Genomic DNA, 115,343 nt, shown 5'->3' on the forward strand with positions numbered 1-115,343 from the left:
AATAAACACACACAACAACAAGTCATGCATGCTCATGGCATAAATAAACTTGACACACTATCGAGTTCTCAAACAACATGCCCACCGACCGTTTCACAAGAGTCTCAACTCTTGCTTCCCCGCCGGAAGCAACCCGATAATCTTATTCAGATCCGCTCGTTAATGTCAACTTCAGGACTTGCGTTCTGACTCACATTGGAGCGTTTCTTTTTAATTATCGGCGGTGCGTTTCGCGGCTGTTTTTTCCTCAGCCCCTTGGCGCAACGGGGTATAACTTAACTGCATCCAACACCCCCCTGTCAAACTAAAATCTGGTGACCCCAAACACAGTTTTAGGATCACCAGATTTTCGTTGAAATCATGCGATTCAGCGGCAGGTACACACCACCCATAACCGAAATACATTCACCCACTAGTCATGTGGCATGAACGTCCAGCAATTCATCAGGCGTGCGAGATAGCCACTCAATCACCAGCAAATCATTCAGTAACTTCCTGCCGAGCTGCATTCATATGACGAACAGCATCTGCCACTGCCTTAGCAACACGAGTATCGAAGGCACCGGGAATAATGTAAACGGGACTCAGTTCCTCATCTTCAATCACGGAGGCAATACCCACGGCAGCCGCACGGAGCAAATCTACGGAGATATCAGAAATGCCCTCATCAAGTAGTCCACGGAAGAGGCCGGGGAATGCCAGAACATTGTTGATCTGGTTCGGGTAATCCGAACGGCCAGTAGCGACGACAGCCGCATGCTCGGCAGCGCCAGTCGGATCCACTTCGGGGGTGGGGTTAGCCATAGCAAAGACGATGGCCTTGTCATTCATGACAGCAAGATCTTCAGGCTCAAGAATGTTGCCAGAAGAAACGCCGATGAATACGTCAGCGCCCTTGAGGCCTTCCTTGAGGCTACCAGTAACCTGACGGGGGTTAGTATGCTCAGCCAGCCACTTGCGGTGAGGATTCATCCCCTCAGTATCCGTAGCACTAAGCGCTCCGGTACGACCGTAACCTACAATGTCACGAGCGCCGTGAGCCATCAAAAGCTTAGCGATAGCAGAACCTGCGGCACCCACACCTGACAAGACAATACGTACGTCTTCAATTTTCTTGTCAACGACTTTCAGCGCATTAATAAGAGCAGCAAGGGTCACGATAGCGGTACCGTGCTGATCGTCATGGAAGACGGGGATGTCAAGTTCTTCGCGTAAACGCGCTTCAATGTCGAAGCACTTTGGTGCGGCAATGTCCTCAAGATTGATGCCACCGTATGCAGGAGCGATGGCCTTGCAAATAGCGATGATTTCCTCAGGATCCTTAGTATCCAGAGCCACAGGCCACGCGTCCACATCACCGAACTGCTTAAAGAGAACGGCCTTACCTTCCATCACAGGCATAGCTGCTGCGGGGCCGATGTCACCCAGACCAAGAACAGCGGTACCGTCAGTTACCACGGCAACAGTGTTCTTCTTAATGGTGAGCATACGAGCACGCTCTGGATGGTCATAAATAGCCTTACATACGCGAGCTACACCGGGGGTGTAGACACGAGAGAGGTCACGACGGTTATGGATAGGAGTGCGTGCGTTGACCTCAATCTTGCCACCGACGTGTGCAAGGAAAGTGGAGTCACCAACGTTGAGAACGGTCACGCCGTCCTGCTTGCTCAGTTCGTCAACCAGTTCACGGCGGTGAACAGAGTCGCGGACGTCAACGGTCAAGTCCACAACGAGGCTGTCACCAACAGGGTCAGCAACGTCCACGCCAGTGACTACGGCACCCTGAGCTGAAGCGGTGGACACCAACTTCGCCACAGCGGCTTGGCTTGCGGGAACTTCCAGATGGAGAGCAACGGTGTAACTGGGGCTAGGTTGTGCCATAGCAATTCCTTGGGTCGACATTGATCACGGCGCTGGGCGCCTGGAATGGGTCTCCGATGAGATAGCACTATTATGCTCACTTTTGCCTAATAAGCGCTACTGACGATCACAATTAGTCACTTTCGATCAAAAAGGTGGGCCGACGCCGAAAATACAATCCGACATCGGCCCACCTTCAGCGGACTGTCTCACTTCCGTCTATTCATTCTTCTTAACCACTCTCACACGGCGTCTTCCCGAAAAAACTGAAGGGAAACGCCACACGAGGCAAGAGGAAATGCGAACAAAACAGCACTGATTTAGCCCTGGACGCGCTCCATGATGAGTTCACGCACACGTTTGGCATCTGCTTGACCACGAGTGGCCTTCATAACGGCACCCACAATCGCGCCAGCAGCGGCCACCTTCCCACCACGGATCTTTTCAGCCACATCAGGCTGAGCAGCAAGGGCCTCATCAACAGCAGCAATCAGTGCACCATCATCATTAACAACCTCAAGTCCGCGATCCTGGGCGACCTTTTCGGGGTCACCTTCGCCGGCGAGAACACCTTCGAGGACCTGGCGAGCCATCTTGTCCGTCAGTTTGCCGTTGTCAACCATGGACTGGAGCTGGGCAATCTGAACGGCGGTGACGGGCAGGTCTTCGAGTGCGCACTCCTGCTCCTTGGCGGTGCGGGAGAGTTCACCCATCCACCACTTACGAGCGGCCTGGCCACTGATACCTGCGGCGGCGGATGCCTCGATGAGTTCAAGTGCGCCGGCGTTGACCACGTCGCGCATTTCGTCATCGCTCAACCCCCATTCAGCCTTAAGCCGGCGGCGCTTGGCCACAGGCATTTCAGGAAGGCTAGCGCGAATTTCCTCAACCCATTCGCGGCTGGGGGCCACAGGAACCAGGTCAGGTTCGGGGAAGTAACGGTAATCGTCGGCGTCAGACTTCACGCGGCCAGGTCGAGTGGTGCCATCAGCCTGTCCGTGGCGAGTTTCCTGCAGAACCTCTCCCCCATCGCTGAGGATCTGGGCCTGGCGGCAAATTTCATAACGGATGGCCTGTTCGATGCCCTTGAATGTGTTGACGTTCTTGGTCTCAGTACGAGTACCCAGAGGTGACTCAGGGGTGGGTCGCAGGGAGACGTTCACGTCAGCACGCACGTTGCCACGTTCCATGCGGGCTTCACTCACGCCGATGGCGCGGAAGATGTCACGCAGGGTGCGAACGTAGGCGGCTGCTACCTCGGGTGCTCGTTCACCGGCGCCCTCGATGGGCTTGGTGACGATTTCGACGAGGGGAACACCAGCGCGGTTGTAATCCACGAGGGAGTACTGTGCACCTTCGATACGGCCGTCGGCGCCACCGATGTGGGTGTTCTTGCCGGCGTCCTCTTCCATGTGAGCGCGCTCGATGGGCACGCGGAAGATTTCACCGTCATCGAGTTCTACATCAAGGTAGCCGTCGTAGGCGATGGGCTCGTCGAACTGGCTAGTCTGGAAGTCCTTGGCCAGGTCGGGATAGAAGTAGTTCTTGCGAGCAAAGCGGCACGATTCTGCAATCGAGCAGTTCAACGCCAGACCAATCCGGATGGCATATTCAACACCCTTGCGGTTAACCACAGGCATAGCACCGGGCAGCCCCACAGACGTTGGGGTGGTCATGGAGTTGGGGGCCGCACCGAAAACATTCGGCGCAGCGTCGAACATCTTCGTGGCAGTACCCAGTTCGACGTGAACCTCAAGGCCCAGGACCGGGTCGAACTTAGCAACTGCTTCGTCGTAATCCATCACTGGAACACTCATTTACTTCTCCTCCAATGCGGGAGCCTTGGCCAGCAGCGGGCCTCCCCAAACGTCTTGAGTCAGCATGGATTCCAGGACTCCACCCACACGGTAGAGACGATCGTCGCAGCGCTGAGGTGCGAGAATCTGGAAGCCGACTGGCAGGCCATCGTCGCTCAGGCCGCTGGGCAGGCTCATACCAGGAACGCCAGCGAGGTTCGCGGGGATAGTGGTGACGTCGAGTTTATACATGGCCAGCGGATCATCCTTTTCGCCGAAGCGGAAAGCGGTCACAGGGCTAGTGGGGCTGACGAGTACATCGCAACGTTCGAAAGCTGCAGCAAAGTCACGCTGGATGAGGGTACGAACCTTCAGAGCGCTGCCGTAGTAAGCATCGTAGTATCCGGCACTTAGAGCGTGGGTTCCCAGAATGATGCGACGCTTAACCTCATCACCGAAGCCAGCGCCACGGGTAGCGGCCATCACGCGCTCAGCGGTCACTGGACCAGATTCAGGCTCCACGCGTAAGCCGTAACGCATACCGTCATAGCGGGCGAGGTTCGAGGAAACCTCGGCAGGCATGATGAGGTAGTAGGCATCCAGTGCATACTCAAGATGAGGCATTTCGACGCGATCAATAGTGGCGCCGGCCTTCTCGAGCAGTTCAAGGGTGGAGTGGAAAGACTTCACCACGCCTGCCTGGTAACCATCACCACCATCGAGCTGATCAATGACGCCCACGCGTACACCAGTCAGATCCATCCCCTGCTGTGCATGACGAACGACGTCAGCCATACCGCGAGGAGCATCGGATAGTGAGGTGGAATCGAGGTGGTCATAAGAAGCGATCACGTCGTGGAGAAGGGCAGTATCCAGGACGGTGCGAGCCATGGGGCCTGGAGTGTCTAGGGAGGATGCCATGGCGATCACACCAAAGCGGGAGACAGTGCCATAGGTGGGCTTAACGCCCACGGTGCCGGTCACAGCTGCGGGCTGGCGGATGGAACCACCGGTGTCAGTACCAATAGCCAGAGGAGCTTCCCACGCAGCCAGTGCAGCTGCAGAACCGCCGGAGGAACCGCCGGGAATACGTCCCAGGTCCCAGGGGTTGGCGGTACGCCCGAAAGCGGAGTGCTCAGTGGATCCACCCATAGCAAATTCGTCAAGGTTGGTCTTACCCACGATGGGCAGGCCGGCCTGGCGAAGGTTAGTGGTCAAGGTGGCGTCATAGGGAGGCTCCCAGCCTTCAAGCATTTTAGATGCTGCGGTGGTAGCCAGGCCACGGGTGCAGATGAGGTCCTTAACTGCGACAGGCACCCCGGTGAGTTCATGAGGGGCTTTTCCCTGGGCACGAAGTTCATCAGCGGCGTCTGCAGCAGCAAGGGCACCTTCGGGGTCGCGAGCCAAGAATGCACCAATAGTGCCGTCCACGGCGTCGATACGATCCAGATGAGCCTGAGTCAGTTCGCGAGAGGAGACTTCACCGGTAGCCAGAAGGCGGGCCTGCTCAGCGGCGTCGGAAAAAATGATTTGATCGGTAGCCATACTCACTCCTCCCCCAAGATCTGAGGAACCAGGAACATGCCATCTTCATTGGCAGGTGCGCCTGCGAGAAGTTCGTCAACATCAAGGGTTTGTCCGGGGACGTCCTCACGCATGACGTTAGTTAATGGAACCGGGTGGGATGTTGCAGGCACGTCGGGCGTGGCAACAGCATTAATACGGGCGAAAGAAGAAGCGATACCGTCAAGTTCGGTGGCCAGACGTTCGATCTCTTCATCCGTTAATGCCACGCGAGCCAGGGCTGCGACGCGGGCAACCTCATCTGTGGAAATAGTGGACATGGGCTGAGTCTATAAGCACCAAGGCATCAATGTGCACATAGCAGGGCGAATAGGCCTTTGGTCAGGCAACTCACATCAATTACCACGAGGTTTAATGCTAATTACCCTTTAGCACCCGTGTGATAACCGATAGGATTCTTACAATTTTGCATTTTCTCTGTCCGATTGGAGCACGCGTGCCCGAGGAAAAAGACCTGCAGCGTTCAGTTCCCAATGAACTGGCCGCATCCACCCAGGAACTTGCCGACGCCCTCAACGAACCCGAGCGCCGCAAGAAGTGGCCCTGGTTGGTCGGTGCCTTAGTGGTCATCCTTCTAGGCGTGAGTGCCGGTGGCGCCGCCTATGCCTCGCACTACGCTGATCGTGCACTTCCCGGCACCTCAGTCGCTGGCATTGACGTCTCTGGAAAAACCAAAGAACAAATCGCTGACACCATCACCAAGAAAGCAGACGAAGTGACAGTCACCATCAACGGTGATGTCTCCGCTACCCCGACACTCAGTGACCTTGGGGCTCACGTCGATGCTGATGCCACTGCAACATCCGCACTAAGCATCAACTCCTCCATATGGAATCGCTTCACCGCACTATTTAGTAAGCGCGATATCCCTACCTCATTTACCATCGACGAGCAAAAGTTCACCACGTACTTAGATGACCTGATCCCCGCTGACGTTCAGCAATCCAAAAACGCCACCGTGGTTCTCGATGACGAAGGTACTGCCTTCACCATCACCCCCTCTGTGACCGGTAAGTCTCTTAACGACGCCACAGTCTCTAAGGCCTTAGAGGAGGCGACCCAAACTCTGAAATCCCAGTCCATCACTCTGGATTACATCGACGCGCCCCCACGCGTGTCCGATGAGCAAGCTCAGGAAGTGGCTAACCAGGCTAATGCTCGTATTCATCAGGACGTGGTGCTAAGCAAGCCTGATTCAGACATGCACTTCTCCCCCGATGCTGAAGTCAAGGCCTCCTGGCTCACCATCACAAACCAGGGTGGAAACACTCAGAACGCCGACAATACTGCTCTGCCTACTGTCACCGTCGATGAAGCCAAAGTTGCCCAGTGGGTTACCGCCCAAGCAGAAGAGGCCAAAACGGAGCCCATCACTGGACAGCGCCGTGTGCTACAAAACGGCACCGTCGTGGCTACACCCGTTGAAGCCGAAGACGGCGCTGAGGTAAACAACGCCAACGAAATCGCCCAGGCTCTTACCCAGGCGCTAAACGACAACAAGCCCTATGAGGCCACCTTCACCATGACCCCTATCACTGCTGAGTGGAAAGAAAAGGTCATTGCTGACGGAGCACAGAATCTCGCTTATCCTGCAGCCCCTGGTGAAAAATGGATCGATATTAACCTCACCGCCAAAACCATCACCGCCTATGAAGGCGCCACCGTGGTTCGCGGCCCTGAAGCCATGGTCGATGGCAGCGCAGAACACCCCACCGTCACCGGCCTGTTCTCTGTGTATTTAAAGTACGAGTCCCAGACCATGCGTGGTGAGGACTACGAGACTCCCGGAGTGCCGTGGATTAGTTACTTCCACCTGGGCTACGCCATTCACGGTGCCCCGTGGCGTTCATCTTTCGGTTATTCCGGTTCTCACGGTTGCGTGAACCTTCCCGTTGACAGTGCTCACTGGTACTACAACTGGGATGAGATCGGCACCCCGGTCATGGTTCATTACTAGACCACCATTTTTCTCTCTCCCGATGCCGCACTCGTCAGTTCTCACGGCTTCCCATCTCACAGAGGTACTTGGATCCGTTGACAATGTGTTGGAGCCCAACCTATAAGTTAGCGGCGCTGATGATTGGGAAGCAGAAGATGTAACAAATAGGTGAGGGGCGCAGCATCATGATGCTGCGCCCCTCACCTATTTGTTTACGCGTTATCTCATCACATATCCGCCTAACAAAGTGTTTGCAAAGCAAGCGAAGTTATGGAGAGTTAACTTAAAGCCCACAAGTGATTTGTCGTGAACTAAACTCTGCCTACTTTAAGGCGGGGATATCGACTGCATCGAAGCCACCATCAAGGATTGTCAGGAATGTAGACTCATCAATAATGGGCAGGCCCAATTCACGGGCCTTGGTCTCCTTGGATCCAGCACCAGGCCCAGCCACCACGAAAGAAGTCTTCTTCGAGACACTGCCTGCAGCTTTTCCTCCACGAGAGACGATGGCTTCCTTAGCCTCATCACGTTTCAGCGCTTCAAGAGAACCAGTGACCACGATGGTCAGGCCATCAAAAATCTGCTCAACGCTCTGGGGTTGTTTTTCTTCCATGCGCACGCCGGCCTTACGCCAGGATTCAATAATGTCACGATGCCAGGGGATGGAAAGCCACCGGCGTAATGAGGAGGCAATGGTGGGTCCCACTCCCTCAACGTCAGCCAGTTGTTCCTCAGTGGCTTCGATAATGGCGTCCATGGAGCCGAAAGTGGCCGCCAGCGCACGTGCAGCGGTAGGTCCAACGTGGCGGATAGACAGGGCCACAATGACTCGCCACAGTTCACGGCTCTTAGCCTGCTCAAGTTGCTCAAGCATCATACGAGCGGACTTCGAGATAATCTCCCCATCGGCGTCTGGTCCGTTAAGTTGGGCCATAGTTGAGAAATAAGGGATAAAACGCCAATGTCCCGTAGGGATCATGTCACGATTGTTGGGAGCTTTTCGCTGTTCGGGGCGCCAGACCCACACGGTTGCGAGGTCGTCAGCGGTGAGATCGAAAAGTCGTGATTCGCTGGCCAGCAAGGCCGAACGTTCTTGTCCCACTACCGTCTCCACGAGTGTGCGTGCAGCCTGTCGTAATTCCTCCACCTCACAATGAGGGATAACAGGATGCATGATCGGTTCAGCAGGGTTACTCAGTGCCACGTCATGACAAGCCAGCAATTCCTCATCCAGGTGATGAAGGTCAGAACCAACGCGCAGTGTATATCCGGCCGCTAGTGCTTCAATAGCTTCGCTGCGACCAAGGGAGGGCTGAGCGAGTGCTGCGGCGGATTCATCACCCAAACCCTCGATGTCCAGTGCGGAACGTGAACCAATGTAGGCCAAACGTTCTGTGATTTGGGCGGGACATGACTGGCGGTTGGGGCAGCGCAGGTCCACGTCTCCCTCTTTACCTGGTGCCAGGATGGAGGCGCAGGAAGGGCACCGTGTAGGCATAGTCCAGTCACGTTCGTCACCAGTACGTGCACTGAGAACCGGGCCAACAATTTCGGGGATCACGTCACCAGCTTTACGCAGGACCACCATGTCTCCAAGTTTGACGCCCTTACGTGCCACTTCTTGGGCGTTATGCAAAGTTGCGCGGGAGACGGTTGAGCCGGCCACCACGATGGGTTCCATGATCCCGAATGGGGTAACGCGGCCAGTACGTCCCACTTGAACATCGATAGCGAGCAGGCGTGTATGAACCTCTTCAGGCGGGTATTTATAGGCTACAGCCCAACGGGGAACACGGGAGGTGTAGCCAAGTTGGTCCTGGAGTTGCCGGTCTTCAACTTTGAAAACAATGCCATCAATTTCATGAACCAGATCATGACGGCGCTCGGCGTATCGCTGGATATACGATTCACGAGCCTCGCGTCCAGCAAGCATTTCGGTATATTCGGCAACAGGCAAACCCCAGTCGCGCAGTTGGTGATACCACTCCATCTGAGTGGTGGGACGCTGGATAGGTTCAGAGTCCACGACAGCGCCCACACCGTGAGCCACCATAGACAGCGGACGTGTGGCTGTTATCGCCGGATCCTTTTGACGCAATGAGCCAGCTGCAGCATTACGAGGGTTAGCAAAAATTTGCTCTAGCGTCATAGTGGGCTCAAGCGGCAACGTTTTTTCAAGTTTTTCTGTGGGCAGGATGTCCTTGAGCGGGAGAAGTTCCTGCTGTTCACTGGGGGCGAGTGTCGCATTTGCTTCCTGGCGACGTGCGTTTTCTTCGCGGGCTTGAGCGTTATATTTCTTGCGTTCAGCGTTCTCTTTTTTAATCTCGCTGTTGGCTTTACGACGCTGAGCATTGATGGCTTTGACCAAGGCATTATGGGCTCGGCGTTCTGCGTTGACGGCTTCTGCTTGAGCATTGATGGCCAGGCGTTCGGCATTGATCCGCTCGCGCTCAGCATTGAGGGCTGCAAACTGGCTGACGGGGAAATAGATTTCCCCACGCACTTCCAGTAGGGCGGGGTGGTTGTCTCCGGCCAGAACACGAGGAATTGCATCGATGGTCAGAACGTTAGCGGTCACGTCTTCACCGATTTGTCCATCACCACGAGTAGCGCCTCGCGTGAGAATACCATTGATGTAAGTGAGATTAACGGCTACGCCATCCACCTTGACCTCAGCACTCATGGGCAGGTCATCGGTGGTGCCCACGTCGTTACGGACGCGGGCTGCCCACTGTTCCAATTCGTCCAGTGAGAAGACGTCTTGGAGGGAGTACATACGTTCGGCGTGCGTGACAGCCTCAAACTCGGTGGTGATTGGAGAACCCACAGTGCGTGAAGGAGAGGTCGGGACCGCAAGTGCAGGATAACGCTCTTCGAGATCGAGCAGTTGGTGGAAATAGCGGTCATACTCAGCGTCTGAGTAAGGGCTTTGTTCTTGCGTGGAGGAGTAGTAGGCGACACGGGCACGCTCGACGATGCGGACCAGTTCACTCCACTGTTCGCGTACTTCTTGGGGGACGTCACTGACCGTGATCGAGGAGTGTGCGGACGATGAGGACTGATTAGCGCTGAGCTGGTCGCTGCTGGGCTGTTCTACGGCGGATTGACCGACCTGTTGCTCCAGTGTCTCGGCAGACTGAGCATCGTGCGTGTCATCCAGGTCAAGGTCGAATAAAGATGGTGCCTGGTCGGTGGAGTCGTTACGACGTGAAGCCATGGTCCTAGTCTGTCACGAACCGCTGTGCCCGTTTCCCACACGGTGGCGTACTCGGGAGTTTTGCACAGTTCTTTTTCGACGCCGCGTGACACCGTAATCCACCCGCCACAGTTGATCCTATGACCACTCCTCTGATCTCTGCGGACGCACCACGCCTGTATCTCCAGGTCATTGGTGGCAAGAATGATGGCGTACTAATTGCGCTACGCGGGCGGCAAACTGTGGGGCGCTCTGAGATGGGTGGAGACGTAAGCATCTCCCGGCAGCATCTTGTCGTGAGTCCCCATGGCGATTGGGTGAGTATTCGCCGTATAAATAGCACTGCTCCGGTGGGATTAGTTCGCTCTGGGCACGCCTGGTGGCCGCTCACCAAGGCCTTAAGCCATGTGCGACGCACATCCGCATCTCCTTCAATGCGCATGGTAGTGGGGCAATCATTTCCTCTTGGGCCGCGTGTGTGTTCGTGGCGTTTGGCGATGTTGATCAAACACATGTGGAGCCTCGTTCTACCCCGGCATGTTGTCATTTCTTTCCTTAATGAGCGCCCAGTTCGTTGTTATCCCGGTGACCTTGTGGTGCTTGGCCCGGTGTTACTCCGGGTCGAGAGAATAGAGGTGTTCTCTCCTCCGCGTCGCCGTTTATTTCCTTGGGGAAAGGCTCTCCTCCCCCTGCTACCCGTGGCTGCTATGGGTGCATTCATGACTGTGCGGGGGCATTTCCCATTGATGCTATTCATGGTGCTGCCAATGCTTTTGAGGCTGTTTCTCCGTTCTTCACGCAGGGGAAGGAACCGTCGCTCATCTTCTTGGCGCAGTTCAGCAACTCCACCGTCTGTCCCCGTTGTGTTGCGCGCTCTCAACGAACGAAGTAGCGAAAGAACAGTGGGGCGAGAAAATGGACGAGCATCGCGCCATGCTGGCAGCAAGGAAAGGCAAAACGAAATACTCTCTGCATGGGCCTGTCCCCCACGTGATGTGCTGTTAGCTTGGTTAGTCGATCAACAAATGTCTGCTTTCAATACCATGCAGTGGTGCGTATTCGGCCACCAGAAGTATCGCCGAATCATTCAACAAGTATTCCAGGTTTTTCCTTCTCGACGTTTTCCTTCCCTCCGCCAATCACGCGTAGCCACTGTGAAAGACGGCGAACATCTCACTTTCACCACCCGATACGGAGCGTTCTGGTGGATGGCACAGGTAAGCGCCCTTTACGATGCTCACTGTGTAGGTGATCCTTCTGGAAACGAGTTTCGTGTCCGGTGGGGAGAGATACCTGCCCAAAAGAAAAAGACAAGCCCCTTATCGGAGGGCGAAGAATACCGATATGAAGCATCAATCAATATCGAAGGAGGTGGCATAACAGCCTGTCAGCACCACCACCGTGCGCGTATTCGCAAATTCGAACAGTGGTTAACAACGCGACCATGGTGGACTGCACTCATCAACGCCGCCATTTCTCAACCATCTGGAGAACTTGCCTTACTCTCCAGGACAAACTCCTCGCTGAGTTTTCAAAACATTCCCCAGAGTGTCGATGGACAGGAATTACTACCTCCCCCGCGTCCGCACTACATCCAACGCGCCTGGAACAAGTCCGATTCGCTATCGCTGTCATTCATTCTTGGTCGTAATAACGCTGGCCGAGATGTTCCCCTCGATCTAGTAGCCCATGGCCCTCATGCCTTAATCGCTGGCACTACAGGCTCAGGAAAATCTGAGCTCCTCACCTCGTGGATTCTTCAACTCACCCACCGCTACAGTCCAGAGCACCTCAGTCTGGTTCTAGTTGATTACAAAGGTGGTGCCACTTGTGAGGTGTTTTCATCACTCCCCCACGTTGCCGGAGTTCTTACTGATTTAGATCCGCAAGCATCTCACCGAGCCTTAGCATCCTTAGAGGCAGAACTTGCCTCCCGCGAGCGCCGAGTTGCTCACTACGGGGCACGGTCTATTGATGATCTCCCGGACAATGTACGTCCACCACGCCTGCTTATTATCATCGATGAATTCGCGGTTCTTGTTCGTGAGCATGCGGATATTCTTGATTCTTTGGTACGTCTGGGAGCGCAGGGTCGTAGTCTCGGAGTTCATCTGGTTTTCTCCACGCAGCGCCCCCAAGGACAGATGTCTTTGGCCATTCGGACCAATGTGGCAATACGCGTATGCTTGCGTGTTCATGATGTGGCAGATGGGCGGGATGTAGTTGATGATTCAGTCCCTGCAGAATTCCCCACTATTCCTGGCCGATTGGCCTGTCGCTATGACGGCGGTGCTTTGGTTGTACTCCAAAGCCCATGGATGGGTCAGCGACACGTTGTAGAATCACGAGTTCGCCTCATAAGCGCTGCATGGTCCAATAAAACGAGTGACCGCAACAGCGCAACTAGGCATGACGAGGTGCTTTTGCGGAGCGAAGAAAACGGAGATTTCACAAGAGCTCGGATATGGAAGCCGTGGGCTGATCCTCTACCTCATTCGATCACACAACAAGAGGCGGTGTGCTTTCTTACTTGGGCTAATCCACCGCAAATTTCCGATAAGTCACCGCTGAGCACCGATTTCCCTGGGGGCAATCCACCAGGTATTGCCCACAAGTCATCACACAGTACAACCACATATCACAATGGCAACGAACATCTCACTCGCCGAAGAACATCGAAGAGGAACAATGCCCAGTGCTCACTTCCACTGCTTCTCACAGATTTTCCTGATGAACAGCGCCTCTCATCGTGGAGTTGGGACAGCAACTCCGAGTTAGGAATTTTCGGCGCACCTCGAAGCGGAGTTACTACGGCATTGCTCAGTGCAGCAGGCAGTGCACTTGCTAGTGGACGCGTTATTCACACAATCGGCTTGGAGGAAGATGTTTCTTCTGCCCTCGCTACTCATCCTGGCGTAGGAACAACAGCGTCGCTAGAGGAGACCATGACCTGCATCCACCTCTTGCGTGCTGCTCTTTCTGGAGATCTTTGTGACGACGTTGTGGTTGTGGATCGTTGCGACGAACTGATTCGCCAGGTAGATCGTGTCCTTGGTCCTGGCGAAGGCATTTCACTGATGACACAACTTCTCCTTGCTGCGCATCGCAAAGACATCTCCCTGCTCTTCACAGGAACCTTGCAAACAATGAATGCGCGGTGGACTCAGAACATCACGCAGCGAATTATTCTCGGGCTCACTGATCCTCGTGATAGTGCCTTAGCGGGCTTACCGCGCTGGTGCGTAGGTGATGGCAAGGCGGGACGAGGCATTCTTCGTATCGGCGCAGCGACTATCGCATGCCAAGTCTGCCTTCCCGTTCTCCCCCCTCCATCCTTTTTCACCCCTGCTCGCAAGCCACTTCGTTTTCTTCCTCTTCCTGATACCGTCATGCTGCCTCATCTTCCCGATGGGCATTGGGGTCTTCAAGCACCGTGTAATCAGCCACTATCTGCCCCTTCCCATGGGCACGTCATCATCGCCGGACCGCCGTGCTCGGGGAAAAGCACTGCTCTCCTTACTTTCACCTCTGCGATGAGCACACAGAAAGATGACATTCTTGCCATTGATGACATAGATCAAGAATCTCATGAGGTTCAGCAGTCACTTGAGCGGCATGTACGCAAAGGTGGACGGGCGATCGTGACAATGTCGATTCACTCCGCTGCCATGATGAACCGCGGGGCTCTCGCTCTCATGCGTCACCGTGCGCTTATCGTGATTCTGTCTCCTAGCCTTCCACAAGCTTCTATGGTGGCTGGTTGTGAGATGCGAGGATTCTTCGATCCTGCACTCGCTACACTCCCGGGACGCGGGGTGATGGTAGAACGTGGTCGAGTATGTGAAATTCAGGTAGGTAAAGGCCCTTAGGTCCCAAAACTTACGAGAGAAAATGGCGGAATAACACCGTGTGATCAGAACCACCGCGATTCTGACTCACGTCACGTCTGTTACCTCTTGCCCCACTGCCGTCGCCATGTGAAGGTTAGTAACAGGACTTGGTCACGCTTCTAACGCCCCGCGTTCACCTGCGTGGCCATTCATCGTTACCAGGCATTCATGAAAGGAGGCCACATGGATTGGCGTAGTCGTGCAGCCTGCCTGACCGTGGACCCAGAACTCTTCTTCCCCGTGGGCAACACCGGCCCTGCAATTGCTCAGATTGCTAAGGCAAAGGAAGTTTGTGCACGCTGTGAGGTTCAAGAGGTTTGCCTCAAGTGGGCTCTTGAAAACGGACAGGATGCTGGTGTGTGGGGTGGAATGAGCGAAGAGGAGCGACGTTCCCTTAAACGTCGCGCAGCCCGCGCTCGCCGTTCTTCCTGATCACCGGGTCAAGATACGTAAACAGGGTGCCTCGGACCGTTGGGTTCGAGGCACCCTGACGTTTCCAAGACATTATTTATCGAGCTGGTCGCTCCGACAGCCTTGCGTGAATGACCACGTCCGTCCCCACACCATGTGGACCGGGTTGCCAATCGATAGTTCCACGCAGTTCACCACGTACTAACGTTCCAATAATTTGCGTACCCAGACCAGTGCGAATACGAGATAAATCCATCCCTACACCATTATCGATGACGTGTACTTCCAACTGATCATCATCACGGTGAGCGCGGACAGTCACGCAACCATTCACACCTTCCAAACCATGTTCCACCGCATTTGTTACCAACTCAGCAAGCACAGTGGCCAGAGACTGAGCAGCGTCTGCCGCCACCATGCCAAAACTTCCCTCAATACATGTGGTCACATGACTAGATGATGTTGCCACAACAGCTGCCATACGCAGCACCTGGCCAAACACCTCATCAAAATTCACTTGCTCGTTGATATTTTGACTAAGTGCCTCATGGACAGTGGCGATAGTAGCCACACGACGTTCAGCCTCTAATAGTGCATTCTTTGCATCGGGATTATCAGTACGACGTGACTGCATGCGCAGCAAGGCGGACACTGTTTGCAAATTGTTCTTCACGCGGTGATGGATTTCGCGAATGGTGGCGTCCTTGGTCATGAGGACTTGTTCGCGGCGTCGGATTTCGGTTACGTCGCGTACCAGCAACAGTGCTCCTGAACGCTGACCATCCACATTAAGTGGAACGGAGCGGACCACAAGGAATACTCCGCCTACCTCTAACTCCGTCATCCATGCCTGACGGCCCATAAGAACCACGGCCATTGTTTCTTCGACCGCAGTACGCTCAGGGATGATATCGGTAACGGCCTCAGCCAGGTGAACACCCTCCAAATCGCCTTCAACACCAAGACGATGGAAACAGGAGGTGGCATTCGGGCTGGAATAAGTAATGACACCTTCGGCATCCAAAGCGAGCACACCATCAGATACACGGGGCGTACCATGGCGAACACCCGTAGGAGCACCAGCAATAGGGAACGTCCCCTGGGCGATCATCGTGCACAGCACATCCGCAAGACGTTCCTGAGACTCATCAATGAGCCTGCCACCGCGCAGCACACCAACGGAACTTTCACGCGTCACCACAGCCACAGCTTTTCCGCCACGCACCACAGGAATGTATTCCTCGCGAACTGCGGTAGAACCAGTCCAGTAAGGCTCGTCGCTAACCTGAATCTGGCAAGTCTGAAGCGTCTCCAAGGCGATGACTTCGCGGGAGGCGGGCATACGGCGTCGGAGAACATCGTCAGGGTGCACGGTGGTACCTGTCGAGGGACGGCACTGATCGATCGCCACGAATCGGCCAGAATGAGTGCGGGTCCATAGGACCAGGTCAGCCACGGACAAGTCCGCCACCAACTGCCAATCAGCAACTAATTGGTGGAGCCAATCAGCATCAGTGGCTTGAAGGTCCACTCCGTCGCGCATGTCGTCAGGAATCAATGTAGGCACCCTTGTAGCCTACGTCCTCTCGTGAAAAGATCGCACCTATGAAGACTCAATTCAGTGTCACCTACCCTGCCTCCCTGTCTGATGTGCAGAACATGCTGAGCGATAAGACATATCTGCTCTCCCGTTTACCTGCTGAAGCTCATCATCAGGCTGATGTCACTGTAGAACGCACTGCCGCCGGTTGGACGAGCACACTGACTGTTGATGCTCCCAAAGAATCTATGCCTGCCGTGGCCGCTCGTTTCATCAAAGGAATCGTCACCGTGACTATCACCGAGCAGTGGAACGTCACTGATGATTCTCATGCTCACGGTACCGTCACCGTGGATGTCAAGGGGGCACCAGTCAAAGGCAGCGCCCAAACCACCCTCACCTCCGCAGGTAAGCAGACCACAGCTGTTGCTGATGTGGACTTTTCCGTCAACCTTCCACTGGTGGGTAAAACGGTGGAGAAGGCTGTCTTATCCAAAATCGATTCCGTTACCGCCTACGAAGAACGTCTGGCCGCACAGTATTTAAAGTCAAAATCCTCCATAATGTGACGCCGGTTATATTCCCTGTCCGCTTTGGGCTTGACAGGGCACTGAAACATGAGCGTGCATAGGCAGATATGGAACCATCATCGTCATGACTGAAAACACAACAAACACAGCACCTGTCCCTTACCCCGCACCTGCTGTGTGGGCTGAACGCCTGGGAACTCGCCAGTACCTTGGCCGTAATGAAGCTGGCGCAGAGGTCAAGATTGGCATCGGTCCGGGCATGTTCAGCCCCGGCGAGTTGCTCAAGTTGGCCCTGGCCACTTGCCACTCCCTTTCTGCCGATCACCGTCTGGCTAAGGCATTGGGAGAAGACTTCGACGCTATCGTCGGTTGCACCACAGTGAAGAACGATGAAGAAGAGCGTTACGACTCTTTCACCGTGGAACTGTGTGCTGACTACTCCAGCCTCACCGAGGAAGAGCGCGAAAAACTCACCGAGCGCGCTCAGGCTGCCGTAGATCGCCACTGCACTGTTGGCCACACTCTGTCTCATGGCGCCCAGTACGTCATGAAAATGATGGACGACGCCGGTCCCAAGGCTTCCGAGATCGCCTGATCCTTCATTTCTCTTACCTGACATTCCCGCTTCACTGAGTTGCCATATTTCTGGCCTCTTCATGGAAGCAACCACGGTGGGTGAAGTTGCGTGTCTTCGCTTCTTCGCCCACCGTTCTTCTTGTCATCAGGAAGTTTTTCTTGCCATCAGGACCATTTCTCAATGATGACAAGTTCACGATTGTTCTCCACCAATGCTCAGAAAAAAGCACCCACTGTACCGCGATGAACCCGTGCAGAGGCTCAAATCATGTTCCATTTGGGACCAGCAGTCCAATAGACTCAGCGCAACGGCTCATTACACAGGGAAGAGTTCATGAAGAAAAAAGCCCCCACTCTCGAAAACCTTCTGGACGGCGCACTTACTCTGCCCTCGGGTTACATTTCCTCACGAGTGAAAAAACTCAAGGACAAGAATCCCCATGCCTCAATCGACGAACTAGTAGAGATTGCAAGCAAAACTTTTATTCGTGACGCCGGCATGTCTGGCGGAGCGGTAGGGGCCTCTGCAGCGATCCCCGCTGTCGGTACTGGTACAGCCACTGCCCTGACCATTGGTGAGTCCGTTGCATTTATCGGTTTGGCTACCGTGTATGTACTGACCATGGCTGAACTCCACGGCATCACCGTGGATAACAAAGACAAACGGCGTGCCTTAGTTCTCAGTTCCTTGCTTGGCGAAGAAGGCGCTGAAGCAATTCAAAGCCAATTAGGCTTGTCCTCTCTATACTGGGCAACCCAGGCGTTACCCACGATGAAAAACTCCACGGTCAAGGCCGTCAACCGTAAACTCGTTAAACATGCCCGTCGTAAGGCCGGCTCTAAGATCGGTATTTTGGCTATGGGCCGGCTCATTCCCTTCGGCATTGGTGCCGCTGTGGGCTTCACCGGTGCTCGTGCATTGGCCCGCCAGGTAGTCGAGGGTGCTCATGCCGCCCTTGGCCCCATTTCCCGAAACACCGTTGAGGTAGTGCTTAAATGACCCAGTGGACATTCCTTAATGAAGCAGGGTTGGTTGCCCCTGATGGCCTGAATCTGGCCTACGAAAACCTCCTCGCTGAAGTCCTCCAGCACGGCGTAGAAAAGACTGACCGTACCGGCACCGGAACGCTCAGTGTGTTTGCTCGCCAGTTGCGTTACGACTTGTCTGAGGGTTTCCCTCGTATCACCACAAAGTTCGTCCCGATGAAGTCCGTGAAAGGCGAATTGCTTTGGTTTTTACAGGGCAACACCAACATTGGGTGGCTTAGGGACCACGGCATCACTATTTGGGATGAGTGGGCTGATGAAAACGGCGAACTCGGCCCTGTCTACGGCGCTCAGTGGCGTAGTTGGCCAACCCGTGATGGCCAGGCCTTGGACCAGATCACTGAACTGGTGACGATGCTGCGCGAACAGCCAGATTCTCGCCGCATGCTGGTATCTGCCTGGAACGTGAGTGAGTTGCCGAATATGGCTCTTGCTCCCTGCCACGCCTTCTTCCAGTGTTACGTGGCTGATGGCAAACTCAGCCTGCAGGTCTACCAGCGCAGTGCTGACTTGTTCCTGGGTGTTCCTTTCAACATTGCTTCCTACGCACTGCTAACCCATATGCTGGCTCAGCAGGCAGGTTTGAAGCCGGGCGAACTCATTTGGACTGGCGGGGACTGCCACATCTATCTCAATCACCAAGACCAAGTCCGCGAGCAACTTTCACGCGTGTCCGAGGCTTACCCCTTCCCCACCTTGTCACTGACAAAGGCGGAGAGCATTCTGGACTACCAGATGGATGATATTGATGCTTCTCATGGCTACCAGTCCCATCCACCGATCAAGGCCCCCGTCGCCGTTTAACTCATCGCCCTTAAGGCATATCATCGTTGTTTATTGCACAGCAAAGGAGCCGTCATGAGATCACTATCTCCTGTCCCGGTAGGAATGATTTGGGCTCAAGACGAGGCTGGAGTGTTGGGCGTAAACGATCACATGGCCTGGCATGTTCCTGATGATTTCAAGCATTTCAAGGCCTCAACGATTGGATGCCCTCTGGTTATGGGCCGGACCACCTTCGAATCGTTGGCAGGTTTTCTTTCCGGTCGCTTATGCATCGTAATGACTCGGCAAGAATCATTGACCCACCCGAAATTGGGAGAGGCTCTCCCCGTCGCGCAGGACCGCCCCGATGAAGGCTGGCCTGAAGAAGGTGCCGTTCGCGCCACCTCCCTCGATGACGCACTAACCATTGCCCGCGATTACTGTGGAACGCACGCATCCGCCCATCATGTGTGGATTGCTGGCGGCGCTGCGGTATACCGCGAAGCGATCGAAGCGGACGTTGCTGATGAGCTCGTGGTCTCCACTATTGACCTCGATGTGTTGGCTCACCGTGAGGCATCCCCCGAGGATCATGTGGCCTACGCGCCCCTCATTGACGCCGAGGTATGGCACCGTGATCCCAAGCGAAGTGACGATCATTGGCGCCCCATGAGCAAGGATGCGGCCTGGAGAGTCACCACGTGGGTCCGCAGGTAACAGAACACTCTGTTTTCCCTAACGAGACGGTATCGACCTCACAAGAGGGCGACGCCGCCCAGTCCCGGTCGCTTTCCTTCTCACTACCCGCGAGCGCAGGTAATCCGCCAGCATTTTCGCTGCGTGCACATCTGATGACTGCAGTACTGACCACAGTTGCTGGCTTCATTGTGGTGCTGGGGAGTTTCGCTGACGTCACTGCGCGCCCATTCGGCTCATCATCCGTAGGCGAGCAACCAATCCCTACGGCTCCACCGGATTTTGGTAAACCCACGCCTGCTTCCACTCCTAGTGTTCTGCCTAGAGTTCAGGAGCCGACAACGGCCCATCTCATCGTCTTGGTTATTCTCATGGTCTTGTTTGTGACGGTCGTGATTGTGGGACTCGTGGTTCTTCACCAAGTCTTCTCTTTTCGCCTTCCGGCGTGGTTATCGAGCCTGCTCGCACGCAGGCATTCACAGAAAACCTCCATCTCCGCACGTCCTCAATCTGAACCTGTCTCTGCACGTTTTGAGCGTTCTTCGTGGTCACGAGCGAGCGAATTGGCTGAGCACATTGATGCTCGCCCTCCCTCTGACACGGTGACTGCCGCTTGGGTGGCCTGCGAAGATTTTGGGGCACATCAGGGAGTGAAGAAAAAGGAATGCGAATTGACCGGGGCGTATGCGCGCCGTCTGGCTACAGCATTGCCGTCAGTTGCCGGTGAAATTCACGAATTGGCAGATATGTACCACGTGGTGCGCTTTACCCCGCAGGCCCCCACGATTACCACTGAGATGGCTCAGCGTGCCCACGCATGTTTGGAAACCATTGAGTCAGCAGGCAGGGGGCGTCATTGAAGTTTTCTACCCCGGCTTTCCTCGTCACCGTCGCGATGGCCGCGGCTACGGTAATCACTGGTCTTGCCCTGGGCTGGGCGCTCCTTGACGTGCTTACTATCGCTGCATTGATTGTCATCGTGCCCCTGCCAGCATTGGGGATTGCTTTACGCCCCACTGCCCCACCCACGTGGCCTGATGACGATGAGCCCTCAGCCGGTTCATGCCGGCGCACTATCGCTGTAGTGAGTCAGGAACTTCAACGCGACTCCTACGGGCAAGTCACCTCACGCATGCTGCGGGATCTGCCCGATGCTCCCCGTTCCTCAAAGAGTTCAGACATTATTGCCTATATTCACCGCTTATCCGCTTCGTCTCAAGGAAAGCAGTCATGACACAAGAATCACCGGCTCACCCCGTACCCCTTAGCGTGGAGGATGTGGCCCACTACTCCACCACGATTCTTGATGAGTGCCGCACCGTGGTGGTGGGTATGGATGAGGCACTGCCCATGGCGTTGGCGTCGATTCTTGCCGGTGGCCATGTGCTGTTTGAAGACTTACCTGGCCTGGGTAAGACGATGGCTGCACGCTGTTTGGCCACCACCTTGGGCTTGGAGTTCACACGCCTTCAATGTACCCCTGACTTGCTACCCAGCGACGTGACAGGCTCGTCCGTGTGGGATCCCACCACTGGTGCTTTCACCTTCCGCCCCGGCCCAGTGTTCACGGGCCTACTGCTGGCTGATGAGATTAACCGTGCCGCTCCACGCACACAGGCCGCTCTACTCGAAGCAATGAGCGAATCTCAGGTCAGTGTGGAGGGCATCACACGTAAACTCCCCTCTCCCTTCCATATGATTGCCACCTCTAACCCGGTTGAGTTTGAGGGCACGTTCCCCTTACCTGAGGCACAGTTAGACCGTTTCATGGTACGCCTGGCCGTGGGCACACCCACCCATGCCGATGAGTTCACGATTATTAATCGACGCCTCACGCGCCAGCGCCCCGACATTGATCTCTCCCCCGTCATCGATGCCCAGACGCTTCTCGCTATGCAGGTTGGTGTAGAACAGGTTGGTGTGGAGCAGTCTGTAGTGGACTATGCCATTGCTATTGCTCAGGGCACGCGCGCTGCCGAGGATGTCCTCGTTGGCGCCTCACCCCGCGGCACCCAGTCCCTTGTGCTTCTGGCTCGTGCATGGGCAGTCATGCATGGACGGAGCGTGGTGACTCCTGACGATGTAGCGCAGTGCGCCATCCCCGCATTGGCTCATCGCCTGACCCTGTCCACCTCCGCGTGGGCTAACGGCGTGAAGACTCAAGAAATCATGCGTGATGTGCTTAACCGTACCCCTGCCCCCTGTGTTGTTCGCCAGTAGTCACTAATGAGTACTCCAACTACGCACGTCGCATTAAGGTGGGGACCCAGGCCTGCCACTTTAGTGTGGTGGCTGGCCGCCATCGGGTTTATGGGGATCGGTGTGGCCAGCCGCTCCCCCGCATTTGTTGCTCTTGGTCTGCCGATAATTGGCTGGCGCTTCTTCTTTTCCGCAAACCTCATCCTGACTCCCCCAGACGTATCCACGGACACACTACGTGTTGATACCGCTTTGGCACCCGAGGGTTTTCCTGCCCGAGCCACTGCGCACCTGACTGTCCAATGGCCGGGAAGGCATGACATGGGGCTCAGGCTCCGATCGGCGTCGGGTATTACTCGCCTGTATCTGTTGAGAATTAAGGACCAGCGCGCGTTTACTGTCCACGATGATGTACCCGGTACTGGTCGCTGGCAGGTACTCACCGCCGATCTCATGGCAGGTTTAGGCTGGTGGCGTTCACAGCCGTGGCGCTTACCGATAAATCGTCTTCTCATCACACCGCCCGTCATTATTCTTCCCGCCCGCCGCCCAGGCCATCCCGTAGGCGTGACGGGCCCAGTCAGTAGCCGGCGCGTGGGACGTACTGGGTATCCACGTGACGTTGCACCATGGAGCCCGGGCGATGATTCGCGCCGTATCGCGTGGAAAGCCACTGCTGCTCATACAGATGGCAGTGGCGTGCGCACGGTGTACGTCAATCGTGGTGAAGCCACCGGTGAAGATGTGCTCTACATTGTGCTCGACGCGCGCGATGACTTGGGCTCCGATGCGTCCCAGTGGGCTCGCTCAGACAAAGTGTTGGAGTCAGGCTCCTTGGATGCTGCGCGTCAAGCTGCGATTTCGATGGCACGTGAGGCTCTGTGGCGTGGGGCGCGCGTAGGTCTGTGCGTGTTGGGGCACAAACCGGTGATTGTTCGCCCTGCCGCCGGGCGGCGCCATGTAGATCGCTTAACTCACCACATCATTACTGCGCCGCTGGATCGTATTCCTACCCCGGATCCTCACTTACCGCTAATCCCGAATCATGCGAGCATAGCGATCATCAGTCCAGTCATCGATGCAGTACCGATTGATGCCGCTCGCCTGTGGCGTCGTATGGGTCATGACGTGGAATTAGTGGATGTATTCCCCTCTGCTGTCTGGTGTTCTCAGCGCAGCGATGAGGCGGCCACCCAGTTGGTGGCGCACCATCATGATGTACGTGTGCAAAATTTGGCTGATGAAGGCGTAAAAGTTACCCCGTGGAATGAGGGGCGGATTCGCGGTGGTCAGCCTCGAGCCATAGAGGTTGAGGGGTTGCATGTTGGCATCGTTTCGGCCATCCCGTGGCTGGCCTGTGTGACGACCGGTATTGCTGGTCTGGCACTGTTTCTTGCCGCTGGATGGTCCAGTTTTGGTCACGGTTTATCGGGACTGAGCACAGCAATGGTTGTCTCCATTCTGTTGCTTACTTTCAGTGGGGCACTGTTCTCTGTCCTTGGCACTCTTCTTGGCAGCAGGCAGTGGCTGCAGGCTGTTGTGGAGTGGAGCGTATTGGGTGGGGTACTTACTCGGTGGGCCGTGGTGCAAGTGTGGACGTGGGCGTTAGTCGCTCTGGGCTGGCTGGCTAGTGGCGGTCAGTGGGATCTGGATCCTCTGTGGGCCACAGTGGCTACGTTAGTACTGGCGTTAATTGTTGGTGTTGAGTTCTTGGATGCGAAAACTGCTCTTCACCGTGAATAATGGTTCATTGTGCCTGATGATCTATTGTCCTCTCACCGCCCGTCATCTTCTCAATCGCAGTTGCCTTCGCGTGAGCGTTCACTGCTGCTAACGAACCCCACATTGAGGGCTCTGCTGGTGATTGTATTTTTCACCTACAGCGCGCAAAACATGTTGAATGTGTCCATTGCGCCGCTTGCTCGCGCGCTGACGCTGGCTGAGTGGGCTGTGGGCCTAGCGGTATCTCTAGCCGCCTTGTTTGTCACATCACTGTCTCAATTCTGGGGCCGACGTTCCATGATTTGGGGGCGACGCCGCGTCCTATTAATTGCGTTATTCCTTGCTTTAGTCGCTGCCGGCCTATTTTCTGGTGCAGTGGCTTTGCGTGCAGCGGGACTCATTAGTTCCGGCGTAGCCACCACAGCGATTGTGTTGGCTCGTGGTGCGTTCTTCGGTGCAGCCGTGTCTGCTATTCCACCAACAGGTCAAGCATTGATTGCCTCACTGACCCCTGATGAGAAGTCACGTGTCAAAGGCATGAGTGCGTTCTCCGGAGCAATTAGTGCCTCGATTATGGTGGGCTCACTAGCCTCTTCTGCTCTGGGGACATGGAATATTTATGGGCCGGTGCATGCCACGGGCGTGCTCATTTTGATGGCGCTGCTCGTGTGTTTCTTCTTCGTACCGGTCACTCCCCCACCACCGGATAAAAAGACTCCTGCGAAAGTCTCATGGCACGATAAACGCATTTTGCCCTGGATTCTTGCGGCTCTTGGAATGTTTTTCACCAATGGGGTTGTGCAGATTACAACCGGTTTCGTTGCTCAGGATCGACTCAATCTTGATCCGCATCAAGCCATGCCTGCCACGGGTATGCTCCTACTTGCTGGCGCAACCGGCGCCATGCTCATGCAGATGGCGATTGTGCCACGTTTGGCCTGGCCACCTCGCCGTTTATTACGTATCGGCCTGTCTCTTGCTCTGTTGGGCTTAGTGGGTTTTGCTCTAGCCAGTACGCTCTGGTTGTTGGCTCTGTGCTCATTCTTGATCGGTTCATCACTGGGTATGGTGATGCCCGGTTATAACGCTGGTGGAACGTTGGCAGTTGAAAAGTTTGAGCTTGGTGGCGCGGCCGGTGTGCTTAACGCTGCTGGTGCTGTGACATGGATTGTGGGGCCAGTCAGCGCAACTAGCCTTTATGCTTGGCACCATCATGCACCGTTTATTGTGGCCGGGATCAGCCTGACTGCTTCGACGCTCGTAGCATGGCTCCACCCCACACTCGCAGCCCGCCGCCCGCATCCGGCTCAGGACTAATCGGGTAGTTTTCGAGAGTTACTCAGCGCCTGTGAGAAACCTGCCAGTACGGTGGCGAGGGCTTGGAGGGCTGCTGTGACAGTCTCGATAGAGACCACGCTGGTGGGTGGGACGTGAACGAATCCGCCTCGGATGGGCGTCGTGTCCCCGTCAACGCCGCGTGACTGGTTTCGTACAGAATCGGCCAATGCGTAGAGGGAGGAGTTACAGACGTACTTACCCGCGTCATGTGACTGGGCCACGGGGAAACCCTGACTGCGTAAAGTGGCAACGAGGTACTCTGCTGGCCATGGTGCCATAAGCACGTCATCGCCGCCCTGGACTAATGGTTCACCGTGAGGGTGGTAGCCGGAATTGTCCGGAATCGATGAAGACGCCTCATTAACGGCCTGGCTTTCGATATCAATAGCAGTGCCACGCCCGTTAACGCCGCACAGAACGATCGCCTGATACGTGCCGCTGGAGACAAACTGACGAACCTGTGCCATCGCATCGGCATAGGTGACAGGAAGTTGCTGAGTGTCGATAGCTACCGCACCAGTCGGGGTCTCAATCTGCGAGGGCAGTGCGCTCACGGCTTGCCATGAGGGATTCACGTCATGCTCGCCGAAGGGCTCAAATCCGGTGAACAGAATCCTCATGGTGACCTCCTGATGGACCTAACCGATGCGCTCACGGCACTAATGCGATGTCGGAACTGTTAACAGATACGCCAACTCTAACGTTGATCGCCAATACCAGTGTCCTCTACCGGCCTCACCTTTACCTACCAGCCCCTCGCGCGAGCATCCATGCCTTCTCGCTTCAAAGCACCGCGAACAAATCAACGTTCAACTCCCAATCACTCACCACGTTCACACTCGCACACACATGCCAGTCAGCACCAAAAAACCACGGTTTTCTCAGGCAACGCCGGTAACCTAGGGCACACGATATTCCGCTTTCCTCAACTTTCCTCAACTTTCCTCAATGAAAGACCGTCATGAAGAAGATTGCCTCCCTGGTACTAATTTCTGCTTTGGCTTGTGGCGGTCTCACCGCATGCAGTTCCTCGTCAAATTCCTCCTCCCCCGCTGCTTCGGCTGAGGCCAGCCAGTCTGCAAGCCCCGAGCCCACGAAACCTATCTCCCTCATCCCTGAGGTTGCCGTGAGTGAAACCGTGGATCCTGAGGTATTTAGCAAGGCCTTGGATGAGGCAGACAAGAAGTTCCCCTACCGCTCCCTCACCATGGATCAGAGCATTGCCGGTGAACAGGGTGGTAACACGGTTCTTCAAGCACACATGATTGCCCAGGGTGAGCGCAACATTGCCTCCTTGGATTCGCACTACACCTACACCTTGGAAGTGACGGTCATTGGCATCACCCAGAATGAAGAGGGTGAGTACGTCACCATTGACGGCCAGCGTTACAAACGCAACGGTGAGGACAATTCCTGGAGTGCCGATGAGGACTCTGATACTCCCAGTTCTGCTGTGGGTTCCGAGGGGCTGCGGAAGGCCACCTCGATTACGTTCCTTGGCGTGGATGGCGATCAGCGCAAGTATGAGGTGAACCTGACGGAGATTGATGGCATGCCTCAAAGTGATGAGGAGGTTCCCGCCATCGCCACGGTGTGGGTTGATGAAAACGATGTGATTACTCGTTTGGAGCTCAATGGTCAGGGCACGTCTGATGGCACCACGACCACAGTAGGCATCACCTACACGCAAAGCATTCTTGAAAAGCAACCTGAGATTTCTTTAAACATGTAGTGATGTCTGGTGACTTATATTGCCCTGTCGCCTGATCTCCTAACGTTTAGATTCACACGCAATCCCGTCACCGTCACGATCGAGTTCTGAACGATAGCCTGGTTCTCCTCGGTGGATCGGGGCAGCACCAGCTGCTCGCGCCGCGGCACAGTTTTTGTAGTAGGCCGAGCCGCTGTCATCTGCGGGTGCAGGTTCAGCGGGGACAGCCGGAGCTACGGGTTGATTGTCAGGAACGTATGCGGCCGATCCAGCATCATCAGAAGACCAGTTTCCAGCGTCAGATCCACTGCCACCAGATTCTGTACCAGTATCAGCAATCGGTTCTTGCACTTGAGGTTCAGGAGTTTCAACAGTTACGTGGTCCCCTTGCCCTGGCGCAGGCACAGAAGTATCCGCTGTGAATGCTTGATACCCCTGACAGGTTGAGAGGACACGAACAAATACGCTTTTTTCTTGTGGAGTGACAGTGAGTTGATACTTTTCTTTCACTGCAATTTGTCGAGCTACATAGGCACAGCGAACGTCTTCGCGTATCGGAAGCCAGGATGAAGCATCCTGATCTTTTTTCTGTTTATTGACGCTCGATTCCACGGCAAGTAGGTTCAACGGATCATTCGCGAATTGGACGCGTTGTTCTTCCGAAAACTTATTTGCCCCTGAACGCCAAGCTGCTGCTAATGGCACAACATGATCGATATCGATATTTTTGTTCTCACGGTCCATGTCAATCGTGTCATTGGTGTATGGCGACACAAGAGTCCCAGCAACAACCACGCAACCATTCGTATCAGCACCCAGAACGATATTTGTTAAATCTCGACGAAGAATATCGTTTCGAGTATCGCACCCATTACGATCCACATCGTTTTTCCAGCCAAATAGTCCCCGGTCATATCCTTGGTCATCACCGTTTTCTGCCACCGTCAGTAACATCAGATGCGCCAAAGCAGAGTGAGGATCAATAGTGGGTGTGCCGGTTGGGGAAGGCAGGGCCGTGCTCGTACTTACTGATGAGGACTGAGCGGTCGCCTCATCATGGGATGCTTTGTGATCATCAGGAATACAACTACCTACGATGGCAAGAAAAAGAATCAGCAGGAATACCCGTCCACCACACCCTAAACATCCTGACCCCAGACAAGATGATTTGCTGGACTGCTTCTTACCCATCATCGCCCATTTCCGCTCGTACCTCCCACATTGTGGATTGACTTATCAATGATAAGTCGATGTGTCAGTAGCAGCGGAAAGACAAGCGCAAAAGACAAGAATGCGAACTATTGTTTCCACCCGAAAAATGCACTGGTGGGGCACACATCGCATCACAGTTCAGGGAAGATCATGTGAATTAGTGCGAGTCACGCCCATGGACCAGCCAACCACTGTGGTGATAGCCAGCGCTCCGACGATGGAGCACATGGAGAAAATGTAGGCAGAGTTATCAGAAGCAGTCCATACGGCGTCACCGAAACGCCAATCCATATAGAAGAGACTGGCCACATAACTCAAGACAAACACAGCGGCAAGCAAAAGCCAGGTTCCTGAGGTTTCGACGTGCTTTTTCATGGTCATGACCTCTTTTCCATGGAATCAGGAGAATAGATTAATCAGCGGTCCGATACGGACGGGGTAGTGATTGAACGGCAGAAAATTAGCCGCAATACAAAAAATGTCAGAACAAGTACGGATGGCACGTAAAGCCAAATGTTGTGCCAGATCAATGCCACCGCCACAGCAACGATCGCAGCAAGGACAATTCCGACTGTCATGATTCGACGCTTCATCGCCTGCTCCTTTCGTCTGTGCGGTGGCTACGTATCAAGTCTGCGATGTCAGGCATGTAACCCACCATTGGGTATTGCCCTGATTTACCCCTGATTCTTCCTTCTTCACCCTGGTCAACACATCGTTCTGGAGCCTGACTCTCCCTCCTCCTTAATGATGACCCCTCACCCTATTTTCTCTCACTCTTTGCTCATTTTCTCCCTATTTTTCTTCGATCCCCCCCCCATTCGTTCCTTCCTGTATTCGCTTTTCACTCCACTCTCTTTCGTGAGTACCTTCCCCTTCTGCGATTACCTAATTCAGGGTATAAATCAGGGGCCTTTCAGGGGGTCACCTCATAGCGGACATATGCATGGTCACAGAAGAATTAAGTGGTATCCATACCGATACCTGAACCGCGTCATTACGGGTCAGAACGTCCTTTTCAAGGAGAGCCATGAACAGCCAACAGTCCCCTATCGTGCTCATGGAGCAGGTGTCCAAGATTTATGGTCGGGGTGAAACTCAGGTTCATGCTCTTCGTGAAGTGAATGTGACAATTAACCGCCACGAGTTCACCTCAATCATGGGCCCATCAGGTTCGGGTAAGTCCACGATGCTGCACGTATTAGCCGGTTTGGACACTCCCACCTCAGGAAGCATCACAGTCGATCACCAAGTCATCACCTCAATGAATGATGATGCGTTAACACGTTTCCGCCGTGAACGCATTGGCTTCATCTTCCAGAGTTTTAATCTCGTGCCCACCTTGAGCGCTATGGACAATATCCTGTTGCCCCTCAAACTCAAGGGCTACACGATGAATGCTGATGACAAAGCATTCATGAACCAAGTGATAACAATGCTTGGGCTCAAAGAGCGCCTGTCTCATCGTCCTGGTCAACTTTCTGGTGGCCAAGTACAGCGCGTGGCTGTTGCTCGCGCGCTGGTTGCTCGCCCTGCGATGATTGTGGCCGATGAGCCCACCGGTAACTTAGATTCTGAATCCACCGCTGAGGTGATGGGACTGCTGCGTCAGGCCGTAGATACATTGGGCCAGACAGTAGTCATGGTGACTCACGATGAGCATTTGGCTTCACAGGCTGATCGCATCCTTGTGGTTAAAGACGGCCAGATTGCTCGCGATGAGAAGGTGGGTGCCCTGTCATGAAAAGCCTTCTGCTAGGCAATCTTCGTAGTCATGGCCGGCGTTATGCGGCTACGGGCACCGCTGTGGGCATTGCAGCGATGTTCGTTCTGCTTGCCTTGATTTTCTTCCAGACGATTACTCATTCCATCACCAGTGGTATCACGTCCACCTATGAAAATGTCTCAGTGGTCGCTACGTTCACTAACGATGCATACCGGACCGATAACGCATCTGACAGCGCAAACAGCGTCGAAACCACAAAGAATGCTGAGAGCACAGACAACACTGAGAACACCGGAAGTGCCAACGCCACCGAAAACACTGCCGCCTCAGAAACGACTAGCGATACGCAAACCACCAATAACCAACAGAACACTGATGGGAGTGGTGAGGTTGCGACGTCGGCACTCAATGCAACAGATGCTCTGCATGTGTTGCAGTCTCAGCCCGGCGTGAGGGCGGTGGCGCGCAAGACTTTCTCCATGGGCACGCTCCAGCCCTCCGGTAATTCGCCGGTGTTCGTGGCTCCTGCCCCGGTGGAGCCTTTCCATGCTCCGTCTCTTCTTGAGGGGCACTGGCCCACAGCAAACAATGAGGTAGTTCTTCCTGACGATTACGCCAAGGAGTGGAACCTCCACGTGGGCGAGCAGACTGTTTTCCGTGTCGACGCCTTCGATGATCGCGACGCTGCTAGCACATTGACGATTTCGGGTATTTACCAGGCCCCGAAGGTCCAGATACACGGGCCCTATGTGAGCGAGACATTCTATGCGAAGGCTTTCCCTGCCTCGAATACGAGCGGCTATTTCATTGCGATGGATGGCGTGGGTGATTCGGAGGAAGCCCAGGTTGCTGCGGCGGAGAGACTGAAATCCTCTTTGGAGCGCTCAGCCGATCCTGTTGCTCAACTGGTAGGACGCTCGATGGAGTTTTCCTCTGGTCACGCAGTGATGCAGGAGGAACTCGATACCGCCGACAATCAGAGTACTTCTGCGATGATTACTCTGCTGATTTTCCCGATTATTACGGTATTTGTGGCCATCATCGTCATTGCCTCAAGTTTCCGTGTTCTTCTTCAGCAACGACGCCGCGAACTGGCCCTCCTGCGTGCCATCGGTACCACTCGGCCACAGTTACGTCGCCTGCTTATGGCTGAAACCGTGCTGCTGGGCGTAGTTGCTGGGGGCATTGGTGTGGGCGTGGCTAGCGTGCTTGGCGCATGGGGGCAGGTGGCTGGCGGCTATGCGGCCAGCATGGGTGAAGCGTTTGAGGCTGTCTCTCCTGCTCACGTGATCATCGTGTGGGTTGCTGCCGTCCTTATTACTGTCCTGATTGGGCTGCGCCCGATTGCGGGTTCGTCTCGCACCTCCCCGATGAAGGCTTTGTCTCAGGCGGGGATGCACGATGAGGTGGAGTCTGGCCATATGAAGTCCACGGTGGTGGGCGTGCTGCTGCTCGTTGTTGGCTTGGCGCTCATTGATGTGGGCCTGATGGTGTTCTCTCAAAAGTTGAGCGGTTTTGGTCTGGCTGTTTTGGGGAGCCTCGCCTCCCTGACGGGCCTGCTCATGGTGACCAGTGCGCACCTGTGGCGCCTGACCTCTGCGCTGGGTAAGCCGCTCAAGGGCGTGGTGGCGCAACTTGCTCGCGCCAATACGCGGCGTAACCCTGGTCGCACTGCTGCCACAGGAACGGCCAGCATTATTGGTATCGCTTTGATTGTCATGCTGGCGGTGGGCGCAGCCTCTACCAAGGCGACCTTGTTGACGGAGATTGATTCGCGGCGTCCTTTTGATTTGATGCTGGATAACTCTGGTGAGCCGATGACTATGGCGCAGATTGATGAAGTTGCGGGTCTGGAGTCCATTGCGGCGATTGAGCCGCTCTACCGTGCCCCCATCACTGTCACGGACCCTGCTGATGGCAGTGAATACTCTGACATGGCCATTAACGCGGTTGATGACATCAACCATGTCACTCACTCTGAGGTGCCCGCCCCGTCTGCGGGCGTGGTGGTTGTTCCTTTGACCTTAAAGTCCGCTCACACCGTGACTATTTGCGTGGAGAATCACGAGTGCGGTGATTTCAAGACCGTCACGTACCCGCGTCTGGATACCACGGTCATTCTCATGACAACTGAGGATGCCAAGGTACTTGACCCTGATATTGCACTGGATCAGGCGCTGGTGAAGTTGGCACCTGATACTCGTGTAGACCGTGCCAGCATGGAGATTCAGCAGGTTCTTCCCAACGCGACTGTCAGTGGATCGGCGCAGGAGCGTGAGCTTTACACGGGCATGATTAACCAGATCTTCCTTGTGTTGGCGGGGCTTGTGGGTGTGTCTGTGGTGGTGGCCTTGGTGGGCCTAACCAACACGCTTTCCTTGTCCGTTTTGGAGCGTGTTCATGAGAACGGGCTGCTGCGTGCTCTTGGTCTGACTCGTAAGCAGATGCAGCGCACGCTTCTTATTGAGGCTCTGCTCATCAATACCAGCGGTTTGCTCATTGGTATTGGCGCGGGGGTGTTCTACGGGATTGTAGGCACCTATGCCCTGCCCTTGGATACCAGTGCGGTAATCATTGAGATTCCGTGGGGCATTGTGGGCGCCGTGGTTGTGGTGAGCACTGTTGCTGCGGTGGTAGCTTCCTTGGTTCCTGGCCGCAAGGCTTCCAAGGTTCCGCCTACGGAGGCACTGGCCAGCGAATAAGTAAGGTCGCCTGCCCTACGAGAGATGTTGAGTGACATTTGTACTCATGGGGAGGTCGGCGGCATTCGTCCTCACGGGACGGGCCGCGTTGGCTGCGGCTAGTTGGTTCGTCCATCCGCGAGTGGACGACGTCGCACCGTCACCTGGCGCACACTCTCTAGTTCCAGCGCCGCGATACATGCCTGTGGGGCCGATCTGTTCTCCAGAGATCGGCCCCACAGGCGTGAACGTTAGATTCCTAGGTACTCGCGTGTGGGCGGCTGGGCCCCCGCCTGTCCCACGGTGTAGGCGGCGCTCTTCAGGGCAGTGACGGCCCATCCTTCACACACATCCTGAGCCAGGTCACCACTCTTGACCAGGTCCTCTCCACCACTGTGCACGATGGCTGAGAGGAACCCTGACATGAAGGAGTCGCCTGCACCAATAGTGTCCACAACTTCAGCCGGCATCGCGGCGAACTGTGTGGACCACTCACGGGTGAACATCGAGCACCCCTCCCCACCCTTGGTGATAACGAAAAGGTTTACGCCGTGGTCAAACAGGCGCTGGGCAACCTTGTCTTCTGTAGCGCCTGGGTAAAGCCAGGCAAGGTCTTCATCGCTCATTTTGACCATGTGGGCATGATCGTAGAACTTGTCTATGGAGGTACGCACGTATTCCTTGGTGTATCCCAGGTTGGGGCGCACGTTCGGATCAAGGGTGATGAGAGTGTCTGGGCTTTTCGCTTCGAGTGCAGTTAGGAGTTGATCGTTGCCAGGCTGGATGACTGTGGCCAAAGATCCGGTGTGGAAGAGACTGACATTGTCCAGGGTGAAGTCTCCGATTTCCCAGACAATGTCGAACTCGTAGGTGGCTGCTCCCTTGTCATCAAGGAACGCTTTTGCGGTGGAGGTTGTGGGAACAGCAACCTCATGCAGGTTGACTCCTGCGGAGTTGAGGTGGTTACGCAGGATGTCACCGTTGTTATCATCAGCAAGGCAGCACAGGAGGGTGGTGTCAATGGCGCTTCGCGACAATCCCACAGCAACGTTGGCGGGGCTTCCCCCTGGGTGGGAGTTCACTGAGCCATCGGCTGCATGGACGATGTCCACCACGGCTTCTCCAGCCACAATAACCTGTTTGACGCTCACGATTGTTCCTCCAGTTCTTGAGCCTGGCGCTCCAATGCGCTTGGGCCGTCATTCTGCGATGTTCAAGCATCTTTGCTCGTCTGCCTCGGTACACTACGGTACAGACTTTGACTCAAGGAATCTTGATTTTTACCGAGTACATCCTCTTTCCTCCCTAGGACTCTTTTCCTATTCAGCCACTCCTTGTATAGTTGGTCACACTTGACATGAAGGGACGTGCCTATGCTGAAGTTCAGCCATTTAGAGAAATCTTTCGGGTCCCTCAAAGCCCTCAATGACGTGAGTTTTGACGTGCCGGAGGGTGAAATCGTTGGCTTCGTAGGAGCTAACGGCGCAGGCAAAAGCACCTCGATGCGTATTGCTATGGGAACTGTGGTCGCCGATGCTGGGCAAGTGACCTGGCGAGATGAACCGATGAACTTAGCCATTCGGCGTCGGGTGGGATACATGCCTGAAGAGCGCGGGCTGTACCCGAAAATGAAGGTGGCCGACCAACTTGTTTACCTGGCGCGACTGCACGGCATGAGCACGCCGGACGCGCAGGCAGCTATGGAGACGTGGACCAAGCGCCTGGGAGTGGATGCCCGTCAAAATGATGAAGTCCAAAAACTTTCCCTCGGCAATCAGCAGCGTGTGCAGTTAGCCGCCTCCCTGGTCCATAATCCGGATATTCTCATTCTTGATGAGCCATTCTCAGGGCTTGATCCTCTGGCTGTGGACGTGATGAGTTCGGTGCTCCATGAACGCTCCCGTGAGGGCGTGTCTGTCTTGTTCTCATCCCACCAGTTGGACCTGCTGGAGCGTATTTGTGACCGTGTGGTCATCATCCAGTCCGGTGAGATTGTTGCCAACGGAACCGTGTCTGGCCTGCAGAGCAATGCCCAGGTGGAGTACCGCATTGAGGTGGCCGCTCCACGCCACGTGGTGGAAGCGGTGATTACCTCCTGGCCACAGGATCATCACGGTACGCAGGGTGCTGAATCGACTGATAGCAGCGCATTTTCAACCGCTGATATCAAGGTAACGGAAACGGATAACGGTTCTGTGTTCACCTATCCCCTCCCCGAGGGAATGAACATTCCGGACTTGCTCGCCTCAGCGCAGGCGATTGGGCCGGTCCTTGATTTTGCTCGGCGCCGGCCGAACCTGGTGGAGATGTACCGCGAAGTGGTTCATGCCCAAGATTCTGTTGAGAGTGTGACTGAGCATGAAGGAGGGAACGAATCATGAGCGTTCAGAATGACGTATGGATTGTGACCCGCCGTGAGTTCCGTACTCAGTTTTTGAAGAAAGCCAACCTCATCTCCATGGTGGTGATGGCTGTACTGGCTGTGGTCGGCATTCTGGGTTTCCATTTCTTCCTTGGTGATGACGAACCGGATAAGGTTGGTTTCCCCTCTGATGAGGCCGCGAGTGTCTACGTCCAGGTTGCCGAGACTCAGGGCATGGAGATTGAGCCGGTCACGATCACCAAGAATGAGGCTTTGCGTATCCTCTCCGGTGACAATAAGGATGATGACCCTGAGCTGACGATGTTCGTGGATACTGAGGCTGAGCCAGTCCAGATGTATTACGGCAAGAACCTGCCTACCCAATTATCCGCTGTATTGTCCAACGTGGCCTCTCAGCAGATCCTCGCCCAGGAACTGACCGCTGAAGGTGTGGATCTCAATGCCTACCAGCAGGCAGTGAGTAATGCTCAGCCGGAGATTATTTCTGCTCAGCCTGACGTTCATGAGGGCCGTGGGGAGCGGATGTTTGCAGCGATGCTGGTCCTCATCGCCTTGTTTGTCATCATTATGACTGGCGGCAACATGATTGCGATGGGTGTGATGGAAGAGAAGTCCTCGCGCATCATTGAGATTCTCCTGGCTACAGTGAAGCCGTCCACCATGATTGTGGGTAAGACAGTTGGCGCTGTGGGGTCAGTTCTTCTGACCTATGTCCTCATCGCGATTCCACCGCTGGTGACGGCGAAAGTCATTGGCCTGGGGAGGGACCTACCGTTCCCTCTGGGTTCCACCTTGATCATCGCTTTTGCGTGGTTGCTGGTGGGCGTGGCCATGTACTCGCTGTTGTATGCGGCTGCAGGTTCATTGGTGGAGCGTCAGGAGGATTTGGGCTCGGCGATCATGCCGCTGATGGCGTTGCTGTTCGCACCCTACATCGTGGCTTTCTCCTTGATGGCGAGTAACCCTGAGTCGGTGATTTTGACGGTGCTCAGTTACTTCCCGCTCACCGCTCCTTTAGCGATGCCGGTACGTTATGCCTTGGATGTCACCACCCTGCCGATGGTGGTGTTGTCGCTGGTGATTGCCGTGGCCACCATCCCCCTCCTGGTGTGGGTGTGTGGGCGTATTTACCGTGGCGCGATTTTGCGTACCGGTGGTCGCGTGAAGTTGAAGGACGCGTTCAAGGGCTGAGTTTTTCGCTGATCGCGTTGTGGTTTATGGCGCGTGAAGAGCGGGACTCTCTCCCGGATTCTGACTCGGTGGGAATCCTCTGGATTGCTCGTTCCTCGTGGGAACGAGGCCCCTTTTGAGCCAGGACGCAAGTTTTTCCATCTCACCGACCATGGCCTTGATGAACTTAACTCACTATCAACGCAGTGGACATCTTTTTCCGCATCTCTGAACGCCCTAATCGTCGAAGGAGGACGCGATGCGTAAGCCGTTACTCCCCATGACCGCCACACCTGACGGCTTCGAGTCGCTGAGTGCGGCGGATAAGGAGTGGATTGCTCACTACTGGGCAGAGGTGAGTCAGCTCATCCCTACCGATTCTGACGGGCATGGAAAACTCGTTAATTATCGTGCCAAGGCACTCATCGCTGCCCGTCACGACGCCGAGTGTTCGCCTGCCGTTGAACTCTTCGGTAACGCCGCGCGCACTGCAAGCAAAGACTGTGCGGAGATTTACGGAGCGGATCGGGCTGAAGCTCAAACGTTGAGCAATCTGGATACGCCGAGCATTTTTCTTTTTGCGGTCATTGCGAACAGTGGTGTGGCCATGAATTACCTGCGTACCCATGGCACGGTGTCACTTACTGGCCTGCTCGCATTCGGCGTGGGAATCGTGTTGTTCGCTTGCCTGATGCAGTTTTTTCAGAGTTTTACTTGGGGCAGGCTGCCGCTGACGTTGTGTTGGGCAGGAGGCTCAGCACTGCTTGGACTCAGCATGTTCGCCTTAGCGCGAGTCCATGATGTGTGGGCGGCAGAGCCTACCTGGAATGTGTCGTTGCCAAGTTGGGCAGTCATCTTGGTGTTCCTTGCTTTCGTCGCTGCCTTTGGGCAACTTCGGGCCAAGCGTTTCGATAAGAATCCCCTCCTGCCCCGGCTTATGGAGTTGAAGCGTGATGGGTGGTTGGCACGTGTAGGCGGAGTGACGTTCTGGCGTTTTGGATTACGTGGAGATTCTTTGAAGCAGGTTCTCCGAGAAGCCGAATTGGAAAGTCTGGAGATGGATAAGCCGTCTACGGAGTTGGGTATTCCCGACGTATTTACCAAGCAGGTTGTGGTGATGAATCCCGTGTTATTGCGTCAGGCAATTCGCATGCGCACGATTCGCGCAGTAGTGATTGGGACGATTGCTGTGGCGGCCGCTGTTGCTGCCGTGGTCGCGATGATCGTGACTCATGATTTCTCCTTCCTTGCCCTGGTCATGGTTCTCGCTCTTCTTGGAGCGATCTTGGCGATGACTATTCATATGGCAGGTGCGTATCATCAGTTCCTTCCGGATTGTCAGGAAGGGGAAGCCTGAGTGTTGAGCGTAGGCAGACGATAGAAAATGTAGTGGCCCTGGCAAACATTGCCGCAAGCATCGTCTGCCAGGATCACCACGTCCGTCGTTGCATTCCAGAAAAGCAAACAGGCTGCTCTCCATCAAAATGCCGCCAGTAATAACCGGTTACTCTCCTGATTCTGCCGTTGGCTCGCTGAATGGAGAAGTGTCTAAAGAGTTGTCCATGTCTTGGAGTTCCAGGTTTTCTTCGTTTGCGCTTTTAGCGCTGTCAGAAGATTTACCTGCGATAAGAGGAATAGAACTGCGCTTATCCTCAATAGTGTGGGTGAACTTCCGAATCGATTCATTCCCCTTACGCAGAGCAGTCTCCCGGGCATGACCAGCATGCGTTAGCGCTTGTTGCGTTACAGCGCCTGTCTGTGTGGCTACCGTTTTTCCAGAATCGACGATTTTTGTTCTGGTTGACGTGGCGACTTCACCAGCAGCTTGAATCCATCCCAGTGGTTGAGAGATCTCCCCAATGGCATCATCACATCCTGCGCGTTCTGCGAAAGTGGCGATAAGTTCTTGAGCCTGCTCCAAACTACGAATCATGGCGTTAACTGCAAGCGGGTGCCTGAGTTTTTGCTTCGGCGCTCCGGCAATCGTTGACAGTTCCACCAATCGACTACCCAAAACTGACAAACGTTCAGAAATTGATTGAATACGTTGATCCCACGTTGAGTACAGTCCGCGTTTGTAGGACTCGAAATGTTCAGAATCATCCTCAAGTACGCGAGCAAGTTCCAGGTTAGCGAGTCGATATTCAAGTTCCAGACAATGCCCGATGAGCGATAACCAGGTTCCTATTTCTCGATGAAGTTCAGGATTATCGTCAATCATCTTTTTCGTGGAATCGGACTTTTGAAGTCTCGTGATGATATTGTCAATCTTCTTTAATGCGTAGGCACGCTGAGTGCTCAATGTGTGGCTAACATTGGCAATTTTTGACCATGAAACACCATTAACCGTTCCCACTGAACGCTTAACGAATTCAGCCTCTTCGATAAGGACTTGGGCCCCATAAACTTCAGAAAATGACGTATCTTTTTGATCTTGAATAACGTCATCAAGTTTCTGATCGATACTCGCAAGACACTCTTTCATCTGCTCAAGTTCATGCATGATGGACATTTGCGTCATAGCAGAGCCCACACTGGCCATCATGGCCGGGTTAGTCGCATGAGAAACAAATCTCAACTGATGCACGAACTTATTGTTCTCATCGTAGAGAACACCCATCTGACGCGCGTTACCGTATTTTTCAACCATTTGTCGGGATTCTTCAGTCAATTTAACCCATCGACCCGACGCCTCCATCACGCCAGCAGCACCTTGAGCACCTGCCCCAAGTGATCCAGTGATCTCAGCAAAGTCTATAGAAAACGTTGAGGATTCGATTCCTTCTTCACCAAGCCAAGCATCAAGAAATCCGGAATCCCCAATGAGCGCAATACCCCGCGCATCTTCAAATACCTGGATTTCACGCTTCTCTTCAGATTGATCACCCATACCCCAAGCCCTTCATAGAAGAAACGTATCAAATACATTCACATTAGGAACTACTACATTGTATCCCTCCACCCAGGACATCTATGGACGGTTCCACTTAATAATCAAGACACAATAATAAAGCGCCAATTTAATACTACAAAGCAGCATGAATAACACTCAGTCTTACACATTCACAAACCATGAGAAGAATTAGTGATACATAGCATCCCCAACCTTAAATACACCTACCCATATTTTAATAAAACATCAAGAAATTCTAAAAATTAATTAACTAATAGAATAATTAAAAATCAGCGAGATACTCACCAAAAAACATAACATTCGACACATCTCACACTAGTTTCTCATATAGGAGACTCTAAAAACTTGTAAATTATGTACAGCATGGAAGTTTAACTAAGCACCACTTTTGCCATCATTCTCATCGATCGGCCTTCTGAATGACTAACAAGCATTTCTTTGTTACCACACTGCTAGTGACGGCTGGAAACAGTTTCATTCTCTCATTCGCCAATACAGTGCTTACCCTGTCAATGCTTCTTGCATTCGGCCTAAAAACGGCAGTGCTCAATGGCGTAGCGTTATCAATTGCTCTCATCATAAGTACACCGTTTGGTGGTGTTCTTTGCGATAGGTACGAGCCACGCCATCTCATGACACTAAAATGTGTCACAACAATAATTGTCTACACCCTCATCGGCCTTGCATTAAGTTTGAAATGGAGCGGAACACCAAAACTGATTCCGCTCCTCATGATAGGGATTGGACTAATTCAGTCATTAACTGACCCAAGTTCACGAATTGTCATTCAAACATGTAAACAAGAAGTCCACTTTAGTCAGGCTTATCCAATTATTCGTGCCACACAAAATATTATGAGAATGCTGGGCCCTGCAATAGCCGGAGCAATCGTTGGACTACATAATTCGTGGCTACCTTTTGCCGTAATTTCAGCCTGTTCATTGCTATTACTTGGAGCAATTCGTCAATTACCTAATCTGCTTATCAATCGTGAGTTGATACCATTAGGCTTTACACCTTCGCAACACTCCCCTTGTGCAAAATCACGATTGGGCAACTACAGCCAACAATGGTTATACGAACTCGTTGAGGGAGCTAAAGCATTTTTAGGCTATCCCTGGCTAGTCGCACTCACAGGGGCTTCACTTATTGTGTTATCCGCATGGACTGCGGGTTTTCGTTACCTAGCACCTGACATATTCCTCAATAACGGTGGCAGCACAGCACAATGGGGATTCTTAGTAAGCACTTTTAGTGCAGGATCACTGCTAGCCAGTCTGATTACCGTTCGTATAAAAACAGCGAATTCCATTTTTTGGTCCTTCGCCTGGTTCATTCCCCTCACGCCATTTCTTCTGTTAATTGCATCCGGCCATCACGGATTACTCCTTATGGCGTCCACCGCCATTGCCGGTATTGCATGGGATTTTGCAGTCTTTTTCGGAGAAACAAGTGTTCTCGACGGCGTCCACCGTCAAGTTCTCGGACGAGTCACATCCTTTTCTTCTGTTGGGGAACAGTGCGGACTTCTCATTGGCTACTTGTTAACCTTAACTATTTCTTCCCCCGAGGAAGGGTCTCAACGATTAGTATTCGGCGCTTTCCTCATCATCGCAGCAAGTACCTGCGGACTTGGGATCACCTCATTACTCGCACGTCGATACGCAGTGCAGAATCTCTGGAATCCCTCCACATGGTAGGCGTTTTCATCTATCAGCACATTGCCTAATGCTGCACATTCTCCCCTTAAGAACTCTTTTATCATTGCTTAACGCAAGCCTTGGGCAATCACCATTCACAAACACTCACCCTGCGGATAAATAACCGTAGTCGTATTCTCTCCCAGAAAACTGATGGCTACTACTCTGTTCTGGATTACCCCCATCGCCCTACATAAAGCGTAAAATAAACTCAGTATGTTCTTCCCCTTATTCAAACTTTCAAAAACTGAGAAGGTGTTCTGAAAGTTGATCACATCCATTCGTTACTCTTTAGCGTACTTCGCTTTCGCCGCTATCATCACAGGGATTGCAACTTCCTTTGGGCACGGAGGAAATGCCCTTTTGTTACTCATAGTTGCACCTATCTATGGCGCAGCACTGGGGGCAGCCAAGTACAAGCGGAAACAATAATCCTATAGCCCGCGAAACGTATTCACTTCATAAAATGCCAAATTATCGCCTTTAAACGATGGGTCAGCATTCAACATCATCAAGGCCGTAACGAGCGCGAGTCCTAGCGACTAATTCACTCGCGGTTGTTTGTCCATCGATGTACTCCTGAACATCACTGAGAGTCTGTTCAGAAATTGGTAAGCCTTCCATCCTTTGGTTGTGAAGAGCAAACTTCACCGCTTGCTCACGCTGCGTTCGGGTAGTCGTATCCTGTGAATTATTATTTCTCATTCTTGCCCCACGAAATAGAATCAATCACCCTTGGGAGTAAGTTTAATTGAGGATTCAAGACAAAACTCTCGAACTTTTCACGACATCTAGACCCGAGTATGTGTCCCGCAATTAATTCCTTCAAACTCAACGTATACTCATAAGCTCGCACATATAATGTTGCCTACCTCTCAAGTTAATGCTCAGAAGGAGGCGATAATGCTTGGCAAGAAGACAAAGAAGGCCTTGTTCTATGCATGCTAGTCACATCAGTGGGTTTGACTCTCGCAGGTTGTGCTTCAGCAAGGGCAGATGATTTACGTCAAAGAAACCACGCCCGGAACATGCTGGCGAAACAACGGAGATGAAGTCCCCCAACAGCGCGTCGATTGCTCTGATGAGCATGAAGTTGAAGTTCTCCACCGCCTCAATGTGTTTGACTACGCCGATTACCCTGGCAACGAGTTCTTGACTCATGCGGGTATCGACATGTGCACACGCTGGCTCATCACAGAGCATCCCGAGTTCTTGACAACAGCGCTCTCCAAGACCTTACGTGCGAAGTAATGGTTCCGAGCGAAGAGGCCTGGGAGCACAAAGATTAACGAGTCTACATTTGTAGCGTTGTAGCTAAGTCCCCTCAAACCACAACATTCAATCAGTGTGAGCCGAAGTAAACATCCCCGCCAAGGGCTAAAGCCGTGAAAGGTGATACATCATGGGTGAACTCAGTGACGCTATAGCCGCGAAAATCATCCTGGTTCTTTTCCTCCAGTCGCCCATTTCCTATGGCTGCCACGGTATTCATCTGCACCCTGATTTTGATGTGGGACTGGAAGCGCAAGTAACTTTTTAAGCAATGGTGATGGGGAAGAATGGAATGGTCCATTCTTCCCCATCACCATTATTGGGAGTAGTCAAAGTAAGAAAACCGATGGGTACAAATAACCTACGGTTGAGGGTTCTTGTCATTTTCAAGGTCATCGGTGTATTGCTGAAGTAGATCAAATGACTCAACATGCTTGTTGTACTCCTCCCAGTAGGGCGGAGCAGGAATATGCAGCAATGAACGGTTAAACATCGTCAACACAGTACTGATAACAAAAATTGCTGCGAACGCTGCGAGCGTGACATGAATACCGGCATGTTCAAGGAGAACACCGGAAGACAAGGGCGCCAGTGGCATCAAGATGAGGACGAGTAAGGAAAAAGCTGAGCCGATTCGTCCTTGTAGTTCTGAAGGGATTGAGGCCATGAAATAGCCTGCCAACGCTGCATTACCGATGGGGACCACGATGCCGCTTAGGCCCCACCAAGTCAAAAGCCAATATGGGTTCGTATTGACGGCAACCATGCCGAAAAATACAGAAGAAATAATGAACTGAATGACAATGAGTTTGCCGGTGGGGTAACGCGTAGCCACCTTGCTTGCAATAATCGCACCGATGAGCATGCCGCCACTCATCACACCGTAAGTCAGGCCTGCTAGTGCCGGATTTCCACTGGTCTTTTGAATATAGAGCACGATGGTGAGGAAAACCGCAGTGGCACCGAAATTAATGAATGCCGCAAACAGTGACAAGTACCGGAACATGGGCACACGAAGAATCAGGCTAATACCGGTCAACATGTCTGAAACCCAGTGCGTTTTCTTCTGAGACGTGCCCAAAGGGTTCACAGAAATCGTCGCGATAGTTCCTGAACGGAAAAGACAGGCAAAGGAATGAAAAGCTATCGGGATGAAGTGAGCAATGCCGAATAAGAAACCCGCTAGTGGCCCACTGATTAATCCGATCGCTGCATTGCGCCCCTGGTTGATGGCGGAGACCTTGGGAAACTGTTCGGTGGTGACGATGTTTTTCAGCAACGCATCATTGGTGATGCCCACGAATTGAGAGACGAATTCCATCGTGAAAGCCAGGATGATGAGCCACAGCATCGTGATGTTGTCAGTGAAGATAAGCCAGGCGAATACTCCGGCGAGTAGAGCGTCGACGAGCGCTCCGAATGTCACGAATGTGCGGCGCGGTACGCGGTCAGCAACCACACCCGCTGGGAGGGTGGCCAGGAGCATGCCTAAACTCGACGCCATGCCGATCACGCCGGCAGACGCCGTGGATCCAGTAACAGCAAACGCGATCAGAGGGATGGCGATGAATTGCATGGAAACGCCCAAGTCGAGCACAGTGTTTCCGGTGAACCACTTGTAGTAGTCCCGCCCCAGCGGTTGTTCAATGACACGCTGCTCAGCGGCCTGTTCTTCTTCAGTAAGCGGCTCTTCAGTATTCAGAGAAGAAGCGTCATCGTGGCGCAATTCCTTGGACATAACGGAATCATATTCGAGGAGGTTCCTCAATATCTGTGGTTTCGCAATACATGATTGATGTTCTGCGAAGGTGTGGGGGCCGCTGATTTCTCAGCGGCCCCCACACTCACACATTGAATGCATCCTGCTTCCACAATGAGGTTCAATGGAGAACGAACCTGTATTTACAGTATCGAGTCGCTGCGATGCACGCCCTCATCCTTGAGGATGAAAAACAATGGATATTGAGCCCTTCACTGGCACCTCGGAGCAAGTACAGTTTTCGCTCATTCTGTATCAGGCGTCCCACTCAATCAATCCTTCACTACTCAGTGAGGCAATCGGTTCAAGAGGAAGAAGTTGTTCAGAAGGAATACGTGCTTTCCAATCTCCATCTGCCCAAATCATGAGGACATTAATCTTCTGAAGTTCGCTGCGGTGATGGGGATCAACCATCGCCAGAGTGACAAGCATTTCATCGTCTGAATGCTTACTCACCGAATACCCCTTAATTAATCCAGCGGGGTTCGTTTCTCCGTTCCAGTGAGCACGGATATCTTCAAGAAGGATCTCACGATCTTGATTGTCATAAGCAAGTGTCTCAACGGCCTCAGGCAAACGCCAGTTCGACCACAACCACTTCATCCAATTGGCAGCCCCTAACAGGGCACCAGTTGGCGAGTGAGCAAAGCAATGAGAAATCTCGCCGTTACCGATGATTCCAGGTCCCTGATTATCAAACGAAGGGACAGTGAAACCGTATCCAGTCGGCAGTTGCTGAGTACCAGTCAGAGCACTGTCAGGAACATCTTGATTATTTGGTTGCAACCCACAGACAGACGCATCAACGTCGGATAGTGGCGATGCTTCGTCACTACCAGTCGTTTCAGAAGATTCCGAGGCAGAGGACTCGGATGATTTTGCCGTTTCTTTCACTTCTTGGCTGCTTTCCTGTGCAGCCTGTTGACTCACACTCGAGAAGTTACTTCCAGCAAACCAACCCGCACCGAAAATCGCTAATGCCACTACGAGAGTAGAAACAATCAACACGGGGGAGGAAAGAGATATTTTCCCTTTATTCAATACCATTAATACACCTCGATACGGTCATGCAGACAAAGGCGATGTTGCGGTACTCCACAACAATGCTCGAGCCGCCGACAAAATTTCACACTGCAGATCCTATCGTGATGATGACATTCAACCCCAAAATGGCTTCGAACAAATCATGCGATCCAAAGACGACTACTCACCCCTTGTTGTCAAAGATGACAAATCGAAGAGGTACGTTAAGTTATTGGCGATTTTTCGATTATCGATTCGTAAGCCACAGAAGGAATATTTCGAATAGATTGACTATATGAACAAGGCAATCGTTACTGCGTGCGCATGCAGCCTTGTTCTGCTCGCGGGTTGTGCACCGAGTAGCAACAAGGCAACACCCGCGCTCTCTCTTCCCTCCGCACCCGTCATCACTTCTCCCACCCCCACACCCGAATCGACGGAAGTGAGGGGAACCGTCTCTGATATCGAGGATGGAACAGAGCTTGCCGATCCGGGCATCATGGCTTCGATGGAGTGCGAGACCGACACCCTGCCTGAATGGACCTATGAAGATATTTCGGTCTACTTCGGTGAGCCAAACAAATATGTCGTTGTTGAAACCGGTACTGGCATTAATCCCTACGAGACTTGGTGGATTGTCCTTCTTGGCTATCACACTGATGATGCCGCCCCTGAAGAGCAGCACGCTTTTCTCACAAATTCCATCGTTTCCCACAGCCACAAAACATGGATCGCCCTTGAGGACAATCACCCGTGGGATTCTGTGAATTGGAATGAAGAGCAATTAATCCGTGGACATTCAGCGCTCGCCAAAGCCCGCGAGTGCTACCAGAACGAATAATCTTTGCTTTCCGGGAGGAGGCATTATCGCCACCATTTTCACCTGCTTCCTCACCTTCCATTACAGGCTCAAGCGAAGGCACCGATATTGGCTGAGTTAAAGGACTTGGAGGCATAGCCATGGTATTTTTCCCAGTGAAAACAGCGTTCTCCTCCCCTCGACTTTTGACGAAGTGTGAGGCTACATGCCGTTCATCCTCATTATTGCCGTCACCATCCTTGGGCTGGTTAGTGACCAGGTCTCACAAGAACAATTAAATTCGCCGGGCACACTCCACGCATACGAAGCATTATTTCTCCAAGTAAAGAAGGTGGCGATGACTGCTTTACATCCAATCTCTAAAACAGACTCCGAATACCTCTGGCATTGGCTCCACGAAGTAAAAAACGCCGAGTGGAGACGATGGGATGGTCCCTATTTCGATGATTCTCTCTCCCATAATTCACAGACAGAGTTTCAGCAGTACGAGTTCCCAAAGTTTTTCACTGAGAACAAGCGGATGATTACCCATCAGAAAGTACCGGTGGGTCTGGTCACCCGTTTCGAAGAAGAACCGCAGGGTGGGGGCTGGTATGAAGTTGGGATTCTAATTTTCGACCCCCGATACTGGAACCAAGGTATCGGGCAAGAAACACGACGCCTCTAGCGTTCAAGACACCTTTTCTCAGACACATGCTCACATCATCACTGTGACCACATGGTCCGGCAATCAACGAATGATTCACTCTGCCATGCGCGCAGGGTTCCACGAATGTGCACGGATTCCGGAGACTCGACTTTGGGATGGTCAACGCTGGGATAGTGTCAAACTCGCAATTCTTCGCGATGAAGTACCTTCACCATAAAACAAGTCGGCGAAAATTCTCTAGGAGATACAGCCAGTGGCGCGGGAAAGTGCGCCACGGCATCTTCGTACTGGAAGCAGCTGTACATAACGCCAATTCACAGTAGATACGTATGTAAGCATCAAAAGGACACAATTTGTCAGCACAAGCGAAAACTCACGCACTGAGAACGGAGACATTAACCCCATACACGCAGGGGATAAAGTTCTCCAATCACCGTGAAAATTCGCCAACCATGAAGATATTGGTAGCCAAACTAGACTTTCAAAATCACATCATTGCTGTTGTCAGCAATAAAGGCGGCACAAAATAAATCACTTCTCACAATGATCCGACGAACGCCCTTTTGCTGCAATAAGTGCTGCGATGCCTACAACGGTTAATACTGCGAACGTACTTGAAGTGGTCAATAAAACGTGTGACGTGCTCCCTCGAAAAGAAAAATACACTGCAGCGATACTAAAAATGAGCGTCAATAAACTCATTATTACGACAATCAGGCGGATAGTATTGAAAACGTTCATTATTCCCCCAATCAAACACATCATCATTGACATGCACATCAATAGAAAAGGCAAATTATTTTTGTTGATCGAACAACTCTAGGGTAACACCTCTCCAATTTTTCATTCCACTAGCAATCGAAGCGTGGATAGGATACAAACTCCGACGAGCAGTTCTATTCCTAGAACTGAGATAACAGCGTACACGTACCGAATAACATAAGTAGATTCACTGAATTGCGATCAAGACAGTGATTCATGCATTGACATATTCTCCCTACAAAAAGACTATAATTACTAAAGTAGAAAATATACGATGGACTCATATACTTTCGCCCATTGAAAACCGACACTCTCCCTCCCCTTGACTTTTGACGAAGTGTGGGGCCACGTGCCGTTCGCCCGATCATTGCCGTCGCCCTCCTTGGGCTGGTTAGTAACCAAGTTTCACAAGAACAACTAAAACGTCTGAACACACTCCGCATACACAAATCATGATTTCTCCAAGTAAAGAAAATACCAGTGACTCTCTGTATCCAATCACTGAACCAAGATCGGACAAGAAGCACTACGCCTCTAGCGTTCAAGACACCTTTTCTCAGACACATGCTCACATCATCACTGTGACCACATGGTCCGGCAATCAACGAATGATTCACTCTGCCATGCGCGCAGGGTTCCACGAATGTGCACGGATTCCGGAGACTCGACTTTGGGATGGTCAACGCTGGGATAGTGTCAAACTCGCAATTCTTCGCGATAGAAAAATATCTATGCGACCGCATATCTACCAATCGCATCACACTCGAAAACGCTGGACACATACTATTATCCAACACCAGCCAAGAAACGACCATGATCACAATCGCAATCCAACATAAGATAGCGACACCTTTAACAGTATCGAATAATTGTTCATTCAAAACAAAGAATGTAGCAAAAACTCACAAAATAGAATACATAGCAACACATACAAACGGCAGTACATTCAGGTGCCACACCCATACTGCCCGCAAAATACGATAAAAATCATCAAAAATAGTTAAATATACAGAGTAACAACTGAACCCGCCAATAATTTGCGCCTAGATCAGCCATCAACCGCAACTACAACTATCTAAGAAATAAGAAATACCAATTTGACGACCATGAACACCTTAGTCTATTTTTAAAGCAAAATTACTTACTCCCCTCTCGATACTAGGAATACCATGACCCACCCCTTAAAGATGACCACAAGTCGCAGGTCCATCAACTCCGCAGCCCTCTGGTCAGCCCCTGCCCTAGTTATCGGAGCTGCAGCACCCACATTTGCAGCATCTAATGATCCTAAAAACTTCCACGCTAACTCTCTGGTTTCCCTTAATCGTTATTACAATTCTTGGAATAGGCAGACCACTGTTAATTTCACAATTAGTTCAAACCTAATCGATTACAAACTCAACAATAAAGGCAAGTTGTCTATAGTTAAGACAACCCCCAGGCCTGCAGTATCTTTCAGCAATCTCAATGAATCAGATGCTGTCACTGAAATTGAGATCACCTATCTATTACCTTCGAATTCTTCATATTATAACGGAGGATTCTCGTTCAAGCCGAACTCAAGCCCTTACAATTATTGGTCGCCGCTTACTGCTGGTACCCCTATACAGGCAGGAAGCAAAGACTGGTGGGGACAAGAAAGTGACCGTGGAACCTACGTTCCTTACACCACAACTTACAGCGGCCCTATAGTGCGTGGACCGTCATCAGAAAGCAATCCAGCATTTGTGCGCGCATACACCTTTGAGGCTGAGCAAAAAACGGTAAAAGGCAATAGCAATGAAACAAACATGCACTACTATTTCAGGATTGCAGTAAAAATTAACGGCAACTGGCAATATCGTTACGGAGGCACGGACAAACCACCCGCAATAGCAATTCCTTTCTACTCCTGATATTTACCGCGGTGGGGCGCGTCTGCATTAAGAAAGTAGACGCGCCCCACCGTGCATTTGTTTTCACCCACTCGTCGATCCTTTTGCATTCATAGGCGGCACCATCCACCGATATCCATTGGTAAGATTCCCCTGTATTCCACAGCGCCGTTGAAAATGAATCCAAATATCATCTTACAGGCAGATTCGAAATACACTATCGAACAGATGATGATAATGATGGAAAATAACAGCCTTCACTAACACAACGTCACACTCATGGCATTTTGCTTCTCCCGTATATTGCACTATTACGGCCATGGTAATAAATTTATCTCTTCTAGTTCTCAAAATTACCAATTCTACCGCAACAACAGCGTTGAATAACAGAAAATCATGTCAATCAACTTTACTAGTCTACTAAGAAAAATACACAGATATTTTTACCATTAAATTTCAGAACTTTACCACCCTCCCCCGTTCACAAAGTAATATTTTTCAGTACTTGCCTCCAGATTGCTCATTTTTCGGACAATTCAGAAATCCTGGAAACTTTCATACTTAGCGCGGTAGAATATAACAATTCTGAGTTAAAGGAATTACCGAAATATGAGTTATCGAAATATCTTACAACTGAACCACGCAGAGAAACACGTACCCCGGACCAGCATTAGCCGAGAATGCTAAACCTCAAATTATAAAATACTGTAATAGCGCTTAGCGATAATTTAATTGTTATCTATCCACCCCGGTTCTTATTGATACTAATATCGCAACCACAAAGACTAGGAATTACCAAACAAATAAGTTCCACTATGTTACAGTAAACAACATTATTTTATCAGGAGTAAAACTACACGAGATCTCTTCCTCAGTATAACGAAGAGTCCATAACAACAGATTGCCCCTAGCCAATCAAAATATACGTACGGCGCACGACACTATTCATCAACAAACTTCCGAAGGGTACGTCCATTTCAATGATCTTTCTATAAATTTGTTCCTAAGCCTGACATGTAGGCAAACCATCTATGTAAATCTGCGCTACTACGATCCACGTGCACCATATATAAAACTACACATTTTATTCCAACATCGCTCACTGCAAGAGTTTTCACTCTCAAAACCTCCCTCATAGAGAATGGCCAGCAATACAAACAACAATTATGAGTTGCACGTCGAAATCCCGCCTTTACGAAGTTCGCTTCTTGTGACTAACGAGACATGCTCCGCAGGATATAGGTAGGTGGCAAGATGGTATGAAGACTTCTATAATTTATTAAAAAATCACTGATAGTTTAGGGTGGATCACCTGATTGCCAAGAGACCTCTCTCTTTTAGAAGTTCTTGTTTTCCCTAGACTTCTCCGCGGTGAATTATTCTTCATGCCATGACATCTACTTTGAGGTTCCAGATGACACCCCCCTCTTCACTCCCCTCACGCCGTACCATCGCCAAAGGCGCTGCATGGTCCGTTCCTGCCCTTGTACTCGCTGAACCCGCTGCCGTAGCTGCAGTGAGCGATGGAGAACGAGTAGCGAAAGCAATCCAGGACCCGTTTTTCGTCGATATGAAATTCGCGGGGAGTTCAACTGATTTCCCTGGCCCTTCAGCTAAGCCTCTACATTCAGGAGATTTTCATTTCCTCATTCCCTGCGGAACTAACCTTCCTTCAATGAAGTGGGAAGTTCAATTGGTTCCCGTTATTAATGCAAAAAATATTGTCAGACGACAACAACGCGACTTCTGGATTACAAAAATGGAAAAAGACAATACCGGAAGTGCGGTACAAATGGACCTACTAGGTGGCATTTCACCACATTTCGCTGTACGAGACGATATAATTGATCCCGAATCCGGCAAAATAATTTCACCAAAAACCTATGATCCGGAAACCGGTATTGAGCGCCTAGAATTTACCACCCCTGAGTTCAACGGCGAGAGGCAGTCATCTTCCTGCACGATCACAACTGGTTTCCGCATTTACTTTGCTCGAGGCACAACCGATGAACTTCTTACAATTTGCAATAAGAACACCCGTTTTGATAAAGTGGTGATCAAAGCGTGGGCTGGCAGTAGAATAGTCGTAGATTATGACTCAGTGAAAGCCGCGACCTTCGATAAGCAAGAGTTTCCCACTCTCAATCAAACTTCTGAATTGTGCCCCGCTGGTCTTCCAAGTCTTACCTATAATGGCTCCTATGACGGCTTGGTATGACGTGAGTATTTTTGAGAGCAACTAATATATTTACGATCGTTCGTCTCTAGTTGCTCATAGCCGTGTAGAGTATTCAAACGTTTATATTAACATCGTGTATTAAAATCGTTTGAATTCTGAGTTTAACCGTTATAGGGAGGGGAAAACCCTCCCTATAACGGTTATTCGTTTCTATCATTTCGTTATCCACGTTTTACGCTTCAATAACATAGTTCATAACCACCGTCTGTTAAGAACAGATATGTACGCCCCATAACAGGTAGGTAGCAATACAATTATGTTACTAAGTGGAGCCGACGCTGGTTCCTTAGTATTCTTTTGTATTTCACGCAACTTGCGAAAAGGACCTGTTATTTGAATCAAGGGAATAAACACACCCCTTCCACAGAAATCAGGGCTACACCACCATTCGGCTTTACCGTAAAACGCTCTTTCTGAGAAGAACTATCACAATGGAAAGGTGCTGAAAACTCACAGCCACTCAAACCTAGAGCACTATAATGCAAAATCCACTTCATTGCTCATTGACGATTTAAATACCCACTAACGATCTTGTCCGCTGCACAGTGGCTTCTGGGCGCTCATCACGGCAACTAACTGCCCCCCCCCATCGTTTCCCCCAGGGAGGATGAATCCACCACTATTATGTATGCCTTCCGATACACACATCGGTAGACGTCATTGCTATTGATATTTTTGCCTAAATGATGCAATTAAATGAGGGTTACGAGTCATTGTTTTGAAAGAAATCATCCCTTTAAAAATGCACTAAATAAAATAAAACCGCTTAGTTAAATAAACTAAGCGGTTTTCTTGGTAGCGGGGACAGGATTCGAACCTGCGACCTCCGGGTTATGAGCCCGGCGAGCTACCGAACTGCTCCACCCCGCGTCGGCTTGAATAACTATAGTCACCTCAAGGCTCAGAACTCAAATCCGTTAGCAGTGGGGCTACTCACCTCATGGTGTGTAGCCCCACTGCCTAGACCATTAGCGTCCTAGAAATTTACTGTCCGTCAATTTCCTTTTGGGCGTTAATAGCGCGCTGGATGGCGTCATCAAGGCGTTGTTGCGCCTGACCGTATGCTGCCCAATCGCCTGCCTTCATCGCATTGTCCGCATCGGTCATTGCGCTGGAGGCATCGTTAAGAGCCTGACTCAAGCGGTCCTGAGCATCGCCGGCAGGAGGCGCGGGGGCAACGGGAGCGGCAGGTGCTGTACTCTGAGCCGGCTGAGAAGAAGACTCAGGCGCAGGTGCTGCAGAAGCAGTATCAGTGGGCTGATCCTCCTTAGGCACCTCAACTACGCTAGCTTCATCACCGTTAACAATCTCTTCGCCCGTGGTGGCACCAGAGTTACCACCAAAGACCTGATCGAGTGCTTCAGAAAGCGTGTCAGCAAAACCGACCTTGTCACCGAAACTGACCAGCACCTTACGCAACAGCGGATACTGCGTACCTGAGGATGACTGGACATACACAGGCTGTACGTACAGTAAGCCGCCACCCACAGGGAGGGTAAGAAGATTACCGCGGATCACCTGAGAATCCTGCTGAGCCAACAGGTTCAAGGTACGAGAAACTTCAGAATCAGAATTGAAGGTGTTCTGCACCTGACCGGGGCCGGAAACGTTAGACGAGCGCGGCAATTCAAGTAGACGCAACTGGCCATAGCCAGGATTACGTTCACCAGGGCGTCCGGTACCTGTCTCCGAATCTACAGCTAAAAAGCCGGTGAGCACGTTGCGGTCCGTGTTACCACCAATGATGTAAACGCTCGACAGGGAGAAGGATGCCTCATCTTGATCAGGCATCTTCAAAGTCAGGTAATAGGGGGCCTGTGCATGATCGCCCTCAACCGTAGGATCGTTCGGCACTTTCCAGAAGTCACCGCCGGAGTAGAAGTCAGCAGCATCCTGAACGTGGTAGCGAGCAAGTACCGTGCGCTGCACTTTGAACAAGTCCTCCGGGTAGCGCATGTGAGCCATAAGGTCCGCACTCATCTCACTCATGGGAGTAATAGAACCGGGGAACACATCGGCCCATGCGGCCACAATCGGGTCTTCATCATCCCACTGGTACAAAGTGACAGAACCGTCATAAGCATCAACCACGGCCTTAACCGAGTTGCGCACATAGTTAGCCTGATCTGGCGCCCCCAACAAACCACGCTGGGTGAGCGCATCAGAAGTGGCATCATCCAATGAGGAATGTGCAGCGTAAGGGTAATTATTCGTGGTGGTGTAACCATCAAGAACCCACACCACACGCTTAGGGGTAGAAGGATCATCATCCATATCCACCACAGCCGGGTAAGGATGGTCATCGAGGGTGAGCCACGGCGCTACCTTGCCTACGCGTTCAGCCGGATCACGATCGTAAAGAATCTGTGAGCCACTGGTGACTTCACGGGAGAAGAGAATATTCATCTCACCGAAGCGGATAGCGTAGAGCAATTTGTTAATCGGGTTACCCACGTCAGGGCCACCATTGCCGGTGAAAGTGGTGTTGACCTGACCACCGGGGGCTGAGTCATCAGGGTAATCCAGTTCGCGAGGCTCACCAGTATTACCGCCCACGATGGAATACTCAGGCGATTCCTGGCCAAAGTAAATCCGAGGTTCATACTCACCCAAGTCACCGAGTGAGGGAATACCGCCTTCCCAGAAGGCAGGGTATCCACCGGAGGCCACCGTGTTGCCGTACGCGGCAACCACACCGTAACCGTGAGTGTACACAGTGTGGTCATTGACCCACGTGTGCTGGTCAGCGCCCAAACCAGACTGGTTTAATTCACGCACCGCAATCACGGTGTCACGGCTGGATCCGTCCAGGTGGTAACGATCCACGTTCAGTTGGGAAGAGAAGGTGTAGTACTGACGATTCTGCTGCAGTTGGCGGAACGTAGGAGCTACCTTATTCGGGTCCAGCAAACGGATCGACGTCGTTGAGGCAGTATCTTCCTTCAACTGCCCTGCCTGTGCGGTGGTCTGAGCGTTGTATGGAGTTGTCTCCACATTCTCCAAACCATAAGCAGCCAGGGTGGCATCAATGTTGCGCTGAATATAAGGCGATTCCAACTGCTGAGCGTTAGGTTCAACCACGAACTTCTGAATCAATGCCGGATACATGCCCCCCACGAGCAACCCCGACACCACCATCACAACCACACCGGTAACGGGTAGCTTCCACGAACCGCGCTTCAAAGAAATAGCGAACAGTACGGCGATAGCCAGCGTGATGGCAGCCATAATGGCCTGAGCGGGAATCAACGCATGAACGTCAGAGTAACTGGCGCCGTCAAACTTAGCGTTATCAGCAGAAAGAATCTGATAACGGCGCAGCCACTGGCCCACAGCAGTAAGCACGGCGTAAATAATGGCTAGCACAGTGAGTTGAATACGTGCCGAGCGGCGCACAAAGGGGCGAGTTAAGGACAGGCCACCGTAAATGTAGTTAGTAAAAATGTTGAGGAAAGCGGCAATAACCGTGGTGGTCATAAGAAAACCACTGACGGTGGTGAGAATCGGAAGAATGAAAACGTAAAAACTCACGTCCAGACCGAACTGAGGATCCTTCACACCAAAACTATGAGCATTCAGTGCAAGGAGAATCTCCTGCCATGAAGGAATGAGCATGGACTGGGTGACCAAAAAAGAGATAATCACCGGAATACCAATAGAAATTGGCTTAATCCACGGAGTAAGCATGGCTCGATAAGGGGCCAAATTCCTGAAAGCAGGATCCAACTGCACCATGAGTGGGCGATTGCGATAAGCAACAGTAATCGCCGCCCAGAGGCACACGCTCATCACCAGCATGCCCACTAAGCCAATAGCGACCTGGGCACCCCAACTGGTGAACAGGACGCGTTGGAATCCCAACTGAGAAAACCACAGTACTTGAGTCCAAAAACGTGCCACCACAGTAAGCAGCACAGTCACAACGGACACAATAGTGACCGTCAAACTCAACGGTGACATCTTGTGCTTAGGCTTTTTTAGCCCAGGCTTCTTTGGCGTGGGCTTTTTCTTCGGTTGTGGCGATGGTTGTGGGTTCGGCGGCGTAGTGCTCACAGGCTCACTCCATTGGAAGGGTAGGCGAAGACACTTCGCCCAAGGACATGCCCTCATGCTTTCACAGCCACTCACACTGAATCAAAGGCATTAACTGCTTTCACCGCCTGACTCGTCTCAGCGCTGAAATCCGGCTCTTTTGCTTATGGCCTCCCCCCTCCAATTTCCTCCCCCCTCCAATTTACTTATGGCTTCCCTCTCCAAAGGACATCCTGATGGCTTCACTTCTCACCATCTCACTAGGCCCTTGCCCCCCACAGACCCTCACCATCTCAATAGATCCTTGCCCCCCAACAGACCCTCACCACCTCAATAGATCCTTGCCCCCCCCCAACAGACCCTCACCACCTCACTAGGCCCTTGCTCCCCAACAGACCCTCACCACCTCACTAGATCCTTGCCCCCTCAATAGGTCCTCACCATCTCAATAGATCCTTGCCCCCTCAATAGGTCCTCACCGCCTCAATAGATCCTTGCCCCCTCAATAGGTCCTCACCACCTCGATAACCTCAATAGACCCTCACCATCTCAGTCGGTCCTTAAAGAAAAGAATGAGACACACAAGTCAGCCAGAACGAACGCGATAAGCACAAACAAACGCGATAAGAACAAACGAATGCAATAAACAAAGAGGGCCAATACAAATACGATAAACAAGGGGGACACGAAACAAAGGGGGTATACGCATGAGAAAGGGGCACACGCATGAGAAGCAGGGCACAGCGTCAATATCCTCCAGCAAAAGGCGGGCGCGTCTAGGAGGACACAAGCACCTCATGGAATGATGAACCCATGAGTGATTCCGCATTCCCCTCCCCCGCAGCATTCGCCCTGTCTCAGGCACTGATGGAAATCGACGAGCACATTGCTCCTGCCGGATGGGATACGCCTGTACGTGTTTTCGCTCTGGTACGAACTGCCGCCGCATTAGCAAGCGACACCTCTATGGCTGCGCTACTCAGTGACAAAGCCAAAGATGAAGCGAAAAACAATGAGTGGAGTCTGCTAAGTATTGAACAGGAAAACCTCCCTGCCTCCACCGATCTAGCGGATTTACTAGCCCAGATTGCTTGGCCTGAAGAAGTGGACGGGATGGCTATGTCCACGGAAACCACCATCCTGCCTCCTGAAGCTCAGAAGGAGGCTGCAGCAATCACTGACCCCACCGAGTTAGCGCAATTCGCAGCCAACCACCCTGGCCGCGACGAAATGCGCGTGGTTGCTGGCGTACTGCGCAGTGGTGAATCCTGGTGCGTAGGTCGCTTGCGCTCCCATGACGACCCTGACGATCTGCTCATGAGCCGTGATCTAGCACCCTCGCTGCTTGAGATGATGGCGCAAACCTTCGAGTAAAAACCTCACAACTTTTACCCCGCCCCTCAACTTTTCTCAGTCCTGCGCGTCTGCTTCACCCTCATAGCCCAAGGTACCGTCAAGCAGGGACTGCAGTTCGGCGTCGATCTCACTATCGTGATCCGTGGCATGGCGACGCAGATCCAAGAACGTTTCCGGGGAAGCAATTTCCTGAGCCGTGGGCATCACGTCAGGATGAGCCCAGTACGCATCTCGTCCTTCCACGCCTTGCGCAGTGGTCAAGAGATGCCACAATTCAGCGGCCTTGCGCGCTTGAGCGGGGCGGAAATTCATCCCCATGAGAGAGGCGAACATTTTTTCTGCCGCACTACCGCTAGCGCGGTGACGACGCATCATCTCACCTAGTGCCACAGCATGAGGCAAATGCGGGGCAACGGCCTGAGCGGTAACTTCGTCTACCCAGCCTTCGACAGTCGCCAGGAGCCAGGCGACGGTTTCCTGGGTGCGTGCCTCGGCGTCTGAGTGAGTCCCCACAGAGAAAACGTGACCGCTAACCGCCTCACGCATAGCCTCCATATCTGTAGGGTCGACACGACGAATAGCCTCATCGATGGACTCACGGTCCACATGAATCTGACCGGCGTACTCCTCCACGGCACGTACCACGGCGGCACGAAGCCAGGGTGCGTGAGCGTAGAGACGGGCTGTAGCCGCCTCACGGACAGCAAGAAACATGAGCACTTCCTGCTCATCAGACTCAAGCCCATCAGCGAACTCCGCCACGTTAGCGCTCACCAATGCGGTGCCTGGTTCCTTATTCAACGGCAAACCAGTATCAGTAGCGGAGATAGATTCGAGCGCCAGGTGCCCCACAGCGCTACCCATTTGAGCGCCCATAATCATTGAAGACATCTGATTAAGACCCTGGCTCATCATCTTGCCCATCCCACCCAGGCCTGCCATCTGGTCAGGCAGATCCTCAGGGTTGGGAATCATTGAGGTGATGGCATCACCCAGCGCACGTGAGGCAGCACCAGCAACAGGCTCGCACATGACCTGCCAGACAGGCATAGTGTGCTCAATCCAATCCTTACGAGTCCATGCTTGGCGCGGGCCAGGAGCGGGCGGAATATCAGTTGCCACATCCAGCCACAGATCAGCCACCTGGAGGGCGGAAGTAATTTGCTGCGCTCGGGCGGCAGTCAGAACAGGCTCGTGATGGGGGTGTGTAGTGGCCTGGGCAAGATCCTTGACCACCTTCCAGTTCACGGCCTGAGGCTCATCGTTCTCATCTCGGGTAGGCTGGCTCATGGCCTGCATCTGCTGCTCCATGAAAGCCTTCTCCCCCGGCGACATTTGTGCCATTAGTGCGGAGACGTCACCGCTAAGCAGAACCTGCGGGTCAATTCCGCTGGCGCGCAACTGGTTGACGGCCTGGTCAGCAATCTCATCGCCAAGGAATGAGGAGAGCATCTGGCGGATCTGCTCAAACGGATCGTCAGCCATGTTTATCCTTCCGAGCCATCAATACTGGCACTATCGACTGAATGAGAGATGATGTGGGGGTGAGCCATTCTTCAGAACCCTTCACCGCCCCTCGTAGTGATGAGCCTACCGCGAGCGCGGGTCACTCTTTGAGCGTTGGCCCTAGCGTTTCCGCTCCTAGCGTTGAGCCCTCAACTCGTGCCAAGCGTACGCGTAAACGCCGAATCATCAGTATTGGGGTAGTCCTAACAGTTGTGGCCCTGTTCATAGTCGGTCTCATCCCGGTTGATAAGGTTATTGAGTCTCCTGGCCCCACATTCAATGTCTTAGGATCCACCGATGAGGGTGGCAAGGAAGTACCTGTCATCCAGGTGGACGGCGCGCCTACCTACCCCACTACCGGCGAATTACGAATGACTACAGTTGGAGTTCGTGGTTGCCCCGGTTACCCCGTACGTGTCATTGACTGGGTCATAGCGTCGCTCTCTTCCAGCCAAAAGGTAATCGACCGTGACCTGGTGTGTCCCAAGACGATGACTCGTGAAGAAGTGGACTCTATTTCTACCGCGCAGATGACATCATCCCAGGATGCTGCAGTGGTTGCTGCTCTGCTTTACACGGGAGTGGCCACATCCATGAAACTCACCGTGGCTGGCCTTGCCCCTGAACAAGATGCCGCATTGCAGAAAGGTGACGTGCTCGCCTCCATCAAGACGCCAGGTGAGGAAACTGCTACTCCGATTGAAACGTACGCCCAGTTACGTGAGCTTCTCACCACAATTCCACCTCACACCACCGTAACTCTTACGGTTATGCGTGATGGTCAGCCCATTGACGTTTCGCTCACCACCGTTGAGCCTCCCGAGGGTGTTGATGGCTCCCTGCTGGGTGTGTATTTGACGCCGTCTGCTAACTCCGATGTGAGTGCTCACTTCGGTCTGGAAGATGTGGGTGGCCCCAGTGCCGGCATGATGTTTACTCTTGGTTTGATTGATCAATTAACGCAAGAGGATCTCACCGGGGGGCAGAAGATCGCTGGCACCGGCACCATTGATGCTTCAGGCAATATCGGCCCGATTGGTGGTATTCAGCAAAAAATGATTGGCGCCAAAGGCAGTGGGGTTAATTATTTCCTCGCTCCTACCTCCAACTGCGATGAAGTGGTTGGGCATGTCCCTGATGGTATGCAGGCTTTCGCCGTGGCCACGCTCGATGACGCGGTCACTACGGTGAAGGGCATTGCCGCTCAGTCCACCGATTCGCTTATGACCTGCGAGCAGGTCCAAGAACAAGCACAGTGAGGGTGGCGCGGCCACATCATCGTCTGCGTGTGAGAAGAACCCACCGATAGCGTAAGGGTTTTCCCTACCCAGGGAGATTGCCCTTGCACATACGGCTGACGTTTTCCGCATCCTCGTGGGTGGCCGTCGAGCTGTACGTGAGGCTTTTCGTTTTCGTCCTCCAGACTGCATTGATTCTCCTGGCCCCGCTGAGCGTTCACACCATCGTGACTCTCAAAGTTATCGAGGCAATCGATGATGGCTTGACAGGCCAATGCGCTTGCGTGGGCGAGGGAGATGGGATCGCACAGGCTACTAGGATGGCTGATTAACTGAGCGACTAACGCAGGCCAACATTCGTCATGCTCAGTACGCCAAAGGTCCAAGCACATGCCACACGCTCCCCCACTGCTATTGACTAAAGGGCCGAGCGTGACTCCTCCAGGATTGTCAACGATGAGAAATGCTGGCGTTGCTGATTGCTGAAGTACTCGGGTAACAGCAGGGTCAATAGCGCCGCTACTCACGACCACGACGAGTGAATCACTTGACCATCGACGCCCTACCCGAAGTTCCGGATGCATGGTGGCAAGACGCTCGCAAAAGATGTTGAGATGGTGCTCGCTTTCCAGACTATTTGTGTGACGCTGTGGTGAGTTGAGGATGGTGTCATCAGATATTAAGCACAATTCACCTACGCCCTCCTTGGCAAGAAGCTCAGTGATGGCTACGGCAAGTGGACTTGTTCCACAAACGGTGACACAACGATTATTGCGACGAGCATGTTCTTTATCGACGGATAAACCCAGGGTCTCCCAGGTCTTTTCTCTCCGAGTTCGCGGTTGTTCCTTTCCATCAACAAGAAGATCCGCTGACCAGAGAGTATTGATGATTTTTTCTGAACGCTCAGGGGCCACAGCACACCAGCGTGCTGCTCGTTTCACATCAAGTTCAGTTGCCAGGGTAGGGATTTTAGCGAGGAAACGTTGCTCTTCGTCAGTGAGATGATCGAACACCACATGATTGCCGTAGGGCATTCCCACTTGGGCTTGGCTGGGTGAGCGCCAAAGAATGGGGGTGTAAGCGCGTAGCCTCATGCAAATGCCTTTCATGGTGAACAAAACATGAAAAAGCATGAAACATCATTAAAAATACTTCAAGGTCTTTAGTTTCTTCTGTGGATAACCTCGGCAGTTCGTACTCGCCCACTCTTGTGGAAAACTCTTTCATGGCCTGCGCGGCCACAACAAAGACCAGTCTCCACCACTCCGACATTTGTAGGCATAGTCCAGCCTACTTCCCGTTCGAAGCAATTCACCGATAAGTAACTGCAGGCACGGCAAATAGTTTTAGACAGACGTGGCTCCTGAATCGTCTGACTCATCATCAATGTCACCGTTGAGGAAAGCGTTAACTGCCTCAATCACTCCAGGACCGAACTTCTCAGCTTTAACACTGCCGATACCGCGGACGGAAAGTACCTCATCCATGGTGGTGGGCTTATGAATGGCAATGTCACGCAGCGTCACATCAGAGAAGACAAAAAATGCCGGCTTAGAAAGAGACACTGCCACACGTGAACGCCACTTGCGCAAGTGTTCAAAGAGTTCCACAGTCTTTTCATCATTGTTTGCCACGAACTCTTCTTGCATAGCCTTGGACTGTGCTCGACGAGATCCTTGGGTGGCTGTAGTTGATTGGCCCACGTGATGGCGTTTATCTTTTTTGAAAGCCTGTCGCTGCTCCTCGTCACTTGGCCATATTCCTTGAAGGAATCGCGTATAGCGACGCGATGCTCGACCTCCCGCATTACGTGCTTTTGCGTAGGAGATATTGAGGTATTTGCGTGCGCGCGTCACACCAACGTAGAGCAAACGGCGTTCTTCCTCGATAGCTTCTTTTCCTTCAGCCAAAGAAATCGGAAGCAGCCCTTCACTCATACCGGCAAGAAACACAGCATCCCATTCCAGGCCCTTAGCTGCGTGTAATGAGGCTAGCGTCACGCCATCAACGCTTGGAGCATGCTGATTCTGAGCACGTTCACTTAAATCCTGGAGAAATACAGCCATATCAGCACCACGTGTACCTGCCAGGTGATCTGCCAACTCCACCAAAGCGTTAAGTGTGTCCCAGCGTTCACGCTGCGCACCTCGAGCCGCCGGAGGCTCTTCGCTCCAGCCTTCATGGCTAAGCACATCACGCACATCTCGCCCTAGATCACCAGTAAGGTCAGCCTTTGAGGCTGCACGTAGCAGCACCATCGCGCGTTTGACTTCCTGACGTTGGAAAAAACGTTCTCCACCACGCACCGTATATCCCACTCCGGCTTCCGCAAGCGCCTGCTCAAAGACTTCCGATTGCGCATTGGTCCGGTACAGTACCGCGATTTCCCGCAAAGGCACTCCACTGCCAGCAAGTTCACGGATGCGTTCCACCACACCCTGTGCCTCAGCCTCATCATCGTCATAGGTGGAGTAAGTGACGGCAGGGCCACTAGATTGCTGAGAAATAAGCGTGACCGCACCTGCGGGCATACTTCGCGCGCGCGGGCCACGCCCAGTTAAGACGGTATTGGCCAGCCACACAACTTGAGGCGTGGAACGGTAATTCTTCGTGAGACTGACTGTGGTGGCATCCTTATAACGCTGGGAAAAACCGCTGAGAAAAGCGGGAGTGGCACCACTGAAAGAGTAAATCGTCTGGGACACATCTCCCACCACGCACAGCGTGCGTCGGCGACCAAGCCATAGGTCAAGCAGACGCTGCTGCAGTGGGGAAACATCCTGATACTCATCGACTACAAAGTGCTTGTACTGGCGGCGAATCTGGTCAGCAATATCTTCCCTCTCCCCCAAAATACCCACGAGGATAAGAAGCACATCATCAAAATCGATGGTGCCGCGTTCAGACTTCACATCCTCATAACAGGACATCAGTGAAGCAACCGTAGACGACTCCACTCCAGCCACACCACTCCGCCCATGTTCAATGGCTGCGCGTGCATAGTGTTCAGGCAAAGTCATAGTAACTTTGGCCCATTCAATTTCTCCTGCCAGGTCACGCAAGGTAGCCCGATCAGTGGACACTCCAAGGCGCCGAGCAGCCTGGGCGACAAGAGAAATTTTCTGTTCTTCAATTCGTGGACATTGCCCACCCACAGCCGTAGGCCAGAAGTACTGCAGTTGACGCAGTGCAGCGGAGTGAAAGGTACGTGCTTGTACCCTGTCAACGCCAAGATCTGCCAAACGTGAGCGCATTTCATGGGCAGCACGCGAGGTAAAGGTGACAGCCAAAACCTGGGCAGGATCATATAGACCGGTGGCCGCACCATAGGCGATGCGATAGGTAATAGCGCGCGTTTTACCTGTTCCTGCACCAGCGAGTACACATAAGGGCCCCTTGACATGCTCAGCTACCTGACGCTGGTCAGGATCCAAAGCAGCAAGGAGTTGTTCGGGCGCAGGGATGGAACGGGCTGGGTTATTCATCACGGGCTAGCCTGCCATCGACCACCGACATTCTTCTAGCCTCGTGTTTCCCACCGTGATCCTTAAAAGAAAACAAGGCCTTGTGGAAACAGACGCCCAGCACTGTCACCTCAAGAAACCTTACTCACAAGAAGCGACAAATCCCTGCCGTACCAGTCATGAATCAGATTCCACGAGACGGACACAGGTGCGGGCAACAACATGCCACCGCTAAGAACCTTGTCCTCAAATTCATCCCGACTCAGTACAAGAATGTCCGTAATTTCTTTTCCATCGGGTAGAGGATGAGGGTCGTCTTCATCCACCCATGAGCGCATAGCCACCATCAAGCACCGGGGGAAAGGCCAGGGCTGAGAGTCCATGAACTCCATGCGTACCACGTCCAGGTTGGTTTCTTCCTTCACTTCGCGAACGACGGCCTGCTGCAGACTCTCCCCCGCTTCAACAAATCCCGCAATGGTGGAATAGCGTCCTTCGGGCCATGACGCATTGTGGGCCAAGATAATACGGTCGCGTCCATCACGTAAAGCAGTAATCACTGCGGGATCTGTGCGCGGAAAGTGAAGTGCTGAACATCCAGGACAAGTGCGCACCCAGCCTGCTTGTGCCAATTCGGTGGCATGACCACAACGGGAGCAAAAGGGCTCGCGGTTATGCCATGCCGCGAGCGCCACGCCAATCCACGCGCTCTGGCAATCTTGGGCGCTGAGAAGGTGACCAAATTCGCGCAGGCCGATGGGGCGTCGTCGTGAATCTTCAGCACTTTTTTCTGCAGTATCAGTACTTCCAGGCAATTCGTCGTCAGGGTAGACAGCCGCCATAATGGCGCTGCCATCGTCGGAGCGTCCGATGAACATATGAGGGTACTCACGGCCTTCATCTGCGCTAAGAGGTGCCAGTCTCAAGGATTCCGACTGCCCACAATCATCATGGAACTGCAGCGCCAGAAGCGATCCGCGAGAAGTGACCGCAATACGCAAGGTGGTGGGGTCATCCCATAAACGTACGCACTCTTCACTGTCTAATCGGGTTTCAGGGTCACGATTCATTCCCCACAGTTCACTCATACGGGCATACTCTCACACCCTGTTTGTACTGCCAGTGTCAGCCGGTGTTTCCTGCGCATTACAGTGGTGGGGTGAGCACACGCACCTACCTTGACGACGCAGCCTCAGCACCGTTGTACCCCGAGGTCATCGATCAGATGCACCGAGACCATACTGACCTGTTCGCGAATCCCAGCGCTCTGCATACCTCAGGGCGTCACTGCGATGGTCTACTGATGGAGGCTCGCGAGCGGGTGGCGGCGTGTTTGGATGCTCAGGCTCATGAAGTGATGTTTATGGGTGGTGGCACGGAATCGGACGCGTTAGTGATCGCGGGGCGTGCCTGGCATTGGGCCTCTACCCGTAACACTCCTCCCGTTCTCATGGTCAGTGCCGTGGAACATCCAGCGGTGATGGATAGTGCGAAAACTGCTGCTGCACTGACTGGTGGGCGCCTTGAGATCATTGAGGTCGATAATCAGGGGCGTGTTCGTCTCGATCATCTCGATGCACTTCTCACCAAGCATGCGCAAAACACAGCCTTAGTCAGTGTGATGAGCGTGAACAATGAAACGGGCACAATTGAGCCTGTGACTGACGTTGTCCAGCATGTGCGCACGGCCTGCCAGTCTTACGCAGAAACAGCCCGTGCAGCCAAAAACGCTGCTTTGCCGTCCGTCTCCTCCTATGGGGGCTCAACCGGCAACATGGGAAACTCCGGTTTAGCAGGCGCCTTACCACCAGTTCCACCGTCCATTCCGGTCCATACCGACGCCGTTGCCGCAGCTGGTCGTATCCCACTCTCTTTCGCTTCTCTCGGGGTAGATGCCATGAGTATCACCGCCCACAAGATTGGTGGGCCGGTCGGTATTGCTGCCCTCATTGCCAAGCGCGATCTGGAATTAACCGTCCCTATGGGTGGTGGTCGCCAAGAGCGCGGTATTCGCTCAGGAACCCATGACGTTGTAGGGGCTCGCGCCTTAGCTTTAGCTTTGGAGATTTCCTGCGCAAATCGTGATGAAACTACTGCTCGTTTGAGCGATTTTTGCCAGCAGTTGCGCACGATGATAGCCAGTCTTCCTGGCGTTCATGCCACAATTACTGCCCCTGCTGATCATTCACCTGCAGTAGTACATTGCTGGTGCGACAAGGCTGACGGGCAGGCACTCATCATGGCTCTTGATATGGCCGGTATTGATACCTCTGCTGGTTCGGCCTGTCATGCCGGTGTTCCTGGACCCTCTGAGGTTCTTGTGGCGATGGGCTACGACGATGCGCGCGCCCGATCCACCGTACGATTTTCAATGGGACCAGCAACGACGCAAACTGATATTGACCATGTGCTGCGGGTTTTCCCCGGAGCCTTAGACTTGGCCCGAGGAACCTGGGCGCGGACTCACCGGTGAACACATCCACTCCCAACCATGCAGTAGATATAGGGAACAGCACACCTCACTCACGTGCGAGCATTGATGCGTCTGTATCGGCTGTTCTCATCAGCCAAGGATCATGCGCCATAGACTGCTTCTCTCACACGTAAGTGAAGTGCTACTCAATCACTCATGAGCAAGTGCTATTGCCACATACGCTCATGTAAGGTGAATCCTCAGAATTGGTTCGTGGGAGCCTCACGACGGCTCTCTGGACCATGAGAAGAGTACTAAGCGTTAAATGTTCTCATCTCAAACAATCAATCTTTCGTTCAGAGTTTTCATCGGCAAACTTCTGTTCATAAGAATTCTCATCACAAGAATTCTCATCACGCAGCCGTATCGGTTGCGCCACATACATGTCATCGTTTTATCCCATATCAGGAGCACCCATGCGAGTTTTGGCGGCATTGAGCGGCGGCGTCGATTCAGCCGTTGCTGCAGCACGAGCCGTTGAGGCTGGACATGAGGTGGTGGGTGTTCACATGGCCCTATCACGCAACCGTGCCCAGTCACGCAGTGGCTCACGCGGATGCTGTTCTATTGAGGATGCCTCCGACGCCCGCCGCGCCGCAGACATCCTCGACATTCCCTTCTACGTGTGGGACTTATCCGAAGAATTTGAACAACGCGTCATCACTGACTTCCTTGCTGAATACAAAGCAGGCCGCACTCCCAACCCCTGTGTGCGCTGCAATGAACGAGTCAAGTTCGATGCCCTCCTCGAACGCGGCCTAGCCATGGGCTTCGATGCAGTAGCCACTGGCCATTACGCTCGCATTCATGGTGGCGCTGCCGACGGGCGCCCCGGTGATGCCGCCAGTGTTCGTCTCTCTCGCGCCGCAGACAAGGCCAAAGATCAGTCCTATGTACTTGCGGTCTCCGGCTCTGAAGCGCTTTCCCGCGCCCTCTTCCCCTTGGGGGATGTGCCCAGTAAGGATGAGGTGCGCAAAGAAGCCTCCCGACGCAACTTACCCGTTGCTTCTAAACCGGACTCCTATGACATCTGCTTCGTAGCTGACGGCGATACCCGTGGCTTCCTGCGTAATGCGCTCGGCTCCCAGCCGGGTAATATCGTCACCCCAGAAGGTGACGTGCTCGGTGAGCACAACGGCTACTTCGGATACACCGTAGGTCAGCGTAAGGGCCTTGGCCTGACCGTTCCCGCTGAGGATGGCCAGCCCCGCTACGTGCTGGCCACGCGGCCCGAGACCAATGAAGTTGTGGTTGGCCCAGCGGCCCTGCTCTCACGCACGCGGCTCGACGGCACCCACATCCACATGCTTGCCCCCTATCCTGAATCCGGTCAATGGGATGACGTACATGTCCAGGTACGTGCCCACGGACGCGCTCTGCCCGCGACAGTGAAACTCTCTGACAGCATCGGTGGTAAAAGCCAAGATAAAACCAGCGACACGGCGTCAAACACCCCAGAAAACGCGCCTGCTCACACCGTCGATATCTCCATGGAAGTGACCTTGTATGAGCCACTTCGCGGCGTGGCCGCCGGCCAAAGCGTCGTGGTGTATGACCAGGACAATGAGACTGTTCTGGCTGAAGCCACCCTCGAAATCCCTAACGTATGACACAACTTCTTCACAGACTCATCACGTCCTCAGTGGCAATGGTCGCATTGAGCGATTATGCCTAGATTTTGCTGCCCTAAATTGACAGTCTTGGACCATGAAGATTGTGGTCTGTGTCAAGCACGTCCCTGACGTGCAGTCCGAACGCCGTTTTGACGACTCTCGACTCGTACGCGGTGAAGACGACGTGCTCAACGAACTCGATGAAAACGCTGTTGAAGCAGCCGTCAGCCTGGTTGAAGATCTTGGTGGTGAAGTCATCGTCTTGACCATGGGGGATGAAGACGCAGAAGACGGCGTGCGCCGCGCCCTGCAAATGGGTGCCGATAGCGGCGTCATCGTGGCCGATGCTGCTCTCGAAGGCACCGATGTTCCCGGAACCGCTACCGTCCTGGCCCGTGCTATCTCCCGTATCGGCGGCTGCACCATCTGTGAAGACGGCACTGACTGTGGCAACCCACTGGGCGATGTTGACCTCATCATCACCGGTATGGCTTCCCTAGATGCCATGACCTCCATGCTTCCCGCCGCCTTGGCCACCGTTCTTAAAGTTCCCGCCCTCACACTGGCAAATTCCCTAACCGTCTCCAGTCAGGACGTGAACATTACCCGCACGCTTGGAGCCGTATCCCAAAGTCTCACTGCCCCTTTGCCCGCAGTGGTCAGTGTGACGGACCAGGCCAATGAGCCTCGTTACCCCAACTTCGCTGCCATGCGCGCGGCAAAGAAGAAACCAATTGATGTGTGGAGTTTGCAAGACCTTGGCCTTGCTGAGGAACAGGTTGTTGCCCGCACTGAAGTGACCGCAGCAAGCCAGCGTCCTGAACGTCAGGCCGGCACTATCATCACCGACGCCGGTGAAGCAGGAACTCGTCTGGCCCAATGGCTGCGCGACGAAGGCCTTGTCTAAGTTCTTTTTCTTACGTTCCGCCTATTGCACTAGGCGAGCACTCATGAAGTAGGCATCATCATTGTCCGTGGAGGTATCCACAGTGCCGCTTCGATACATTCGTTCAGTCCACGCGAAAGAATTCTTCTCATGACCGCTGCCCCCGTTCTCATCGTCAGCCCTCAGCACACTGATGCTGATGTGCTCAGCGAACTGATTGCCGGCGCCCGATCTTTAACCGATGGCCCCATCGCTGTTTTGGCCGCCACCGATTCTCAGGCCGCCACCGTGGATTGCCCCACTGGTTTCGACGAGCAGTCCTTAGCCGCTGCCGGCGCCACCCACCTCGTAGTGGGTTCCTGGGCACAAGGTGATGCACGTCTTTCTGCCACGCTGGCGGACATTGCTGCCGAAGCCGTCAAGCGCTTGGATGCTCACCTCGTGCTTATTCCTTCCTCGTACGAAGGCAAAGACTGTGCTGGCTGCCTAGCTATGTTGACCGGCGGCGCTGCCGTCTGCGATGCCACCGCTGTAGTTGCTGACGGTGACAAGATCATGGCCAGGAAACTTGTCCTGTCTGGTTCATGGGACACCACCGTGACAACTGCTACGAATTTCACCCCGATCATTACTGTTGCTCCCGGTACTTTCTCCGATTGTGCACAGGTTGCTTCTGCTGGTCTCGAACGAGTCGATGTATCCGACGCCGTCGTGTCACCTGCCGCCGCAAGCGTCCAGTTGGTCTCTCAAGAACAGAGCGCTCATGGTGACGGTCCCGAACTCACCAGTGCTCGCACTGTTGTGGTAGGTGGCCGTGGTGTCGATGGTGACTTCGACTTGGTTCGTGGGCTTGCTCAGCGCCTTGGTGCTGGCGTGGGCGCTACCCGTGTAGCCTGTGATGAAGGTTGGATCGATCGCAGCGCTCAAGTGGGTCAAACTGGCGTAAGCATTAGCCCGAGCCTCTACATTGGCCTGGGTGTATCCGGGGCCGTACACCATACCTCCGGCATTCAGGGAGCACAGAAGATTGTTGCTATTTGTGATGATTCTGAGGCACCGATTTTTGAGATGGCCGATTTCGGAATCGTGGGCGATGTGACTGAGGTTGTGCCTCAGTTGCTTGAAGCACTCAACGAAAACTAAGTTATCTTCTCGGTTTTCCGTCCGCTCTCAAGTGGCCCTATGCCCCTTGACCGTCAAGAATAGTGCGCATGTTTCCTCACCTTGATCCCGCACCGCTAACCCACAGCGGAGCCTCAAATCCTTACCGTTACGGCGCAACCGTTACGGGTGATGGCGTGGACTTCGTGGTGTGGGCACCACACGCAACCCACGTGGATGTGTGTCTCTTCCAACCTCTCCCTCTTGGCCAGGCACCAGTTTCAGAGAAAACTGAATCCACTGAGCCCCAGTATTTGGGCTCAGAAATTCGCGTTGGTATGCATGGTCCGGACAAGGGACGTTTCCATGTACACGTGCCCGGAGTGGGGGTAGGGACTCGTTACGGTTTCCGTGTTCATGGCCCCTGGGAGCCCGAACGGGGCTTGCTGCATAACCCCAGCAAACTGCTCTTGGACCCTTATGCGCGTGCAGTCACTGGTTCAGTTGTTCTTGGCCCAGAGATTTTTGCTCACGAAGTAAACGCTGCACTTGCTCCGCAGACCTATCCTCTTCGCCGCTCAAATAAAGATTCTGCTGGATATTCTCGCCTGGGCGTAGTGGCTGGTCCTGGTTTCCCTGTAGTTCCTGGTCCCGTACGCGATGACAGCGACGTCATCATCTATGAAACCCATGTCAAAGGCATCACTCAACTTCTTCCCGGTGTCCCTGAACACCTGCGCGGTACCTACGCAGGCCTTGCTCACCCGGTAACCATTTCTCACCTCAAGGCCTTGGGCATCACTGCCGTAGAACTGCTGCCGATTCATGCTATGTGTACTGAGCCATGGCTGATGATGCATGGCCGTGAAAACTACTGGGGCTACTCCACCCTCAACTTCTTTAGCCCTGAACCTACCTATGCTACTGCCCAAGCACAGGCTCAGGGGCCGCTGGCTGTTCTTGATGAAGTCCGTGGCATGGTCTCGATGCTCCATGAGGCCGGGCTGGAAGTCATCATGGACGTGGTTTACAACCACACATGCGAGTCTGGCACGGATGGTCCCACACTGAGCCTTCGTGGTTTTGATAACGAGGGCTACTACCTCCATGCTCCCGGAGCTCCGAATGTGGACGTAGACGTAACCGGCACCGGCAATACTGTCGATTTCCGTAGTGCCACCGCCGTGCAGTTGGCTCTTGATTCGTTACGCTATTGGGCAAGTGATGTGGGCGTGGATGGTTTCCGCTTTGACTTGGCAGTGACTCTTGGCCGCAATGCCAGCGAGTTCTCCTCTAATCACCCGCTCCTTATTGCGATGGCGACCGATCCCATCCTCTCCTCTAAACGCCTCATCGCTGAACCCTGGGATGTGGGTCCGGGGGGTTGGCGCACAGGAGAGTTCCCCTCCCCGTTCCAAGATTGGAACGATCGTTACCGTGGTAGCGTGCGTTCCTTCTGGTTGCAAGATGCCAGTCAGATTGCTCGCGGGCGCTGCGGCAACACTTTCCAGGACATGGCCACCCGTCTGTGCGGTAGCCAAGATGTGTTTGGTCAAGGGGCTTTGCCTGGTGGTCGTGGTCCGCTTGCCTCCATTAACTTCATCACCGCCCACGATGGCTTCACCCTGCGTGACCTGACCTGTTTCGATCACAAGCACAACATGGCCAACGGTGAAGACAACCGTGATGGCTCTGATGATAACCGTTCATGGAACCACGGCTTTGAAGGCGAGGTACCTCAGGGCATTGACGCTGAACCTGTGGAACTACTGCGCCGACGCAACGCTCGCAACATGATGGCCACCCTGCTGATCAGTACAGGAACTCCCATGATGTTAGGTGGCGATGAAATGGGGCGTACCCAGCAGGGCAATAACAATTCTTACTGCCAAGACAATGAGATCAGCTGGTATGACTGGGATTTGAAATCATGGCAACGTGACATGCTAGCCACCACTCGTCTACTGACGCACCTGCGCCATAAGCATCCGGTACTGCGCCCGACACAATTTGCTACCGGACAAGTTGCCGAAGGTGATGTACTGCCGGATGTGTCCTGGTATTCCTCCTCGGGTACAGTGATGCGCCCCGATGAGTGGAATGATCCCACTACACGCGTCATCCAGATGATGCGTTCTGGCCAGCCGATGGGCGATGGTGATGCGCTCATCGTCATCAATGGTGCACTGGACCAGGTAGACGTGACCTTACCAAAGGGCCGCGGTTTGGAATACCGCCTCCTGTGGGATTCCACCTGGGCTGCCCCTCGCCGAGATACACGCGAGTTCGCCACTATGCATCGCGTTGATGATGACACGGAGGTTCGTCGCGACCGTGGCGGCGACGTGACTACCATTGATGCCTTGAGTATGCGTATTTATCTCTCCACTCCCCCTGACGTACACTGACCGCTATGACCTCTACTGCCGCCGAAGAAGCCCTGGCTAACTCCACTGACGATGCCTCCTTGGCGCGTTCAATTGCGCGTTCACAGGAAATTGAAGAGCAGATCCAGATCAACCCTGCACAGTTCCGTATGCTCACCGGTGTGCGTCCCACGGGCAACATGCACTTAGGCCACTATTTCGGAACTATGAAATCCTGGCAGGAAATTCAGGACCGTGGAGTAGAGACATGGATTCTGGTTGCTGACTACCAGGTCATTACTGACCGTGACGGTGTGGGCCCAATCCGTGAGCGAGTTCTCTCTCTTGTCGCTGACACCCTGGCTGTGGGCGTGGATCCTGAAAAATCCACCATTTTCACCCATTCTGCTGTTCCCGCACAGAACCAGTTGATGCTACCTTTCCTTTCTCTAGTCACTGAGGCCGAGTTGCACCGTAACCCCACAGTGAAGGCCGAGTTGGAAGCAACCGATGGTCGAGCCATGAGTGGACTACTGCTGACCTACCCTGTTCACCAGGCTGCTGACATTCTTTTCTGTCAGGCTAATCTTGTTCCTGTGGGCAAGGACCAACTCCCCCATTTGGAGCAGGCTCGCCTGATCGCTCAACGTTTCGATAAGCGCTACGGCCGTGCTGTGAAGGAACACCCAGTTTTCCGCCGCCCCGAGGCACTGCTATCCTCCGCTTCTTCTGTTCTTGGCCTCGATGGTCAAAAGATGAGTAAGTCCCGTGGTAACACCATCGAGTTGCGCATGACTGCCGATGAAACTGCCAAGGCGATTAAGAAAGCCAAGACCGATGCTGATCGCGTGATCACTTACGATCCTGTCAACCGCCCTGAAGTCTCCAACCTTCTCTTGCTGGCGTCATTGACTTCTGGCCGCACTCCTGAAGAGATCGCTGCTGAAATCGGTGATGGTGGCGCTGGCACCTTGAAGAAGGTTGTTACCGAGTCTGTCAACGATTACTTCGCTCCGATTCGTGCCCGCCGTGAAGAGTTGGTGGCTAATGAGGATTATCTTCTTGAGGTTCTTCATGCCGGCAACGCTCGCGCCAATGATGTGGCTAATCGCACATTGGACGATGTTCGCACTGCAATGCACATGAACTACTAAGCGCTTACTGAGAACTATTTTCAGTAATAGCGCCGTTTTTCAGAAGTTCCCGCCACTTCTATCACCGCTTTCTCGATCAATGTGGCCGTGTTCAGAATTTGAACACGGCCACATTGGCGTCATTTCTCCTTTAGGCTAAGGCCACAACATTTTAGAGCGACCACGCATCCCGGAAGGATCCCTGATGCACTCTTCACTCCTGAGAAAGTCGTTGGCAGCAGCCATTGTGTTGCCCGGCTTAATTCTTGGAGGCGGCGCCGCATCCGTGGCATTGCCCTCCAGTCCCACTCATAACGACCCAGCTCCCGGCACATCAACCTCCCCCAGCGAAGAATCTGGCGACGACGCTGCTGAATCTGAGGCCACCCCCGCCCCCAGCGAGGATGCTGACGGTTCTGGCAGCAACGAATCGACTAACGCTACTGATGCGCCAGCCGATAGTGACGCTGGTAAGGAAGCCAGCGAACCAGCCCCCACAGCGTCGGATACTCCCACCGCTGCATCCGACGATAAGCAAACCTCTCCAAAGGAACTAGACGAACAGGTTCCCGAAAGTGCTCAGCGCTACGCCGACGGCTATCACTCCTACAAGATTCCTGACCCCACCCCCGGTGGCCAGGCCGTAGGTGCTGTGCCAGACGCTGCACTACTGCCTTACTACGCACAGTCCGTTGAGTTCAACAAATACACCTGCCGTCAGATGGGCATTGAGGCATACCGCGCCGAATGTGGTTACGCCATCATGCCGATTGACTACTCCAACCCGGCCGCAGGCAATCTCGCTATTGCAGTCATCAAGGTGCCCGCATCCTCCGGACACTCCGACTCCCCCGTGTTCTTCAACCCCGGTGGCCCCGGCGGCTCGGGCGTTAACCTGGTTTCCGGTTACGAAAGTGACAGCGGAACCATGGGAGAACTCAACAAGAACCACGACCTAGTGGGCTTTGATCCACGCGGTGTAGGAGTTTCCCTTCCGTTCGCACAGTGCTCATCGAACAAAGCACTCGATGAAATGCGTGAAGTTGTCTATGACGATGACGACCCCAACGCTGAACACAATGAAACCGCCGCAACGGACCGTTACGTCCATGATTGCTTCAACAACACCGGTCGACTTTTTGGCCTCGATGAAGCCGGACGCATGACCCTCATGTCCCACTTAGGCACCGCTAACGCTGTACGCGACTTGGACGTCCTCCGTTCCATCTTCGGCGCTGAAACCCTGGACTATGTGGGTTACTCCTATGGCACTCGCCTGGGTTACGTCTTTGCTCAGACCTTCCCCAATTCCGTTGGCCGCTTAGTTCTTGACGGTGTAGTGAATCCCATGACTGACACCGCGCCCGATGCCAACCAACAGCACGAAAAACCCACTGTGGAATCTGTTCGTTCAGAAAACGAAGCGCTTTTGGGCCAGGCCGCTGGCTTCCAGCAAAACTTCGAAGACTTTGCGCACTGGTGTGTGGAAGCAGAACAGAGCGGTCAGACATGGCAAGATCTTGTGGGTAATTTCGTAGCGGAGACACCCGAAGCCCATCAGCCTGTCACTTGTGCACTCACCGATCAGGCATATCAGCCTCACAGCGGTGATGTCGCAGACGATTCTGCCAACGTTGATGACTTAACAAAGGCTTTCCAAAATCTCACCCGCCCGCTGCTGACCAAACCGATTAGTGATGCCCGTGGCGATGGTCGCCCACTGACCTACGGTGACGCATTGACCGGCATGCGACAGGCACTGTATTCACAGTCCTTGTGGAAGTACGCTGTATGGGGTCTCCATGAATTAACGCAGGATGATGGTTTCACCATGATGATTCTGGCCGACATGTACGAAGGCCGTGAAAAAGATGGATCCTATGATTCTGCTCAAGCAGCATTCACCGCAATTCGTTGCGCAGACTCTGCTAATCCCGACGGTTTCCACCCCGAGGCACAAGCTATTTTGGGCCAGTTGTTCTATGCAGCCTCACCTTTCCAGGATCCAGGAGCTCCATACAACGAAGCAAGCGGATACGACTACTGCGATATTTGGCCCTTTGCAGGAAACCTTCAAGCAGGGACAGAGATCAACGGTCTGCCTGACATCCTCGTTATTTCTACCACCCATGATCCCGCCACTCCCTACGAAAATGGCCCCATTCTCGCTAAGGCAGTCGGTGGCACCATGATTAGTGTGGAAGGCAGCCAGCACACTGCTTTCGGTCACGATATCGAGGGATACGAGTGTGTCAACCGCCTCACTCTGGATTACCTGAACACGGGTAAGGTTCCCGAACCTGGCGAATACCCCGAGGTCTGCACCGTGGAATCTTTCCGAGCCACAGTTGCCCCTGAGGTCCCTGCCCCCGGTCAGCCTGAATTGCCCGCTCCTGGTGATACCCCATCCACTGCTCCGCTACCCGTCGCCCCGAACATTGATGACTTGGCCGCGCAGGGTAGTGAGATGGTCAAGCATCTGCCCTCCGGCAAGGCTGCCACCTCTGGAAAGGAAGGCAACGGCCACCTCGCTCGTACCGGTGCTGACTCCTCCCTGGTTTTCCTAGCCATCGGAGCTCTTGCCACTGGCATCCTCTTTGTCCGCAAGCGCAACCTCGTCTGAGGCTGTAGCGGCTAAGGATTAGCAATTTTTGGGTGTGGGGCCCGCTCTTAGGAGCGGGCCCCACACCTTTGTCGATTTGACTGGTAAAAAGTCGATTTGACTGATGTTTTATTGAGGTGACTGTGGGCAGGTGAACCCCGTAGGCTAGGTCTGTGAGCCGAAACACGAAGAAGAATCGCCCTTCCCTGTTCCGCCGTGCCAAGAAAAATGAGCGCGAAGTATCTCAACTTATTGAGAACACTGCGAGCCCTGATTCTGGCCTTGGGACTTCCCTTCCGCCAAGTGCTTCCACCCCAGGCCTCAATCCTGCCCTTGACTCAACGCAGTTCCCACCGATTCAGGCGCCTTCTACGCCTCATGACGAGCAGTTACCGGATGATGTTCTTCTCCAAGACACCCCGATTTCTCCCGCCAAGAACAACGCTTCTTCTTGTTCGTTCACTTCTGAGGAAGACAACAAGTCACCTGTTGGCACCACGCCCTCCTGTGATCCAACTTCTACGTCATCATCACCATCCCTAGGTTCTTCTCCTCAACCTGGAATCATGTCAAGAGTTCACCATTCACATGTCGATACAGGCACTTGTCTTACTGAGCCAACTCAATACATTGGCAAACACGCTACTTCTCATGGCACACCCAACACTTCTGTCGACGCCGCTCCTTTGAGCAGCACCAAACCGGTAGCCAACGAGCCTATCGCCACGATTCCCTCAACTGAACAGCCTCTGCATTCTGCTGTAAGCCCTGACATTCCTGCCGCTACAGTCAATGAACCATCACTTCCTCATAGCGAAGACCATGACAAGAACATGACACTTTCTGGTTCTCCTGCTGCACCAAGTACCTCGGCTCAGATAGTGCAAGTTGGCACCCCTGCAGCACCGACCACTGCGATCCCTGCTTCTACTGACCTACCTGAACACCAGTCCGCACTCTTTACTTCACCCACGGTTTCACCTCAGGAGGCCTCTGCCATGCCGGTATCATCACCCGCTTCTTCTCCCATTGCTTCCGCCTCTACGGTGGCTACTCCCAGTACTCCGTGGGGGTCTCATCCTGAAGTTGCCCCCTATGCTCCGATTGGGCGTATCCCCGTCACTGAGGTCTTCCCTGTGATCGAGGATGGCCGCTGGCCCGTCAAGGCAGTACCCGGCGAACTGTTCCCAATTCGCGCCACCGTCTTCCGTGAGGGCCACGACCAATTCGCTGCCACCGCCACCTTGATTCGCCCAGATGGCACCAGAGGCCCCAGCGCCCGCATGGTAGAGATCCTTCCTGGCCTGGATCGCTACGAAGCTCAACTTGCTGCCGATGAACCCGGTGACTGGAAGTTTGTCGTTGAAGGGTGGTCTGATCCCTATGCCACCTGGGTCCACGATGCAACGCTCAAGGTGAATGCTGGTGTTGATGTTGAACTCATGCTTGAAGAAGGCGCTCGCCTAATGGAGCGTGCCGCTAAGGTTGAGGGTCGCACCGCTGAAGCAACTTCTATCCTCACCGATGCAGCTCTCTCTTTACGCAACCAGGATCTTCCGGTTCATGAACGCTTCGAAGCAGGCCTGAGGGAGCAAGTCACCGCTGTCCTTGATGAACTGCCCCTCCGTGATCTGGTTTCCCCTTCTGCTTACTATCCCGTTCAGGTGGACCGCCAGCGCGCCTTGGCCGGCAGTTGGTATGAAATCTTCCCCCGCTCACTAGGTGCTTACCGTGATGAGCAAGGCACCTGGCACTCGGGCACCTTGTCCAGCGCTGCCCAGCACTTGGACCGCATTGCCGCTATGGGCTTCGATGTTCTTTACCTGACCCCTATTTCCCCCATTGGCTTGACCAATCGTAAAGGCCGGAACAATACTCTCACTGCTTTCGACGGTGATCCAGGTTCCCCCTACGGCATCGGCAGTGCTGTTGGCGGTCACGACGTCATCCATCCCGAACTAGGTACCTTCGCCGATTTCGATGCTTTCGTCGCTCGTAGCCGTGAACTAGGTATGGAAATCGCTCTGGACTTAGCTCTTCAGTGTTCGCCGGATCATCCCTGGGTGGCTGAGCACCCCGAGTGGTTCACGGTTCTCGCTGACGGCACCATCGCCTACGCAGAAAACCCGCCGAAGAAGTACCAGGACATTTATCCCCTGAACTTCGACAATGACCCTGAGGGCATTTACCAAGCGATTTATGAGGTCGTAATGACCTGGGTGGAACACGGAGTAACGATTTTCCGCGTGGACAACCCCCACACTAAACCCCTGCCTTTCTGGCAACGCCTGATTGCCCAGGTCCGTTCCACCAACCCAGAAGTCCTTTTCCTCGCTGAGGCCTTTACTCGCCCAGCAATGATGCGAACCCTTGGCATGATTGGCTTCCACCAGTCATACACGTACTTCACATGGCGAAACACCAAGGAAGAACTAACCGAATACCTCACTGAACTCAGCCAGGAAACCGCCCATGTACTGCGTCCGGCATTCTGGCCTACCACGCATGACATCCTCACCCCCTTCATGACCTATGGTGGTGTAGGTGCTTTCCGTCTGCGCGCTGCTTTGGCAGCAACCCTCAGCCCTACCTGGGGGATCTACACCGGCTACGAGTTGGCTGAATCCATTCCTCGTCCCGGCTACGAAGAGCAAATCGACAATGAGAAATACGAATTCAAGCCGCGTGACTTTGCCTCCGCCAAGTCCAACGGCATTGAAGACTTAATCACAGCGCTCAACGCAGCCCGCTCCAAGCACCCGGCATTACAACAGTTGCGCAACATTACTTTCCATTCCACTTCTGATGATTCACTGATCGCCTACTCCAAACACGTCCCGGCCTCTGTAAGCCCCACCGGCGAAGATGACACTGTTCTCGTGGTGGTGAACCTTGATCCAATGAATGCTCGGGAAGGGGAGGTCTACCTCAACCTTGAGGCTCTGGGCCTACCTCGCGGTACTGACGGTTCACATCCCGTCATCGCTGTTCATGATGAGTTAAGCGGTTGGGACTTTGAGTGGTCTGGCCAGAACTATGTCCGTCTCGATCCTTTTGAAGGTCGCTGCGCTCACGTGTTTAGTGTGCGTCCCTTAATCTGATTCTGATGCCGGATGTGGGCCGGAATATTTCTTCCTGCCCATATCCGGCTTCTTCTATAGAAAGGAGCCTCCGTGACTGAGAGCACCACCAGTGGCACCGGCCCCCAGCTTCCTCCCACCACCCAGATCATCGACCAGGCAACTTCAACCTCCCTTCCTCAGATTCCGCCACCACCTCCTGCCCCTTCCATTCCTCCACAGGCCAAGCGCGGCCTCAGCGACGATCCCCAGTGGTTCCGCACGGCAGTGTTCTACGAAGCACTCCTACGTTCCTTCGCTGATTCCAATGCTGACGGCGTGGGCGACCTTCCCGGCATCACCTCGCGCTTGGATTACCTCGCATGGCTAGGCGTGGACTGCATTTGGCTTCCGCCTTTCTACCCCTCCCCTATGCGTGATGGCGGCTATGACATTTCCGACTACACCGGAATCGACCCCCGCTACGGCACAATGGACGATTTCCGTTCCTTGGTCAGCCAAGCTCATGCCCGTGGTATTCGCGTGATCATCGACCTTGTCATGAACCACACTTCGGACGCTCACCCATGGTTCCAGTCCTCACGTTCTGACCCGGATGGTCCTTACGGCGACTTTTACGTGTGGGCTGATAGTGATGAGGGGTATAGCGATGCCCGCATCATCTTCATCGACACCGAAGAATCGAACTGGTCTTATGACGTGGAGCGTCGCCAGTTCTACTGGCACCGCTTTTTCTCTCACCAGCCTGACCTCAACTACGAGAACCCTGCCGTGGTGGAGGCCATGTTTGAGGTGGTCCGCTTTTGGTGCCGCACCGGAGTGGATGGCTTCCGTCTTGACGCTGTTCCCTACCTTGTTGAAGAAGAGGGAACGAACTGCGAAAATCTCAAGGGCACCCATGAGTTCCTGGTGAAACTGCGTGCCATGGTAGACCGTGAGTTTCCTGGAGTCATCACCTTAGCTGAAGCCAACCAGTGGCCTGAGGATGTGGTGGAGTATTACGGTACCGATGAGGAACCCGAGTGCACGATGTGTTTCCATTTCCCTGTTATGCCGCGTATTTTCCATGCGCTGCGCTCGGGCTCATCTGAAGCTATCCGTCAGGTTCTTGCGGCCACTCCAGAGATTCCTCAACATGGCCAATGGGGCACGTTCCTGCGAAACCATGACGAGCTGACCCTCGAGATGGTCACTGATGAGGAACGCGCTCAGATGTATGCCTGGTATGCACCTGAAGATCGTATGCGTGCCAACGTGGGCATTAGACGTCGTCTTTCTCCTCTTTTGGAAGCTTCCCGCGCAGAGATTGAACTGGCCAATGCACTCTTGCTTTCCCTTCCGGGAAGCCCCTGTTTGTACTACGGGGATGAAATCGGCATGGGTGACACCATTTGGCTCGATGATCGCGACGCAGTGCGCACCCCCATGCAGTGGAGTGCAGGTCCTAATGCGGGATTCTCCTCGGCGCCGGATCCCGGTTCACTCACCCTCCCCCTGGTCCAGTCTCCTGGTTACGATCACGCAGCCATCAACGTCGAAACTCAGATTGGGCGTCCCGATTCACTGCTCAACTGGACACGTCGCATTCTGCTAACCCGCCGCGATCATCCGGTTCTTGGCCGTGGTGATTTCCAGATGCGTAATGCCAGTGATGATGCAGTTCTAGCCCATACTCGCCGTGATGCCGATGAGGTCATGGTTTGCGTGGCCAATTTGGCCAGTTCCCCACGCTCAGTGGACATTGACTTGCCAGAAATGGCCGGTGCCACCACGTATGACGTGTTCAGCGGTACACCTTTCCCCACGGTAGGTGATAACGGCAAACTCACGATTACTCTCGGTGGTCGCGGCTACTACTGGCTAGTTGTCAATGAATGTACCGATAAGGAGAAATGAGCATGGCCGATAACTCCACCGGAGAACTTCCCGCAAGTGTTCCCTGGCCCGAGGATGACGCACTGTGCTCAGTTCTTTTGCCGTGGTTCACTAAACGCCGTTGGTTTCCTTTAAAGGACACCAAACACTCTGACCTCACCTTACGCATTGCTCAATGCACAGAGTTGAATGCGGCCGTACGCGATTACGTCTTCCTTGTAAGCAACGCAAGCGGTTCACGCCGTTCACTCATGCATGTGCCGTTGTGCTGTATGGATGAGAAATCTGCCAAGAGTGTGGCTGAGCGCCATGGAGACCATCGTCGTGAGGGCATCATGGTGAAGGTCGATGGTTCTTGGATTATTGATGGCGTTTTTAGCCCGCAGTTCTGGCGTGCGTGGGCATTGAGTGTTTTTCAACGAAACATGATCGTGGGTAGCCCAGCAGGCTTGCATGCCCTAGCGGCACGCTCGTCCTATCCCAAGGTGACGACTGGTGAGCAGTCGAATACCTCCGTGGTTTTCCCTGCCGAGTCTGTTGATGAGCATACTCAGGCCTGGGCTCATGAGTACATTCCCACCGCTGGCCATCATGAGAAGACAGGCGATCTCATTGTCAAGATTTTCCGCGTCCTTGACGCGGGCCGTAACCCTGATGTGGAGTTACCCGTCGCATTGGCTAAAGACGGATGGGACCGTGTCCCCCAGCCTTTCGCCTACTCCACGCTGGAATTGCCCGTCTCTTTTCTCGACGCCGAGCCCACGCCATCCAGCGCCTCCTGCACTTCCCGTGGGGTTAAGACTGTCACGGCGGATTCTGCGGTGGGTTGTGCCTTCGTTCAAGGAGCCCGCGATGGCTTTACCTTGATGACCACGTTAGCTCAGAGCGGTGATGTCCAAACGGCCTGTTACTTGGCCTCTGACCTAGGCTATGTCACTGCCGATATGCACATGCATCTTGCACATGCACTAGGAACTAAGGCTGCTCCTACTTTTGATGATTTCACTCCACGTATCTGGAAACGTGTCCAGTGGGCCGCTGAGCAGGCACCTGTTATCACTTCTCGTATCCCTGCATTATTCGAGCAACTTGAAGAGTTGGTCGAGCAGGTTGGTGATGCTAAAGGGCTAACGAGTCTCAGCCGTATTCACGGTGACTATCACTTGGGTCAGGTGCTCTACGGTGACGATGGCTGGTTCGTGTTGGATTTTGAAGGTGAGCCGCTTCGCCCACTCAATGAACGTACTCAACCTGACATTCCTGCCAAGGATGTTGCTGGCATGCTGCGCTCTTTCGATTACGCCTATGCGGTCAGTGGCTCTACTGATGAGGAGTGGCTCGTTCAGGTCCGTGATTCATTCCTGTCCACCTATCAGCATGCGATGAAGACTCACGGCGTAACCGTATCCACGGAGTTACTCGCGGTGTTGGAAATCGATAAAGCTCTCTACGAAGTGGTGTATGAAGCACGCAACCGCCCCGACTGGATTGAGATTCCCCTTGAAGGTCTCCAACGGGCTTTGGATGTGACTCGTCCCTAAGGGGTTCGATAAACACCGATGCACCACTAAATTTGAGTGACACTCATCATTCACAATCCCACCCGTGGCGAACACAGATAACACTTTCCTTCTCAGTTCTCACTACTTTTCTCTCTCTGGGATGACAATGAGATATGAGACGAACCGTGATGAGTTTTTCGCTGCTCGCGGGGCCTCAGTCCCACGCTGAGGCCCCCGTGATGTGTCTATGCACCACCAATTTTCATTCACGGTTCAACAATCTCTTCAATAACCTCACCCACTCCCCTGGAACGTGACAAAGTTAGATGTATGAGTGACCACAGCACGCCTACGCCCTCCGCCGCTCCGATCCCCGTGGACCCCTGGGTCCTATCAGATGTGGCTTTCGCCAGGTACTACAACCCCCACGAAGTACTCGGTGGCCACGTCGGTGAAAATGGAGTGACAATCCGAACCGTGCGTCACATGGCCGATGCCGTGTCCATCGTGACCTCCGAAGGAACCTTTCCTGCTACCCACGAACAGGACGGTGTGTGGACTGTTGTTCTCGAAGGGGACACTGTTCCTGACTACCGCGTAGCCGTCACCTACGGTGACGAAACCCAAGTGGTTGATGACCCTTACCGTTTCTTACCCACCGTTGGCGAAATGGACCTCTACCTCATCGGTGAAGGTCGTCATGAAGATCTGTGGCGGGTCCTAGGCGCTCACGTACGTCATTTTCCCAGTGTTCACGGGGAAGTCCATGGTGTGTCCTTCGCCGTCTGGGCCCCCAACGCACGCGCTGTACGCGTCGTAGGTGATTTCAACTACTGGGACGGTACCGGTAGCGCGATGCGTTCTTTAGGCTCCAGTGGTGTGTGGGAACTGTTCATTCCCAATGTGGGCATCGGTGCCCGCTACAAGTTTGAGATCTGCTACCAGGATGGTTCCTGGCATCAGAAGGCTGACCCGATGGCCCGCGCCACCGAGATTCCACCGGCAACAGCTTCCGTGGTCACCGAGCGGGTGCACCAGTGGAAGGATCAGGAATGGATCCGCGCCCGTGCATTGAAGGATCCTCACTCCGGCCCGATGAGCATCTATGAACTCCACGTAGGTTCCTGGCGCCAGGGCCTGGGCTACCGCGGCCTGGCCGATGAACTGGTTCCTTACCTGAAGGAAACTGGCTTCACTCACGTCGAACTCATGCCCGTAGCTGAGCACCCCTTCGGCGGTTCTTGGGGATACCAGGTTTCCTCTTACTACGCCCCTACCTCACGCTTCGGCACCCCCGATGATTTCCGCTACTTGGTCGATACTCTCCACCAAAACGGTATCGGTGTACTCCTAGACTGGGTTCCTGCCCACTTCCCCAAGGATGAATGGGCCTTGGGCCGCTTCGATGGCACCGCGTTATATGAGGATCCTGATCCTCTGCGTGGAGAGCACCCGGACTGGGGTACTTACATTTTCAACTTTGGCCGCAATGAGGTGCGCAACTTCTTGGTTGCTAATGCCTTGTACTGGCTTGAAGAGTTCCACATCGATGGTCTACGTGTAGACGCCGTGGCTTCCATGCTTTACCTGGATTACTCCCGTGAGGATGGTCAGTGGCGCCCCAACCAGTACGGTGGCCGTGAGAACCTTGAGGCTATCTCCTTCCTTCAGGAAGCCACCGCTACCGCTTACCGCAAGCATCCCGGCATTGTCATGGCCGCGGAGGAATCCACTGCATGGCCCGGCGTAACCGCTCCTACGGAGTACGGTGGCCTCGGCTTCGGTTTGAAGTGGAACATGGGGTGGATGAATGACACTCTTCGTTACCTTGCCGAAGAACCCATCAACCGCCGTTACCATCATGGTGAACTCACATTCTCCCTGGTCTACGCATTCAGTGAACAGTTCATTCTGCCTCTGAGCCACGACGAAGTCGTTCATGGTAAGGGCTCCTTACTGTCCAAGATGCCCGGTGATGCTTGGCAGGAGTTGGCTGGCCTACGTGCTCTCTACGCCTACCAGTGGTCACATCCCGGCAAGCAGTTGTTGTTCATGGGCCAGGAATTCGGTCAGGGGGCTGAATGGAATGCTGACCACTCCTTAGACTGGTGGATCCTTGATGATCCCTCACATCAAGGTCTGCTGCGTTTAGTCTCTGATCTGAACCATCTCTATGTTTCTTCCCCCGCTCTGTGGTCTGAGGATTTCTCCCACCGTGGCTTTGAATGGATTGAAGCAGGCGATGGTGACCATAACGTCATCTCTTACATCCGTAAGGGCCAGGATGATCAGGGCAATCCCGATCTCATGGTGTGTGTGGTGAACTTTGCCGGTACTCCGCATGAGGGCTACCGCGTGGGCCTGCCGTTTGCTGGCCAGTGGGAAGAAGTTCTCAACACAGACGCTGAAGTCTATGGTGGCTCTGGTGTGGGCAACTACGGTCGCGTCCGAGGCGAGGAAATCTCTTGGAATGGTCGCCCGGCTTCCGTCAGCCTGCGCATTCCCCCATTAGGTGCAGTCTTTCTGCGCCCCGCACAGGACTAAATCTTCTTCTCCCGGATCGTCTTAATTAGCAAGCCGTCCAGTTAGCCGACGTTGAGTGGCATTCACTCAGCGTCGGCTTTCTGTTTAGCGGAAGTCACCTTAAACATGTTGGTAGGTCGATTACTTTCTGTCATGAACGCCATCTCCAGGAGGGATGACAGGGCGAGTGAATAAAGAAGTCGAGAACAAAACATCAAAGAGATGACACTCCTCAATAAAGTGAAATAAAAATACTCATAATCACCCAGAAGGTGGCGGTATTCACCTCTTGTGCTCAGAGCACTGTCTTAACAAACTCGGTAGTCTTTTGGCGGTGTGTGTTCCCTAAATTCACACGACGAAAAACCCAATACATAACTGTGAGGGATTCCCACAATGACCCATGACCTGACTACAACCCTGGCTTCTCAGGTGCGCTCCGTTTCCGGTCGCCCCACCGAAGCATCCACTCCCATGGAGGTATGGCAGGGGCTGAGCTCGGCCATCATCGACACCATTGCCGATGACTGGTACGCCACCCAGGAGAAGTACCACGCAGGCCGTCAGGAACACTATCTCTCCGCTGAATTCCTCATGGGCCGCGCCCTGCTCAATAACCTGTCTAACCTCGGTATGGTTGATGAAGCACGCAAGGCACTCAATGCTTTTGGCCAGGATCTCAGTGTCATTCTCGAACAGGAACCTGACGCAGCACTAGGCAACGGTGGCCTTGGCCGCCTCGCCGCCTGCTTCCTGGACTCCTGCGCCACCCTCGAACTGCCCGTCAACGGCTACGGCATCCTCTACCGTTACGGCTTGTTCAAGCAACTCTTTGATAACGGTTTCCAAACTGAGCATCCCGATCCTTGGATGGAAGAGGGCTACCCCTTCATCATTCGCCGCGAAGAAGCTCAGCGCATCGTCTCCTACGCTGACCTGACCGTACGCGCCGTGCCTTACGACATGCCCATCACCGGCTACGACACCAAGAACGTGGGAACTCTACGCCTATGGAAGGCCGAACCCATCGAAGAATTCGATTACGACGCCTTCAACTCCCAGCGTTTCACCGATGCAATCGTGGACCGCGAACGCACCATGGACATTTCCCGTGTCCTCTACCCCAATGACACCACCTACGAAGGCAAGGTCCTGCGTGTCCGCCAGCAGTACTTCTTCTGCTCGGCATCCCTACAAGAAATCGTGGATAACTACGTTGACCATCACGGTGAAGATCTCAACGACTTCGCCGCTTTCAACGCCATCCAGCTCAACGATACTCACCCTGTGCTCGCCATTCCCGAACTCATGCGTCTACTCATGGATGAACACGGCCTGGGGTGGGATGAGGCGTGGGCTGTAGTCACCAAGACCTTTGCCTACACCAACCACACGGTGCTGGCCGAAGCCTTGGAAACCTGGGAAATGTCGATCTTTGATCGTCTCTTCCCCCGTGTTGCTGAGATCGTGCGCGAGATTGATCGTCGCTTCCGCGAGGATATGGCTAACCGTGGCCTTGACGCTGGATTAATCAACTACATGGCTCCGATTTCTGAGGGCCGTGTGCACATGGCTTGGATCGCCTGCTACGCCGCCTACTCTATTAACGGTGTGGCTGCCCTGCATACCGAAATTATCAAACGTGAAACCCTTGGCCCCTGGCACGATCTGTGGCCCGAGCGTTTCAATAACAAAACCAACGGTGTGACCCCTCGCCGCTGGCTCAAGCAGTGCAATCCTCGTCTGGCTTCGCTCCTTGATGAGGTCACCGGTTCTGATGCCTGGGTTCGTGACCTCTCCGTACTTAGCAATTACACCGACGCTGCCACCGATGAGGTTCTCGACCAACTCTCTGCTATCAAGCATGAGAACAAGGTGGACTTCGCCGCATGGGTGAAGGAACGCGAAGGGATCGACATTGATCCTGATGCTATCTTCGATGTCCAGATCAAGCGTCTGCACGAGTACAAGCGCCAGTTGCTCAACGCTCTATACATCCTGGATCTGTTCTTCCGTCTCAAGGAAAACCCGAACCTGGATGTTCCTAAGCGCGTCTTCATCTTCGGCGCCAAGGCAGCTCCCGGTTACATCCGTGCCAAGGCTGTCATTAAGTTCATCAACGCCATTGCTGACCTGGTCAACAACGATCCGGAAATTTCCAAGACCATCAAGGTGGTCTTCATCCACAACTACAACGTCTCCCCCGCCGAGCACATCATTCCTGCTGCGGACGTCTCTGAGCAGATTTCCACCGCCGGTAAGGAAGCTTCTGGTACCTCCAACATGAAGTTCATGATGAATGGTGCGCTAACCCTCGGCACCTTGGACGGCGCTAACGTGGAAATCCTCGAAGCCGTGGGTGATGAGAACGCCTATATCTTCGGCGCAAAGGAAGAAGAACTTCCCGAACTGCGTAAGACCTACGATCCCCGCTGGCACTACGAGAACGTCCCTGGCCTCAAGCGTGTGCTGGACGCTATGGTCGATGGCACTCTCGATGACGCGGGTTCCGGCTGGTTCCACGACCTGCGTTGGAGCCTGCTCGAGTCCGGCTACGAGCCCGCAGACGTCTACTATGTGCTCGGTGACTTCGCTTCCTACCGTGAGGTCAAGGACAAGATGGCTGCTGATTACGCTAACTCCCGCGCATGGGCACGTCAGGCTTGGGTGAACATCACCAAGTCCGGGCGTTTCTCCTCCGATCGCACCATCAGCGACTACGCTCGCGAGGTCTGGAAGATCGAAGCAGAGCCCATCGCCTGATTCTCTTCGCATAAAGGGGTGGGGCCGCAGACAAGTCTGCGGCCCCACCTACTACGCTTTTTATCGTGAACTACAACAATGGTATTGATGTTTACATCAGCCAATATCCCACACTCTTCGACCCGTGTTCTCAAAAACCATGAACATGTAATAAATCCGAGAGTGAATCTATCATGAACCCCCGCCCCAAAATATCTCCTGTAAAAGTTTATAAAATCAAATAACATAGAACCATGCCTCAACCTCAAGATAACTTTGACGTAAGCATCGTCATCCCTACCTACAATGCTGCCAATAGTATAGGAATGCAATTAGCAGCACTCGCCAAACAAGATACTAATCTTCGTTACGAAGTTATTGTGGTTAACAATTGCTCCACAGATAACTTAGATGAAACAATTCAAAATTATCAACATTTATTCGACTACGACGGGCGCGATCTACGCCTCGTCAACGCTTCAGAAAAAGCCGGTGTCAACTACGCCCGCAATGTTGGCATTAAAAACTCAAGAAGCGAACAAATTTTAATTTGTGATGCCGATGATATAGTGGCAACTAATTTTGTTGCCGAACTACACAACTGTTTGAATACAAATGACCTAGTTGGAGGTGGACTCGTTCCTTGGACAGGAGAATTACCTCTTCCACCACATGAAAATATCTTAATATTCAATCAGCCAAAGTTGAACTATCTACCTGTTATCCCAGGATGTTGTTTTGGTCTCCATAAACGAGCAGCTGAAGCAATCGGCTATTTCGATGAGTCTTTTATGGGCGGCTGTGATGAAGCAGAACTTTCCTGGCGAATACAACAAAAAGGTTTTACCATTGGCTTCACTTCCAAAACCTTCATCTACTATCGACTACGCCATGGAAGTTCACAGATAATTAAACAACACTATCGTTATGGCTTAATGGAATCACACCTGTCAAAAGTGTTTGGAATTGAGAATTTAACAGGACGTGATTGGTTACTTAAAGAGTACAGAAGAGTTCGTCACTTACTAGGTCAAGCAATTCATAACCCAAAATTGATCCACGATAGGAATTGGTGTGAAAAAGTTGGACTAACTATCGGCAGATGGCGGGGATCCATTCGAGAACGTACCTGGACCCCATAAATTATATTCACATATTCCTCCATCCTCCTTAACTAAGTGTTTATTAATCAACATACTCAACTAAGTTAAGATGAAAAACCGTCAGTGGATATAATTTGATGCCATTGCAATAATATTTTGGCAATTTGACATACTAATTTACTCGTTTTCTTAAGACGATAACGTACATTAGCCCCCCCTCCCGCGACTTAGTAAGTCCTATTCCCTTCACTAGGACATATTTCGTCAAAAACTTAATAAAGTAGGGAGGCGAGTTGGCGGCGGGCGGCGGCCACCTCAGGGGTTTGAGCGCCGATCACGTCAAAGAGGCTCAGGAGACGCTGACGAGCCTCTTCACGCTCATCGCCTGCACTGACGCGCACAGCCTGCAAACCACGGCCCAGAGCGCCATGAACGTCTCCCATGGCCAGGGATGCGTCTGCGCCAGCCATAAGTGCCTGAGCATCCTCAGGGTTCGCATCAGCGGCAGCAACGAGTGCCTGAGGGTCATTACCCTGGACGCGCTTCATCAGACGCACCTGCTCACGAGCCAAGCGCAGCGATTCGTCACCGGGAGTGACGTTCAGCGCACGGGTGTAGACCTCTTCGGCCTTAGCAAAGTCGCCACGCTCAAGCGCTTCACGTGCTTCACGCTCAACAGGGCTTTCCTCGGGCTCCTGCTCTTCAGCCGGAGCAGCGTCACCCAAATCATTCAGTACACCGTTGATACCGTTAGCCTGTGCCACCTCAAGAACGCGGTCAATCGTTTCGCGCACCTGCGCAGCGGGAACAGCACCCTGGAACAAAGGAATAGGCTGACCAGCAATCACTGCCAGAACAGTAGGAACAGACTGAGCCTGGAATGCCTGAGCAATAGCTGGTTCCTTATCCACGTCCACCCGAACCAACTGAACTTTACCGCCCGCTGCCCGTACGGCGTCTTCCAGAATAGGCCCAAGTTGTTTGCAGGGCTCGCACCAGGTAGCCCAGAGGTCCACGATAAGTGGGACGGTCATGCTCAGTTCCATGACCTGGCGGAAGGTCTCAGTAGTGGCATCAACAATCAATGGTGCATTGACTACCTGGCCGGCCCCGTCACCGGCTGTGGGAGCTCCACCCTGGGCAGTGACTGAGGCACCTGCAGCGCCTTGTTGCCCCTGGGCGCCTCCTGCACCTGATCCAGGGCGTGACTGGTTGCTCTTCAAAGTTGAGAGGTCAACTGCTCCGAACATACTCATGAGTGTGGTGTCCTTTCTTGGGCGCGTTGACGGATAGTGCTGGTGCTGACACTAAAGGTATCAAGACTCCCTCGCGAACCGCCTACGCTACTAGCGTCACCGCCTGCTCCGATACCCCTCTCATGACGAACGCCCCAGCCCCGTCCGGCCTCCTTCATTTCCGTCTCCTCCATCCCCGCTACTATGCGTCCATGAGTTCCGAGTTCTCAACATCACTCGTCAGTGGGGCAGTTCAAGGCACCTGAGCGCATCTAGCAAACCATCAAACGGCTGCCCGGACCGTTGTGGTCCGTGCAGCCGTTTATCTGTCTATTCAGCAACTCCATACTGAACGCATACAGTGCCGCTGGGCGAAACGACCGTCACCTTCGTGTCAGTCAATCACCACGCGCAAACGAGAGGTTTACTCGTCAGCGGGCGCTGCCGCGTCATCACGTACAGCGCTGGCCAGCACGTACTCGGCACCGATTGCGGTAGGACGTACCGCCTGCTGAGGGGAAGCCTCAGCGGTGGCTGCTGCACTAGCGGAAGGTGCCGGCGAAGGTTGAGCACTAGTCGCCGCGCTCGATTCGGGTGCCGGGGTGGCAGCATCCTTCGCTGCGGGCAGGGAAAAAGCAACCATAACGTCGTAGGTTGCGGTGATTTTCCCTTTAAGATCTTCCCCACCAGCCAATGCAGCCACATCACCAGAGACTTTCATGGTGGACTTGGGAACTGTCCGGCTATAAACACTGGTGATGGTCAGGGTGGTCATCACCAGAGCGCCGCCGTCTTCGGTCTGAAGGCCTCGTACACCGTCGGATCCTGCAGTAACAGAGACGGCAATATTCCCCACGTCCTTCAAGGAATCGTTAAGGGCACGTTGCTTTTCAACCAGGCTGCGCAACGGATCATCAGCCCAGAGATGACCAGAAATGGAGTTCGGGTCATTAAGGGCTTCTACATAGGAAGCAAGTGCATCCTGCGGGGTCATGATGAGCCCAGCAGTATCCAGGTCCACCTGAGGTGAGCCGGTAGCGGGCTTTGCCGTAGGAGGAATCTCTACGCCGGGAAAAAGTCGGATCCAGGCCCACAGTTCGAAGGGGTCACGAGCGCTGTCCTGGCTCAAGGTGAGTAACTGCGGAATATTCGTGGTATCAGTGAATTCCGTTGCAGTCATAACGGTGCGAGGCCAGCCCAGAGTAAGGCCTACAGCGCTTGCCTGGCTAGTAGTGACCAGGGGCTTGACCACGTCATCCTTACCGGTGGCTTGAGCCAGGGCGTATTGCTCGGTGCGGATACGCTTGGCGGGGCCAGTAAGGAATCCGGTGAGTTGATCAGCGTTTTTGTCTTTATCTGCAACGGCGACTCCGTCACTGATACGTTCAAGGATGGTACTGAGGCGTTCGCCGTCCAGGACGGGCTGAGCCTCGGGAGAAGCACCCACACCCTCAGGAATGGAGGGGAGGTCATTGCTACATGCGGCCAGGCTGGCACTGGCAGCAATCAGCGCACTGAGAAGGGCAGAACGTCGTGAAATCATCATCAGTTGTTGTCCTCCGTGGTGAGCTGGTCATCATCAGTTTCGAGAAGTTCGTCGTCAACTAACGCAAAAGGCTCAGCATTCTCATCGATTTCACGCTGTGCACGATATTCAGCGGTGGTGTTCTCATCGAGGGCAGGAACCACGGCGCTACCGCGAGCCTTACCCACAGCCATGATGATTTCACCAGTGTCGGCGTCATCGTGAGTCAGTTCAGCCATGTCTCGCTGGCTAGCGAGCAAGGTCAGTTCGTCAGGTGCCTGCTCATCATGATTAGCCAAAGGAACCTCAGGTACGTCCACACCCGGACGGTGAACCTGTCCAGTGCGTGGGTCGGTCCATTCCTCTCCGTTATCCAGGGCACGGTCACGCTCGCGCATTTCACGGCGAGTGAGCGGACGATCAGGATCCCTGCCAACTGCTGCAAACGAGGTTGTGGCGGTGGCATCGGCCTGAGCCATACGCTCTGCACGTTCCTTGGCTCGTTGCGCACGGGCACGTGCTGCACGCCAGAACTGAACTTCAAGTGCTGCGAAGAAAGAGCCAATAAGCAGAAAGACTGTGCCAATGATGAGGCCCGGTATCAACCACGGAGTAGAGACCTTGCGCGGCCAGGACAAGGCAACATCGGGGGCAGGCTTTGTGCCGTCGGAGGCCACCAAAACCACAAGGTTAGGGTCAGCCGCATCCAGGGTCATGGTGATGGAGCCGGTGCCTTTTTTCTCCGTTAGCCAGAGGTCAGAGCCTGCAGGATTCGCGTTGGTAGCTTCTCGGGGTGTACAGCCCGGAGTTGCAGTCGATTTGGCGCTGGGCTCTGCGGATGTAGAAGCATCTGCTGCGGGAGTGGCGGACGCATCAGCGGAAGGTTCCTCAGAAGCTGCGGGGGTGGCAGCGGCGTCGGCAGGTTTGAGTGCCTGTGCTGAGCAGGAATCAGTGACCTCGGTAGTGGTCAGTGCAGTCCAATCACTCAGGCCTGTAATGGCGGTATAGGGATCGTTAGCTAGCCAGGCGTCCACATCTGTATTGCGACCTACCGCGATCATGACGGGATCGGTGCTGGCCGGTGCGGTGACGGTGACGGTAACGTCGGCGTCAACCATGCCAAGAACACCAGGTTCAGTCACCACGTAGGGGGTGGTGGGAGTGGTGGGCATGGTAGCTTTTGCGGTTTCACTTGGGCGCCATGCGGTTGCGGAGAGTACTGCCAGGATGATGGCAATAACACCTATTCCTAGGCATACTCCACTGATAATTCGGCGATTCACTAGGCGGTACCCCTTACACGCTTTTCGTACAGTGCCTCGTGAGGAAAAGTCACGATGCCATAACAATCTCACGATTCAACACCTATACGCATCCTTTTATGCCTATGAGGTGGCCTGAATCTCATACGTGAATTCTGCACATTTCTCACACGTTCACCTTTCGCGTGGCCCGCCCAAGCATGTCAGTGGAGGGCGTTAAGGTGGTAACAACTGCATGTCCCCACCCCATCACCAGTTGATGGGAGGAAATACGGTTACTTGACTTTCCCCCGCTTCTCTAAGGAGTCCCATGACTGAGGACCACATCGAATTCGCAATTACGATGCGCGGTTATGACCGCGCTCAGGTGGATCAGCGTGTACAGACTCTCCAACGTCAACTCGAACAAGCACGCGCTGAGGTAGCGGCCCTGGATTCAAAAAACATGACTCTCACCGGTCAGTTGGCTGATACACAGCGTCAATTACGTGAGGCGGACTCCCCCACTTACTCCGGTCTAGGTTCACGGATCGAACAGTTGCTGCGTAGTGCTGAGGAGCAAAGCGCCTCAATTCTGGCTAAAGCAAACTCTGATGCTGATTCTCTTCTCAGTCGCACCCGCGCTAACGCCACATCGTTATCCGAACGCAGCGCCTCCGAAGCAGCAACCCTCGTTGCTGACGCTCGTCGAGATGCTGCCCAGTTGATCGCTCAGGCTGAAAGCCAAGCATCGATCACTTTGGAAAACGCCACCGCCCGTGCTGAGGAAGTAAAGTCTGCCGCCTCTCGTGAGGCTGCCCAGATCACCGCTGCGGCTCACACAGCCTCATCCCAGATGGTGGCCAGTGCCGAACGTGAAGCCTCCCTAGTCAAAGCTCACGCTGAGAAGGACGCCACTGAACTGACTGGTCAAGCGAAACGCGAAAGCAGTCAACTTCGCGCGCAAGCAGAGCAGGATACTGACGAACTGCGTGCCTCCAGCCAGAACGAAGCCACTCGCCTAGTCGAAGATGCCCAGAAGGAAGCCGAACAACTCATTCTCAAGGCACGCAGTGAGGCTGAGGTTATCGTGACTGAAGCGAAGAAAAGTGCCGAACAGACTCTTGACGATGCGCGGGCTCTCTCACGCTCATTGCGTCAGGAAGCAGAAGAAATGCGTGAGCAGGCCACCCAGGAAATTGCTCAAGCTCGTGCCGAAGCTGCTCAGGCTGATTCAGATACCCACGAGCAGGCGGTGGCTCGCACTGCTGACATGGTCGCTCAGGCTGAGGCTCAAGTGGCTGATGCTGAGCAACGTCTAGCTGAAGCGATTAGTCGCGCTGAAACTGTACGTACTGAAGCAGAGGAATCTGCTCGTACCCGTCTCGATGATGCTGCCCGCCAAGCAGAAGAAGCGCTGCGGACTGCGCGTGCTGAAGCTGAACGCCTAACCTCTGACGCCACTGCGGACGCTGATGCCATTACTGCTGCTGCCCAGCGCCAGGTTGATGATCTGGAACGTCAGCGCGAATCCATCTCTACCTATCTCGATGAGATGCGAGGAGTGCTCGGCGGCGTGATTAGTGGTTCTGCGGTACACCAAGAGGAAACTGCCGAATCCACTGATGACAGCGACAGTTCTGGCGAGCAGAACGCGAGCGACCATAAGGAGTCCTGACATTTTTCCTGATTCCGCTAGCGGGGCCCCACAATATGTCAATATTGTGGGGCCCTTGCTGGCAGATGCCAAAGTCAGTTCTGACGTATTTGATATCCCAGGCTAATGCTCAAACGAGCACTGGCGAGTGGACCATTCAAGTGTGTTATGGCGCTATCAGGCGCACGCCGCTACATCTATCGAACAAGTCATTTAGAGCAAGTCACACACCTACGCCAAAGCACTATTGTGCAAGTGCATAGAAAACAGCGCAGAACTAACTATGCGAGTTTGGATAGGTGCTGGGTTTCCAAGCGTCCGTCACTAATTCATGTGAACGCTCTTCATTGACACCAAGATCTTTCATGGCACGGACAAAGGTGTGAGCTGCAGTGGCAGCAGCATCACCATCACCATCAACAACAAAAGTGCCCAGACGCCCACGACCTTCGATTACTCCGACGCGCTCAAGTTCGCGATAGGCCTTCGCAACCGTGTTCACAGCAACATTGACGTGACCGGCGAGCGTACGAATGGCAGGTAGGCGCGTGCCAGGAGGCAATTGTCCGCTGCGGATGGCATGGACGATGGCCTCACCAATTTGTTCGTATGCAGGTTGGTGTGAAGAAAAATCCAACCGCATCGAGGAGAAGGTGGGGTGCATCATGCCAGCAAGTGTGTCATGGGGAAGCACAACTTTTGTGGGCCTTTTGCCCCGCATAGTGGGACGAACACCACGGCGACATTAAGCATCTCAGAAAGCGTAGGAATAGCCAGTGATTTAACCTGATTTTATGTATTTTGACGACGTAGTCACCCCATCCTCTCAGGCGTCATCAGACGAGGAGTGGGCAAGCAAACGCCGCCAGGCTGCCAGCGAGCGTGCTCGCCTCATGCAGCAGGCCCGCCATGCAGAAGAAGCAAAGGCTGCACGGGTGGTGAAGTGCTTCCTCGAACAGGCACGCATTGAGGGTCTCGAACCTGTGGACCTTGTGATGCGTGGGTATTCCGGTGGTAAGGCACGTACTGGTTTGAAGGGCTGGTACTTACGCAGTGATGAGACTGTGGCGCTCGGCGTCGACGGAATGTTCTACGTCCTGCGGGACCAACTAGGATGGAAAGAACGCTTTTTTGGCGCCACGCCCCTAGCCGAGCCTGTTCCGATGACGATCGGTGAAGGTGGTCGCGACGGAGACATCGTTCCCCTACGTTTCGCTCTCAACCGCCTGCTTCCTCATTGGGAAGAGCGCTGTCACTCCCCCTTAACCTGAGACTGTAGTTCTCTTTAATAACGCCTCGGCTAGAACTCGGTGTAGTTCTGACGAAGAAATCCTTCAAGCGCTTTTGCCACGGCCTGTGGCTGTTCCATGGCGCTGAAGTGACCTGCAGACGGAATATTGACCACGTCGCAGCCCAGGGCTTCCGCCATAGTATTGGCGGTCTTAGACGTGCAGGTTGGGTCCTCAGCTCCACGAATCACTAGCGAGGGAACCTTTTTTCCTATGAACTGAAGAATGTCCTGGGAGTTGGGGCGTGCAGCCATTGCTCGCTGAATCCATGCGATGGAGCCAGGGTCGATTTCACGGGCCATTTCCTGGGCACGCTCAATCACGTCATGATTGTTGACGAAGGTGTCACGGGCGCAGAGCGCCTCAACCATCTGATCGAGACTGGCGTATACCTGCTTGCTTTGCTTGGACTCAGCCAAGGTAGCCATGGATAGACGTGCGTCGCTACTTGCCGGTGAATCTGCTCCACAGTTGGTATCCATAAGCACCATGCCGGCGATAATCTGAGGATGGTGCGCAGCCAAAGCCTGGGCAATGTACCCACCCATAGACAGGCCTACAACAACAGCGCGGGTGTGGCTGGACTGGTTAATCAATTCAGCGATACGGTCTGCTTCCCAGGTCAGTGATGGCGCGTAGTCAGCGGGCCAAGGCTGGGTCTTGTGACAGCCACGAACAGTGGGAGCCATGATGTCTAACTCAGGCATTTGAGCAGAGAGATGTTCACGGACGCGATCCCACATTCGTCCATCGAGGGGGAATCCATGAAGCAAAACAAGCGCTGTGTCAGTCACGTAGTTCTCCTAGCGAGCGCGGTTCCAGCACGAAGTGTGCCAGTGACGCCGTTCCTCTAGGCCTCGGTCAGGTCCAAAGAGATGCTCATTGCTCCATGCCACCACGTGAGGTGTATGGGGAGCAATGTCATGGTTACAGCCGGGGCAGACGTAGGTTTTTTGTCCGCCTCGCACGTTGCGGACGGTAAATTCGGCACCCCCAGGGCCTTCTTGGGTGCGCGGCACGGAGGCGAGCCTATTCATATCCAAGGGGATATGCCCAGTTGAGTATGGGCGCTTTGCGGATCGACGTGCCATACCTTCAATCGCAACATATTTGATACCCCTGATGCAAGAAGGTGCCCCGGATCGCAGGATCCGGGGCACCTTCACTCACATACCCATCGTCTGTTTCTGCTCGATGATGATGGGAATGTCAGGCCTTAGCGGAGCGCTTCTTGGAGTAGAGATCGAAAGCAACGGCAAGTAGCACCACAAGGCCCTTAATTGCCTGCTGCCAGTCAATGCTCACGCCCAGAAGAGACATACCGTTGTTCATCACAGCCATCACAAGACCGCCGATGATGACACCGGGGACGGTTCCAATACCACCGGTCACTGCCGCGCCACCGATGAAGCAGGCGGCGATGGCATCAAGTTCGAACATGTTACCGGCCTTAGGCCCAGCCATATTGAGGCGGGAGGTGAAAATGACACCTGCGAGAGAGGCCAGGACAGCGTTGTTCACGAAAACCCAGAAGCGAACCCACTGAACTTTGACACCAGAGAGTGCCGCGGCTTCTTTGTTGCCACCAATGGCATAAACCTGACGGCCAAAAACGGTGTGTCCGGCAACGAAGGAGTAAACCATGACAAGTGCGGCAAGAATGAGCAGCACAATGGGTGTGCCGTGGTAGGTAGCGAGTTTCCATGCGAAAGCCAGGATAATCACGGAAACAAGAACGAGTTTAGAGATCCACAGTCCCATGGCTGAGACGGTCACGTTAGCGGCGATGGCCTTACGGCGAGAACGCCATTCGTTAAGAACGAATAATGCAACGCATACAGCCGCCAGAATCATCGTAAAGGCATCAAAGCCATTACCTCCTAGCAGCCCGTTAAGGAAACCGTTACCGATATTACGGAACCCTTGGGGGAAAGGTGAGATCTGAACGTTCTGAAGAACAATCATGGCTAGACCGCGGAACATCAACATGCCAGCGAGGGTCACGATGAAGGCGGGGATACCAACAAACGCGATCCAGAAGCCCTGCCAGACACCCACAAGTAGACCAGTAAGTAATGCGGCCAGGACACCGATTTCCCATGGCATGCCCATACGGACAGTGACCACACCGGCCACAGCACCAGACAGCGCAACCACAGACCCAACGGACAGGTCGATATCTGCCATCAAAATGGCGAACAACATACCGGTTGCCAGTACGAGCACGTAGGCGTTCTGCACCACGATGTTCGAAACGTTCTGGCTAGAAAGGATCTGTCCTCCAGTCAGGACAGCAAAAAACAAAATGATGGCGATGAGCGCGAACACCAGGCCGCCCTGGCGCATGTTGGAGCGCAATACGTCTTTAATAGAAGCGGCCATGTCACTTCTCCTTTTCTTGCGTCATGTAGCGCATGAGGGTTTCCTGGTCGGCGTCCTTACGGTCAATATTGGCCGTCACACGCCCTTCAGACAGGGTGTAGATACGATCGCAAATACCCAGCAGTTCAGGAAGTTCGGAGGAGATGACCAAGATGGCCTTACCTTCGTCTGCTAGGCGGTTAATGATGGTGTAAATCTCGTACTTGGCGCCCACGTCAATACCACGGGTGGGTTCGTCAAGGATGAGCACATCGGGTTCAGTAGCCACCCACTTGGATAAAACAACCTTCTGCTGGTTACCACCAGAGAGGCCTCCCACGAGGGACTCAAGGCTGGGAGCCTTCACGTTCATTGCCTTGGAGAGTTTCTCCACCATCCTGTGCTCACTGTGGAGGTCGATGACGCCGTGATGAGAAACTTTGCCGATAGCGGCCGATGATGTGTTGGCCTTAATGGACTGAATAAGATTGAGACCGTAGCGTTTTCGGTCTTCGGAAACATAGGCGATGCCGTTGGCGATAGCGGCAGACACATTGGGCATGGAGATTTCCTTGCCCTCCTTGTAGACCTTTCCACTGATGTTGACGCCGTAAGACTTGCCGAACAAGCTCATGGCCAATTCAGTACGACCGGCCCCCATCAGCCCTGCCAGACCGACGATTTCACCGTGGCGCAGCGTCATAGATGCGTTATCAACTGCTTTACGGTCTTGGTCAGATTCGTTATAGACGGTCCAGTCTTCAATACGCAGTGCTTCACCACCCACAGAGGACTCATGATCGGGATAACGCTGTGACAGTTCACGACCCACCATGAGGCGAATAATTTCTGCTTCAGAAACTCCACCTTCGCGGTGCATATCGAGAGTGTCGATCGTTTTACCGTCACGGATGATGGTGGTGGAGTCCGCAATAGCGCGAATCTCGTTGAGTTTGTGGGAAATCATGATGCACGTGATTCCCTGGCTACGCAGTTGATCGATCAGGCTCAAAAGGTGCGCAGAGTCGTCATCGTTGAGTGCTGCGGTGGGTTCATCGAGGATCAGCAGTTTGGTGTCTTTAACGAGCGCCTTGGCAATTTCAACAAGTTGCTGCTTGCCTACACCGATTTCCATGATTTTGCGGTCAGGGTTTTCATTCAACCCAACCTTCTTCATGGCTTCAGCAGCGCGCGCACGGGTTTCGTGCCAGTCGATGACACCTCTGGTAGCTCGTTCGTTACCAAGAAAAATGTTCTCTGCAATCGACAGGAACGGGCTAAGCGCCAGTTCCTGGTGAATGATAGAGATACCCTTAGCTTCGGAATGTTTAATGTCTGAGAAGGTGACCTCTTCGCCGTCGAAGAGCATGGTGCCTTCATAGGTGCCGTGGGGATGGACACCGGAGAGCACTTTCATCAGAGTGGATTTACCCGCGCCATTCTCGCCGCAGATGGCGTGCACTTCGCCGCGTTTAACAGAGAAGTTCACATCGTCCAGTGCGATGACGCCGGGAAAACGCTTAGTGATGGAGCGCATCTCAAGAATGACGTCGCTTGCCATTCTTCCTCCTTCTATGGATGAGAATAATGCGCCGGGGGTAGGGCGCCGTCGTTAGTTGGCGCCCTTCCCCCGGTCACTGCGTCACTTCAGGTCAGCTTCGGTGTAGTAGCCGGAATCGACCAATTCCTTCTGGACGTTGTCCTTGGTGATAATGACGGACTCAAGGAGGTATGCCGGAACGACCTTGACACCATTGTTGTAGGTCTCTTCGTCATTCACCTCAGGCTTCTCACCCTTGAGTACTGCGTTGGCCATCTTCACTGTGGCGTCTGCAAGCTTACGAGTGTCCTTGTAAATGGTGGAGTACTGCTCACCAGCAAGAATCGACTTCACGGAGGGAAGTTCTGCATCCTGACCGGTAACGATCGGGAACTTGGAGCCATCCTTACCGTAGCCAGCGGAGTTCAGAGCGCCAATGATGCCGATGGACAAGCCGTCGTAGGGTGACAACACGCCATCAACCTTGGCACCACCGGTGTAGGTGGAAGTGATGAGGTTGTCCATACGTTCCTGAGCCTTGGCAGCTTCCCAACGCATAATGGCACACTTATCAAAATCAGTCTGTCCGGACTTCACCACGAGAATGCCACGTTCGACGAAAGGCATGACCTTATCCATCGCGCCGTCGAAGAAGAACTTCGCATTGTTATCGTCAGGGGATCCTGCGAAGAACTCCACATTGAACGGGCCTGCTTCACCGGTTTCCTTGCCATCCTTGTCCAGAACACCCAGACCAGTCAGCAAAGAGGTGCCCATCTGCTGGCCAACAGCAAAGTTGTTGAAGGAAGTGTAGTAATCAACATTGGCGTTGTCACGAATAAGGCGATCGTACGAAATGATCGGAATGCCATTCGAACCGGCGTTATCCAACTGGGTGGACAGGGCTGTGCCGTCAATGGGAGCGATGATGAGCAGGTTAGCCCCCTGGGTGATCATGTTATCGATCTGGTTCACCTGGGTAGGAATGTCATCCTCTGCAAACTGCAGATCAACCTGGTAACCGAGTTTCTCAAGTTGATCCTTGAGGTTTTCGCCGTCCTTAATCCACCGTGCTGCGGACTTGGTGGGCATGGCCACACCGATCTTGAGGTCTTTAGCCTCTTTATCGGTGGTGTCCTGCTTAGATCCACCTTCTGCGCCGCTTCCGGAGCAAGCGGCAAGAGTGCCTAGCAGAGCGGTAGCCGCAACTGCACCCATAGCCTGGCGGCGGGTGAGGACAAATGGTGATTCAGACATGGTATGTGCTCCTTGAAACGTCAATGTTTCTGTAAGGGAAGCTGCTTTGCTTCACATGTATGTGGTGCTGGTCATGACGACCTCACATAAAGAGTGTGGACTAGACCAGTCAAAGCCGCAATCATTTGGGGCGATTTTCGCGTTTTGTTTCCATATTGTGACTTTTCAAAGAGGCTTCTCACACAAACAAACATAGATACAAAACACTCTCTGCCACGACACTGACAGGAAATCACCCACCAGCAGCACCCCCTACACAACGCAAGGTGGCCTCACCCGTCACGGGTGAGGCCACCTAATGGGTACTTCTTAGTACATTCACGCAACAACGACGGTCATGAGCTCATCTTTGAAGACCAAACCAACGTTTTGTGGCGCAAAGATCAATCTGAATTTACTCAGATAAGACCAAGATCGGCGACTGTCTTCTTCTCAGCCAGGAGTTCTTCTGCGGATGCATCAATCTTTGCACGGGAGAACTCATCAATTTCGAGGCCCTGAACGATCTTCCACTCACCGTTTTCGCTGGTGCAGGGGAAGGAAGAGACGATACCTTCAGGAACACCGTAAGAACCATCAGACATGATGGAGGCGGAAGTCCAGGAGTAGCCCTTAACGCCAAGATGCCAGTCGCGGACGTGATCAATGGCTGCAGATGCAGCCGAAGCGGCTGAGGATGCGCCACGAGCAGCGATGATGGCAGCACCACGCTTGGCAACGGTGGGGATGAAGTCTTCCTCTACCCATGCACGGTCAGCGAGGATGTCACTGATGGGCTGACCCTTAATAGTGGCCTGAGTGAGGTCCGGATACTGGGTGGTGGAGTGGTTACCCCAGACGGTGACCTTATCAATGTCACTGACGTGGCAACCAGCCTTGGCAGCGAGTTGAGCCAGCGCACGGTTGTGATCCAAGCGGGTCATAGCGGTGAAGCGGGAGGCCGGAACGTCAGGGGCATGAGATGCGGCGATAAGAGCATTGGTGTTAGCAGGGTTGCCAACAACTAGAACCTTAATGTCATCGGCAGCACCATCATTAATGGCCTTACCCTGAGGACCGAAAATTCCACCGTTTGCTTCAAGCAAGTCAGCGCGCTCCATGCCTGCCTTACGGGGCATAGATCCGACGAGCAGAGCCACGTTGGCACCTTCGAATGCCTGCTTGGGATCATCGAAAATATCAATGGAGCCGAGAGTAGGGAATGCAGAGTCGAAGAGTTCCATTGCGGTGCCCTCAGCAGCCTTGACTGCCTGGGGGATTTCCAGCAGACGCAGGTTGACACGCTGATCTGCGCCGAGCATGGCACCGGAAGCGATGCGGAACAGCAGAGCGTAACCGATGTTGCCGGCTGCACCGGTGACGGTGACGTTAATGGGGGCGTTAGCCATGGATGAACTCCTCAATTGAGTACGACGTACGGGAAGCGCTGGTGCGCATTCCCTTCCCCCCTAGCCTATGACGCGAACGCTCGCCATGGCGAGACTACTGTCCTATAAGTTCACTACCAATACGGTAAGCAACTGAGGAAAGTGTGCTCTCAAACCAAGGCGAGCGTTCGACGTCGTAGATCTCTAGAGAGAAAACTTACTGTGCAGGGGTGTCAGATACCTTCTCCAAATATGCCATGCCGTCGAAAGCAAGTTCGCGAGCATTTTCAGGATCACCTTCATCACCAATACGTCCAGAGGCGAGTTTGTCAATGATCATCGCAATCGCGCCATCGCCAGTAACGTTTGTGGCAGTACCAAAAGCATCCAAGCCAATGTAGGTAGCAATCATCAGTGCAACAGCGGGATCATCAAATCCCAACATCGATTGCAAAATACCCGTTGCCGCCATAATGGCTCCACCAGGAACCCCTGGAGCAGCAACCATGGTGACGCCCAGCATAAAGATGAATCCTGCATACTGAGCGGCAGTAATATCCATTCCCTGAGTCATGATGATGGCAAGTGAGAAAGCCACAATCTTCGACGTGGAACCTGCCAAATGGATGGTGGCACACAGAGGAACTGTGAAAGATGAAACGGCTTCACTCACGCCATTTTTACGAACCTGACGTAAAGTCACCGGAATCGTAGCCGCGGAAGACGATGTTCCCAAAGCCGTCAGGTAAGCAGGCATCATGGTGGCCAAAGCCTTAACAGGGTTGCGCTTGGTGAAAGCACCGGCAATACCGAACTGAGTGCCCAAGATGACCACCTCAAGCAAGAGGACCACCACAACGACACGCAAAAGGACGCTAATAACTGACCAGACTCCGCCACCCATCGTCATGTTCAGGAAAATTCCAAAGATGTACGGAGGCAGAAGAGGAATAATGACCTTTTCGATCAAAGCAGTGATGATGGCACGAAATTCAATGAATCCCTTGCGGATCACACCGCGAGGGACCATCGATAAACCAATACCGATCAAGAAAGACAAGATGAGAGCGGTCATTACACCAAAAGCCTGAGGCATCTCAATGGTGAAAAAACTGGTGAGTTCGTCACCACCGAGTTCTTCGGCGCTGGCCAGCGAATGGGCACCCAGAAGCGAAGGGAACGATGCTCGACACACGAAGTAGGTTAAAAAGCCGGCAAAAAGTGTGGATGCATACGCAATGGCAGCAGTGACCGTCAACCATTTACCTGCACCGCGACCCAGATCAGCGATGGCCGGAGTCACCAGACCGACAATGATCAAGGGGATACAGAAAGAGAGGAACTGGCCAAAAATCGACGTAAAGGTGATGAAAATCCGAGCGACCGGTGTGGGCATAAGGGAGGAACCGCCCACCTGAATCGACCCAAGAATCACTGCCAAAACAATCGCAAGAAGAACCCAGAGCAGGATTCCCCCCTTGGCTAAGAAATGACGGACCTGTGACATGGCAGGCCTTTCTGATTGGGAGGGGCAAGGTGAGACCAATGTGCCACGAATAAGTGTGTTAATGCAATACGAAGACAGCACACCCCTCTGCGTCACTTCAAGAAGCACGCCACCTAAGAGCCCACCACCAATGAAACATATAGGGTTTTTTCATAATTCTTTAAGGCTAGAGTGAAACGTCGCACAAATCTGTGTTTTTCCTGAAAAAAACTTGAGAAAATATGTAGGCTTGCTGTTTTAGTCCCTAGCCAGAGTCGTAAAGCAAAGGCCCCCCTCATGCATCCCCAAAACCCACGCATTTCTCGCCGCACCGTAACCAAAGGTGCAGCCTGGTCAATTCCAGCTCTCATCATCGCCACCCCAGCGCCAGCCACTGCCATCTCTAAAGAACGCGTCGCCAAGGGGGGCGCAGGGGTTGACATCGTGGCATGGGGCAGAGGAACGGCCAGCGGAACGCAACTTAATCTCAAGATTGTCGTCCCTCCAATGACTGTACCGAAGCACAGTTCAATCTCTTGGACCATCTCACCAGCAGGGGGATGGCAAGGCAACATTCCAACAGGTTGGTATTCTTTGGTGAACAATCCAAAAAGCGTTGAGGAAACATTTACGATCACCGCTGGAGATCAAGACATCGAGCTCCCCGGAGGTTATATCGAATGGTCAAGCACCAATAATCTCGGCGTAGCCCCAGGAACCACCATTAAAGTCACAGAGTCTAAGTCTATTTCACCACAAGGCGGAGAAAAAGAACCTGCCCCCGGCTCGGATGAAGCGGAAGCCCTCACTACGACATTAGTCAAGTTCGTTGCCCCGAATCGAAAGAGTCTGCAACCAATGAAAATGCTCGAGGGAAAAATCGGCGAGGTTCAATTTGCTTCTAACGGAGCCAAGTCCAACATGAAAGCATGCGGAGAAAATGGGGCAGACACTTCTGTAGTTTACACAAATGGAAGTTGCGTCAATTTCGCTACTTACTGGCCCAAAGTTAACAGCGGACAAAAAGGCGGATTTGGCCCCGTATATTAAATCGACAATTCTTTCAATTCGTGCAGTTGCGACTGTTACCCTCAGGGCAACAGTCGCAACTGCATTTTTACTTACCAGTAAATGCACAGGTAGATTAATACATATATTTACAAGTGAACCCACACCTAGGTCGACCCACACCTACGTCTACACCCACCATCCCCCTCCCCATCAATACCTCCATACCATTTCCCACAATAGAGACTCATATCGTTATTACCGGGTGGGCCATTGATTATTTTATATCCACCCACAAACAACGCCACGCAATTTCCGCCTACAGTAATTGGAAATTCATTAAATTGGATAGGTTGCCGCATCAGATTTAGCGATACATATAGAGAATATAAATTCAATCACCACTATCATAACGGCAGCTTATCTATGCCAGTATTTCAACTCTCAAAACAAGTGGACAACAAGAGCGGTTCTCTTTTTACGCAATGGAAGCATACTGTATTTCATTCAGTCGCCCCTCAAAACCTATCTATACCTTACGTAAACATACAAAGCGCTCTGTTTATACCCCGCCCCCTCACTCCTACAGACTCCTCACAAACATTCCCCACAGAGGAGCCCCACACCGAGAGTAATTTATAACTTTTCCACAGATATGGAATTTGATGATGAAATAATCCTCAAAGACGCTATAGTAACTATCCATCAAGCATATTAGCCCACCCTACTGAGCGGCAGCCTCCCATAGGTTTCCCCCCGGTCTTCTCTTAACCGTCACACATGCACGGAGCCCCACTCATGTCCACACAACACGAACGCGTACCCGCATCTTCCGGTATTTCTCGGCGCACACTAGCAAAAGGAGCGGCGTGGTCCGTTCCTGCAGTTGTAATGGTGCAACCTGCTCTTGCAACCGTTGCCTCAGAAACTACTCTTGGAGCCACCGTTTGTGGTCTTCAATTTGAGGAAGGAAACTCTGAGGCGATCCCTACGACGCTGTCCCTTGGGATCCCACAGAACATTATGGACCCGCTCCCAGCTGGTTCCACCATGACGTGGACTTTCTCTAGTACGCCAAAGATGCCTCTTCCTCAAATCACTCACACCTCGGAAAACTATGTTTTTACAGCCGAACGTTCTAACGATCAAACTGTGGTAGTTACTGTCCAGGTAAAAGAAGGTAAGAAAGTTGAGCCTGACCGATTAGTTTGTGGCCCTAGTTACCCAAACTTGCAGTTAAAATTTGGTGTTCAACCTGAAAAGGAAAAGAACCCAGATGTAGTTTTTGGTAGCCCATTGGTACCCGGTCAACGTATTACGGTGACAAGCCTGGTTGTTGCCACGCATCGCGCTAATATTCGACCAGCATCATTTGTCTTTGAAGTTCCTCGGAAAACCGCTGATCCTAAGGAAACTATCCCCGTAAAAATGATTTCTCGTTCGGGAGCCCAAGAAGTTTATCCCTGGGTTCGGCACCGAGGCCAAGATAATTCTACGCAACCCGCAGTGGAAGGTTGCGGCACAGGGAAGAATGCAACTTCAGTCCTCTACCCTTCAGGGAGTTGCCTCGTTTTTCCCGTTGAGGCTCCCAACTATTCCACACGAGCCGCAATCGCAGATGTCCCCGGCCAGTAATGATATTTAGATAAGAACTACCCATAGTAGTCTCATGGTGTAGTCCCACCCTAAACTCCAACGCGAAGAATCCGCTTACTCCCCTCCTCTGCCTCGTAGGTATCGCGTATTCTTCCTTTATGCACAATGCTCGAATCCGCCATCAACGGATTGCTGTCAATAACCACCGTTACGTTCACGCAGTGATCCATGAGCCCCTCACGGATTGCATGGTTCCAACCATTGTGTGCGAGTCGGGTTTAGGCCTGTCGCGCTTCATGTGGAGCCGCATTATCCCTCCTCTTGTATGCGCGGGAACGCGTGTGGTGGTCTATGACCGCGCGGGTATGGGGCATTCTCCTTTCGCAATTCACGAGCGCAACATTGACAATCTCACTGGTGATCTTCAATCAGTGATTGAGAAAACTGCTCCCCAAGGCGCTATTGGCGTAGGACATTCCTACGGCGGGCTCATCGTACGTAATCTCGCAGATTCCTGCCCTCATCTTGTCAAAGCAATAGTGTTAGTGGACCCATCCACAGAAAAGGTTCTCACTGAAACCACACCAATTTTCCGATTCCTCGACGCGATCATCCAAAAGGTCATGGAAGGAATCTACGCTCTGGGAGCTGGCCCACTCGTTGTTCTCGGAATGGGGTACTGGCGATTACCAAAGCCGATACGAAAACAAGCACTCCGCACAGACGGCGCATATTTCGCTGCCAAAAGCCGCAAATTCGAACTAAACGATTACGCGAAAACTCTCAGTACACTGGCAGAAAATCCCCTGAAGCCCCCTGCTATCCCAGTGATTCTCGTGGCTGCGAAAGCTAGCGCGAAAGCCGCAACAACCCAAGCCTATACACACTTTGTCAACAGTATCCCAGGGGCAAAACTCACCTGGGCTCGCACCAATTCGCATATGGTTCCCATAGTTGACCCCCGGAGTGTTATCGAAGCAATACGCTGGGCCACCTGCCGAGCCTACTGTCACGGCTCCACATGCGAGTGTCCCTCAGATAACCCGCGGTAAATTCGCGTAAGGGAGTAAAAGCAGTAAAGCAGCCCCTAGTCCTAAACCAAAAAGCACATCAAATCGGCGTGAACGAGCAGCAATCCATGTGCCATCAGGACGAAGTAAACGAATCATTGCTAACAAAATTGTCGCTAATGCAGTAAACAGCACCGCCACTCGTTGATACCCTAAGAGAGCACACACAACAATGAGGACGATCCCCACACTCACACCAACAACTGCCATTGTGCGGTATGGTTCACGACGTCGATCACCCGTATCAGGGCTGATCACTTTCATCGGGGAAATCGGAGACATCTCTCGTCACCTCTGAGCCTCATGCAAGGGATCCTGCCCATCAGCCAGGGAAATCTCACCACTAGAATCACCAGGTGTTTCCTGTTCACCACCAAGAGTGTCAGTCAGTTGGGCCTGCACGTCTTCTACAAATTCAATGACGTTATCTGCCCCCATCACCGGACCGCCAGCGAGCATGCCATCCGTGCCTACCAAAACAGCTGATGGAGTAGCAACGCAGGTAAGCATGCGGGAGGCCAATCCCTGAGGATCAAAGTAAGAAAAATCCATCCACTCGGGCATAACGCGCTCCAACTCTTCAGCAGTCATATTCACAACGACCCGCACCTCAATCTGAGTCAGAGATTCTCGCCATTCCTTCACATGGGGGGCTACTGCCGCACAAGGTCCACACCCAGGGCTTAAAAATAAGAGAAGATGTGCCTTGTGACGACTAATGTGAGCAAGGTTTAATTCAGTGTCATCACGAGTAAGCAATGGTGCATGAGGAGTAAGAGTACGCAGATAATCAAGTTCATCTTCCGCGTCCTCAACCTCACGCCCCTCACCGGCAGCAACGGCAGGAACAGAGCCTTCAGGCATAGCTAAATCAAAACCATTACCGTCAACTATGCGATCATCACTGTAAACCTCAGCATCGCCATCCGTTGACAGATGACGTGAGCCTGCCTGAAGGACAAGCACAACCATGCCCATAGCAATCAGTAGGGACAGAGACCAGAAGATCCCAGTCCAACTGGCATTCTGGAGATCAGGATCATCGACCTCAATTCCCATAGAACGCAACAATGCCATCACAGCAAGTATCACCAGTGCAACGTTACGGCCAAGTACACCGACGGTGACGGCAGTTTCATGGTCACCGCCAAAGCATGCGCAACTCTTCTTCTCAGGCGCATTCCACAAACGAACGATCACCATGAGATAAGCAATGCATAAGAACAACGCAACACCGGCCACGATAACGTTAAGCAAATCCGGGAAGCACCCACAGGCCGTACCACTGATGAGGAACACAGCAACAAACCACTCCACCCACGGGTGGGCCTGACGAAAATAACACCGATTAAGCCAACCAGGTAGCCCCATTTGAACCCACTGCGCTGCGGTGAGGGCGTCATCGTCACGGAGTTTCGACCAAGCACCATATCCGAGAACAAAACCCACAATAATAGGGGCGGTAAAAAACAGTTGAGGCACACAGGCTCCTGACACAGCGAAAATCCACGCACCAGCGAGTGGGGCGTCCCGCATAATCACGGGTAATACATCAATAAACTAGGGCCAGTTTAGGCCTGTGCTGGACTAGTAGCCAGTACCGAAGAACACACCAAGACAGCGAGAATACCCACAGACGCCGCGAGTGCGTTTCCGGCACCAATTTCATCTCCCAGAAGAATCACTCCCGCCACTGTAGGAATGATAACCTCCACTGCCCACAAAATTGCAGTAGCGCCAACAGGAGATCCCACTTCCATAGCGCGGGCGTACAACAAGACGCCTACCAGGCTAAATACCCCCATTGTCCATATCAGCGGTTCAGAGGCGAGAATACCCAATACATGGAAAACACCTCCCATACCGCCACAAATCTGAGTCCACAAGTCATGAAAATCGAGGAGCCCTTCAACAGCACGTGCGCACAATGCCGCTCCAGAAAAGCCCACTCCGCCAAGTGTTGCTCCTAGCCATGAGGGGCCCTTGGCGTAAAACAGCAAACTGATAATCCCCACTACCGCTGCTGCCACGGCCATCACCGCAACAAAATACGAAGGCGGATGGGCGCTACTTTCTTTGGCACTAGAGGCGATCATCCCAAGAGCAGGAATAAGTACCACCATGCACACAATGTCGCGGAGGCGAAGACGAATACGCATCAATACCGACACAAAAACAGCAGTTAACGCTAATGATGAGGCGAGGATCGACTGAACGGCAAACAATGGCATCGTGGCCATCGCAACAAGGGAGATCGCCCAAGCACCTCCGTCACACAGCATGCCAAGGAGGTAGGCAGGATGACGGACTACGGCAGGCCCTTCGGCACGGGCTGCCGCCCAAGCCTGAAGGGTGGACGCAACAGCGTAAATAACCGCTGCTAAGAGTGCGTAGAAAATGGCCATATAGTTGAACTCTCACATTGATGATCACCCCGACTCCCCACATCACCAATATTCTGATGGGGGCGCCGGGGTGTTTGTTCACTCTGTTGAATGAATATATTGTCTCTAATCCTCCGGGCACGACTCACACCGAGCCCAACGCGGAATCAGTGAGCGAAGTGGCGAGTACCAGTGAGGTACATGGTGATACCAGCCGTCTGGGCAGCAGCAATAACCTCTTCGTCACGGATAGATCCACCGGGCTGAACCACGGCCTTCACACCGGCATCAATCAGCAATTGAAGCCCGTCAGCGAAGGGGAAAAAGGCATCAGAGGCGGCGACGCTGCCCACGGCGCGCTGTTCAGGGGCATCGGAAAGAACATCCTCTGCGCGGGCACCGCCAGCAGAGGTGACCTGATCAGCCGCAGCATCACCTGTGGAGCGTCCACCTAAAGTATTGGCACGTTCCACGGCAAGTTTGCAAGAGTCCACGCGGTTCACCTGCCCCATGCCAACGCCCACGCTGGCTTCATCCTTCACGAGGAGAACGGCGTTGGATTTCACCGCGCGCACGGTGCGCCAAGCAAATTCAAGATCCGCAAGAGTAGTGTCATCAGCGGCTTGACCTGCTACGAGAGTCCAGCCGTCAGCAGTGTCACCGGGTGCGTCTACATCATCACGCATGTGGGCCACGGCACCACCGGAGATCAGTTTAAGTTCCACACCACCACGCTGGGGAGGCTGCACTTCAAGAACACGGAGATTCTTCTTGGTGGCCAAGACCTCTAGGGCTCCTTCATCGTATCCGGGCGCAATAACAACCTCGGTGAAAATGGGGGTAATTTGCTTCGCTAACTCCACAGTAACAGGACGGTTAACAGCAATCACGCCACCGAACGCACTCACAGGATCACATGCATGAGCCTTGCGGTGTGCGGTGGCTACGTCATCTGCCACGGCGATGCCACACGGATTAGCATGTTTGATGATGGCCACGCAGGGACGTTCATGATCATAGGCAGCACGTAGTGCGGCGTCAGCATCCGTGTAGTTATTAAAACTCATAGCCTTGCCGTGGAGTTGGGTAGCGTAGGCAATTCCCTGACCGCTGCCATCGGTATACACGGCACCTGCCTGGTGGGGATTCTCCCCGTACCGCAGTACATGGGTGCGGGTCAGCACGGGGCGCAGTGCGGGGGCCAAGGGGCTAACCTCATCACTGTTCTCGACGCCGAATCCTGTCTCTTCCTGCGCAGCCATCCATCCAGCCACAGCAGCATCGTAATCAGCAGTGTGGGCAAATGCTTGGGCCGCGAGGCTGCGTCGCTGAGCAAGCGTAAATCCACCATTCGCAACTGCTTGAGCAACCTCACCATACTTCTCGGGGTTCACGACCACGGCGACGCTCGGGTGGTTCTTAGCAGCTGCACGGACCATAGAGGGACCACCAATGTCAATCTGCTCAACGCATGCGTCAAAGGGAGCACCGGAGGCAACTGTATCGGTAAAGGGGTAGAGGTTGACCACAACAAGATCAATGGGTGTCACGCCCAGTTCATCAAGTTGCGCCACATGCTCAGCCTTACGGCGATCAGCAAGAATACCTGCGTGAATACGCGGGTGGAGAGTCTTCACCCGACCTTCAAGGCATTCAGGGAAACTAGTGACTTCTTCAACGCCAGTGACAGGCAGGCCTGCTGCGGCAATGGTGGCAGCGGTGGAGCCGGTTGAAACAATTTCCACACCAGCGTTTACCAACGCATCAGCCAATTCAACAAGTCCAGTTTTGTCATAGACACTAATCAAAGCGCGACGAATAGGAACCTGGTTAGGATTAATAAGACCTTCTGTAGGTACGTGGGCAGTGGGGACAGTCATAACAGACTCCTGACAGTGGGCGGGTGATGATCAATCACCGAGGCGCCCAGGCGGGCGACGCCCCACGGTGTGGTCCACATCAGCCTATCTCATGCGTACCGCGCCAACTCCCCGGTGGTAGCCCACCCTCGCCAGTTGCCGACGCTATAACCAACTCTAACGTAGCTCTGAAAGCCTGTCAGCCGCGAACAACGCGGAGTGTTAGACGCCTCAGGACGAACATTCCACACGGTTTTATGTCAATAAAATGCAGCAGAACAACGAGGTGATCTATCCCCATACAAATAACAAAACTTCAGTTATTTGCTCCCTGCATCATGTCCGCAGGAATAGCTCATACGGTTCACAAAGAACGTGCCAGGATGCCAACTTGTTCAATCAATTGAGGAGTTTCAGCTGCCTTGACGCGTGCAGTCAAAGATTCCTCAGTGTCACCGTCTTCGACAGGAACCTCAATTTGAGCAATGATTGCACCCGTATCAACGCCCGCATCTACCCAAAATAGTGAAGCACCTGTAACGGTTGCGCCTGCTGCCAACGCATCACGCACAGCGTGAGCACCGGGGAACTTCGGCAACAAAGAGGGGTGGGTGTTAATGATTTTGCCCTCGAACCGTTCAAGAAATGCCTGTCCCAAAATCTTCATAAAGCCGGCACACACAATAAGGTCTGGAGTGTACTTTTCAACGGCGTCAGCCAAAGCACCATTCCATTCGGCACGTGAGTTAAAGTCGCCCAATTCAGCGACAAAACACTCTACTCCCCTGCTTTCAGCATGATCGAGCGCAGGGCAGTCTTTATCAGCTCCTACGCCCACAATAATTGCTCCATATTCAGGGTCGTCACAGGCATCAAGTAATGCCGCAAGATTGGAGCCGGTTCCACTGACTAAAACAAACAAACGAGTGGGGCCATCATGATCTTTGCGGCGCTCATGAGAAATAGCGGAATCGACAGATGATGAAGCAACAGTAGAAGGTTCGGTGAGCACGTCAATGTCCTTGTTAGGTAAGAAAGAAGACGGTGAAGAATGAGTAGATCGTGGGGAAACGGCGTCGTTTTGCGAATCAACAGACGCTGGAACAGAGTGATGAACCGTACCCCTATGCGTCGAACCTGACTGCGGACTCACCATATTCTTGCCATCTAAGTCAGCGCTCCCCATACCAACTAGATGAGCGAGCCAGGCTAGGACGCTTTTAAGAAAATGATGAGTCATAGGATGAGTAAGAAATGCCCCCGCAATCAGTCCCGCTGCCACTTCAAGGAGAACGAGTAACCCCACATAGGCAGTTCGCGGCCCCACCATCGCCATACGTCCTGGCCCAATCGGACCAGATGCCAGGAGGGAAGCAACCGTGACACCCAACGAAACGAGCACAGTAGCCGTGGCGGTTGACGCCATCAGAGATCTCATCGACAGGCCTCGAAGCATCTGGCGTTCCTTGACCACTACAGCAAGACTCATCGCACTCAACAGCACGGGAATAATCCAGTTCAACCACGTTGGCGGGCCAACGGGGCCGTCAGGCAAAATTCCAAAAATAGGCAAAGCAGGAACAGCACCTGCCACAACTTTTCCCGGTGAGAACACTGACCCAAGTCCCACGGAGAAACCAGGACCTATCAACCATGATGCTGCCCAGATCACCATAGTGGGAAGCCAAGCGAGATGAAGAGCAAGCAAACCAATCCAAGAAAAGCCACTAACTGCAAGTGAATCCGTAATCCGGAGAATGCGATGAACACCGTTGATAATTCCGGCAACAAGCACAATGACAGAAGTTGCGGTCAGTAGAAAAAGAATCTGACGGGCGAGGTATGCGCCACGACTGAGCCATTGGTGGGAATGTCCCCATAGGGTTAATGTTTCACGCAGCGGGAAGGACCCACGAACAAGTGCGACCACGGCAGTCATCATGGCAATAGTGATAGGGACAGGCCATGTCCGAGCCGGTACGGGAGCCCACAAGCACACAATCGACGCGGTGACGGAGGCCGACAGAGCAACCCACACACTCATCAGCACTCCGCAATTTTTCAACGTGCCCATACGATGCCACGTCCACCACGTGTGCAGCGCCGTGACGGTCAGCATAGGTAAAGCAAGCAGGCCGTGTGCGGATCCTGCTGAACCGATTCCTCCGCCCCAGCCCAGCATCCACAGGCCAATCCCGGTCGACATCGCACTAGAGATCCCTAATGCTGCTGCCGCATCATGGGGTAGGGCAGCCAAATAGGTGACGATGGTCAAAGCGCCCACGATAGCGACGGGGCCAATCACGCTTTCCACTCCCACACGCACTGCCCACGGCCAGGCATGAGGAATCCATGACTGGGAGTTGGGTGATGCAGTGTGAGGAGATGCTAACCCGGATGAGTTTGACGATGAGGATGTGCGCGACGTCCAACCGTTCACGCGTGGTCGCTTCACGCCTCAGCCCTGAAGGGACAGATATAGTTCACGAGCAATCTCAGCGGTTTCGGTGGGGGTACGGCCTACACGAACACCCACAGCTTCGAGTGCTTCCTTTTTAGCAGCAGCAGTACCGGAAGAACCAGAAACAATGGCACCAGCATGGCCCATAGTCTTTCCTTCAGGAGCGGTAAAGCCTGCCACATAAGCGACAACAGGCTTGGTCATATTCTCAGCAATATAAGCAGCCGCTCGTTCTTCAGCATCACCGCCGATTTCACCGATCATTACCACGAGTTTGGTGTCAGGATCGTCTTCAAATGCCTTGAGCGCGTCAATATGAGTAGTTCCTACAACCGGGTCACCACCAATACCGATACACGTACTGAAACCTAAGTCACGCAGTTCGAACATCATCTGGTAAGTCAGCGTGCCGGACTTCGATACCAATCCAAGTGGACCTTGCCCGGTAATGGTGGGAGGAGTAATACCCACGTTAGAACGTTCTGGGGAAATGATGCCCGGACAGTTCGGGCCGATGATCTGGACGCCCTTGGACGCCGCATAGGCACGCATCCACGTGGAATCATGGACAGGTACACCTTCAGTAATCACCACAACCAAACGTAAACCTGCATCAACCGCTTCAATAACAGCATCTTTAGTGAATGCCGGAGGCACAAAGATAACGGAGACAGTGGCGTCCAGTGCTTCCTTTGCTTCCTTCACACTGCCGTAGACGGGAACCTCAACAACTCCTGCTTTAACACCGCGTTCAACAGCGCTGGGACCCAGTGGTTCAACCTCGAAAGCAACACAGGTGCCTGCCTTGCGAGGGTTCACACCAGCAACAATAGTAGTTCCAGCACCCAGCATGCGACGGGTGTGCTTCTGCCCTTCGGCACCGGTCATACCTTGAACAATGACGCGGTCGGCTTCAGTAAGGAATACACTCATAACTCAGGCCTCCTGGGCGATAGCAGTGACAACGTCGGCAGCGCCATCCATGGTTTCCACCACAGTGACGAGCGGATGATTAGCGGCCTGAAGAATCTCACGGCCACGCTCCACATTGTTGCCATCAAGACGAACAACGATCTGCTTGTTAAAGTCTGGCCCTAATTTACTGAGAGCTGTAACAATGCCTTCTGCGACGGTGTCACATGAAGTAATACCGCCAAATACATTGACAAAAATTGCTCGCACCTGTGGATCATCAGCAACAACTTCCAAGCCTGTGGCCATAACTTGGGCGGAGGATCCACCGCCGAGATCAAGGAAGTTAGCCGGACGCATATTACCGTGACGATGGCCAGCGCCTTCCACCACGTCAAGGGTGCTCATCACAAGACCTGCGCCATTGCCTAGCACTCCCACTTCACCTTCAAGACGCACATAATTCAAGCCTGCTGCACGCGCACGGGCTTCGCGCTCATCAGTGGCCTTGTTATCAACAAGCGCATCGTGTTCAGGATGACGGAAACGAGCATTGTCATCAAGGCTAACCTTGCCATCCAAGGCGAGAATACGGCCATCGTCTGCCAAAACAAGAGGATTCACTTCAACGAGAGTGGCATCTTCTTCAGTAAAGACTTCCCACAGGCGCCCAATCACTTCAACGACGCCGTGAACAACGGTCTCATCATTGAAGCCCGCCTGGCTCACAATCGTACGAGCCACACTTTCAGTAAGACCTTCAATGGGATCAATACCCACCTTGGCAAGAGCCTCTGGGCGTTCCTTGGCGAGGGTTTCAATATCCACCCCACCTTCAACTGAACACATTGCCAGGTATTGACGGTTGGCGCGATCAAGAAGGATGGAGAAATAGAACTCTTGAGCGATATCAGCGCCTTCACTGATCAACACTGTGTGGACCGTATGCCCCTTGATGTCCATACCGAGGATGGCTTCTGCCTTTTCCCTGGCTTCCTCTGCCGTTCGGGCTAGTTTCACGCCACCAGCCTTGCCACGTCCACCGGTTTTGACTTGGGCTTTAACCACCAGCAGGTCTGCACCCTGCCCAAGAAGTGTGGTTGCCGCCTGGAATGCTTCTTCTGGCGTGGTGGCCGTTTGTCCGGCCAGTACGGGCACGCCGTGGCTCCTGAATAACTCTCGTGCTTGGTACTCGTAGAGGTCCACGGGTTGACGGTCCTTCCCTCAAGGGTGGCAGGTCGAAGTAAGCCAAAAGATTGGCCCAAGGGTGAGCCTAACGCGATAACAACCAGCTCGTCATCTACTGATTCGGCCTGCCGTGAAGTCTGCCCAATTTCACTGCCCATAGGGTGCGCCGGCAGAAACTAATGGAACTGCAAAAATGGCTGTCATCGTGTCAATCATTATTTTTTTCATGTAGAGAAACAGCACAACAATGAGTGCAATAAAAACACATTCATCCTCCCCGCCCGCAGCGAAATTGACCGAGAAAGGGGCCTTTAGTACC

The 115,343-nt window shown here is 53.4% G+C and carries 86 protein-coding genes, 1 tRNA gene and 1 riboswitch; of the genes, 46 read left to right on the forward strand and 41 right to left on the reverse strand.

Annotation, left to right across the window (positions count from 1 at the left end; translation table 11 throughout):
- Nucleotides 1-480: 480 nt before the first annotated feature.
- The 4 genes from A9753_RS00005 to gatC form a co-directional block, all read right to left on the reverse strand.
- A complete protein-coding gene (locus tag A9753_RS00005) occupies nucleotides 481-1,884 on the reverse strand; it encodes an NAD(P)-dependent malic enzyme (protein ID WP_067778403.1) in 1,404 nt (467 codons plus the stop codon).
- Between the two features lie 299 nt (nucleotides 1,885-2,183).
- Nucleotides 2,184-3,680 (reverse strand): Asp-tRNA(Asn)/Glu-tRNA(Gln) amidotransferase subunit GatB, encoded by a 1,497-nt coding sequence (gene gatB, locus A9753_RS00010; RefSeq protein WP_067778408.1) that lies wholly within the window; start codon nucleotides 3,678-3,680, stop codon nucleotides 2,184-2,186.
- Complete coding sequence (gene gatA / locus A9753_RS00015; protein WP_067778411.1) at nucleotides 3,681-5,204, reverse strand: Asp-tRNA(Asn)/Glu-tRNA(Gln) amidotransferase subunit GatA; 1,524 nt, start codon at nucleotides 5,202-5,204, stop codon at nucleotides 3,681-3,683.
- A gap of 2 nt (nucleotides 5,205-5,206) precedes the next feature.
- A complete protein-coding gene (gene gatC / locus A9753_RS00020) occupies nucleotides 5,207-5,503 on the reverse strand; it encodes an Asp-tRNA(Asn)/Glu-tRNA(Gln) amidotransferase subunit GatC (protein WP_067778414.1) in 297 nt (98 codons plus the stop codon).
- 176 nt (nucleotides 5,504-5,679) lie between these two features.
- On the opposite strand from gatC, the gene A9753_RS00025 reads away from it, so the two are divergent.
- A complete protein-coding gene (locus A9753_RS00025; RefSeq protein WP_245637314.1) occupies nucleotides 5,680-7,200 on the forward strand; it encodes a L,D-transpeptidase family protein in 1,521 nt (506 codons plus the stop codon).
- A 304-nt stretch (nucleotides 7,201-7,504) separates the two neighbouring features.
- Here the strand turns inward: A9753_RS00025 and ligA are convergent, their stop codons facing one another.
- Nucleotides 7,505-10,402 carry an NAD-dependent DNA ligase LigA gene (gene ligA, locus A9753_RS00030; protein WP_083090149.1) on the reverse strand — a complete coding sequence of 966 codons (2,898 nt, stop codon included), beginning with the start codon at nucleotides 10,400-10,402 and terminating at the stop codon, nucleotides 7,505-7,507.
- A gap of 1,004 nt (nucleotides 10,403-11,406) precedes the next feature.
- On the opposite strand from ligA, the gene A9753_RS00035 reads away from it, so the two are divergent.
- Both A9753_RS00035 and A9753_RS00040 read left to right on the forward strand, forming a co-directional pair.
- Nucleotides 11,407-14,250 (forward strand): FtsK/SpoIIIE domain-containing protein, encoded by a 2,844-nt coding sequence (locus A9753_RS00035; protein WP_067778417.1) that lies wholly within the window; start codon nucleotides 11,407-11,409, stop codon nucleotides 14,248-14,250.
- A gap of 204 nt (nucleotides 14,251-14,454) precedes the next feature.
- Nucleotides 14,455-14,703, forward strand: a complete 249-nt coding sequence (locus tag A9753_RS00040) for a WhiB family transcriptional regulator (RefSeq protein WP_067778419.1) — start codon at nucleotides 14,455-14,457, stop codon at nucleotides 14,701-14,703.
- Between the two features lie 76 nt (nucleotides 14,704-14,779).
- On the opposite strand, the gene A9753_RS00045 is transcribed toward A9753_RS00040, so the two are convergent.
- Entirely contained in the window at nucleotides 14,780-16,249 is a 1,470-nt protein-coding gene (locus A9753_RS00045; protein WP_067778420.1) for a sensor histidine kinase, read from the reverse strand.
- A gap of 38 nt (nucleotides 16,250-16,287) precedes the next feature.
- Here A9753_RS00045 and A9753_RS00050 point away from each other — a divergent pair, with 38 nt between their 5' ends.
- Both A9753_RS00050 and A9753_RS00055 read left to right on the forward strand, forming a co-directional pair.
- A complete protein-coding gene (locus A9753_RS00050; RefSeq protein WP_067778424.1) occupies nucleotides 16,288-16,791 on the forward strand; it encodes a DUF2505 domain-containing protein in 504 nt (167 codons plus the stop codon).
- Nucleotides 16,792-16,876: 85 nt separating this feature from the next.
- A complete protein-coding gene (locus tag A9753_RS00055) occupies nucleotides 16,877-17,347 on the forward strand; it encodes an OsmC family protein (protein ID WP_067778427.1) in 471 nt (156 codons plus the stop codon).
- Nucleotides 17,348-17,378: 31 nt separating this feature from the next.
- Here A9753_RS00055 and A9753_RS09705 read toward each other — a convergent pair whose 3' ends face one another.
- A complete protein-coding gene (locus A9753_RS09705; protein WP_176702684.1) occupies nucleotides 17,379-17,525 on the reverse strand; it encodes a hypothetical protein in 147 nt (48 codons plus the stop codon).
- A gap of 137 nt (nucleotides 17,526-17,662) precedes the next feature.
- On the opposite strand from A9753_RS09705, the gene A9753_RS00060 reads away from it, so the two are divergent.
- The 8 genes from A9753_RS00060 to A9753_RS00095 all read left to right on the forward strand — a co-directional run bounded on the left by A9753_RS00060 (nucleotide 17,663) and on the right by A9753_RS00095 (nucleotide 25,074).
- On the forward strand, nucleotides 17,663-18,328 hold the full coding sequence (locus A9753_RS00060) for a hypothetical protein (RefSeq protein ID WP_067778430.1): 666 nt from the start codon (nucleotides 17,663-17,665) through the stop codon (nucleotides 18,326-18,328).
- Nucleotides 18,325-19,179 (forward strand): thymidylate synthase, encoded by an 855-nt coding sequence (locus tag A9753_RS00065; protein WP_067778434.1) that lies wholly within the window; start codon nucleotides 18,325-18,327, stop codon nucleotides 19,177-19,179. Before A9753_RS00060 ends, A9753_RS00065 begins: the two co-directional genes overlap by 4 nt.
- A gap of 54 nt (nucleotides 19,180-19,233) precedes the next feature.
- Nucleotides 19,234-19,857 carry a dihydrofolate reductase gene (locus tag A9753_RS00070; RefSeq protein WP_067778437.1) on the forward strand — a complete coding sequence of 208 codons (624 nt, stop codon included), beginning with the start codon at nucleotides 19,234-19,236 and terminating at the stop codon, nucleotides 19,855-19,857.
- Nucleotides 19,842-20,696 (forward strand): DUF4129 domain-containing protein, encoded by an 855-nt coding sequence (locus tag A9753_RS00075; RefSeq protein WP_141673221.1) that lies wholly within the window; start codon nucleotides 19,842-19,844, stop codon nucleotides 20,694-20,696. Before A9753_RS00070 ends, A9753_RS00075 begins: the two co-directional genes overlap by 16 nt.
- Nucleotides 20,693-21,070, forward strand: a complete 378-nt coding sequence (locus A9753_RS00080) for a hypothetical protein (protein WP_067778443.1) — start codon at nucleotides 20,693-20,695, stop codon at nucleotides 21,068-21,070. Before A9753_RS00075 ends, A9753_RS00080 begins: the two co-directional genes overlap by 4 nt.
- Nucleotides 21,067-22,056 (forward strand): AAA family ATPase, encoded by a 990-nt coding sequence (locus A9753_RS00085; RefSeq protein WP_067778446.1) that lies wholly within the window; start codon nucleotides 21,067-21,069, stop codon nucleotides 22,054-22,056. The genes A9753_RS00080 and A9753_RS00085 overlap by 4 nt, the downstream gene beginning before the upstream one ends.
- Nucleotides 22,057-22,158: 102 nt before the next feature.
- Nucleotides 22,159-23,778 carry a DUF58 domain-containing protein gene (locus A9753_RS00090; RefSeq protein ID WP_176702685.1) on the forward strand — a complete coding sequence of 540 codons (1,620 nt, stop codon included), beginning with the start codon at nucleotides 22,159-22,161 and terminating at the stop codon, nucleotides 23,776-23,778.
- Between the two features lie 84 nt (nucleotides 23,779-23,862).
- On the forward strand, nucleotides 23,863-25,074 hold the full coding sequence (locus A9753_RS00095; RefSeq protein WP_067780131.1) for an MFS transporter: 1,212 nt from the start codon (nucleotides 23,863-23,865) through the stop codon (nucleotides 25,072-25,074).
- Here A9753_RS00095 and A9753_RS00100 read toward each other — a convergent pair.
- Nucleotides 25,071-25,715: a pyroglutamyl-peptidase I gene (locus A9753_RS00100; RefSeq protein WP_067778452.1), complete on the reverse strand. Its 645-nt coding sequence runs from the start codon at nucleotides 25,713-25,715 to the stop codon at nucleotides 25,071-25,073. The two genes, A9753_RS00095 and A9753_RS00100, sit on opposite strands and share 4 nt — an antisense overlap.
- Before the next feature lie 341 nt (nucleotides 25,716-26,056).
- On the opposite strand from A9753_RS00100, the gene A9753_RS00105 reads away from it, so the two are divergent.
- The gene (locus tag A9753_RS00105) at nucleotides 26,057-26,827 is read left to right on the forward strand and encodes a hypothetical protein (RefSeq protein ID WP_067778454.1); all 771 of its coding nucleotides are present in this window, start codon (nucleotides 26,057-26,059) and stop codon (nucleotides 26,825-26,827) included.
- Nucleotides 26,828-26,866: 39 nt separating this feature from the next.
- Here A9753_RS00105 and A9753_RS09905 read toward each other — a convergent pair whose 3' ends face one another.
- From A9753_RS09905 to A9753_RS09715, 3 genes are all read right to left on the reverse strand, one after another.
- On the reverse strand, nucleotides 26,867-28,000 hold the full coding sequence (locus A9753_RS09905; protein WP_083090152.1) for a GmrSD restriction endonuclease domain-containing protein: 1,134 nt from the start codon (nucleotides 27,998-28,000) through the stop codon (nucleotides 26,867-26,869).
- 156 nt (nucleotides 28,001-28,156) lie between these two features.
- A complete protein-coding gene (locus A9753_RS00115) occupies nucleotides 28,157-28,393 on the reverse strand; it encodes a hypothetical protein (protein ID WP_176702686.1) in 237 nt (78 codons plus the stop codon).
- A gap of 41 nt (nucleotides 28,394-28,434) precedes the next feature.
- Nucleotides 28,435-28,611, reverse strand: a complete 177-nt coding sequence (locus A9753_RS09715) for a hypothetical protein (RefSeq protein ID WP_176702687.1) — start codon at nucleotides 28,609-28,611, stop codon at nucleotides 28,435-28,437.
- Between the two features lie 437 nt (nucleotides 28,612-29,048).
- Here A9753_RS09715 and A9753_RS00120 point away from each other — a divergent pair, with 437 nt between their 5' ends.
- Together A9753_RS00120 and A9753_RS00125 are read left to right on the forward strand one after the other, a co-directional pair.
- A complete protein-coding gene (locus tag A9753_RS00120) occupies nucleotides 29,049-29,762 on the forward strand; it encodes an ABC transporter ATP-binding protein (RefSeq protein ID WP_067778464.1) in 714 nt (237 codons plus the stop codon).
- Complete coding sequence (locus tag A9753_RS00125; protein ID WP_067778466.1) at nucleotides 29,759-32,446, forward strand: ABC transporter permease; 2,688 nt, start codon at nucleotides 29,759-29,761, stop codon at nucleotides 32,444-32,446. Before A9753_RS00120 ends, A9753_RS00125 begins: the two co-directional genes overlap by 4 nt.
- A 230-nt stretch (nucleotides 32,447-32,676) precedes the next feature.
- On the opposite strand, the gene A9753_RS00130 is transcribed toward A9753_RS00125, so the two are convergent.
- Nucleotides 32,677-33,576 carry a carbohydrate kinase family protein gene (locus A9753_RS00130; RefSeq protein ID WP_067778469.1) on the reverse strand — a complete coding sequence of 300 codons (900 nt, stop codon included), beginning with the start codon at nucleotides 33,574-33,576 and terminating at the stop codon, nucleotides 32,677-32,679.
- A 222-nt stretch (nucleotides 33,577-33,798) separates the two neighbouring features.
- On the opposite strand from A9753_RS00130, the gene A9753_RS00135 reads away from it, so the two are divergent.
- Genes A9753_RS00135 through A9753_RS00145 form a run of 4 tightly spaced genes read left to right on the forward strand, consistent with a single transcriptional unit; the run spans nucleotide 33,799 to nucleotide 37,335 of the window.
- On the forward strand, nucleotides 33,799-34,806 hold the full coding sequence (locus A9753_RS00135; RefSeq protein ID WP_067778472.1) for an ABC transporter ATP-binding protein: 1,008 nt from the start codon (nucleotides 33,799-33,801) through the stop codon (nucleotides 34,804-34,806).
- A complete protein-coding gene (locus A9753_RS00140; RefSeq protein WP_067778475.1) occupies nucleotides 34,803-35,999 on the forward strand; it encodes an ABC transporter permease in 1,197 nt (398 codons plus the stop codon). Before A9753_RS00135 ends, A9753_RS00140 begins: the two co-directional genes overlap by 4 nt.
- 33 nt (nucleotides 36,000-36,032) lie before the next feature.
- Nucleotides 36,033-36,245 (forward strand): PadR family transcriptional regulator, encoded by a 213-nt coding sequence (locus A9753_RS10135; protein ID WP_083090154.1) that lies wholly within the window; start codon nucleotides 36,033-36,035, stop codon nucleotides 36,243-36,245.
- Complete coding sequence (locus A9753_RS00145) at nucleotides 36,238-37,335, forward strand: hypothetical protein (RefSeq protein ID WP_067778479.1); 1,098 nt, start codon at nucleotides 36,238-36,240, stop codon at nucleotides 37,333-37,335. The genes A9753_RS10135 and A9753_RS00145 overlap by 8 nt, the downstream gene beginning before the upstream one ends.
- Nucleotides 37,336-37,482: 147 nt before the next feature.
- On the opposite strand, the gene A9753_RS00150 is transcribed toward A9753_RS00145, so the two are convergent.
- Nucleotides 37,483-38,868: a hypothetical protein gene (locus A9753_RS00150; RefSeq protein WP_067778482.1), complete on the reverse strand. Its 1,386-nt coding sequence runs from the start codon at nucleotides 38,866-38,868 to the stop codon at nucleotides 37,483-37,485.
- Between the two features lie 443 nt (nucleotides 38,869-39,311).
- On the opposite strand from A9753_RS00150, the gene A9753_RS09335 reads away from it, so the two are divergent.
- Complete coding sequence (locus A9753_RS09335) at nucleotides 39,312-40,592, forward strand: MFS transporter (protein ID WP_083090155.1); 1,281 nt, start codon at nucleotides 39,312-39,314, stop codon at nucleotides 40,590-40,592.
- Nucleotides 40,593-41,087: 495 nt separating this feature from the next.
- Here A9753_RS09335 and A9753_RS10140 read toward each other — a convergent pair whose 3' ends face one another.
- Nucleotides 41,088-41,297 (reverse strand): antitoxin VbhA family protein, encoded by a 210-nt coding sequence (locus tag A9753_RS10140; RefSeq protein ID WP_067778491.1) that lies wholly within the window; start codon nucleotides 41,295-41,297, stop codon nucleotides 41,088-41,090.
- Nucleotides 41,298-41,588: 291 nt separating this feature from the next.
- On the opposite strand from A9753_RS10140, the gene A9753_RS00170 reads away from it, so the two are divergent.
- Nucleotides 41,589-41,843: a hypothetical protein gene (locus A9753_RS00170; RefSeq protein WP_067778494.1), complete on the forward strand. Its 255-nt coding sequence runs from the start codon at nucleotides 41,589-41,591 to the stop codon at nucleotides 41,841-41,843.
- Nucleotides 41,844-41,934: 91 nt separating this feature from the next.
- Here the strand turns inward: A9753_RS00170 and A9753_RS09720 are convergent, their stop codons facing one another.
- From A9753_RS09720 to A9753_RS00180, 3 genes are all read right to left on the reverse strand, one after another.
- Nucleotides 41,935-42,165 (reverse strand): hypothetical protein, encoded by a 231-nt coding sequence (locus A9753_RS09720; protein ID WP_176702688.1) that lies wholly within the window; start codon nucleotides 42,163-42,165, stop codon nucleotides 41,935-41,937.
- A 60-nt stretch (nucleotides 42,166-42,225) separates the two neighbouring features.
- Nucleotides 42,226-43,602 carry an MFS transporter gene (locus A9753_RS00175; RefSeq protein ID WP_067778496.1) on the reverse strand — a complete coding sequence of 459 codons (1,377 nt, stop codon included), beginning with the start codon at nucleotides 43,600-43,602 and terminating at the stop codon, nucleotides 42,226-42,228.
- Nucleotides 43,603-43,878: 276 nt separating this feature from the next.
- Nucleotides 43,879-44,670, reverse strand: a complete 792-nt coding sequence (locus A9753_RS00180) for a DUF8175 domain-containg protein (protein ID WP_141673223.1) — start codon at nucleotides 44,668-44,670, stop codon at nucleotides 43,879-43,881.
- A 271-nt stretch (nucleotides 44,671-44,941) separates the two neighbouring features.
- On the opposite strand from A9753_RS00180, the gene A9753_RS00185 reads away from it, so the two are divergent.
- The 4 genes from A9753_RS00185 (at nucleotide 44,942) to A9753_RS00200 (ending at nucleotide 50,969) form a co-directional block, all read left to right on the forward strand.
- Entirely contained in the window at nucleotides 44,942-45,487 is a 546-nt protein-coding gene (locus A9753_RS00185) for a hypothetical protein (protein ID WP_067778503.1), read from the forward strand.
- Between the two features lie 184 nt (nucleotides 45,488-45,671).
- Nucleotides 45,672-46,133 (forward strand): GNAT family N-acetyltransferase, encoded by a 462-nt coding sequence (locus tag A9753_RS09910; RefSeq protein ID WP_218056723.1) that lies wholly within the window; start codon nucleotides 45,672-45,674, stop codon nucleotides 46,131-46,133.
- A 1,913-nt stretch (nucleotides 46,134-48,046) separates the two neighbouring features.
- The gene (locus A9753_RS09570) at nucleotides 48,047-48,772 is read left to right on the forward strand and encodes a hypothetical protein (RefSeq protein WP_141673224.1); all 726 of its coding nucleotides are present in this window, start codon (nucleotides 48,047-48,049) and stop codon (nucleotides 48,770-48,772) included.
- Nucleotides 48,773-50,165: 1,393 nt separating this feature from the next.
- A complete protein-coding gene (locus A9753_RS00200; RefSeq protein WP_067778509.1) occupies nucleotides 50,166-50,969 on the forward strand; it encodes a DcrB/PsbP domain-containing protein in 804 nt (267 codons plus the stop codon).
- 814 nt (nucleotides 50,970-51,783) lie between these two features.
- On the opposite strand, the gene A9753_RS00205 is transcribed toward A9753_RS00200, so the two are convergent.
- Nucleotides 51,784-51,860: transfer RNA gene (locus A9753_RS00205), tRNA-Met, on the reverse strand.
- A gap of 114 nt (nucleotides 51,861-51,974) precedes the next feature.
- Nucleotides 51,975-54,950: a UPF0182 family membrane protein gene (locus A9753_RS00210; protein ID WP_067778512.1), complete on the reverse strand. Its 2,976-nt coding sequence runs from the start codon at nucleotides 54,948-54,950 to the stop codon at nucleotides 51,975-51,977.
- Between the two features lie 885 nt (nucleotides 54,951-55,835).
- On the opposite strand from A9753_RS00210, the gene A9753_RS00215 reads away from it, so the two are divergent.
- Nucleotides 55,836-56,396: a PPA1309 family protein gene (locus tag A9753_RS00215; RefSeq protein ID WP_067778516.1), complete on the forward strand. Its 561-nt coding sequence runs from the start codon at nucleotides 55,836-55,838 to the stop codon at nucleotides 56,394-56,396.
- A 36-nt stretch (nucleotides 56,397-56,432) separates the two neighbouring features.
- Here the strand turns inward: A9753_RS00215 and A9753_RS00220 are convergent, their stop codons facing one another.
- A complete protein-coding gene (locus A9753_RS00220; RefSeq protein WP_067778519.1) occupies nucleotides 56,433-57,863 on the reverse strand; it encodes a zinc-dependent metalloprotease in 1,431 nt (476 codons plus the stop codon).
- Between the two features lie 59 nt (nucleotides 57,864-57,922).
- On the opposite strand from A9753_RS00220, the gene A9753_RS10085 reads away from it, so the two are divergent.
- Nucleotides 57,923-59,143, forward strand: coding sequence for a YlbL family protein (locus A9753_RS10085; RefSeq protein WP_176702689.1), 1,221 nt, complete (start codon nucleotides 57,923-57,925; stop codon nucleotides 59,141-59,143).
- Here the strand turns inward: A9753_RS10085 and A9753_RS00230 are convergent.
- The 3 genes from A9753_RS00230 to nudC form a co-directional block, all read right to left on the reverse strand.
- Entirely contained in the window at nucleotides 59,089-60,219 is a 1,131-nt protein-coding gene (locus tag A9753_RS00230; RefSeq protein WP_141673228.1) for a hypothetical protein, read from the reverse strand. The genes A9753_RS10085 and A9753_RS00230 overlap by 55 nt on opposite strands.
- A 252-nt stretch (nucleotides 60,220-60,471) precedes the next feature.
- Nucleotides 60,472-62,610 carry an ATP-dependent DNA helicase UvrD2 gene (locus A9753_RS00235; RefSeq protein WP_067778525.1) on the reverse strand — a complete coding sequence of 713 codons (2,139 nt, stop codon included), beginning with the start codon at nucleotides 62,608-62,610 and terminating at the stop codon, nucleotides 60,472-60,474.
- Nucleotides 62,611-62,720: 110 nt separating this feature from the next.
- On the reverse strand, nucleotides 62,721-63,677 hold the full coding sequence (gene nudC / locus A9753_RS00240) for an NAD(+) diphosphatase (protein WP_083090157.1): 957 nt from the start codon (nucleotides 63,675-63,677) through the stop codon (nucleotides 62,721-62,723).
- Nucleotides 63,678-63,748: 71 nt separating this feature from the next.
- On the opposite strand from nudC, the gene A9753_RS00245 reads away from it, so the two are divergent.
- The 13 genes from A9753_RS00245 (at nucleotide 63,749) to A9753_RS09345 (ending at nucleotide 87,627) form a co-directional block, all read left to right on the forward strand.
- Nucleotides 63,749-65,062: a cysteine desulfurase family protein gene (locus A9753_RS00245; protein WP_141673230.1), complete on the forward strand. Its 1,314-nt coding sequence runs from the start codon at nucleotides 63,749-63,751 to the stop codon at nucleotides 65,060-65,062.
- A gap of 416 nt (nucleotides 65,063-65,478) precedes the next feature.
- Nucleotides 65,479-66,672, forward strand: coding sequence for a tRNA 2-thiouridine(34) synthase MnmA (gene mnmA, locus A9753_RS00250; RefSeq protein ID WP_067778533.1), 1,194 nt, complete (start codon nucleotides 65,479-65,481; stop codon nucleotides 66,670-66,672).
- A gap of 97 nt (nucleotides 66,673-66,769) precedes the next feature.
- Nucleotides 66,770-67,582: an electron transfer flavoprotein subunit beta/FixA family protein gene (locus A9753_RS00255; protein ID WP_067778535.1), complete on the forward strand. Its 813-nt coding sequence runs from the start codon at nucleotides 66,770-66,772 to the stop codon at nucleotides 67,580-67,582.
- A 129-nt stretch (nucleotides 67,583-67,711) separates the two neighbouring features.
- Nucleotides 67,712-68,704, forward strand: coding sequence for an electron transfer flavoprotein subunit alpha/FixB family protein (locus A9753_RS00260; RefSeq protein ID WP_067778537.1), 993 nt, complete (start codon nucleotides 67,712-67,714; stop codon nucleotides 68,702-68,704).
- A 68-nt stretch (nucleotides 68,705-68,772) separates the two neighbouring features.
- Nucleotides 68,773-71,070, forward strand: coding sequence for a glycogen debranching protein GlgX (glgX, locus tag A9753_RS00265; protein WP_067778540.1), 2,298 nt, complete (start codon nucleotides 68,773-68,775; stop codon nucleotides 71,068-71,070).
- Between the two features lie 5 nt (nucleotides 71,071-71,075).
- Complete coding sequence (gene trpS, locus A9753_RS00270; protein ID WP_067778543.1) at nucleotides 71,076-72,182, forward strand: tryptophan--tRNA ligase; 1,107 nt, start codon at nucleotides 71,076-71,078, stop codon at nucleotides 72,180-72,182.
- 184 nt (nucleotides 72,183-72,366) lie between these two features.
- Entirely contained in the window at nucleotides 72,367-74,784 is a 2,418-nt protein-coding gene (locus tag A9753_RS00275) for an alpha/beta fold hydrolase (RefSeq protein WP_067778546.1), read from the forward strand.
- Between the two features lie 977 nt (nucleotides 74,785-75,761).
- A complete protein-coding gene (locus A9753_RS00280) occupies nucleotides 75,762-77,864 on the forward strand; it encodes a maltotransferase domain-containing protein (protein WP_083090233.1) in 2,103 nt (700 codons plus the stop codon).
- Nucleotides 77,865-77,990: 126 nt separating this feature from the next.
- On the forward strand, nucleotides 77,991-79,739 hold the full coding sequence (treS, locus tag A9753_RS00285; RefSeq protein ID WP_425394241.1) for a maltose alpha-D-glucosyltransferase: 1,749 nt from the start codon (nucleotides 77,991-77,993) through the stop codon (nucleotides 79,737-79,739).
- Nucleotides 79,740-79,741: 2 nt separating this feature from the next.
- Entirely contained in the window at nucleotides 79,742-81,259 is a 1,518-nt protein-coding gene (locus A9753_RS00290; RefSeq protein ID WP_141673232.1) for a 1,4-alpha-glucan branching protein, read from the forward strand.
- A 291-nt stretch (nucleotides 81,260-81,550) separates the two neighbouring features.
- Entirely contained in the window at nucleotides 81,551-83,764 is a 2,214-nt protein-coding gene (glgB, locus tag A9753_RS00295; protein WP_067778555.1) for a 1,4-alpha-glucan branching protein GlgB, read from the forward strand.
- A 375-nt stretch (nucleotides 83,765-84,139) separates the two neighbouring features.
- Entirely contained in the window at nucleotides 84,140-86,506 is a 2,367-nt protein-coding gene (locus A9753_RS00300; RefSeq protein WP_067778558.1) for a glycogen/starch/alpha-glucan phosphorylase, read from the forward strand.
- 233 nt (nucleotides 86,507-86,739) lie between these two features.
- Nucleotides 86,740-87,627, forward strand: coding sequence for a glycosyltransferase family 2 protein (locus tag A9753_RS09345; RefSeq protein ID WP_083090159.1), 888 nt, complete (start codon nucleotides 86,740-86,742; stop codon nucleotides 87,625-87,627).
- A gap of 233 nt (nucleotides 87,628-87,860) precedes the next feature.
- Here A9753_RS09345 and A9753_RS00305 read toward each other — a convergent pair whose 3' ends face one another.
- The 3 genes from A9753_RS00305 to A9753_RS00320 form a co-directional block, all read right to left on the reverse strand.
- A complete protein-coding gene (locus A9753_RS00305; protein WP_067778561.1) occupies nucleotides 87,861-88,844 on the reverse strand; it encodes a tetratricopeptide repeat protein in 984 nt (327 codons plus the stop codon).
- A 403-nt stretch (nucleotides 88,845-89,247) separates the two neighbouring features.
- Nucleotides 89,248-90,369 carry a DUF8094 domain-containing protein gene (locus A9753_RS00315; protein WP_067778566.1) on the reverse strand — a complete coding sequence of 374 codons (1,122 nt, stop codon included), beginning with the start codon at nucleotides 90,367-90,369 and terminating at the stop codon, nucleotides 89,248-89,250.
- Nucleotides 90,369-91,631, reverse strand: coding sequence for a hypothetical protein (locus A9753_RS00320; RefSeq protein ID WP_067778569.1), 1,263 nt, complete (start codon nucleotides 91,629-91,631; stop codon nucleotides 90,369-90,371). Before A9753_RS00320 ends, A9753_RS00315 begins: the two co-directional genes overlap by 1 nt.
- 289 nt (nucleotides 91,632-91,920) lie before the next feature.
- On the opposite strand from A9753_RS00320, the gene A9753_RS00325 reads away from it, so the two are divergent.
- Nucleotides 91,921-93,267, forward strand: coding sequence for a hypothetical protein (locus tag A9753_RS00325; protein WP_067778572.1), 1,347 nt, complete (start codon nucleotides 91,921-91,923; stop codon nucleotides 93,265-93,267).
- 256 nt (nucleotides 93,268-93,523) lie between these two features.
- Here A9753_RS00325 and A9753_RS00330 read toward each other — a convergent pair whose 3' ends face one another.
- Nucleotides 93,524-93,940, reverse strand: coding sequence for a GntR family transcriptional regulator (locus tag A9753_RS00330; protein WP_245637315.1), 417 nt, complete (start codon nucleotides 93,938-93,940; stop codon nucleotides 93,524-93,526).
- Nucleotides 93,941-94,040: 100 nt separating this feature from the next.
- Between A9753_RS00330 and A9753_RS00335 the strand changes: the two genes are divergently transcribed.
- Nucleotides 94,041-94,517 (forward strand): hypothetical protein, encoded by a 477-nt coding sequence (locus A9753_RS00335; protein WP_067778574.1) that lies wholly within the window; start codon nucleotides 94,041-94,043, stop codon nucleotides 94,515-94,517.
- A gap of 29 nt (nucleotides 94,518-94,546) precedes the next feature.
- On the opposite strand, the gene A9753_RS00340 is transcribed toward A9753_RS00335, so the two are convergent.
- From A9753_RS00340 to A9753_RS00365, 7 genes are all read right to left on the reverse strand, one after another.
- Nucleotides 94,547-95,329 (reverse strand): alpha/beta fold hydrolase, encoded by a 783-nt coding sequence (locus tag A9753_RS00340; protein WP_067778577.1) that lies wholly within the window; start codon nucleotides 95,327-95,329, stop codon nucleotides 94,547-94,549.
- 9 nt (nucleotides 95,330-95,338) lie between these two features.
- Nucleotides 95,339-95,626 (reverse strand): hypothetical protein, encoded by a 288-nt coding sequence (locus A9753_RS09350; RefSeq protein WP_083090160.1) that lies wholly within the window; start codon nucleotides 95,624-95,626, stop codon nucleotides 95,339-95,341.
- 118 nt (nucleotides 95,627-95,744) lie between these two features.
- Nucleotides 95,745-96,917, reverse strand: a complete 1,173-nt coding sequence (mmsB, locus tag A9753_RS00345) for a multiple monosaccharide ABC transporter permease (RefSeq protein ID WP_067778579.1) — start codon at nucleotides 96,915-96,917, stop codon at nucleotides 95,745-95,747.
- A 1-nt stretch (nucleotide 96,918) separates the two neighbouring features.
- Nucleotides 96,919-98,457, reverse strand: a complete 1,539-nt coding sequence (gene mmsA / locus A9753_RS00350) for a multiple monosaccharide ABC transporter ATP-binding protein (RefSeq protein WP_067778581.1) — start codon at nucleotides 98,455-98,457, stop codon at nucleotides 96,919-96,921.
- A gap of 81 nt (nucleotides 98,458-98,538) precedes the next feature.
- Nucleotides 98,539-99,693 carry a multiple monosaccharide ABC transporter substrate-binding protein gene (gene chvE, locus A9753_RS00355; RefSeq protein WP_281180949.1) on the reverse strand — a complete coding sequence of 385 codons (1,155 nt, stop codon included), beginning with the start codon at nucleotides 99,691-99,693 and terminating at the stop codon, nucleotides 98,539-98,541.
- A gap of 398 nt (nucleotides 99,694-100,091) precedes the next feature.
- Nucleotides 100,092-101,081 (reverse strand): malate dehydrogenase, encoded by a 990-nt coding sequence (locus A9753_RS00360; RefSeq protein WP_067778583.1) that lies wholly within the window; start codon nucleotides 101,079-101,081, stop codon nucleotides 100,092-100,094.
- A gap of 196 nt (nucleotides 101,082-101,277) precedes the next feature.
- Nucleotides 101,278-102,567, reverse strand: a complete 1,290-nt coding sequence (locus A9753_RS00365; RefSeq protein WP_067778585.1) for a dicarboxylate/amino acid:cation symporter — start codon at nucleotides 102,565-102,567, stop codon at nucleotides 101,278-101,280.
- A gap of 276 nt (nucleotides 102,568-102,843) precedes the next feature.
- On the opposite strand from A9753_RS00365, the gene A9753_RS00370 reads away from it, so the two are divergent.
- The 3 genes from A9753_RS00370 to A9753_RS00380 all read left to right on the forward strand — a co-directional run bounded on the left by A9753_RS00370 (nucleotide 102,844) and on the right by A9753_RS00380 (nucleotide 106,202).
- Nucleotides 102,844-103,596, forward strand: a complete 753-nt coding sequence (locus A9753_RS00370; protein ID WP_067778588.1) for a hypothetical protein — start codon at nucleotides 102,844-102,846, stop codon at nucleotides 103,594-103,596.
- A 756-nt stretch (nucleotides 103,597-104,352) separates the two neighbouring features.
- Nucleotides 104,353-105,189, forward strand: coding sequence for a hypothetical protein (locus tag A9753_RS00375; RefSeq protein WP_141673234.1), 837 nt, complete (start codon nucleotides 104,353-104,355; stop codon nucleotides 105,187-105,189).
- A gap of 119 nt (nucleotides 105,190-105,308) precedes the next feature.
- Nucleotides 105,309-106,202, forward strand: a complete 894-nt coding sequence (locus A9753_RS00380) for an alpha/beta fold hydrolase (protein WP_067778593.1) — start codon at nucleotides 105,309-105,311, stop codon at nucleotides 106,200-106,202.
- Here the strand turns inward: A9753_RS00380 and A9753_RS00385 are convergent.
- The 7 genes from A9753_RS00385 to sucC form a co-directional block, all read right to left on the reverse strand.
- The gene (locus A9753_RS00385; RefSeq protein WP_245637316.1) at nucleotides 106,185-106,502 is read right to left on the reverse strand and encodes a DUF3017 domain-containing protein; all 318 of its coding nucleotides are present in this window, start codon (nucleotides 106,500-106,502) and stop codon (nucleotides 106,185-106,187) included. The two genes, A9753_RS00380 and A9753_RS00385, sit on opposite strands and share 18 nt — an antisense overlap.
- A 6-nt stretch (nucleotides 106,503-106,508) precedes the next feature.
- On the reverse strand, nucleotides 106,509-107,702 hold the full coding sequence (locus A9753_RS00390) for a TlpA family protein disulfide reductase (protein WP_067778598.1): 1,194 nt from the start codon (nucleotides 107,700-107,702) through the stop codon (nucleotides 106,509-106,511).
- Between the two features lie 89 nt (nucleotides 107,703-107,791).
- Entirely contained in the window at nucleotides 107,792-108,625 is an 834-nt protein-coding gene (locus A9753_RS00395; RefSeq protein ID WP_067778599.1) for a hypothetical protein, read from the reverse strand.
- Nucleotides 108,626-108,771: 146 nt separating this feature from the next.
- A complete protein-coding gene (gene purH / locus A9753_RS00400; RefSeq protein WP_067778602.1) occupies nucleotides 108,772-110,484 on the reverse strand; it encodes a bifunctional phosphoribosylaminoimidazolecarboxamide formyltransferase/IMP cyclohydrolase in 1,713 nt (570 codons plus the stop codon).
- 37 nt (nucleotides 110,485-110,521) lie between these two features.
- Nucleotides 110,522-110,633: riboswitch (ZMP/ZTP riboswitch) on the reverse strand.
- Between the two features lie 194 nt (nucleotides 110,634-110,827).
- Complete coding sequence (purN, locus tag A9753_RS09970) at nucleotides 110,828-112,918, reverse strand: phosphoribosylglycinamide formyltransferase (protein WP_245637317.1); 2,091 nt, start codon at nucleotides 112,916-112,918, stop codon at nucleotides 110,828-110,830.
- A gap of 3 nt (nucleotides 112,919-112,921) precedes the next feature.
- Nucleotides 112,922-113,857, reverse strand: coding sequence for a succinate--CoA ligase subunit alpha (gene sucD, locus A9753_RS00410; protein WP_067778606.1), 936 nt, complete (start codon nucleotides 113,855-113,857; stop codon nucleotides 112,922-112,924).
- Nucleotides 113,858-113,860: 3 nt separating this feature from the next.
- Complete coding sequence (sucC, locus tag A9753_RS00415) at nucleotides 113,861-115,042, reverse strand: ADP-forming succinate--CoA ligase subunit beta (RefSeq protein ID WP_067778609.1); 1,182 nt, start codon at nucleotides 115,040-115,042, stop codon at nucleotides 113,861-113,863.
- Nucleotides 115,043-115,343 lie beyond the last annotated feature (301 nt).

This window comes from Actinomyces vulturis (assembly GCF_001687305.1).
In the GTDB taxonomy this organism is placed as follows: Bacteria; Actinomycetota; Actinomycetes; order Actinomycetales; family Actinomycetaceae; genus Actinomyces; species Actinomyces vulturis.

Excerpts from the sequence above, each read along its gene's own strand:
- A9753_RS00005 (WP_067778403.1), bottom strand. The coding sequence starts at position 1,884 with ATGGCACAACCTAGCCCCAGTTACACCGTTGCTCTCCATCTGGAAGTT.
- gatB (WP_067778408.1), bottom strand. The coding sequence starts at position 3,680 with ATGAGTGTTCCAGTGATGGATTACGACGAAGCAGTTGCTAAGTTCGAC.
- gatA (WP_067778411.1), bottom strand. The coding sequence starts at position 5,204 with ATGGCTACCGATCAAATCATTTTTTCCGACGCCGCTGAGCAGGCCCGC.
- gatC (WP_067778414.1), bottom strand. The coding sequence starts at position 5,503 with ATGTCCACTATTTCCACAGATGAGGTTGCCCGCGTCGCAGCCCTGGCT.
- ligA (WP_083090149.1), bottom strand. The coding sequence starts at position 10,402 with ATGGCTTCACGTCGTAACGACTCCACCGACCAGGCACCATCTTTATTC.
- A9753_RS00035 (WP_067778417.1), top strand. The coding sequence starts at position 11,407 with ATGTCTGCTTTCAATACCATGCAGTGGTGCGTATTCGGCCACCAGAAG.
- A9753_RS00040 (WP_067778419.1), top strand. The coding sequence starts at position 14,455 with ATGGATTGGCGTAGTCGTGCAGCCTGCCTGACCGTGGACCCAGAACTC.
- A9753_RS00050 (WP_067778424.1), top strand. The coding sequence starts at position 16,288 with ATGAAGACTCAATTCAGTGTCACCTACCCTGCCTCCCTGTCTGATGTG.
- A9753_RS00055 (WP_067778427.1), top strand. The coding sequence starts at position 16,877 with ATGACTGAAAACACAACAAACACAGCACCTGTCCCTTACCCCGCACCT.
- A9753_RS00060 (WP_067778430.1), top strand. The coding sequence starts at position 17,663 with ATGAAGAAAAAAGCCCCCACTCTCGAAAACCTTCTGGACGGCGCACTT.
- A9753_RS00065 (WP_067778434.1), top strand. The coding sequence starts at position 18,325 with ATGACCCAGTGGACATTCCTTAATGAAGCAGGGTTGGTTGCCCCTGAT.
- A9753_RS00070 (WP_067778437.1), top strand. The coding sequence starts at position 19,234 with ATGAGATCACTATCTCCTGTCCCGGTAGGAATGATTTGGGCTCAAGAC.
- A9753_RS00085 (WP_067778446.1), top strand. The coding sequence starts at position 21,067 with ATGACACAAGAATCACCGGCTCACCCCGTACCCCTTAGCGTGGAGGAT.
- A9753_RS00100 (WP_067778452.1), bottom strand. The coding sequence starts at position 25,715 with ATGAGGATTCTGTTCACCGGATTTGAGCCCTTCGGCGAGCATGACGTG.
- A9753_RS00105 (WP_067778454.1), top strand. The coding sequence starts at position 26,057 with ATGAAGAAGATTGCCTCCCTGGTACTAATTTCTGCTTTGGCTTGTGGC.
- A9753_RS09905 (WP_083090152.1), bottom strand. The coding sequence starts at position 28,000 with ATGATGGGTAAGAAGCAGTCCAGCAAATCATCTTGTCTGGGGTCAGGA.
- A9753_RS00115 (WP_176702686.1), bottom strand. The coding sequence starts at position 28,393 with ATGAAAAAGCACGTCGAAACCTCAGGAACCTGGCTTTTGCTTGCCGCT.
- A9753_RS09715 (WP_176702687.1), bottom strand. The coding sequence starts at position 28,611 with ATGAAGCGTCGAATCATGACAGTCGGAATTGTCCTTGCTGCGATCGTT.
- A9753_RS00120 (WP_067778464.1), top strand. The coding sequence starts at position 29,049 with ATGAACAGCCAACAGTCCCCTATCGTGCTCATGGAGCAGGTGTCCAAG.
- A9753_RS00125 (WP_067778466.1), top strand. The coding sequence starts at position 29,759 with ATGAAAAGCCTTCTGCTAGGCAATCTTCGTAGTCATGGCCGGCGTTAT.
- A9753_RS00135 (WP_067778472.1), top strand. The coding sequence starts at position 33,799 with ATGCTGAAGTTCAGCCATTTAGAGAAATCTTTCGGGTCCCTCAAAGCC.
- A9753_RS00140 (WP_067778475.1), top strand. The coding sequence starts at position 34,803 with ATGAGCGTTCAGAATGACGTATGGATTGTGACCCGCCGTGAGTTCCGT.
- A9753_RS00145 (WP_067778479.1), top strand. The coding sequence starts at position 36,238 with ATGCGTAAGCCGTTACTCCCCATGACCGCCACACCTGACGGCTTCGAG.
- A9753_RS00150 (WP_067778482.1), bottom strand. The coding sequence starts at position 38,868 with ATGGGTGATCAATCTGAAGAGAAGCGTGAAATCCAGGTATTTGAAGAT.
- A9753_RS09335 (WP_083090155.1), top strand. The coding sequence starts at position 39,312 with ATGACTAACAAGCATTTCTTTGTTACCACACTGCTAGTGACGGCTGGA.
- A9753_RS10140 (WP_067778491.1), bottom strand. The coding sequence starts at position 41,297 with ATGAGAAATAATAATTCACAGGATACGACTACCCGAACGCAGCGTGAG.
- A9753_RS00170 (WP_067778494.1), top strand. The coding sequence starts at position 41,589 with ATGATTTACGTCAAAGAAACCACGCCCGGAACATGCTGGCGAAACAAC.
- A9753_RS09720 (WP_176702688.1), bottom strand. The coding sequence starts at position 42,165 with ATGGACCATTCCATTCTTCCCCATCACCATTGCTTAAAAAGTTACTTG.
- A9753_RS00175 (WP_067778496.1), bottom strand. The coding sequence starts at position 43,602 with ATGTCCAAGGAATTGCGCCACGATGACGCTTCTTCTCTGAATACTGAA.
- A9753_RS00180 (WP_141673223.1), bottom strand. The coding sequence starts at position 44,670 with ATGGTATTGAATAAAGGGAAAATATCTCTTTCCTCCCCCGTGTTGATT.
- A9753_RS00185 (WP_067778503.1), top strand. The coding sequence starts at position 44,942 with ATGAACAAGGCAATCGTTACTGCGTGCGCATGCAGCCTTGTTCTGCTC.
- A9753_RS09910 (WP_218056723.1), top strand. The coding sequence starts at position 45,672 with ATGCCGTTCATCCTCATTATTGCCGTCACCATCCTTGGGCTGGTTAGT.
- A9753_RS09570 (WP_141673224.1), top strand. The coding sequence starts at position 48,047 with ATGACCCACCCCTTAAAGATGACCACAAGTCGCAGGTCCATCAACTCC.
- A9753_RS00200 (WP_067778509.1), top strand. The coding sequence starts at position 50,166 with ATGACACCCCCCTCTTCACTCCCCTCACGCCGTACCATCGCCAAAGGC.
- A9753_RS00210 (WP_067778512.1), bottom strand. The coding sequence starts at position 54,950 with ATGTCACCGTTGAGTTTGACGGTCACTATTGTGTCCGTTGTGACTGTG.
- A9753_RS00215 (WP_067778516.1), top strand. The coding sequence starts at position 55,836 with ATGAGTGATTCCGCATTCCCCTCCCCCGCAGCATTCGCCCTGTCTCAG.
- A9753_RS00220 (WP_067778519.1), bottom strand. The coding sequence starts at position 57,863 with ATGGCTGACGATCCGTTTGAGCAGATCCGCCAGATGCTCTCCTCATTC.
- A9753_RS00230 (WP_141673228.1), bottom strand. The coding sequence starts at position 60,219 with ATGAGGCTACGCGCTTACACCCCCATTCTTTGGCGCTCACCCAGCCAA.
- A9753_RS00235 (WP_067778525.1), bottom strand. The coding sequence starts at position 62,610 with ATGAATAACCCAGCCCGTTCCATCCCTGCGCCCGAACAACTCCTTGCT.
- nudC (WP_083090157.1), bottom strand. The coding sequence starts at position 63,677 with ATGAGTGAACTGTGGGGAATGAATCGTGACCCTGAAACCCGATTAGAC.
- mnmA (WP_067778533.1), top strand. The coding sequence starts at position 65,479 with ATGCGAGTTTTGGCGGCATTGAGCGGCGGCGTCGATTCAGCCGTTGCT.
- A9753_RS00255 (WP_067778535.1), top strand. The coding sequence starts at position 66,770 with ATGAAGATTGTGGTCTGTGTCAAGCACGTCCCTGACGTGCAGTCCGAA.
- A9753_RS00260 (WP_067778537.1), top strand. The coding sequence starts at position 67,712 with ATGACCGCTGCCCCCGTTCTCATCGTCAGCCCTCAGCACACTGATGCT.
- glgX (WP_067778540.1), top strand. The coding sequence starts at position 68,773 with ATGTTTCCTCACCTTGATCCCGCACCGCTAACCCACAGCGGAGCCTCA.
- trpS (WP_067778543.1), top strand. The coding sequence starts at position 71,076 with ATGACCTCTACTGCCGCCGAAGAAGCCCTGGCTAACTCCACTGACGAT.
- A9753_RS00275 (WP_067778546.1), top strand. The coding sequence starts at position 72,367 with ATGCACTCTTCACTCCTGAGAAAGTCGTTGGCAGCAGCCATTGTGTTG.
- A9753_RS00280 (WP_083090233.1), top strand. The coding sequence starts at position 75,762 with ATGCCGGTATCATCACCCGCTTCTTCTCCCATTGCTTCCGCCTCTACG.
- A9753_RS00290 (WP_141673232.1), top strand. The coding sequence starts at position 79,742 with ATGGCCGATAACTCCACCGGAGAACTTCCCGCAAGTGTTCCCTGGCCC.
- glgB (WP_067778555.1), top strand. The coding sequence starts at position 81,551 with ATGAGTGACCACAGCACGCCTACGCCCTCCGCCGCTCCGATCCCCGTG.
- A9753_RS00300 (WP_067778558.1), top strand. The coding sequence starts at position 84,140 with ATGACCCATGACCTGACTACAACCCTGGCTTCTCAGGTGCGCTCCGTT.
- A9753_RS09345 (WP_083090159.1), top strand. The coding sequence starts at position 86,740 with ATGCCTCAACCTCAAGATAACTTTGACGTAAGCATCGTCATCCCTACC.
- A9753_RS00305 (WP_067778561.1), bottom strand. The coding sequence starts at position 88,844 with ATGAGTATGTTCGGAGCAGTTGACCTCTCAACTTTGAAGAGCAACCAG.
- A9753_RS00315 (WP_067778566.1), bottom strand. The coding sequence starts at position 90,369 with ATGATGATTTCACGACGTTCTGCCCTTCTCAGTGCGCTGATTGCTGCC.
- A9753_RS00325 (WP_067778572.1), top strand. The coding sequence starts at position 91,921 with ATGACTGAGGACCACATCGAATTCGCAATTACGATGCGCGGTTATGAC.
- A9753_RS00335 (WP_067778574.1), top strand. The coding sequence starts at position 94,041 with ATGTATTTTGACGACGTAGTCACCCCATCCTCTCAGGCGTCATCAGAC.
- A9753_RS09350 (WP_083090160.1), bottom strand. The coding sequence starts at position 95,626 with ATGGCACGTCGATCCGCAAAGCGCCCATACTCAACTGGGCATATCCCC.
- mmsB (WP_067778579.1), bottom strand. The coding sequence starts at position 96,917 with ATGGCCGCTTCTATTAAAGACGTATTGCGCTCCAACATGCGCCAGGGC.
- mmsA (WP_067778581.1), bottom strand. The coding sequence starts at position 98,457 with ATGGCAAGCGACGTCATTCTTGAGATGCGCTCCATCACTAAGCGTTTT.
- chvE (WP_281180949.1), bottom strand. The coding sequence starts at position 99,693 with ATGTCTGAATCACCATTTGTCCTCACCCGCCGCCAGGCTATGGGTGCA.
- A9753_RS00360 (WP_067778583.1), bottom strand. The coding sequence starts at position 101,081 with ATGGCTAACGCCCCCATTAACGTCACCGTCACCGGTGCAGCCGGCAAC.
- A9753_RS00365 (WP_067778585.1), bottom strand. The coding sequence starts at position 102,567 with ATGTCACAGGTCCGTCATTTCTTAGCCAAGGGGGGAATCCTGCTCTGG.
- A9753_RS00370 (WP_067778588.1), top strand. The coding sequence starts at position 102,844 with ATGCATCCCCAAAACCCACGCATTTCTCGCCGCACCGTAACCAAAGGT.
- A9753_RS00375 (WP_141673234.1), top strand. The coding sequence starts at position 104,353 with ATGTCCACACAACACGAACGCGTACCCGCATCTTCCGGTATTTCTCGG.
- A9753_RS00380 (WP_067778593.1), top strand. The coding sequence starts at position 105,309 with ATGCACAATGCTCGAATCCGCCATCAACGGATTGCTGTCAATAACCAC.
- A9753_RS00385 (WP_245637316.1), bottom strand. The coding sequence starts at position 106,502 with ATGTCTCCGATTTCCCCGATGAAAGTGATCAGCCCTGATACGGGTGAT.
- A9753_RS00395 (WP_067778599.1), bottom strand. The coding sequence starts at position 108,625 with ATGGCCATTTTCTACGCACTCTTAGCAGCGGTTATTTACGCTGTTGCG.
- purH (WP_067778602.1), bottom strand. The coding sequence starts at position 110,484 with ATGACTGTCCCCACTGCCCACGTACCTACAGAAGGTCTTATTAATCCT.
- sucD (WP_067778606.1), bottom strand. The coding sequence starts at position 113,857 with ATGAGTGTATTCCTTACTGAAGCCGACCGCGTCATTGTTCAAGGTATG.